The following is a 115,343-nucleotide window of genomic DNA, read 5'->3' as shown; positions in this document are numbered from 1 at the left end:
GCGGCAATGCGTACAGCAGTAAAACGTGTTGATGCTCTCGTACTCGAAGGAAACAAAGAAGCTGCTCAAGAAGCTTTCGTCCTCGCTACGAAGAAGCTCGACAAGGCTGCATCAAAAGGCCTTATCCACAAAAACAAAGCAGGTCGTGATAAATCACGCCTCGCAGCTCGTATCGCTGCTCTCTAATTAGAGACCAAACGAAACAGCCGCCTCCTACTCGGAGCCGGCTGTTTTTTTGTATACCATGACATAGTGAGGACCGATTCCAGGAATATCGAACGGTTCACCAATTCGTTCGAGACCGTTCCGTTCGTAGAAGCGAACGGCCACTTCTCGGGCGTTACACCACCACGAGCTATCTAACTCTTCATGTAACGCTTGTAAGAAATGCGACCCGATTCCTTGTCCGGCTAGATCCGGGTCCGTCGCCATTCCCCGAAGTTGATACGGGACCGACTCGCCTTCAATTTCTCTTGATGACAACATGACAGTCGCGACCGATTGCACGTGCTCTCTTTCGACCCAAGCAAAATGACGAGTCGTCGACGACTCATCCCCTTCAAAATAACAAGTCTCAATCCCTTTACCTGGTCTGAGTACAATATGTCGAAGTGGAATCACATCTTGTAGTGATACTTGTTTCAATCCCATGTTCTCACCTCACAATAAGGCCAGTTGGCAAACGAGTGTATCGAATACGATTTGTTTATCGCCACGACCTGTTTTCATCGCTTCATCCGCATCTGCAATCAACGTCAACGCTTGCGCGAGCTGCGCTTCTGAAAAATTACGACTCGCTTGTGTTGCTAGTTTGACGGTATATGGATGAGCACCAATTTTTGAAGCGATTTGTTTTTCTCCGTACCCCGCTTCTGTCAACTGCTTTGATAGATACATGTTTCGGTATTGCCTTGCTAACAAACCAAGAAGTCCAATCAGTTCTTGTCCTTGCTTCTCTAAGTCACGTACTAACCGAAGCGCCGCATCTGCGCGTCGTTTGACGAGGAGCTCGGACAGCTGAAACACATTATCTTCTAGCGTACGTGGCACCAAATCATTCACGATCTCAATCGGAATCATCGCGCCTGTTCCTGCATATAACTGTAGTTTTTCTAATTCTCGGACTAATTTTCCCCAGTCATCCTGGCATAAGAACAACAGTCGCTCCATGGTCGCCCGTTCCATTTTTTGTTGTTCCTGACTAAGCGTATCATTCACATATCGCATCAATTCTGCTTGGCTTGGCTTTTTCGCTTCGAGTACGATGGCCCGTTCTTTCAACCGTTTCACGATTTTTTTACGTTCATCGAGTTTTTCCGACTCCACAATGAGGACGAGGACCGAGTAAGTCGCGGGCTGAACGACATATTCGGCGAGACGGTCGACGTTATACTTTTGCTTTTCTTTCGCTCCCGTCAAAAATTGGGCATTCTTGACGATGACCGTCCGAAATTCACTGAAAAAAGGGACCGTTTCCGCTTCATCGAGCGCAGTATCTAATGACGTCTCTTGGAGATCGAGTTGCATGACATCAAATTGATCACCGGATGGGTTGGCCGCCTTCACGATTCCACGTTCCCAATTTTCTAATAAATACTTTTCAGTTCCATGGAGAACATAGACGCTCGCTAGTTTACCATTATGTAACCACGGTTCATTCAAAACACACACCACTTTCACAATTTATTCTCATCTAAACATAGATTATCTTCGCATGATTCGCTATACTTATAAAGGAAGTATGATAAGGAGGGACCTAATATGCAAATTAACTCTGTACGCCCACCGAGTGAAAACCCGTTTGAAAATGATGTTCAATGCAAACGTAATGACGCGATCGACTCTGCGATCGGCTTCATCGTCCCATTTGGCTTTTTCTTCACGATTTTCTTCATCGGTGTCATCATCAAGTTCTTAAGCCTATAAGTTTTCAAACGATTGCCCCGGGGGAGCAATCGTTTTTTAGTGTATCATATTTACTCACGCACTAGTCGATGATCCCCCGACACATTCTTTTTTCACAGATGATCATCCCATCGAGATCGGTTCGCAACAAGCGACGTCCGACAATCCGGTCTAACGTCTCCTGATGTGGATGGCCATAACGATTGTTCGCTCCGACGCTCGCAATCACCCATTCCGGATCGATTCGCTCGAGCAACTCTTCCCCTGACGACGTATTCGATCCATGATGCCCTAACTTGAACACGTCGACATCAACCGTCGGTAAGTTAGTCTCTTCTTCTATAGGCAAATCCCCTGTCAATAAATACCGCATGCCACCTACGTTCATATAGAGGCTGATTGAATGGTCATTTTCATCTTCATGCACTTTAGTCGGTGCGACAATCCATATCCAAGACATCGGTCGATCTCCTGCCTCGAGATAGCGAACGGATGCCCCGTATTTTAGCGTCAACTGAAGAATCTCCTCACGCTTCTCTGCATTCGCCACTTCTTTCGATAACCAAATCTCCTTTACATGCACGAGCTTCAACAATCCTTCTAAGCCACCGATGTGGTCATGGTCCGCATGCGTCAAGAGGACAAAATCAAGTGCACGCTCCCCCCGCTTCCATATATACGGTGCCACAACGTCCGCTCCCGGGTCATACACTGTCCGTTTTTGCTCGTTGGGATCCTGAAAGACGCCGCCGACATCAATCACACCAATTGTTTCTCCTGACTCTACAACAATCGCATCGCCTTGACCGACATCTAAAAATGTCACCCGTGGAGCCTCTGCCCATTCGGCCCAACCGGCAACGAGGATACACGTCATTATGGCCATACACCATCCGAACCATCGCTTCCGTTGGACAAGAAGTAAACTTCCCCAAATCCCAATCCACAAAGCGATTTGCTGCGGAAATGTCAGTTCATGCATCGGTAGCCAGGGTCGATTCATATCATGCATGGAGAACATTCCGTTGATGGCATCTAAGATCACCATGAATATTGGTGTAACTTCTGGAACGACCCAAACAATTAGTGCGAGCGGCATCATCACCCATGATATGCAAAACGCCATGATCATATTGAAAAGGGGTGCAGCGACGGATAGAATCGGTTGAACTTGCCAAAGGACGAATAATCCAAATAGTTGGGCAAACACGGACAACTCCAACAACCCGGTCCACATCTGTCTCGTGACCAACAAGAAGAACGTCATCCCGACCGTTAACTGAAACCCTAAGTTTGAGAGAAGGTGTGGTTGAAAGGCAAGCATGGCAGCTGCGCACCAACTTAAGAGACGAATCGGGTCCCTTACCGATACACCAAATAAAGAAAGGATGAGCAACACATCTGCCACGAGGACAGCTCGTGCGACCGGTGGTGAAAAACCAGTCAGCCATCCGAACGCCGTAATCGTCAATAGAATCAATACCGTCTTCGTCTCTCGTCGAATCGGGATCGGTCGAAACATTGCTCGAAGCGCGACGATCAGCATGGCGATATGCGAACCTGAGATGACGAGAAGATGCAGGAGACCCGTCACTTGATATGAGAAAGAAGTCTGTTCGTCGAGCATCCGGCTCTCACCGAACAATAAGGCCTCTATGTATAGCGCGACATCGGCGCGATATTGTTGTTCAATCTGTTGGAGACGTCTCTCTTTCCACCTCAACATCCAACCGTCCATCCCTGTTGTCGGACGGCACTCGTCGATTCGCTTGACCTTTCCTTTAAAGGATAAGTCCGCGCTAGCCGCCCATTTCTGTTCGTCAAATCCCCCGATGTTCCGTAACGGCTGAAACAGTTCTTGTTCCATTTCTACGAGACACGTCTCACCAGGTCTACCAATCGAGAGCTCCCTCCCTCGCAACACACCTTGATGAGTCCCCACGTTCCCATATAATCGGGCCGTCTTCCCGTTCTCTTTACGACTCTCAATCGAGAACACGATTGTGTCTGTCGGTGTCCATTCTGCCGGATTGGCATGTAGCCATGCGATCAGGATGAGGAGAATGACACCGAGTTTCGCATATAGATGTTGTCCGCCTCGAGACGCGACATATAACACACCGGAAACGATTGTGACGAGGTAGATTCCTTCAGTCAATCCGGTCACCATCACGATCGCAAATAGTGGAAATAACGGCATCTCATGGTACCAATAAGTAAGGTTTCATACTTTCTAATGTTTTCTCCCCAAATCCTTTCACATCACCTAAATCCTCGTATGTTTTAAAGGGACCATTCTCTTTCAGGTGGTTCAAAATCGCGTCTGCCTTAGCAGGACCGATGCCAGGGACCGACATCAACTCGTCTTTCGTGGCACTATTCACGTGTACCCCATTTGGTTCTAACTCTGTGCTAGGTACCTCTTGTGCAATCGGCGCTTCTCCTTTTTTCGGTACGATGATTTTTACACCGTCCACGAGTAGTTGTGCCAAGTTCAATTGTTCCGGGTCGGCTTCATCTGTTAATACGGCCAATGAGAGAACATCCCCGACTCTAGCACCTTCTGGTACGGTATAGACGTTCGGAGACTCGACCGCGCCTGTGACATAGACGACGATTTCTAATCGCTCTACTGTCTCAGCCGGAATTTCTTCTTCTGATTCTACGACAAACTCATCGACGACACGTTCTTCTGGCTCTTTACTATAAAATAAATAACCAATACCTAAAAACAGGACGACGACAACACCGATGATGACCTGCTTCCACTTTTCCAAGACGATTCTCCCCCTGTTTCGACTATTATATCTAGTATGCCGAATCCAGCGTAACTACACTTGTCCCGTTCCAGGTCTTAATTCATTCTCAACGGAGTCGTTTGCTTGCCTGCTACGTACCCAACCTTCATACAATAGGAAAGATAATCGCTCATTTCCTTGCGACAACAGAAAAAGGGGCCCAACATTCGAAACAGCAAAAAAACCGAAAACCAATGGGTGGTCTTCGGTCTTTCTGTATGAGGATCATTACTCTTCCTCGAAATGCTGGACTTGGTCAGCGAGTGCCGCAGCCTGTCCTTCTAGTTCTTGCATCAACGTAAAGATTTGATCAAAGCTTGCTTGTTGTTCTTTCATCGAGGCCGCCACTTCTTCATTTCCAGCTGCCAATTCTTCTGTCACGCCCGATACTTCCTCGACACGACGCAACACGTTGTTCACTTCACTACTAGATGTGCGCATTTCTTGCTCAATTGTATGGACGAACGAGGCGACATGGTCTGTACGTTCATGGATGCGGTTGAACGCTTCCTTCGTCAAACCGAATGCTTCAAGCTGTGCTTCTTGTTCGCGTTTTGATTCGTTCACCGTTTCTGTCAATCGTACGACTTCTTGTTGAATCGTCTCCACGACATGGAAAATCGAGCGGGTTGCCTTATTGCTCTCTTCGGCCAACTTTTTAACCTCGCTCGCCACGACCGCGAACCCACGTCCTGCTTCACCTGCACGAGCCGCTTCAATCGCTGCGTTCAAGGCAAGTAAATTCGTCTGAGCCGCCACGTCTTCCACGAGCTTCGCCATCGATTCGATCTCCGCCGTTTGTCTAGCAAAATGTTCCATTCTCGTGACAAGGACTTCATTTCTTTCGCTCGAGCGATCAAGGATGTGTTCCTGATCCGTCAACGTCTCAATCCCGGCTGCCACTTCTCGTGTCATCTCAGTCGTTTCTTCTGTCGTCTGTTTCGTTTGATTCAAGCTCGTCTCGAACGACGTTGCCATCGTATGGACCGAGCTGAGCGTCTCTTGCAATTCATTAGCGATGGACTGCGCGCCATGTGCCATTTCATCCACTGCGTTCGTGATGTTTGACGTCGTGCTGACAACCGCTTCATTTTCAGCTGCTGCCGTTTCCGTCATCCCATTCACTTTCATCGATGTCACACGAATCGAACCGATGACCGTTTGCAGAGATGCCGTCATCTCGCGCATTGCGCGTTCTAGTCGTCCGATTTCATCATTGCGAGTCGATTCTGGCAATGTGACAAGACGTCCTGAAGCGATGGCTTCTGCGACTTTCACGTTGCGCTCGAGCGGGCGTGTGATGGAACGCGCGAAGAAGAAGTTGTAAATGCCGAGCGCTAGGACGACGAGAATCGTCAACAAGATTGAGATGAATAATAAACGCTCTGTTTCATTTGCCGCCTCTACTTGAAGCGCCTCGTAGAATGAACCGTTCTTTGCAATCAGTGTGTTGATATCATTTAACAATCCTTCGAGCTTAGCAGCTTGAATCCGAGCTCCAATCCCACCTTCTAATGCAGACTCGACGTCCTCGTTCACCTGCTCATACTTCATCGTGGCACGATCTAGATGATTCGAAAACTCTGGAATCAAGTAAGACTGTTTTAATTCATCGAACGTTTCCGTGTTCAATACACGGATGCGCTCAAGTTGAACGAGTGTAGACTGATTCGACTGTTCGCCAAGCGACGTCCAGAGCGACTGTTCTTGTAAGAGTGACGTCTCGAGCTGAGACAATTCAATCATTTGACTCCCATACTGTTCATTGTAAGTCTGCAGACGGTTCAAGGTCGACAAGACATAACTCATCATGAGAACGATCAAGACGACGGTGAACACCGTTGAGAAGATAAACCGTTTACGTAAACTCATTTTAGTGTCCCCTCTTTCAGTTGACGTTCGACCGATTCATACTGAGTCGTCTCTTGCTCTTCCCACTGAATGCGACGAAGCGGCGCTAGACCGACGCCACCTTCTTCAATCCCGAGGATGACATGATCATTGAACGGCTGCTTTGTCACACGACCTGCGATTTCAACGATCGCCAAATCGACTTGTTTCAACATCGAAGTCACGACCGCATCAGGTGCAATCATCGATTGATCGCTATCGACTCCGATTGCCTTAATCCCATACTTTTCAGCAGTCTCCAATACCCCGACTCCTGTCAGGCCCGCCGCTGCATAGAGGACGTCTGCACCCTCTTTGATTTGTTTCTCCGCTAGTTCGCGTCCAAGCTCGGGTGAGGCGAAGTCGTTCGAAAAATCAACGAGCATCTCGATATCCTCGTTTACGGATTTCGCTCCGCGCTCAAATCCTGCCTCGAACTTCTGAATGAGTTCAATATCCATCCCGCCGATGAAACCGATTTTATCCGTCTCTGTCTCAAGACCGGCTACCGCACCCGCGAGCGCACTGCCTTCTCCTTCTTCAAATGTGACATTTAAAACGTTCGGTAAGGCTGACACGCCATCGATGAGGGCAAATTGTTGATCCGGATGTTCTGCCGCTACCGTCTCAAGATCTTCCTGACAGGCAAAACCGAGACCGACGATCACATCGTGCCCCTCTTTGACCAACTCTTCAAACCCTGCCTGATATGTTTCTGTCTCGGATAACTCACGATAGTCGACGAACCATTCGCCCGTCTCACGTAACTCCCCCATGCCACGCATCGCCGCATCACTGAACGATTGGTCCCCGAGACCAACATCCGATAGGACGACGCCCATCGTCTGACGTTCTTCAACAGCGGCAGTCGGGTCATCGATGACCGACTGACAACCAGACAACCACAGTGAACAAGCTGTGATTGTACTGATGATTATGCTTTTCTTCATGTATTCCATACTCCCTCTCTCTATTGGTCTGACAACTCTTTTATCGACAGAGAAGACACGGTTCTCCATCATTATTTTTAAAAGTTGTGGGAATAAAATATCGGGATATCTGAGAACGTCAGATGTTTCAAAAGGGAATTTTTTCTAATTGTTGAATACACATATGAATGACTTTGATGACAAATCCGAAGGGAAGATGAAGGAAATGATAGAAAAGATCATTCGACATAGTTGGAACGTCATATCAGGATTATTTGTTCTCTTATTGTCACTTTGGTTGAGCGGTCCTGGTATAGCAGAGACAGATACCCCACAATATCGTTGGTATTTCATGCTTTGGTTTGTACTATGGACGGTCGGTTTTGTTTTACAGTTCAAACCGCGAACGAAATGGTTTGGTCTATTCATCACGTTCGTGCCGACATTGTATTATTTTATTTCCGTCCTAAAAGCATTTGAAGTCATTTCATACTAGTCAATCATGTACAAAAATCAGAGCCATAGACGATGTCTATGGCTCGTGTCGTTTATTCTTTTGATGCAGCGACCGTCGTATCCGCTAACTCTCGCTCCGGTGCAGGCGCCTTCGCGACGTTCCCTTTACCGGCAAAGTTCTCGAGCAAGTCTTTCATATCGATACCCGAAGAGGCTTTCAACGTTTGTTGCAATGAAGCCATAAGGTCCGTTGCATATCCCGTCACTTTCCCTGCTCCACCGTTTTGACCACCGCCTGTGTCGACGACCGTGATTTGATCGATGTTGCCAAGTGGTGCCGCAATTTCCTTCGCATAATCCGGAAGCATTTTGACGACCATATCGAGAATCGCTGCCTGCCCATATTGAGCGAACGCCTCGGCGATTTTCTCTTTCGCTTCCGCTTCCGCGAGACCCGTCAAGCGGATGATTTCAGCTTCCGCTTCACCTTTCGCACGTTCAGAATCGGCTTCAGCAAGACCAGCCAAACGAACTCGTTCCGCATCCGCTTTCGCTTGTGCTTCGATGCGATATTTCTCGGCATCTGCGCTTGCGATTTGACGTGCTTTATCCGCAGCGGCCGATTGTTCGATCGAGTAACGGTCCGCATCGGCTTTTTTCTTCACTTCTGAATCATACTGTTTCTCACGACGCATGATTTCTTTCTCTTCGAGCTCGATTTGCTTTTGACGCTCGATGATTTGAACTTGCATTTGTTGTTCTGTAACTTCTTGTTTCGCACGTGCTTCCTCGAGCTCGTACGCTTGGTCAGCCCGGGCTTTGGCAACGTCTTGCTCGCGACGGTATGCCGCAATCCGGAGCTGATTCTCTTTCTCTGCTTCTGCGATTTCTGATGCTCGTTCTAACTCTGCTTTTTTCGCATCTTTCATCGCTTCCGCCTGTTTGATGCGCGTTTCTTTATCCGCTTCCGCTGTGGCGATATCGGCATCACGCTTCACTTGCGCGATACGAGGTTTACCGAGTGATTCTAAATAACCATTTTTATCTCGAACATCTTTGATCGTGAAGGAGACGATGACAAGTCCCATCTTCGCTAAGTCTTGAGAGGCGACGCGTTGGACTTCTTGAGAAAACTTGTCTCGGTTTTTGTAAATTTCTTCAACCGTCATCGAACCAAGAATAGATCGCAAATGACCCTCTAATACTTCTTTTGCCTCGTTTTCTCGTTCAACTTTTGGTTTTCCGAGGAACTGTTCTGCGGCTGTCGCAATTTCACTGATGGACCCGCCGATTTTAATGATGGCCGTTCCGTCCGCCATGACCGGTACACCTTGTTCGGTATACACTTCAGGCGTTGTGACCTCTAGCTTGCTAGAGAGTAAACTGAGTGGTTCTGCTTGTTGGAACACTGGGAGGACGAACGTTCCTCCACCACGAATGATTTTGACACGGTTACCCGAGGTGTCGCTATGTACATTTTTCTTGCCTAAATAACTACCTGTTACAATCAACGCTTCGTCAGGTCCGACCGTGCGGTATTTCAAAACGAATACAAACACGAGTGCGAGGATGATGACCCCGACGATGATGCTGACTAAAATAGCCGTATTCATAAGTTATTTCTCCTCTCGAATCGTAGGTTCGTCATATGTCATGACGATGGCGATATTACTTTTCACTTCAATAATAATGACGCGATGGTCAGTGGAAATCGATGTCCCATCTAAACTTTGAGCTGTCTTCAAAAGGGACCCGGTCACTGTCTCAATCATGACTTCACCGTATCCGCCTTCTGGGATCGGTACTGTTAACCGTCCGACTTGTCCTACCAACGCTTCATCTGTCAATCCGATTGACTCTTCAGCATTGGATAATGGTAACAACACGAACAAATAGAGAAGTGTTGTCAGAGCGAGCGACCCGACCAATGCGACAGCAAGTCCAATCACCGGTGACACGTGCGCCAATGCGTTTAAAATGAGTCCGATTCCAGCACCGAGTGCTAAAAACGATAAAATAACTGCAGGGTTAAACCAGCCTTCAAACATGTCAAATGCATCAGAGAACATCATATAGATGAAGGTTCCAAAACCAGCGATGATCAACACCCACCAGTACAGTTGATCGATTGCCTCCATTACCACCCCTCCTCCTGTCGACGTTGCTGTTCCATAAATAACATACGTCGAAGTTGCTCGACTTCAAGGGCGAGCTGATCTTCAATCTTATCCCATTCGGATAGGGACGACGTGGATAGATCGTTCGCTTCCCGAACTCGACCAATCGATTGTTCAATGCGCCGTCGATTATATACATCGACGAGTTCTTGACGTTCGAGTCGCATCCTGTTTAAAAAATATTCAACTTCTTTTTGAACCTGAACCACTTGATTCGTCACGTCCTCAGAAGAATCTTGCATCAGCAGCCGACGCACTCTCACTTGATGAGCCACTAACTTTGCAATTCTCGCTTCGAGTTCGAGAATGTGCTTGTACAATTCCTCTACCTCATCTTGATTCGTGTCATCGCGCCACCACACGTCCATCTCACCTCACTTTACTCTAATCACTTTCATATACGATAAAACCTCATCATCGGTTTCAAAAAATCATAAAAAAATGTAAAATGAATTTGCCAGACAGAAAGGAAGTGCTCATTTTGGGCAACCAAGTCATCAAGCTATCAACAGCTGATCAAGAAAAACTCAAAAACATGTATCACAAGTATGCAGTCACCCCGCCTCCTTACGCGACTTTCAGTGCAAAAACCCCTGGATTTGTCGTCACGATTTATCAATCGGGTAAAGTGATGTTCCAAGGTAAAAATGCAGATTCCGAGGCAGTGAAATGGGGAACCCCTGCCAAGAAAAAACAAGCGTCTCCACCGAAGACGACATTACCTGAAGGCTTTTCGAATTGGTCTGTCATCGGGAGCGATGAAGTCGGAAAAGGGGATTATTTCGGACCACTCGTCGTCGTGTCCGCTTTTGTATCACGTGACCAGATCGCACTCGTCAAAGAGCTCGGTGTCAAAGACTCAAAACAACTATCTGATCCTGAAATCATCCGAATCGCTAGAGATTTACACGCAACCATTCCATATCAAAAGGCGACACTACACAACCCGACGTATAATAAGATGCAACGCACGATGACACAAGGCAAAATGACCGCCATCGCACATAACGCTGCACTTCATGCCTTGCTTGAAAAACTGGAACAGAAACCTGACGCCATCCTGATCGATCAGTTTGCCGAAAAGTCGGTCTACTATCAACATCTACGGGCAGAGCGAGATGTCGTCCGTGATGACGTCTACTTTTCAACAAAAGCGGAAGGACTACACGTCGCAGTCGCCGCTGCTTCCATCTTAGCCCGCGCCTTTTTCTTAAAAGAGATGGATAAACTAAGTAAACAAGCAGGATTGACCCTTCCGAAAGGGGCAGGGGCAAAAGTCGACCAAGTGGCCGCTCAGATCATCCAACGTCATGGACAGGAATATTTACAAAAGATTGCTAAAGTCCATTTTGCCAACACAAAAAAAGCAATAAACTTAAACGAACGTCGTCTGTAGAGGTTCGATTTCAAATATGATATACTCATTTTATGGTTAAATGAACTTAAAATTTTTGGAGGATAGCGTTCATGTTGCATTATAAAACCTACACAATCAGCGATGACCATCCTTGGGTCGTCTTCATTCACGGAGCTGGTGGAAGTTTGTCACATTGGTATCGTCAACTTCGCCCATTCCGTAAGAAATATAATGTGTTGCTCGTCGATTTACGTGGACATGGTGGTTCATACGATGCTGAACAATCGCTTAAACAACCGTTGAACGCCTATACGTTCGATGTCGTCGCGAAAGATGTCATTGAGGTCATGGATCACTTAGGCATCGAAAAAGGTCATATGGTCGGACTTTCTTTAGGTACGATTGTGATTCAGGCGATGTTTGAACATTATCCGGACCGGATCGCATCGGTCGTCCTTGGAGGCGCCATCGTCAAGTTCAACGTTCGTTCGACGCTTCTCATTCGACTCGGTAGCCTTGTTCAAAATTTCGTTCCCTATATGTGGTTATACAAATTGTTCGCATGGATCTTATTGCCGAAAAAACGGCATAAAAAATCACGGATGATGTTTGTTCGTGACGCTGCGAACTTGTGTCAACGCGAATTTATACGCTGGTTTAAGATGACCGAGAACATCAATCCATTACTAAATCAAATCACTTCGATTCAAACGAACGTCCCGATTTTATATATCATGGGCGATGAAGATTATATGTTCCTTGAAGCTGTGGAACGGACCGCAAAACACCAACCAACTGCCAATGTTGAAATCGTTGCAGACTCTGGTCACGTCGTGAATGTGGATCAACCCGAGCAATTCAATTCGTTGTCGATGAAATTCATCGACGATCAAATTCAAGCACGCTCTCTACAAATGAGCTGATTCAGGATGCCACCATACATCCTGAATTTTTTTCAGTTTATTTTCAGAAAATATTGATTATTACAAAAATAGATGGTATTCTTTAGCAAATCCAACAAAGAGGAGATGCTTGAGATGTTCAAACCCGTACATATGAACAGCCTGCTGATTATTATTCGACTGAGGGACTGAAATCGTTTTGTTTTTGAAAAACGACTTTTCAGGCCCTTGTTCCCGTGGTAATCGGACAGGCGCCTGCACATGTAACCCGCGCCTATCCTAATTGGATAGGTTTTTTTATTGGCACATAGACAAAGAGGAGATGATGGAAGTGAAGCAGTATATGATGGATCGAATGGTAAAAATTTCAGCAGGGATGGCAAACGCCGTACTCGTCACGCTCGGTGTTGGTCTATTGATTGAGACGATTGGTAATTTGACCGGGATCGCGATGCTCGTTCAAATCGGGCAAGTTGCGAAATCCTTGTTGGCACCAGCACTGGGAGCCGGTGTTGCCTTTCAACTCGGTGGGAACACGCTCATCTTGTTTAGCGCAATGATTGCCGCAACGATTGGTGGTGCTGCTTTAAAAGCGACCGAAAGTGGGCTCGTCCTCGTTCCAGGTCAACCGATTAGTGCATTGATTGCAGCCGCAGCAGCAGTATGGCTCGGCAAACGCGTTCTCGGAAAAACAAAGTTCGACATGATGGTCGTACCCGTAACAGCCGTTCTCGGAGGTGGAATCGTCGGTGTTGCCGCAGCGGCAGTCACGACTCCTCTCATCAACTCCATTAGTCAAGGAATCACAGCGTCCGTTGAAACGTCACCAATCGCGACATCTCTCGTCATCGCCCTTGTCTTCAGTGTCATGCTCATGTCACCTGCTTCATCGGCCGCACTCGCCATCGCTCTTCAATTAGACCCTGTCGCCAGTGCTGCCGCATTGATTGGTTGTTCTGCTCAATTTGTCGGATTTACATTAATGGCGTATCGTCAAACCGATCCAGGTGGTTTGGTCGCTTCCTTCTTTGTCACGCCGAAAGTTCAGTTCCCGAACATCATCAAAAATCCGCGAATCGTCGTTCCACCATTCATTGCAGCGATGATCTCAGCACCGATTGCCACGTTACTATTCTCACTACAAGTGCCGTATGAAATCGCCGGTCTCGGACTTAACTCTCTCATTGCCCCGCTTCAAATTTTAGCGGTACAAGGAATGGATGCGTTTCTCATCTTCACGATGACAGGTGTCGTTCTTCCTGCACTCATTACCTGGGCACTTTATCGTGTCACGAGCCTCGTCGGTTGGACGAAGTTCGGTGACCTTGCCCTTGAAATCCAATGAAATAAGGAGCGCTGTCCAAATCGGACAACGCTCCTTATTTTTACGCTCGTACTTCAGCGCCGTGTGCTACACGGACCGCTTCGACGATTGTTTCATATGCTGCTGTTACTTCTTCATCTTGTAACGTTCGTGACGGGTCTTGGAACTTGAGTGAGAAGGCAATCGACTTCTCTTCTGGTCCAATATTCTCCCCTGTATATACGTCAAACAAGACGAGGTCGATCAAGAGTGGACCTGCCGCTTCACGAATTGTTTGCTCCACTGTGCCAGCCGGAATCGAACGTGGCAAGACGAGTGCCAAATCTCGTGAAATCGATGGATAACGTGGCACGTCTTGATACAGAAGCATCTCTTCCCCATTAAGTGCCAATAGGTCGAGTTCAAACACATACACTTCTTTCATCCCGTAGACTTCTTTTGACGTTCCTGGATGCACTTGTCCAACATAACCGATGACGTCACCGTTCATCAAAATGTTCGCCGTACGACCTGGATGCATATCCGGCATCGATACCGCTTCATACGTGACATCAAGACGAAGTGTTTGAACCAACGTGTCGACAATCCCTTTCGCAACAAAGTAGTCGACCGGAATCCGAGTGCCTTGTGAACGATGATCCATCCAAAGACCTGTGACAACTCCCGCCACCCGTTCTTTTTCACGTGGTAACGTATCTCCTTGCTCCGTATAGACACGCCCTGTTTCGTAGAGTGCGACGTTTGACTGTTGACGCGCCGTGTTGTAACGTGCCGCCTCTAACAGTCCAGGGATGAGTGATGTGCGAAGTACAGAACGCTCTTCACTCATTGGCATCGCTAGACGGACGAGTTGATCGGCTTGACCACCAAAACGTGTCGCATGTGCCTCACTCGTTAATGAATAGGTGATCGCTTGTGATAATCCGACACCTTGTAACATGCGGCGTGTTTTTCTGCGCAACACGTTGATTGCTGGTAGATAGCCTTTCGACTGAGATGCAGGTAACGTCGACGGGAGGCTGTCATATCCGTATAGACGAGCAACTTCTTCCGTGATGTCAGCTGGCAGCTCTAAGTCCGGACGACGAGAAGGGATATGGACACTCAATACATCATCGCCTTCTGTAGCTAGACCGAGACGTTCTAGAATACGTTCAATCGTTTGACGATCAAGTGTCATTCCTAGACGTTTATTAATGTAATCGACCGAGACTTCGATTTGACGAGCGCGTGACTCTTTTTCACCAGAAACAGTCGCTTCCCGAATCTCGCCTCCACCGAGCTCCACAATCAATCGAGCAGCACGGTCGAGCGCAAGCATGACACGTTCCGGGTCCACACCTTTTTCAAAACGAGCGCTTGAGTCAGAACGAAGACCGAGCGTACGGCTCGTCTTACGAACTGAAGCCGGATCAAAGTATGCTGATTCTAAGACGATATCTGTCGTAGAGGCGTCCACTTCTGTGTTCGCACCACCCATGACACCTGCGATTGCTACCGGTGTCTGACCATCTGTGATGACCATCATTGAAGCGTCGAGCGTACGTGTCACATCATCTAGCGTAACCATTTCTTCTCCGTTCTCAGCCTGGCGGACCACAATCGATTGACCGAGTTTTTTCGCATCGAATGCATGGAGCGGTTGACCGATTTCAAGCATCACGTAGTTCGTCACATCAACAATGTTATTGATTGGGCGAACGCCCTCTGCAATCAAGATGTTTTTAAGCCATTGTGGAGATTCTGCGATTGTGACTCCTCGTACTTCACGCGCCGCATAGTACGGGCAGTTCGGTGTAGCGAGTTCAATCGACACTTCAGACGTAGAAGAGGAAGTGACCTCTGCTTCTGGCAACGTGTACGGACGTTCTAGAATTGCCGCCACTTCATGAATGATTCCATAAAGGCTCAAACAGTCCGAACGGTTCGGTGTCAGGCCAAGCTCGATGACCTCATCGTTCAAGTCGAGTAAGTCGAGTACGTCCGCTCCAACTTGGACATCTTCACGGAACGTGTGAATTCCGTCTTGCTCATCTTCTCGAATTTGCTTCTTCTCGAATCCGAGTTCCTCGAGCGAACAGATCATTCCTTGAGATTCGACACCGCGAAGTTTTGCTTTTTTAATCTTTAGTCCTGGTAAACGTGCGCCAACTTTCGCCACGATGACGTGTTGACCTTCGCGTACGTTCGGTGCGCCACAGACGATTTGAACGGGATCACATTCGCCGATGTCTACTTTTGTCACGTTCAATTTATCCGCTTCTGGATGCTTCTCACATGAAAGGACACGACCGACGACAATCCCAGAAAGTCCTTCTGCACGGTTTGTGACACTTTCCACTTCAATCCCGTTTTTTGTGATCAAGTCGCCAAGTGCTTCTCCGCTCAAATCTGACACATCAATATATTGATTCAACCATTTTTTTGATAGTAACATCTGTCTTCCTCCTTAGAATTGCTCGATGAAGCGTAAGTCGTTTGTGTAGAAGTGGCGGATGTCATCGACACCGTGTTTGAGCATCGCCATACGCTCAACACCGATTCCGAATGCGAATCCTGACACTTTTGACGAGTCATAGCCTGCCATCTCTAACACATGTGGATGTACCATCCCGCCTCCGAGAATTTCAATCCAGCCGGTTCCCTTACAGACGTTACAACCTTTTCCTCCACACTTGAAGCACGAAATATCAACTTCAACGGATGGCTCCGTGAATGGGAAGAAGCTTGGGCGAAGACGAATTTCACGTGCCTCACCAAATAATTGCTTCACGAACACTTCAAGCGTTCCTTTTAAGTCTGCCATCGAAATCGACTCATCGACGACTAACCCTTCGATTTGCATGAATTGATGCGAGTGCGTCGCGTCATCTTCATCACGACGATATACTTTTCCTGGGCAAATGATGCGAATCGGTTTCCCGTTCGCCTCTAGCATCGTCCGTGCTTGTACCGGTGACGTATGTGTACGGAGCAACGTCTCCTCGGTAATATAGAACGAGTCTTGCATATCACGTGCTGGGTGGTCTTTTGGCAAGTTGAGCATCTCAAAGTTGTACAAGTCCGTTTCGACTTCAGGACCTTCTGCGATCGTGTATCCAAGTCCGACGAATAAATCTTCCATCTCGTCGATGATCTGTTGCAAGAGATGACTGTGCCCTGGAGCCGATGTACGTCCCGGGAGCGTCACGTCAAGCGTTTCCGCTTTTAACTTCTCTTCTAGCTCGATTGCCTTCACTTCTTCGATTCGAGCATCGAGCGTCGTTTGAATCGACGTGCGGACCGTATTCGCCAATTCACCAATGACTGGACGTTCCTCCGCGGATAACTTACCCATCCCACGAAGTACCTCGGTCATCGGACCTTTTTTCCCTAAATATTTGATGCGGACGTCATTTAATGATTTTTGTGTGGATGCCTGTTTGATTTCTTCAAGTGCTTCCATTTGTAACTGTTCTAATTGCTCTTTCATATGTTCACTTCCTCCTCTACATAAAAAAGTCCCTTCAGTCGTTGACTGAAGGGACGAATCATCGCGGTACCACCCTACTTGGCCAATAGTTGGCCCACTTGAGAGCATCGTTATCGAGATGCCAAACCGGTGTTGTCTCCAACACGACTCCAGAGTGAATTCAGCGACGATTCCGGCTTAGGCTCTCAGTCACGGCCTATGCTCCCTGAACGGAATCGGTCATTCGCTTACTATGTTCTTTCAACGTCATATCATATTCATCGATGTGTTTAACCTATCACGTTTTTCACGTGCTGACAAGATTATTGTAAAGCGATCCGATACATTAAAATACCGGCAGCGACCGCCGCATTGAGCGATTCTGCCTCACCGAGTACTGGAATATGGACACGTGTGTCGCACAGTGCCAACACATCGGCATGTACACCTTGTGCTTCATTTCCGATGACCAAGGCTACTTTGTCTTCAAATGCTACCTGCTCATACGATGTCGCTTTCGAAAGGGCTGTTCCATACACATGGAAACCATCTTCTTTCAGTTCAGGTAGTTTTTCAAGCAAGTCAACCGAAGTCACGTTCACGTGAAACAGGGAACCTTGAGTCGCACGAACGACTTTGGCATTGAACGGATCGACCGTCCCTTTCCCGAGGAGCACCGTATCAAATCCGGCTGCATCTGCCGTCCGAATCATCGTACCTAGGTTACCTGGGTCCTGTACTCGGTCTAACACGAGAACTTTCTTCATCTTACGCTCTACCGGCGTCATCTTCACGACAGCAAACACACCTTGTGTCTTTTCTGTCTCAGATAACAGGTCAGCGACATGATCAGATAACTCGAGCACCGGCATGTCCTCGATGCGCCACGTCTTTTTCGGTACGTACGACTCTGCCATGATAAGTTGTACGAGACGACCTGCTCGGATTGCCTCATCCACCAAATGCTCTCCCTCTACAAGGAATTGCCCGGTTTCTTGGCGTCCTTTTTTCGTCATCAATCGTTTTAATCGTTTAATCGTCTCGCTCTTCGTAGACGTTATCTTCGTCATATTATCCCTCTTTCAACCATTGGACCGTCTCGTGGTCTAAGCGTTTCGTTAATGCGACAACGAGTTCAACCGCTGCTTCGTAGTCGTCTTTATGGATGATTGACACGTTCGTGTGTAAATAACGAACAGGTACTGTCAACGCAATCGCCGGCATTCCAATCCCAGACAAATGGAATCGTCCTGCGTCTGTTCCGCCACCTGGTGTCAAATCAAGCTGATATTTGATGTCGTTTTCTTTTGCTACCTCAACAATGAGGTCGACGAGACGTGGATTCGTCACAGTCGTTGCATCAAAGAAGATGACTTGAACGCCATCACCAAGTTTTGACAACCCTTCTGCTGGTGTCATTCCGGGCGTATCACTTGGAATTCCTGTATCGACAGCAATCGCCACATCTGGTCGAACCAAGTTAGCTGCTGTGACCGCTCCACGTAAACCAACTTCTTCTTGTACCGTCGCACCTGTATAGATGACACCTGGGAATGTTTCTTCCTTCAGGCGTTTTGCAGCTTCAATGGCAATGGCACAACCGATTCGGTTATCCCAAGCTTTCGCCATCAAGAAGTTCTCATTTTTCATGACCGTGAATTCACAATGCGGGACGACCGTATCACCCGGACGAATTCCCCATTCGGCGACTTCGTCTTTTGATGTCGCTCCGATATCTAAGAACATATCTTTGATTTCAACCGGTTTTTTACGTGCTTCAAGGGGAAGGACATGTGGTGGTTTCGCACCAATCACGCCCGGGATTTTTTCACCAGAACGCGTCACGACATCCATCCGTTGTGCCAATAGGACTTGGTTCCACCATCCACCAAGCGCTTGGAAACGTAGGAACCCACTTTCTTCCACACGCGTGACCATGAAACCGACTTCATCCATGTGGCCTGCAATCATGACACGAGGACCCTCTTCATTTCCAGTCACTCGACCAAATAAACTTCCGAGACCGTCTTGTTCAAATGATTCGACATGTGGTTCAAGGTATTCACGCATTAACTGACGGACTTCCCCTTCATTTCCCGGGACGCCAGTTGCGTCTGTCAGACGTTTTAACATATGTAACGATTCATTCATACCAATCCGCTCCTTTTCTTTAATAGCCTAATTGTTGTCGCTCATGGTTCACTTCATTTTTGTTCATATACGCCATGAAAATGAGTTGTTCATTGAACCCGAGCGTATAGCCAAGTTCAAGATACGCTGCCATCAGCGTCTCGTACATCGCTTCTGTTTTCGAAAGACCAAAGTTCGTCACTTTTCGATAAATATCTAAAAAAGCATCAGTCGCATCAAGATATGAGCTCCCCGCAGGAAACGCGTCTCGTTCATATCCAAGTGCAAGGCCGAGTGACAGTAAGAAATGAATGCCGTCTACATATTCTTCTAAGATCACATCTTGAGGCGACGGTCCTTTCTTCGACCAAAACTTAAAGCTACGTGTTTCGTTAGCCAGTTCACCGAGTTCGACAAGCAGCGCCAGTAACCGTTCATCGAATTGATTGCCGGATAATCCATGTTGTGCTTTGATCCGCTCGTCTAATTCGCGCTGCCGATCAAACAATGTTGTCCAGTTCACCGGATGTTCCTCCTCTATCTCCACTTATAGCAGTACTAAAATCATTAAAGACCAGCCTACCGCTAAAATCAATACTTGTAATTGGAGCAGTTTTGGGGCATGAACGGTCTTTTTGCGCGTCAAATGGAGACCGAACAAGGCACCGATGGCTCCTCCTGCATAGGCGTATAGCACGTTGAAATCACCTTGGCCATGCGTATAACGTTTTGCCTGGATATAGGTATATACGTTCAAGACGATCAGCGCAAGGGCAACGATGGCGACAACTGATTGATTCATACGCTTTCCTCCTTCTCTTAATTCTAAGAAATTCTGAAGAAAAAAGAAAGCGCCGAGAGAATGTCTCGGCGCTGTCGATTGAACGATTACGCGTTCAATTTTGATTTAGCTGTTTCAGCGAGTGACGCGAATGCCTGTGCATCTGTCACAGCAAGCTCAGCAAGCATCTTACGGTTGATGTCGATTCCTGCAAGCTTGAGGCCGTGCATCATACGGCTGTATGAGAGACCGTTTGTACGTGCTGCCGCATTGATACGTGTGATCCAAAGACGACGGAAATCACGTTTCTTCTGACGACGGTCACGGTAAGCGTACATGAGTGACTTCATGACCTGTTGTTTTGCTACTTTAAATAGAATGTGTTTCGAACCAAAGTATCCTTTGGCAAGTTTAATTTGCTTTTTACGACGTTGACGAGTCGTATAACCGCCTTTTACGCGTGGCATATGGATTCCCTCCTAATTGTTTCTGTATTACTTCGCGATCATGTTGCGAATGCGTTTGAAGTCTCCAGCTGATACGATAGCGCCTTTACGGAGCTTACGTTTCGCTTTAGTCGATTTGTTTGCGAACAAGTGACTTGTGTAAGCGTGTGAACGCTTGAGTTTACCTGATGCTGTACGTTTGAAACGTTTCGAAGCACCGCGGTGCGATTTCATTTTCGGCATGAGTATTTCCTCCCCACTGAGAATCGATGATTAATCTTCTTTGTTCGGAGCCAGCACTAAGAACATGCTGCGTCCTTCCATCTTCGGCTTTTGTTCAACTGTTGCCAAATCGGCACATTCCGCTGCCATTTTGTCCAAAACACGTTTCCCGATTTCCGAGTGTGTGATGGCACGTCCGCGGAAACGAATCGAAGCCTTCACTTTGTTTCCTTTTTCAAGGAACTTGCGTGCGTTACGCAATTTTGTTTGGAAATCGTTGTCCTCGATTGTTGGACTGAGACGTACTTCTTTCATTTGGATGACTTTTTGGTTTTTACGCGCTTCTTTCTCCTTTTTCTGGAGTTCGAAACGGTACTTCCCATAATCCATAATTTTAGCGACCGGTGGATTCGCTTTGTCCGCGACCAAGACTAAGTCTAGTTCTGCTTCTTCAGCTAAACGTAACGCATCGTTACGCGATTTCACACCGAGTTGTGCGCCGTCTGCGCCAATGAGACGTACTTCACGGGCACGAATGTTTTCGTTGATAAAGAGCTCTTTGCTAATGGTTAGCACCTCCATCGTGCGATTGCACGAGATTTAGATTGACAAGACAACATGGCAATAAAAAAAGCGTCGGCAGTTTCCCACCCACACATCAGTTGAGGTCATAAAACGGCAGACGATGCCGATTGAACCAAGAACTTGATGGACCTGCCTGATGACTCTCAGACGAGGTGAAAAGCGGGTGCTTCTGCTTTGTTGTTTTTAATCACTATGTCATCTTAGCACTAGCAGGAAAAGATGTCAAGATATCGCGCATGAATAATTGGTAGCTCACACTTTTATGATGATACCAGTCATTCTCTCGTTTCGCAATACCTTTTCAAAGGGAATAATGAAATAACAAAGGAGGGATTTACATGAACTGGCGAAAAGACGTCTCGCGCGAACATGACTATCACGACCAGGTTCAGCAGATCGTCAGTAAAACGATGCAGGCGCATGGCTTAGAAGATGAAAAGTTACAGGCAGTATTAACGGACTTATTAGAAGAGATGAATCGTATCACATTAAAGATTGTCGATGATCACGAGTCAGCTCAAAACTATATTCATAAACGATGGTATTGAAGTGTAAAAAAACCTGTCCTGCTTATGTACCATATAAAAACGTCCAGTTCCAAATCTATGGAATTGGACGTTTATTCATGTTTACTGTGCGTAAATCATCTGTCCACCGAGATGCCCGGCGTATGCAAGAAGTCCCGCTCCCACGAGTGCAATCACAAAACTAAGCGTGATCCATAGCTTCCCTTTCGCACGATATCCAATGGCAAGCAAGACAACAGTGATGCCAAACGCGATCAAGCTGTACAAGGCAAAATGTTCATGGTTTTCAATCATCGCCTCTGTGACCGAAGGAAGGTTTGCTTCCGCATACTCCTCGGCACTGTCACCCGATAGAAATGCCACTCCGCCCGATATTAATCCAGCAACGAGCGTGACGAGTGCAAACAGTCGAAAACTTGTCCATTTGAAGCTAATCAAAATCAAAAGCGTCCCAAACAGTAGAAGACCAATCGGAGCATGCACGAGCAATGGATGTAGCGGAACACCACCGAGCATAACGATTCCTCCCTAAGATTAAAATAATGGATGAAAGTTATTTACCCCGTTAGACGATTTTTTTACCCAGTTTTCCTTCTTTTCACAATGACACACATTTAATTCGTGAGCGACTTGAAGAAGTTGCTAATTGCTTCAAATAGTCTCGCAAAGAATCCTTGGACTTCCTCTTGTTCAAGAAAAGCCTGTACGTCCTGACCTGCATCTTTTAATCCGTTACTGATTGCAGACCAATCTAGATTCGCTTGTTGCATGTTTTCAAATAATGTCGTCAATTGGTCGAGTTGTCCTTCAGACAGCTGGACGTTATTTTGATTCAACACTTGAATGACAATGTCGCGAATCTCAATATTCGTCTCAGGCATTTGATTCGCGATTTCCGCTTTGATTTCGTTCATGAGACCTGCAACATCCTCTTGACCAACTGTCTTTCCGATTTCAGACGTCACTGCCAACTCTTCCTGCGCAAGTTCTTTTCGTTCATCCGACAGTTCAATCCCGGTTTCGGCCGCCGTTTGATCATACGCCTTCATGATCCCTGTCAAAGCGGACGTACCCGTCACGTTGATTGGCGACGTGATATAAATGTCCGCATCCGTCACACCTGCCGTGACCAATGCGTTCGCATACATATCTTTCGTGACCCACGTCACATTTTCAGTTTGAATATCAAGACCTGTCCCGTCCGTCAATTTGATTCGTGCGGACGAATACATACCTCCCCCACGTTGCGCCTGTGGGACAGAATCTCCTAAATATTTTTCTTCATCCGCTGCCGTCGTGATAATCGGTTCGATTCCTTCTGGCGCGTCCATCCGTTCAAGTACCCATTTTTGTTGTTCTGAAGAGAGCGACTCCCCGAGCGTCACAATCGTGTCATTGACGATTGCCTCTGCCCCGACTTTCGGAAGTGCTCCTGTAAATGCGACTGCTCCAATAGTAAGTGCCAATACTGGCTTCATATAATTCATGAATCATCACTCCTTATTGTTTACGATACGTGCAGACGACGAATTACACATCCGTCTTTAGACCGAAAAAAACCACCTTTCTCGATGGAAAGGTGGCTCCTTGCTTAGCGTGAACGGTTCGCAATCTCTTCTGTGAGGGATGCGATGAATTCGTCAAGTGATGCTGATACTTGTTCTTGTTGACCGTAACGGCGAATGTTGACCGCGCGCTCATCACGTTCCTTGTCCCCAAGTACGAGCGTCATCGGAATCTTCTTCATTTGCGCTTCACGAATCTTATAGCCAAGTTTCTCGTCACGGAGGTCCGTTTCGACGCGGACACCACGCTTGACGAGTTCCGCTTTGACTTCAGCGACATACTCATCATGGACATGTGATACCGGAATCAATTTCACTTGTACCGGTGCGAGCCATGTTGGGAATGCGCCTTTGTATTCTTCGATCAAATACGCAACAAATCGTTCCATCGTCGAGACGACACCACGGTGCAAGACGATTGGACGATGGTCTTTTCCGTCCGGCCCTGTGTACGTCAAATCGAAACGTTCTGGGAGTAAGAAGTCAAGTTGAACAGTCGAGAGCGTCTCTTCTTTCCCGAGCGCCGTACGTACTTGCACGTCGAGTTTCGGTCCGTAGAATGCCGCCTCTCCTTCTGCTTCAAAGTATGGAAGTTCGAGCTCGTCCATCGTTTCTTTCAACTGGCTCTGTGCCATTTCCCAAATCGCATCATTATCGAAGTACTTCTCTTTATCGGCAGGATCGCGATACGAGAGACGGAAACGATAATCTTTGATGCCAAAGTCAGCATACACTTCTTGAATCAAGTGAACGATGTCTTTGAACTCTTGTTTCATCTGTTCAGGTGTCACGAACGTATGCCCGTCGTTCAAGACCATGTAGCGGACACGTTGAAGTCCTGTGAGCGCGCCTGACATCTCATAGCGGTGCATCCCACCAAGCTCAGCGATCCGGAGTGGAAGCTCACGGTATGAGCGTGGCTCATGTTTATAGATTGTCATGTGGTGCGGACAGTTCATCGGACGAAGGACGAGTTCCTCATTGTCCATCTCCATTTTCGGGAACATGTCATCTTGATAGTGGTCCCAGTGTCCAGATGTCTTGTACAAGTCGACCGACCCAAGCACCGGTGTATAGACGTGTTGGTATCCGAGTTCGAGCTCTTTGTCGACGATATAGCGTTCGACCGTACGACGAATCGATGCACCTTTTGGCAGCCACATCGGAAGTCCTTGACCGACTTCTTGTGAGACGAAGAAGAGGTCGAGTTCTTTTCCGAGTTTACGATGATCGCGTTCTTTTGCTTCTTCAAGAAGTCGCAAGTGCTCAGCGAGTTGTTCTTTCGTCGCCCAAGCCGTCCCGTAAATACGCTGTAACATCTTGTTGTCAGAGTCGCCACGCCAGTATGCTCCAGCCACGCTCATCAATTTAAAGATTTTCAACTTCGAAGTCGATGGGACGTGTGGTCCTCGGCAAAGGTCGAAGAATTCCCCTTGATGATAGATTGTAAGTGTCTGATCGGCAGGAATGTCTTCAATCAACTCGATCTTGAGCGGGTCTCCCAACTCTTTATAACGAGCGAGCGCTTCGTCACGTGAAACGACTTCACGAGTGATTTCTAAGTTTTCATCGACGATGCGTTTCATCATTTTCTCAATCTCAGGAAGATCTTCCTCATTGATTCGGCGATCCATTTCGATGTCGTAATAGAATCCGTTCTCGATCGTCGGTCCAATCCCGAGATAGATGTTGTTCTCTTCTCCATACAAACGCTTGATTGCCTGTGCCATCAAGTGCGCTGACGAGTGACGCATCAGGTCGAGACCGTCCTCTGAATCTGGCATGACGAGCTCGATTTTGCCGTCCTGTTCAATCGGACGACGGTAGTCGATGAGTTCTCCGTCTAGTTTTGCTGCGATTGCTTTTTTGCGAAGTCCCGGGCTGATTGAGCCTGCGACGTCTTCTGCCGTGACGCCGGCATCAAATTCTTTTACCGCGCCATCTGGAAATGTCAATTGAATCATGTACATCTGTCCCCTCTCAAAAAATGAATATAAAAAAAGCCCATCCCTCAAAAAGGGACGAGCTTTGATTCTCGTGGTACCACCCTCGTTCCCAAGCATCACGCTTGGCTCGAACACACGATAACGAGTGTGAATCGCCGCACGATTGACCCGTACGGTGCTCTGAGGGAGTAAATGCATCGTCGTCGTTAGGAAGCTTCCACCGCCCTTCCCTCGCTAAAACTCGTCTCGATGATTCATATCCTCTTCTATGCATCACTTATATGGTTATTAGTATAGTCAACTCATCCGAGAAAAACAATCCTTTACCGACGTCGATTTTCACCCTTCAGTTCGATTTGTGTCGTCGTCGTTGAAATTCGTTGCATGAGACGCTGTGCCTTCATTTTATTTTGCGCGGACCCATCGATTGAAAAGTGAGTCTCAAGCTCTTCTCCGCTAAAGTTCGAACTATATAACGTCGGCAATCGATGCATCATCCGATATTGGAGAATGATGCCGAACAGTTCGTCGCGCACCCACGGGCTGATCGCCTCAGCACCAATGTCATCAATCAACAAGACAGGTACATGTTGAAACGAAGTTAAAAATGAATCAAACGATTCGGTGCGAATTTTGCGTTTTGCTTCCGAGACGAATCCAGGCGCATGAACTAAAATCGTTTCGATATCCGCCACTTTCAATTCATTGGCAATGGCGGCGAGTAGATACGTTTTCCCGACACCGAAACTCCCGTGTAAATAGAGTCCGTTTACTTTTTGTTTGGACTTCATCCCCGTTACGAAACGCATCGCTTCCCGAAGTGCGATCTTGCGTGCATCGTCCGCCCAGTCAAATGACTCAAAGCTCGCCTCACGAACTTCTTCCGGTAAGAACAAGCTCTTAAACTTACGGTCCATCTCTTTTTGGCGTCTAGCTTGTCGATGAGCTACCGTCTCTTCATAGCGAATGGCGATCTGTCCGAGATCGACATAGAGCACCGGTTGATGACCCGGGATGACGGCTTGTTCTTCCATGAACGTCTTCCCATCCATCTGCTCGGCATACTCACTCAGCTTCGTGAATCCAATTTCAATCGCTTTCTCTTCTAACTCAGGATGAGCGTTCAAAAAGGCGATTACTCCTGGATGATTGAGCGTTCGTCTGCGAATCGACTCATACGCTTCGCGGACTTCTTTTCGATTCATCAACTGCGATAACGACTGGTTGATTCGTTCCATCCCCTCACCCCTTCTCTTTCAATTCATTTAATAGTTTTACGAGCTCCGCGTCATCCGGAACGGAAGACTCCAATTCTTTCTTTCTCGCCTGATCATACGATCGCTGTTGTTTCGCTTCATCTTCGAGCCATTTCGGCATCTCGCCTTGTTGAGATTTCCGACGCGAACCGACAGTCGTCCGCTGTACATTTTCACGTTTTTGTTGCTTCTTCTCAATGAGCGCATCTTGTGACGCTTCTTGCTCCAACGCTTCTTTCGCGTTCGTATAACCTGCCGTCTTCCAACTCGTTGCGATACGAAGGACATAATTCTCGTTCAGACGAGTCTGTTTCTTCACTTCAATACAATAATAGAAGAGTGCGTTGATCACGCCCGGTGCGAGCCCGAGCGTATCGACGAGTTCGATAACCAACTGTTCATCACTTTTCGACAGCTGAGGCGTCTTCCGAAGTGTCGATACGTATTGATGGGGGTGGGCCGCTTCCATTACCGCTGGATCATGTAAGTCTCCCAGCTTGGTCTCTTCGAGCTCCACCGTCTTCTCTTTTCGATGCCGTGTCTGCTTTTTCTTCAACTGTAATACCATCTGACGGCATCCGTCCCGCTTCTCCTGCTCACTGAGCGGAAGATAGGCTTCGTGAACGAAATATTCTTTCAACATCTCCGCCATCGTCTCTTCGTCGAGTTGAGAGACATAGGCCAGTTTTGTGATGGTTTCGTCTAATTTCTTTGTGAAAAACCCGACTGGGAAATTCGTCAGTTTCTTCACAATATCCATATCGAACGAATAGTTGATTTCAATCTTCGCACGATCTGGTTTTTCGTAGTTCTTTTGCGTGAACGCTCGATGATTGACACCTTTGACATCAAACACTTCATTAAAGTCTTTCGTCACCTCGACGATTCCCGCTGGCAAAGGGTCGATTGTGAAACGCCCCTGAAGTTGTTTAAAGCGCACTTCCCCTACTTTATAGAAGAGAAAGCTCGATAACAGTCCATCGTTTAAAAACGTATGCGGCGCGAGCGGCACACGCAACTGATAGACGTATTGCGTCAATCGGGCATCTTTCGTTTTGTACGTCCGTACCAATCCGATGGCTTCGAGGCGAAATAGATTATCCGTCAATTCATTGATGGAGTACTCCAACATCTCACACAAGGCACTATGAGACATATAGTTCGATTTCATTTTGCCTGGTTTCAATTCACTCCACAGCGTCTGATACAGCGCGAGCGCTTTGACACCGATGACAGGCTGATATAAGTGGTAAAGGGACTGATACGATTCGCGGTCAACAAGACCTGTACTCATAATGAGCAGTTCGTCCGTCCCAAAGATTGTACGTTCTTTCTCCATAGCTCTCTCCCCTGAAAAAGGGCGACCAGCAGGCCGCCCTTTAGTTGGTCGAATTTTCTTGCTTCATTAAATCTTCAAGTTCTTTAAAGAACACAGTGATATCTTTGAATTGGCGATAAACAGATGCAAAGCGGACGTATGCGACTTCATCGACACGTGCGAGTTCATTCATCACCAACTCACCCACTTGCTCACTCGGAATTTCCGACTGCGCGAGGGCGCGAAGTTGTTGTTCGACTTTTGTCACGACCCCTTCAAGCTGTTCAAGCGTGACCGGTCGCTTTTCACACGCACGAATGATTCCACGGAGCACTTTTTCGCGACTGAATTCTTCACGGTTTCCATCTTTCTTCACAATGATGAGGGGTGTCTGTTCCACCGTCTCAAACGTTGTGAACCGATACCCACATTTTTCACATTCACGACGACGTCGAATCGAATAATGGTCTTGCACCGGTCGGGAATCGAGCACTCTCGTTCCATTGTGATCACATTTCGGACAACGCATGCTCAAGCCTCCTTATCGTTCGACAGATTTATTTCCGATAGCACGAAGCGGGAATTGTTGTGTGAGCGCCTCGTAATAGTGAGTAACGATTTGTGCGAGGTCTGTCCCGAGTCGCTGTTCGCGGTTCAATGTAAAATCGACTGCTGTACGACCTCCGTCTACTTGCACGATCGTAATGAGTCCGTCCCATCCTTCACCAATGAATGAGAGTTCGCCACGGTTCGAGTCGATTCGACGGACCGTCTGACCATTTGACTGAATCTGACTTTCTAACCATTGTAAGATTGCATTCGGAGATGCCGCATAGTAACGTGTCCGAAGCGATTCATTTTTATGTGTATCTTTCGTTTCAATATGTGTTTGTAACTTATCTAACAGTCCCATAATCCACCTCAACGCCTGAGTTATATACGTTAAGCATATCAAAATTAAGGCAACAACAAAACAATTAAAAGGGCTGACCGTCAAACGGCCAGCCTCAAAAGGTTCTTCAGAATTATTTAGTTAGTGCAACTTGTGCTTCTGGAACACGAATTGGTCCCATTCCACGTTCAAGTTTCACATCTTCACGTACTTTTGCATCCAATCCTTCGGCGATGTATTGCGATGCCGTAGCTGGATCGATTCGATCTCCACATGTGAACACGTCAACCGACGCGTAGCCATGCTCTGGGAAACTGTGAATCGTTAAGTGTGATTCTGAAATGATGACGACTCCACTCACACCGTGCGGCGCAAATTTGTGGAAAGCGACTTCGCGGACTTCAGCGCCCGAACGAAGAGCTGCATCGACGAACAAACGCTCGATGTAGTCGATATCATTTAATTTGTCGGGATTGCACTCCCAAAGTTCTGTAATAATGTGACGTCCCATAGTATCCATATTAGTGGATCCCCCTTTACATCAATGGTCTCAAAGTAGTTGATGATCACTCACTTTGTGCCTGAATCGCCCACAACCACGGGGGCAAGTTAGTCCTAAGAGGTCCTAACCCTTTAAGTTGCGTTTGTCAGACCAATTGAAGTTCACGAAACTGAGTGTAACGTGTTTGGGACGTCGTTACAAGACATTTGTTTAAAAAAATCAAAAATATTTTTTAGACCGTAATATTTTTTTAGGCGTGAGTTTCTTGTTGCCCGATTTGAAGGTAACTCGCCACCATGTCCAACAAGTCGACGACACGGCACGAATAGCCCCATTCATTGTCATACCATGCGAGAACTTTTACATGATTTCCGCCGAGTACCATCGTCGAATCCATATCGATAATTGACGAGCGATCGTCTCCGTTAAAATCAATCGATACGAGCGGTTCATGGGAGACACCTAACACGCCCGTCATCTCTCCAAACGCCGCACGTTCAAACGCTTCATTCACTTCATCGACGGTGACGTCACGATGAAGCTCGACGACTAAGTCGACGAGTGATACGTTCGGTGTCGGGACGCGGAGTGCCATTCCGTTTAATTTCCCTTGAAGCTCTGGCATGACAAGCCCGATCGCTTTAGCCGCTCCTGTCGAAGTCGGGATGATCGAACTGCCACAAGCACGCGCCCGGCGTAAGTCCTTATGCGGGTTATCAATGTTATTTTGGTCGTTCGTGTACGCATGAACAGTTGTCACTAAACCAGTTTCAATACCGAATGTCGAGTGTAACACCTTCACGACCGGTCCTAGACAGTTTGTCGTACACGATGCATTTGAAATGATGTGGTCTTCTTCCGGGCGATAGTCTCGATCGTTGACCCCCATCACAATCGTACGTACATCCCCTTTCCCTGGTGCAGTCAAAATTACTTTTTTTGCGCCTGCATCTAGATGAAGTTTCGCCCCGATATCCGAGTTAAACTTCCCTGTCGCCTCGACCACGATGTCGATGCCAAGGTCTGCCCACGGTAAACGTGATGGATCACGTTCTGAAATGAGTTCGATTCGCTTTCCATCGACTTCAAGCGCATCCCCTTGCGCTCGAACCGTCAATCCGAATGGACCGTGAATGGAATCATGTTTGATGAGATGAGCGAGCGTTTCCGCAGGATAACTCGCATTGATCGCCACGACTTCATGACGTCCCTCAAGCATCAATTTTCGGAATACCATTCTCCCGATTCGACCGAATCCGTTAATCGCAACTTTTGTCCCCATGCTAAATCCCCCTTTTTCTACATTACGGTTTCATTATAACGGATAGCTGTAAGCGTTTTCACTATGATTCGTCACATTTTTTTCATTTTTCTTTGTTTATTTTTTGAAAATGAGGGAAATTTCTTGTCGTGAAGCACAACAGAAAGGAGGCGTCACCATGTTTGATTGGGGAGATATCGATAAGTTCTTCATTTCGTTTTTCATCATCTTACCGATTGTGACGTTGATTCATGAGTTCGGACACTTCTTTTTCGCAAAGTTGTTTGGAGGCTCGCTCGACATGCAAATCGGCACAGGAAAAAAACTATTTAAAGTAGGACGTCTTCAAGTGAACCGCGTCTATTTTTATGATGCGTGGTGCCAGTTTACAGATTTAAAATGGAGCAACAAGGTCACCCGCACGCTTGTATATGGCGGTGGAGCCATTTTTAATCTGGCGAGTATCTTAATTGTCAATGCGTTTATTTTGAGACGAGAGATTGAACCGACGTTGTATACGTATCAGTTCGCCTACTTTTCGTTTTACTATATTTTCTTTTCACTGTATCCCATCTATTATTCGAACGGTCACCCAAGTGATGGACGTGCCATTTATGATACGTGGAAGAAAGGATCACCCGAATCCGATCCATTAAACTAACCAAACGAAAAGAAGGCGAATCATCATTCGCCTTCTTTTTCAATCGTCTTAAATTGTTCGACCAAACGGTCAATTTGCGGTGGTAAGTCACCGAGTGAACCGTTGTTATTGACGAGAAAATCGGCCTGATGCTTTTTCTCTTCAATCGGGATTTGAGAATGAATGCGAGCGAGTGCCTCTTCTTTCGTCAATCCATTCCGCTCCATGAGACGCATCAGTTGAATCTCTTCGCGACAATAGACGACGACAGAATAATCGACGAGGTCGAGCATTGTCCCCTCAAATAGGAGAGGAATATCAAAAATAACGACAGACTCGCCGGATGCTTCATAATCACGCATCTGTTCCTTCATCTCTTCACGAATCGCTGGATGCATCAGTTGATTGAGGTGTTGTCGTTTCGTCTCATCATGAAAGATTTCACGCCCTAGCGCGGGACGGTTTAAGACATCGCCGTCAAAACATTTTGGAAATGCCGCTTTTACACCCTCAATCGCCTTCCCTCCAGGTTCGACGACCGTCCTCGCAATCAAATCGGCATCGATGATCGGAATCCCCTTTTTCCGAAATAGTCGAGACACCGTGGACTTCCCGGTTGCAATCCCACCCGTCAATCCAATTTTCAACATAACGCCCACTCCTTAACGTTGTTGACAGCGTGGACAATAATGCGTGCCACGACCGCCTAGTTTCATCTTTTCAATTTCTTGTCCGCAACGGCGACATGGTTCACCGGCTTGTCCGTATACATAAAGTCGTTCTTGGAACGTTCCCGCGGCTCCGTCTGGATTCGTATAACTCCGAATGGTACTTCCTCCACGTTCAATGGCTTCATTTAGCACGGCTACCGCTTCAATGCGTACACGCTCCACTTCTTCGTGCGTCAAACTAGCAGCTGGTCGTGTCGGGTGCACACCGGCACGAAACAAAGTTTCATCTACATAGATATTCCCTAATCCGACGAAGATGGACTGATCGAGAAGCGCCGTCTTGATAGCGCGCGTCTTCATCCGCTCTAGACGCTTATGCAACGCATCAGTTGTCACACGCTCATCAAACGGTTCGTATGCAAGTAGTGACAGTGGTGGTGTCGTATGAACCGCCTCATTCGTCCGCAACTCCATCGTTCCAAACTTCCGCACATCGTTATAATGCAAGGTCGATTGGTCCGTGAAGTTGATGACGACATGCGTATGTTTAGCCGGTGCTGTGATTGTCTCATAAGGGAAGAACTTCCCTTCCATTCGGAGATGGGAGACGAGATATCCGTTCGTTAGTTTGAATAAAATAAATTTTCCTCGACGTTCCACATCTGTAATGGTCTCTCCAACCAAATGGTGCACCCATTCTTCTGGCTCGAGTCCTCGAATGATTTTAGGGTCGTGCACATCGACAGACTGAATCGTCTTTCCGGAAACGGCAGGTCGTAATCTGCGACAAACCGTTTCGACTTCTGGTAATTCTGGCATACTGATTTCCTTTCTATCTTCTTATTTCGTATCGAACCATGTCGTTCCAACGGCCCCATCCGCACGTAACGGAACGTCGAGTGTCACCGTATGCTCCATCGCTTCCGTCACCAATTTTTCTAATGCTTCCATTTCTTCAGCCGGACCTTCAAAAATCAATTCATCGTGTACTTGTAATAACAACTTAGATTGAAGTTGCGACGATTGAAGAGCGTGATCGACGTCAATCATCGCTTTTTTGATGATGTCGGCTGCCGTTCCTTGAATCGGTGTATTGATTGCCGTACGTTCAGCGAATCCACGCAAGTTGAAATTACGAGAATGAATGTCTGGGATGTTCCGGCGTCGTTTTAACATCGTCTCGACGAACCCATGCTCACGAGCCCGTTCAATCGCAGCATCCATGAACGTCTTCACTCCCGGGAACTGTTCAAAGTACGTATCGATAAACGTTTGTGCTTCTTTTCGTGTGATACCTAGATTTTGCGAGAGCCCATAATCACTGATTCCATATATGATTCCGAAGTTGACGGCTTTCGCCTGACGACGCATGAGTGAAGTGACTTCCTCATTTGCGACTTTGAACACGTTTGCCGCCGTCGATGTATGAATATCTTCATCATGCAAAAAGGCCGCCATCATTTTATCATCTTGTGACATATGCGCCATGATCCGAAGTTCGATCTGTGAATAGTCGACCGCATAGAGCACCCAGCCCGGCTCGCTTGCGGTAAATGCCTTACGGATACGACGCCCCTCCTCTAATCGGATCGGGATGTTTTGTAAGTTCGGGTTGACCGATGAGAGTCGTCCCGTTTGCGTCAACGTCTGCGTGTACCGAGTATGAATCTTGCCATCTTCCTTCACTACTTTCTGCAATCCTTCTACATAGGTCGACTGTAGTTTCCCAAGTTCACGATAATGCATGATCTTCTCGATGATCGGATGAAGCGGCGCCAACTTCTCAAGGACGTCCGCTGCAGTCGAGTAACCCGTCTTTGTCTTTTTCACAGGGGGAAGTGCTAATTTCTCAAACAGGACGACCCCTAGCTGTTTCGGCGAGTTGATGTTGAACGGTTCGCCGGCCAATTCATGAATCGTTACTTCAAGCGCAGAGAGGCGCTCACGAAGATCTGTCTCCATGTGTTGAAGTGTTTCAACGTTTACGTGAATGCCTGCCCATTCCATCTCGGCTAACACCGAGACGAGCGGTTTTTCAAGCGCCTCATATAATTCCGTCTGTTCGTTGTCTTTCAGTTCTGAAGCGACACGTTCAAACAACGTCAAAATCGCATGTGCTTTCTCCGCGAGATGAGAATGGAAAACTTCCTCATCTGGCACTTTCACTTTTGCGCCTTTCCCATATACCGCTTCATCTTCTTCAAGAGGGTATGCGAAATGAGAAGCAATCGAGCTGAGTGACGTTCCACCAGATAAATTCAACAAATATCCGGCAACGAGTAAATCTTCATAACCGCGAAGGGATAAGTGATGTCGCTTCAACTGAATGATTGTCTGTTTAGCATCGAGACAAATCGTCGTCTTCGATTCGTCTTCAATCCATTCCTTGACTCGCGCATCTTGTAAGAGTGTCACATCGCCGACGGTCACGCCACGATCTGACACGATTGCAACCCCAACGATGTCTTCTTCGAAATAGTCATCGTGTAGTTGCTCAAGAAACAGGACCGCTCGAGACAAATCTTGTTCAGAAAGGTCGATTGTCGGTCTGACTTCTTTTTCGACCGTTTCTTCTGTAGAGCTGTCCGCTAATTTACCGATCAACGACTTGAATTGAAGTTCCATGAACAAAGGCTTCACGACCGAAGCATCATAAGGTTTAAAAACGAGATCATCAACGGTCACATTAAGTGGCACGTCCGTATAAATCGTCGCCAACTGTTTTGACATCTTCGCCTCTCGCTCGTTGGCTTCCACTTTTTCTTTCTGTTTCCCCTTTAGTTCATCCGTATGTTCGTAAAGGGACTCGACGGTTCCATATGTTGAAATCAGCTTGAGCGCCGTCTTTTCCCCGACACCCGGGATACCTGGAATGTTATCCGATTTATCCCCCATCAACCCTTTTAGGTCAATCATCTGAATCGGTTGTAGTCCCTCATAACGTTCCTGGAACGCCGTTTGGTCCATTGTCTCGACATCTGTGATGCCTCGCTTCGTCAAGTAGACGGTCACGCGATCATCGATCAGTTGGAGTAAATCTTTATCTCCCGTCACAATCGTCACTTGATCATATGATGTATCCTTGGAGAGCGTGCCGATGATATCATCCGCCTCATATTGATCAAGTTCTAAGACAGCGATACCAAACGCACGACAGACGTCTCGCACGAGCGGGAACTGTTCGCGTAATTCCCCAGGAGTCTTTTGACGCCCTCCTTTATAGTCAGCAAACGTATCGTGACGGAACGTCTTCTTCGACGCATCAAACGCAACGGCGAAGTGCGTCGGTTGCTCATCTTCCATCAATTTCAACAACATCATCGTAAAGCCGTACACCGCGTTCGTATTTCGACCTGACGCGTCCGACATCGGAGGCAGTGCAAAAAACGCACGATATGTTAAGGAGTTCCCATCTAGGACTAGTAGTTTATTCATTCAATCGACCTCCATTCTTCTCTTCATTCATCATACCATACGGGTACATGCGTTCGAAAAAAAAGACCCTTTTCTACGAATAGAAAAGGGCCAAATTCTCGACCGTGTGGAGATGAGCACCGATCGAGTCACGAGATGATGAAGAGGTCTCATTCATAAGAATAGCAAGGTTTTGTAAAGTAAATATGAATGGAATAGCAAGGTTTTGTAAAGTGACTAAGAATCAGCGGTCAAGTGGGATTCAAACCCGCGGGAACGTGATGGTGAACGTCGTCCCTTTGCCCTCAACGCTATCGACATCGATTGTCGCATGATGGAGATCGATGATGTGTTTCACGATAGCAAGACCTAGACCCGTGCCACCTGAATTTCGACTTCTTGCTTTGTCGACACGATAGAAACGCTCAAAGATTCGACTCACTTCTTTTTCAGCAATCCCGATTCCATTGTCCTTGACGCGTAATTTATACGCATCCTCATTCGCCTCGACAGAAATTTCGACACGACTTCCTTCCGGAGAATAGTTGATGGCGTTCGCGACGAGGTTCATGATGACCTGTTTCATCCGATTCAAATCGGCCTGTAAGACGGCCGTCCCATGATGCTTCGCCTCTAAATGAATCGACTTCTTGTCCGCTTTCTGACTGAGCAAGAGACATACCTCATCGACGAGCTGGTTCAAGTCGACGGATACCAGTTCCATCTGGAAATCATCACGTTCTAATCTCGACAGCTCAAGCAAATCTTCAACAAGCATCTGCATCCGCGTCGCCTCTTTTTGAATGATGTCTAAGAACTGGTCGCGGAGTTCAGGCACTTCTTTAGCCCCGTCGAGTAATGTCTCACTAAATCCACGAATGGAGGTGAGCGGGGTCTTGAGTTCATGACTGACGTTCGCGACAAAGTCTTTCCGCATCTTCTCGAGTCGCTTCAGCTCCGTGATGTCGTTAAATAATAATGTCGTCCCACGAAGCATTCCCGTATCACTGAAAATCGGTGCGGCAGACACCATATACGTCTTCTGATTGAAGCCAGTTCGAATCGACAGCTGACGACGATGAACTTCTTCCGTCAAATAGACGTCTTCGATCAGAGTCTCAACATCAGGGCTCGGTAACATCCCGTGATAAAATTGTCCAATCGATAAATCATCGTATTGGAACATCTCGCGATACGAACGGTTGACTAATGTGACGATGCCTCGCTCGTCCACGAGAAGGAGCCCTGCCCCCATATATTCGATGAGTGATTCGAGTCGTGCTCGCTGAACCGATTCTCCGAGTGAAATTGACTCCAAATTTCGGGCGAGGACGTTGATTGATCCAGCGAGGCTTCCGGTTTCCTCGTCATTTCGCAGTTCGTAAACGCGAGCCCGATAATTACCATCGGCGAGTTCCCGTAAGACGATGGTCGCCTCATCGATTGGTCGTATAAATTGGTTCGTCAGATGCTGAAGGACGAATAGGATGATGAAAAATGAAAAGAAGAGCGCGAGCGCAATCGTTAACCAAATTCGATCATACACGCCTTCAAGGTCTGACACGTAACGGATGAACGTTAAATAGACCGTCTCCCCTGTCGCAAGTTCAATCGGTTTTGTGAACTGGATCAACTCATCTTCGTCCGCTTCACCAAACGTCCCGTCTTCGGGCACTAGACTTGGCTCAATCTTATAATCGATTGAGCCGACACGAAACGGTGTCCCGGCGATGACTTCATTCCTGCTATTGAGTAGCAAAATGTCAAAGCTACTCCCGTCATCGATTTGACCGACATATTCTCGAATTTCGTCTAGCTCTCCCCCTTCAAGGTACAAAGCGGCGAGCTGAGCATCCTCTTTCAAGCGGTCACGTTCAGAATCCAAATAGAAATCTTTAAACAGTTGGCCGAGCACGATGCCAAGCGTCAAAAGTACGCCCGTGACGAGAAGGATGAGCGTCGTCATGAATCTAGAGCGATACGTCTTCATTCCGAAGTCGGCTCCTCCATTTTATAACCGAGTCCACGAATCGTTTTAATATACGTCGGCTTCTTCGTGACCGGTTCGATTTTTTCACGGAGATGACTGATATGGACATCGACGATTCGCGTGTCACCGACGAAATCGTAATTCCAAATAGCGGATAATAATTGGTCTCGTGTCAGCACACGTCCTTTGTTTTTGGCTAAATAAGCTAACAGTTCAAATTCTTTCGGAGTCAATTCGAGACGTTCTCCTTGTTTGAACACTTCGTAGTTCGAAGCGACAATTTTTACGTCACCGATTTGAATGACATCCTCTTCAACCGCGGTTTCTTGTGGCGCCGAGCGTCTTAGAATCGCTTTGACACGGGCCACGACTTCCCGGGGACTGAACGGTTTCGTCAAATAGTCATCTGCACCGAGCTCGAGTCCGAGAACTTTATCAAACTCATCATCTTTCGCCGTGAGCATCAAAATCGGTGTGTTGACTTTTTGTTGACGGAGTCGCTTACACACTTCAAGTCCGTCCATTTCCGGAAGCATTAAATCGAGCACGATTAAGACGGCATCTTTCTTTTCAGCCAGTTCCAATCCCGTTTTCCCGTCATGCGCGGTCTCCACCTCGAAACCAGCTTGTTCTAAATTGAATTTTAATAACGTCGCAATCGATACTTCATCGTCGACAACAATTACTTTATCAGCCACACTACTTCCTCCTCTTAATCCATCAAATGTCACTCTCTATTTTACAAATCAAAGCTTGCAACGACCAACCTCAAAGCAAATCTTTACAAAAACAAAACAAATCCACTTTTAGTGTAGCATGCCCCACATGATGGAAACCGCAAAAAAAGTGCTTCCCACAAAATTGCAGGAAGCACTTTTGACTTATAAGACGCCTAATACGGAGCGGACCGAGTCGGCAGAACGCGAAAGTGCTGCTCTCTCCTCATCCGTCAAGTCGAGCTCAAGTACTTGCTCGATGCCACGTTTTCCAAGAACCGTCGGGACGCCAAGATACAAATCGCTAAATCCGTACTCGCCTTCTAGATAAGCAATGGCAGGTAAGATTCGACGCTGATCTTTTAAAATCGCCTCGACCATCTCTACAATTGCGGCAGCTGGCGCATAATACGCCGAACCGTCACCTAGCAGTTGGACAATCTCACCGCCACCTTTACGTGTCCGTTCGACGATTTGCTCGATCCGCTCATGTGGTATGAGTTTTTCAAGCGGGATTCCCCCGGCGTACGAGTAACGCACGAGAGGCACCATATCGTCACCATGTCCTCCGAGAACAAACCCGGATACATCTTTGACGGAAACGTTTAATTCTTGAGCGACAAACGTCCGGAAACGAGCCGTATCCAGCACACCAGATTGTCCGATGACGCGTTCTTTCGGGAAACCCGATTCTTTGAACGCCGCATAGGTCATTGCATCCACCGGATTAGTCAAGACAATCAAAATCGCTTCCGGAGAATAGCGAGCAATCTCTTTGACGACAGAACGCATGACGTTTGCATTCGTTGCAACGAGATCATCACGGCTCATCCCTGGCTTACGCGCGATGCCCGCCGTGATGACGACGATGTCCGAATCAGCCGTATCTGCATAATCTGATGTTCCTGTGACCCAAGCGTCAAACCCTTGAATCGGAGCCGTTTCTTGCATGTCGAGCGCTTTTCCTTTCGTCGGTCCAACTTTTTCTTCCATATCGAGTAGAACGACATCCCCTAACTCACGTTGAGCCAGATATAGTGCAGTGGTTGCACCGGTGAAGCCACTTCCAATTACAGAAATTTTGTTACGACGAATCATGAGCTCTCCCCCTCAATTGGCGACTTATTCGTTTGAATTACATGTTTTTGATCAATTCATCCGCAAATTCAGAACACTTCACTTCTGTCGCGCCGTCCATGAGACGTGCGAAGTCATATGTGACAACTTTCGAAGCGATTGTTTTCTCCATTGAGTTGATGATGAGGTCAGCCGCTTCGTTCCAGTTCATGTGGCGGAGCATCATCTCACCTGAAAGGATGACTGAAGATGGGTTTACTTTATCAAGACCTGCGTATTTCGGAGCTGTACCGTGTGTCGCTTCGAAGATTGCATGTCCTGTGATGTAGTTGATGTTTGCACCAGGTGCAATCCCGATTCCACCTACTTGTGCAGCAAGTGCGTCTGAGATGTAGTCTCCGTTCAAGTTCATCGTCGCAACGACATCGAACTCACGTGGGCGTGTCAAGATTTGCTGGAGGAAGATATCAGCGATCGAATCTTTAACGATGATTTTCCCTTCAGCTTCTGCTTTCGACTGAGCTTCGTTCGCAGCTGCTTCGCCAGACTCTTCTTTGATGCGGTCATACTGTGCCCATGTGAACACTTTGTCACCGTATTCAGCTTCAGCGAGTGCATAACCCCAGTTTTTGAATGCACCTTCTGTATATTTCATGATATTCCCTTTGTGTACGAGCGTGACCGATTTACGGTTGTTATCAATTGCGTACTCAATTGCAGCACGGACGAGACGCTCTGTCCCTTCAGAAGAAACAGGCTTGATGCCGATCCCTGATGTCTCTGGGAAACGGATCTTGTTCACGTTCATTTCATCTTGCAAGAATTTGATAAGTTTTTTCACTTCGTCGCTTCCTGACGCGTACTCGATTCCTGCGTAGATATCTTCTGTATTTTCACGGAAGATGACCATGTCTGTATCTTCAGGACGTTTTACTGGTGAAGGAACACCTGTGAAGTAACGAACTGGACGAAGGCATGTGTATAAGTCGAGCTCTTGACGAAGCGCAACGTTCAATGAACGAATTCCACCACCGACCGGTGTCGTAAGTGGTCCTTTGATCGCAATCAAGTACTCGCGAATTTGATCGAGTGTTTCTGTCGGGAGCCACTCACCTTTTTCGTTATAAGCTTTCTCCCCAGCGTATACTTCCATCCATTCGATTTTCTTGTCGCCGCCGTATGCTTTTTCAACTGCAGCATCGAATACACGAACAGCCGCGTTCCAAATATCAGGACCTGTTCCGTCACCGATAATGAATGGTACTGTCGGAACGTTTGGTACGTTCAATACACCGTTTTCAACTGTAATTTTTTGTCCTTGTGTCAACATAATGAATCCCCCTAAGTACATTACTGTAGGTCGACGCGTACGCCGACCTACGTCACTTGTTAGTTTACCAAACTTTTGTCTAAAATGTGTCTCGAATTAACGTTCATTCACAGGAACATATTTACGGCTTGTTTCACCGACATATTCCGCACGTGGACGAATCAAGCGGTTATCCGCATATTGCTCGAGAATATGCGCAATCCAACCTGACATCCGTGATACGGCGAAGATTGGTGTGAATAAGTCTTCTTCAAGACCGAGCGCATAGTATGTTGATGCCGAGTAGAAGTCGACGTTTGGTTTCAATCCTTTTTCGGATTCAACGAGATGATCGATTTTCTCAGACATCTCATACCACTTCGGCTCGCCGATTTGAGCAGTCAACTGGCGGCTCATTTCTTTCAAGTGCTTCGCACGTGGGTCGCCGTCTTTGTAGACACGGTGACCGAAGCCCATAATTTTTTCTTTGCGTTCAAATTTACCACGTACATATTCTTCAACACGGTCGACCGAGTCAATCTCATGAAGCATTTTCATAACTGCTTCGTTTGCACCACCGTGAAGCGGTCCTTTGAGTGCTCCCATTGCCGCCGTCACACCAGAATACATATCAGAAAGCGTCGCCACACAGACACGGGCCGTGAACGTCGAAGCGTTCAATTCATGGTCTGCATGAAGAATGAGTGCTTTGTCGATTGTCTTCTCTGCGACTTCGCTTGGTTCTTCTCCATTCAACATGTATAAGAAGTTCGCTGCATATGAGAGACCTTCCTTCGGAGCGACAGGTTGCTCGCCTTTACGTAGACGTGCGAATGCCGTCACGATTGTAGCGACTTGAGCTTGAAGACGAATCGCTTTACGCATGTTTGCCTCGTCACTCATGTCTTCAGATTCTTCATCATATAGAGCAAGTTGTGAGAGCGCCGTACGAATCGTCGCCATTGCATTGGCTGTTTTCGGTGCACGGGCTAACGTATCAATCACCTCATCTGGCAACGTCGCTTCTTTCACGAGTGCCTCTGAGAGCGCTGTCAATTCCTCTGCATTTGGTAAGCGATCATTCCACAATAAGAATACAACTTCTTCAAATGTGGCGTTGTCCGCTAAATCATCAATGGTGTACCCTCCATAAGTCAATTGTCCGTCAATAATTGAGCTGACTTTTGAGGCTGCTGCCACAATACCTTCTAACCCTTTTGTCGTTGACATTCATAACTCCCCCTCAGTCTTGTTTGAAAGTAGTCGACCGTAAAAACAGTCTGTGTATAGGGAATAAGGATACGGGACGGGCTTCTCCCCTGCATTCACCCAGTCTCCGTTTACCCTGTCCTTTATATAGTATAAACAATTTATTGCAAAAAAGAAATGTAAGCGGCTTCAGTTGTCAGAAAATATCAAAACCATTTTTCAATGACTTGATATCCACCTAGAATCAAGGCTGCAATTCCAGCTCCTACAAGTGGTCCTACCGGGATGCCTTTCATGAATCCGACCGCTAGAATCGTGCCTGCGAGAAGCGCCGTCGTGACGACCGGGTCGACGCGCATCAATTGCACGCCTTGTCCAGCAGCGATTGCCACGAACATCCCTGAAGCAAATGCCACAATCCCGACAGGTCCTTTAATACTATTCCACAATTCTTTAAAACCGATATCACCAGTCGCAATCGGAACGAGAACGGCGATAGTAATAATCGTCACACCCCAGCTGATTCCTTTTGCTGCGAGTGTCGGAAATAATTGATCACCGAAACCAATCGCTTTAATGATTAGCAAAACACTGCTTGCGATAATAACTGACTGATTGTTTGAAATGACACCGATTAAGACGAGCATCAATAAAAATAAATATGCACTCATACGTATTCCTTTCTTCGAACGGAAAAAGAACCGACCTTTGTAGAAGGCCGGTTCGATTGTCGTTCAATTATGCGTTGTAGATTTTACCTGTGAGTGGGTCGATTGAAATCATCTGACCGTCACGAAGTGAAGTTGTGGCTGTATCCACACCTACGATGACTGGCTTACGGAGTGATGGTCCAACGATACCAGCATGGCTCGTCAATCCGCCGTCTTCCGTGATAATTCCAGCCGCTTTTTCGATGGCAGGCATCATTTCTTTATCTGTGAATGGCGCGACGAGAATCATGCCGTCTTTCGCTTTCGCGTTTGCTTCTTCCGCATTTTTCGCGACAACGACTTCTCCAACGACACCGCGCTCACCGATTCCACGTCCGTCTGCGAGAGCATGACCGACGATGTGAACTTTCATCATGTTCGTCGTACCAGCTGTCGCTGCAGGAATACCAGCTGAGATGACAACGAGGTCACCGTCAGTGACGAATCCAGCGTGACGTGCTGCTTCTGATGCTTGAACCAACATTTCATCCGTGTTGTTTGGCATCGTCTCAGCAACGATCGGGTATACGCCCCAAACAAGGTTCAATTGACGAGCAACGCGCTCTGATTCAGTGACTGCGATGATGTTCGCTTCCGGACGATATTTCGCCGTACGAGCAGCCGTGTATCCTGATTGTGTTGGCGTCAAGATCGCTTTCGCGTTCAAGTTGATTGCTGTGTGAGCAACCGCTTGTGAGATCGCATCCGTTACCGTATGCTCACTGCGCTTCTGACGATCTTTCAACAAGTTTTTGTAGTCGAGCATGCGCTCAGTGCGCTCTGCGATTGCAGCTTGCATTTGAACTGACTCGATTGGGTAGTCCCCTGCAGCTGTTTCACCAGAAAGCATGACTGCATCTGTTCCGTCCAAGATCGCGTTTGCTACGTCAGATGCTTCCGCACGTGTCGGACGTGGGTTACGTTGCATCGAGTCGAGCATTTGCGTTGCAGTGATGACCGGCTTACCGAGGTCGTTACACTTCTTGATGAGTTCTTTTTGAACAGGTGTTACTTCTTCTGTCGGGATTTCGATACCGAGGTCACCACGAGCAACCATCAAGCCGTCAGAGATTGCCAAGATTTCTTCGATGTTATCCACACCTTCTTGGTTCTCGATTTTCGGGTAGATCTTGATGTGTGACGCGTTGTGTTTTTCAAGAAGTTGACGAATTTCTACCACGTCAGACGCACGACGTACGAACGATGCTGCGATGACGTCGATGTCTTGTGAGATACCGAACTCGATGTCCGAGATATCTTTGTCTGTGAGGGCAGGAAGGTTTACCTTGACGTTTGGCAAGTTAACACCTTTCTTCGTCTTGATGATTCCTTCGTTTTCGATTACACAACGGAGGTCGCGGTTCGGAAGTTTTTCAACGACACGGAGTCCGATGAGACCGTCGTCGAGCATGATGTGTGAACCGACTTCTACATCATCGTAAAGACCTTCATACGTTACAGAGAAACGATCTTTCGTTCCGACGATTTCTTCACTTGAAACGATTGTGACTTCTTTCCCTTTTTCAAGAAGAGCTTTTCCATCTTCAAACGTATGTGTACGGATTTCTGGACCTTTCGTGTCAAGAAGGACTGTGACCACTTTCCCAGCTGCTTTCGCCGCTTCACGGATGTCACGGATACGTGCACCGTGCTCCTCATAGTCACCGTGTGAGAAGTTGAGACGGGCAACGTTCATTCCAGCTTCAATCATTTCAGGAAGACGCTTCTCAGAAGCCGGTCCAATCGTACATACAATTTTCGTTCTACGCATAATATAAAAACCTCCTAGGGGATATAGTGCAACTTACATACAGAAAACGGGGGGCCATAGACCTGATCCCGTCTCTGCAACTTCTAAAATCGTTTAGATCGACAATTGGTTGACGAGGTCAATCAATTGCATATCGATTGTGTGCTTGTTGTGGTCGAGCGCCTCATCGATATCAAGATCCATCATCTGGTTATTGCGGATCCCGACGACGCGGCCCGCTTTCCCTTCAAGAAGAATCTCAACAGCGTATGCACCCATACGACTTGCAAGTACACGGTCTGCAGCAGTTGGGGAACCACCACGTTGAATGTGTCCGAGAATCGTAACACGTGTCTCTGAGTTCGTTTTCTCAGCAATCAATTTGCCGATTTCTTCAGCACTTCCGGCACCTTCAGCGACAATGACGATCGAGTGCTTCTTACCGCGGGCAATACCGTGATTGATCCGTTCCACGATTGCATTCAACTCTTCTGGACGTTCTGGGACAAGAATCGACTCCGCACCACCAGCGAGACCAGAATAAAGTGCGATATCACCAGCATCGCGACCCATTACTTCAATCACATACGTACGTTCATGAGATGAAGCTGTGTCGCGAATTTTGTCGATTGCGTCAAGCGCTGTATTGAGCGCTGTATCGAAACCGATTGTCGCATCTGTTCCCGGAATATCGTTATCAATCGTACCAGGAAGGCCGATTGTTGGGAATCCGAGTTCCGTTAATTTCTGAGCTCCGCGATAAGAGCCGTCTCCACCGATGACCACGAGGGCATCGATATTGAACTTCTTCAACTGTTCTACTGCTTTTGCACGTCCTTCTTCAGTTCTGAATTCAGGACAGCGTGCAGAGCGAAGGAACGTACCTCCACGTTGAATGATGTCGCCGACTGATCCAAGGTTTAATTCGACTAAATCACCTTCGATTAATCCTTGGTAGCCGTTATACACACCGTACACTTCAAGACCTTCGAAAATCGCTTTTCGGGTCACGGCACGGACAGCAGCGTTCATTCCAGGAGCGTCTCCTCCGCTCGTTAATACCGCAATACGTTTTAAATTCACGTCACTCACCTCTTATGTGTTTTAACGAAATCTGAAAATAAAATACCATGTCTGACCTTTGTTTTACAACACAAGTATGTGAAAAAAATGCATAGGGTATGTTACAAAGCAGTCACTTGATGAATGAATAACTCTATATTCAAAGCCATTGTTACCGTTTTCAATCACTAATTGTGCCAATTTGATGATATTTGGTCGCACGTCCTTGAATGAGCTGAGAAGTCGACAGATCGAGCAACTCGTTCATGTGCTGTAATAATACAGGCTTCAAGAGTGATGACTGTAATGACACATCGACATGCGCGCCCCCATACACTTCCCCTACAACTTCATCCACGATCCCTAGGTTGAACAAATCTTGTGCTGTAATCTTCATCGTTTCTGCTGCACGTTCTGCTTGTTTGGCATCTTTCCATAATAGTGCCGCTGCACCTTCTGGCGAGATGACCGAGTACGTACTATTCTCAAGCATCAACAATCGGTCGCAAACACCAATTCCAAGCGCACCACCAGAACCGCCTTCTCCGATTACAACGGAAACGATCGGTACTTTCAACGTCGCCATTTCAAACAAGTTTCGAGCAATCGCTTCACTTTGACCTCTCTCTTCAGCGGCTTTCCCTGGATAAGCCCCCTTCGTGTCAATGAATGTCAAAATCGGACGGTTGAACTTCTCGGCTTGCTTCATGAAACGTAGTGCTTTTCGGTATCCCTCAGGGTGTGGCATCCCAAAATTCCGCTTCATGTTTTCTTTCGTATTTCGACCACGCTGATGTCCGATGATGGTCACCGGAACACCTTCGAATGTCGCAAGTCCCGATACGATTGCCGCATCATCATACCCGTGACGATCGCCATGGAGTTCCATGAAATCAGGGAACATGTGATGGATGTAATCGAGTGTTGTCGGGCGTTTCGGGTTTCGCGCCAATTGTACGCGGTCCCACGGTTTCATATTCCCATAAATATCTTTTTCTAATCGGTCGAGCTTCAACTCCAGGTGACGAATCTCACGTGATAGGTCAATCCCTTTCGTTTCGGCTGTCTCACGCAATTTATTTAACTGTTCGGTCACTTCTTTGATTGGGTCAAACATGTCGAACACCCCCATCGTGTAATCCGATCATTTTCTTCAAGAACGAACGCATCTGTTCACGATGGATGACCGCATCCAATTGTCCAGACTCGAGTAAGAACTCTGCCGTCTGGAAGTTTTCCGGAAGTTTTTCCCGAATCGTCTGTTCGATGATTCTTCTTCCTGCAAATCCAATAAGCGCACCGGGCTCTGCGACGTTTAGGTCGCCAAGCATCGCAAAACTTGCTGAAACCCCACCTGTCGTCGGATGTGTCAAATAGGCGATGTAAAGAAGGCCCGCTTCATCATGTTCTTTTAAAGCGATGGACGTGTTCGCCATCTGCATCAAGCTGACCATCCCTTCTTGCATGCGTGCGCCACCTGACGCTGTGAATAAGACGACCGGAAGACGTAGTGATGTCGCTTGGCGAACAGCAGAAGCAATCGCTTCTCCTACGTAAGCACCCATCGACCCCATTCGGAATCGGGCATCCATCACGCAAACGACGAGAGGTAGTCCATCGATCGTCGCTTTTCCGCAAACGACCGCTTCTTCAATCCCGGTCCGTTCACGGTCTTTATTCAACTTTTCTTCATAGTCAGGAAAATCAAGTGGATTCGCTTTGACGGAAGGTCCCGCAAACCGTTCGAATGAACCCTCATCGACGAGCATGTCAATTCGTTCCTGTGCATGAAGCGGAAAATGGTAGCCACAGTCACATACCTTATGGTTTTCGTTTAACTGTTTCGTATAATGCATATATTTACAAGATGGACACTTCGTCATTAATCCCTGTGGAGCGTCAATTTTTGGTTCTCGTTGACGCAACGGCATATATCGTTTCGGTTTCTTGAAAAAAGCAGTCATCGCTTCCCCCTCGTTCATTCCGGCATCCCCATTCCACGCCACGTCTCGACAAAACGCTTACGTTCTTCGAGCGTATATAACTCCCCAACATCTAGTCCCTCGAAAAATCGGTTCACTTCGCTCCAAATCCTGATGAACAACTCATTCTTCAACTGAAAAATGAGTTGCTGACGAAACGTTCGATCCTCTTCGATCACTGCCTCTAATTGAGTCAGTCGCTCCTTCGTCGGCTCGACTTCCGAAAACGCCATTCGCTCTAACAGTCTAAGCATTTCGATGATATCGGTCGCTTTCGTCTGTTTCGTGACGATGAACTCCGACAAAATCTCGATATAGCGATGTCGGTCCTGTTCACATAGGAAAGTACCCCCGCCGCGCCTTGTCTCGACAATCCCTAAAAAGCTCAATGCGCGTAACGCTTCTCGAACGGAGGCTCGACTAATGGCTAGCGTCTCCGCAAGTTCACGTTCGGATGGAAGTCGGTCTCCCGGGACCAACGACGATTGGACAATTAATTTTCGTATCTTTGAAATATTCTCGTGAAATGTGGATGCGTGTTTTTCATGCATCTGACCGTTCAACTCCCTTATTTGGATCACTTATCAATCTTAAGTGGTCAGACCAATTAGTGCGATTATATCACTTTTTAGGACTTGGCACTAGTTTCTGGACCAACCATTTTTAGATCGATTCGTTTTAACACAACATTCTCTTCTCCGAATCGTCTCTTCGCCTCTGCGACATACTCCTCGTTCGGGTTGATTGAAAAAGCGGATGCCAGTTGTTTCACTTCTTTCGAATCCGTGAACCGACAGACGACCGGAACATCTCCTTGCGCACGCTGAATCCAATCTTCTAGTTCAGAGAATCGATCTAACGTGAGCCTTACGAACAAAGCTTGACCATGTAATGGACGCACACGTTCGACAATCAATTGTTTACGTCCATCCCGTTCATTCGAATGAACTTCAAGCAACAAAATGTTACCCACGTAGAGGGAGCGACTGAATTGAGCGAAGGTTCTAGGAAAGACGACGACTTCTTCTTGCGTCATCCCGTCATCTACCATTATGACACCCATTCGTTCTTGCTTTTTCGTCATGAACGTACGCACGTCATCCACATACACGACTAGATACCCGTTCGTCCCGTGCACAACGTCTTCAATCGTAGAAGGCTCGATGCCCACGTCAGGAATCGTCGTAAGTGGAGAGTGCACAACCCATGTTCCGAGTGCTTCCCGCTCTTCTTCAGACCAGTTTGGCTCTTTCGCTTTTTTCTGCTTAAGCCCGAGTGATGACAGTTCATCTGGTAAGAAGTGCGTACCGGCCTCTTCACGTAAACGTTCGACTGCTTCAAACGCACTCGTCCGGTCACCGTGATACATGCGGTCAAGCGCCCCAGCTCCTAGCAAACGTCTCAACTTCAATTGATCTTTACTCTTCCATTCCATCGCTTCCTGAAGAGTTCGGACATCTTTTAGCTGTCCATTCAGCTCGATGAGTCGTTCGACGTCTCGTTTCGTCAGTCCTTGAATCGCTTTAAGCCCAAGACGGACGCCAGGACCTTCAAGTGTCGCTTCGGCATGTCCGTGCAATACATCGGGCGGATACACAGGGATTTTGTCTTTACGCAATAGTCTCACGAGTTGACTTGTCTTCTCCGACGTCACGACATGGAAAACACGTGGATAATGCGCTTTGACGTAAGCCAATCGATAACTGATCAAACTGTAGGCGACCGCATGGGAACGGTTAAACCCATACCCTGCAAACTTTTCAATCCAAGAGAAGATTTGTGACAAGACATCTCGGTTCTTTCCTTCAGATTGACGTAAAAACCGCTCTCGTTCTCGTTCAATCGTACCGGTATCTTTTTTGGCAATCGCTCGTCTGACCAAATCCGCCTCGGCATATGAATATCCACCGAGTTTTCGAAGAAGTCGCATGACCTGTTCTTGATAAACGAGCACGCCATATGTCGACTTCATGATTTCTTCGACGTCCGGGTGAATCGGTTGATATGGCATACCATGTTTTCGTTTTGCATACGTTTCAATAAACTGCATCGGTCCTGGTCGATAGAGCGACATCGTCACGACGATATCCTCAAACTCTGTCGGTTTGACTTGGCGCAACGCCTGTTTCATACCCGACGACTCAAACTGGAAGATCCCGTCCGTCTCTCCTCTTGCTAATAATCGGTACGTCCGGGCGTCATGTAAGGGAATGGTCTTCAAGGAGAACATCGCGTCACTCTCGCGGACCATTTCCTCCATTTGACGAAGGCGACTCAAATTTCGGAGCCCGAGCAAATCAATTTTGAGTAGCCCGATTTCTTCCAAATCCTTCATATTATATTGGGTCACATGCTCATCAAGTTCGGGTTGGAGCGGTGTCACGTCTTCAATCGGTTGACGACTGAGTACAACCCCAGCGGCGTGTACAGATGATTGACGTGGCAACCCTTCTAGCTGTTTCGCAATCCGAATCAACTGTTGACGCTTCTGGCTACCTGCGAACCATTTCATCTGTTTTGGATTCGCCATCAATTCGTCCAACCCACCTGATTTCACTTGTTTACTTGCAGCCTGCCCCTCTTCTAACGTCATGCCGAGCGCCCTCGCGACGTCACGGATGGCCGCCTTTGCCCCAAAGGTTGCGAGTGTCCCGATTTGCGCCGCATGAGCATCCCCATATTTCGATAGCACGTATGAAACGACTTCTTCCCGACGCTCATCTTCAAAATCTAAGTCAATATCCGGCATCGAGACGCGTTCCGGATTGAGGAACCGTTCAAATAGGAGGCCATAGAGAACTGGGTCGACTTCTGTAATGTGCAGTGCAAAACTGATGAGCGAGCCGGCCGCCGACCCCCGACCTGGACCGACCTCGATCCCGGACTCACGGGCGAATCGGATGATATCTTCGACAATCAGGAAATACGAAGAAAACCCGGTCTTGGCAATGACGTCAAGCTCAAACTTCGCTCGTCCGATATACGGCTCTTTCATCAGTTCCATCGCTTTTAACCGTTCACCGACGAGCCGCTTCAACTTTTGATCAGCGTCCGGTAACTCTGGAATCGCGCCTTCCGCTTGTGGAAGATGCTCGAGTTGAATCAGTGCTTCAAAACGCTCAAGCTCGCCCAATTCTTCTGAAGTGAACCAGTCGTTCATCTCGCTTGGTAGCCGGACATGCAGACCTTTTTGACGTACATCCTCCTCTGACATCACTTCGCCTTCTCGAATGGCAGAGATTGCCCGGAAACCCTCCACATCTTCAGGTCGCATATATCTTGTTTCAGGGACCGGAATCAATTGGACGGCGAGTTCTTCTTTCATCATGCGAAGTTGCTTTAACAGTTGTACCTGTTCTGTCGTCTGCGGTGCCGGGAGACCGAGCCATAGTCTGTTCTCGTCTACAAAAGATAGCAGTTGATGATAAAGACGACGTCGATGGACCGGGTCGCTCGCTTTCCAGTTTTCCGGTAGGACAATGAGGGGCATCGTCGTACGTTCATCGATCCCGCCTTTCTTGATGATTCGGTATTGCTCTTGTAGTTCTGCTTCGTTCGATGCATAAGCAAGTACCGACACATCAAGCCCGTCTAGTCGAAGGACGGTTCTCAGTCCGATGAGCGGCTTCACCCCATAGCGTTTGCAGTAGGATAGAAACGACGGCACACCATAAAAGGCATCGTCTGCGATGGCGACCGCGCGACTCCCTCGCTCTGTCATCTGCATCACATATTGTTCTAGTCGAATCGTGCTTTGTAGTAAGCTATAAGCAGTTCTGACATTAAGATGAATCATCTTCGTCCTCCTCTCTATTTAATGATATTGTCAAACTCAATTCTCCACTTCTCTGATACAATAATTATAGACAAAACTCACGACAAAAGGGGGCAAAAGCGTATGATTATCAATCGGGGACAAATTGCGCGCGATAAGTTAGAAAAATTACAGAACGGTCAAACCGTCTTTGCGGACAGTCCTGAAATCATCGACCGACTTCGAAAGTATATTGCAGAATATCAACTCGATGTCGTCGAAGATGTGACCGACCGCGGCACGTGGTTTATCCCACAAGAAAACGGAGACAAATGAAGAGAGCTGACCGTGGTCAGCTCTCTTCATTTTCTTCAAACGTGAACTCTCCTGCCACTTCATTCAAAGCAGCAATGACGTCATCCATTTCATCCCACGTATCAATCGTGGCACCTGACGCCATCGGATGGCCACCACCACGGTAACGCTTCGCCACTTCATTGATGACAGGTCCTTTCGACCGAATCCGGACACGAATCTCTTCTTTGTTTTCGACAAACATGACCCAACATTTCAATCCTTCGAGGCCAGAGAAGCTATTGACGAGTTGCGATGCCGCTTCCGGGGACGCATGGAACGTCCGGAGCACATCTTTATCAATCTTCACATACCCGACGCCTTCTTCTGTGACATTGACGTGCTGTAACACGTACCCTTGTAACTGTAGCGTCGCTAAGTTGGTCTTATACATGTGTCGGTACAGTTTGTTCGTATCGATGCCTTTGTCAATCAATCTCGAAGCAATCTCAAACGTACGTGCCGTGGCATTCCGGAACTGGAAGCGCCCCGTGTCACCTACGATACCGGCATATAATAAGAAGGCCGCTTCTTGATCGATCGGATAATCCCAAATGTTCGCCAACTCCACAATCATCTCGGACGTCGAACTGACCGTGGTGTCCACGATTTGTGTCATCGCATACGGGTCTTCATCAGGGTGATGGTCGATTTTAATGATTGTTTTTCCTTTTAACGCATATGGTCCATCGATTCGTTCCTGATTCGCTGTATCTAGAATCAAAACGAGCGCATCCTTATACATTTCTTCCTCAACGTGTTCCATCTTTCCTAAAAATTCAAGGTCGGGCACCATACCGCCGACTACATAGATCTTTTTATCCGGATGAACCGACTTCAAAATACGTTGGAGCCCGAGCTGGCTCCCCAATGCATCTGGGTCTGGTCTGACATGTCGATGAATAAAAATGGTGTCAGCCGCCTCGATTTCTGTTTTGATTGAATCCGCTTTCGCCCATGCCCACATGATGATTCCTCACTTTCCTACACACTATTATGGTATGATGATAACAGATTACGAGAAAGAAAGGGGTTCCTTCACTTGCAACTTGTCATGATTGGACTCATTTTGTTCGCGCTCGGAGCGTACCTTGTCTTCAAGCGTCGTGCTTTTTTGACAAAGACGCCAAACCGTAAAGCCTTGTTCAATACACAAGCTTTAATCTGGTTAAGTTTATTCCTCGCGCTATTCGCCGCGAACCAAATGGTTGGTGGATTCGGTTTGAATTCATCGGTCGGTTGGATTGTCAGTATCGTCATGTTGGTCGTCGGCTTAGGCAATGCGGTCGTTGGATTTATCCGTTACCGGAAAATCTATCCGCTCGCCGCAGAAGAACCGACGAATACGCCTTCATAAAAAGAGAGCACCCGCTACTCGTGTAGCCGGTGCTCTTTTAAGTTACCGATCAATCAACTGTGCCGTGACAAGCGCCTTGGCGACAAGTTGTGTACCTTGTGTCATTTCTACGTCTACTTTCCCGAACTTCCGCCCAAGATCGAAGACGTTTGCCGACACTCGAATCTGACTCTCAATCTGAATCGGTTTCATGAAGTAGACGGTGATGTTCTCGACCACCAAATCACCTTTTTTCATATGACGCAGACTGCGCGTCGCCCCTTCGACTAACAAAGTCGTCAACACCCCTGATGACGCGGTCCCCATATGGCTCGTCATTTGCGGTGCGACCTCGACAGTGAACGCCGTACCGTTCGACGCGGGATCTTCTTTCAATTGGTTCGTGATCATGTTGTCGAACGTTTCACCGACTTGCGGCTGACGATTCGCAAGTTGCAACGCCTTCAACACATCTTGACGACTGATGATTCCGAGCAAGCGACCATAGTTATCGACGACAGGGAGCATCTCAATCCCTTCCCATACCATCTGGTGCGCAGCGTTGGTCACGCTCGTCTGGACGCCGACCGTAATCGGGCTCTTTGTCATGACTTTCTCGATGTCATAGTCGTGCGATTTGTCGATGACATCTTTCGCAGTAATCACCCCGACCACCTTCATCTGCTCATCGATGACCGGATAACGATTATGCTTCGTCCGCTCATTCAATTCGTGCCAACGTTTCACCGTGTCATCCGATTTCAAATAAAACGTGTCGTGAAGCGGAATGACGATATCTGACACAAGAAGAATCTCTTTCTTGATGAGTCGATCATAAATAGCCCGGTTAATCATCGTTGCGACGGTAAAGCTGTCGTAAGAAGTCGAGATGACGGGCATATCATACTTATCCGCCATTCGTTTCACTTCATCCGTCGTATCAAATCCCCCTGTGATCAACACGGCCCCGCCGGACTGCAAGACGAGTTCATGCGCCTTCTCTCGGTTTCCGATGATGACGAGTGAATCGACATCGATATAACGCATCATCGCTTCCAATTTCATGGCTCCGATGACAAATTTAGATAATGTCTTATGCAGACCATTTCGTCCACCTAACACTTGTCCATCGACAATATTGACGACTTCGGCAAATGTCAGCTTCTCAATATTCTCTTTCTGTTTACGCTTGATCCGAATCGTCCCTACACGTTCGATGGTAGAGACGAAGCCCAGGTTCTCAGCTTCTTTGATGGCCCGATAAGCCGTCCCTTCTGAAACAGCTAACTCTTTGGCAATTTGGCGGACCGAAATTTTTGACCCAACATCGAGTGACTCGATATGTGCTATGATCTGTTCATGTTTTGTGGTCATACGCGGAGTCCCTTCTCTCAATACATTTTCTACTCTTTTTAGTATACTGTATCAGTCAAACTTGTTCAAACTGTACTAATCAAATTGCAACATTTCCTTTCTGTTTTCGAAACAGCTATAATAGACGAGTAGTCAACGTAAGAGTGAGAAGGGAAGGGATTCATCTTGAATCAACGCACCAATCAAATTGCACAATCTTTAGCGACGAAAGGATTAGACGCGGCATTCGTCACGTCAAAGGCATCTGTATTTTACTTTTCGGGAGTATACGCAGAAGCCCACGAGCGGCTGATCGCCATCCTCGTCCTAAAGAATGGGACAACTGCCATCATTTGTCCTGCCCTTGAAAAAGGAATTGTCGAAGCGAGTGACTGGTCAGGTGAAATCGTGACGTACATGGACCATGAGAATCCGTGGGATAAAATCGTCAAGTTGTTCCTTGATAACCAAATCGTTCCTGAGCGTATCGGGATTGAAGGCGAGCATTTGACATTCAATCGTGTCGAGCACCTCCGCGCTGGTTTTGCCGGATTGTCGATTATCGATTTGACAGACGAACTCCAAACGTTACGCATGATCAAATCACCGGATGAAGTACGTACAATGAAACGTGCCGCTGAACTTGCAGATATGGCAATCGAAGCAGGAATTCGGTCACTTCGTGAAGGCGTGACCGAGCTCGAAGTCATCGCGGACATTGAATATGCGATGAAACAACAAGGCGTTCGTGAAATGTCATTCGACACACTCGTATTGTTCGGTGAAAACAGCGCTGACCCTCACGGTGTACCAGGCAACAACCGTTTGAAGAAAGGCGATTTCGCCTTGTTCGACCTCGGTGTCGTCTGGCAAGGGTATTGCTCAGATATCACTCGAACGGTCGTCTTCGGTGAAGCGAGTACGAAACAACGTGAAATTTACGAAACGGTATTACAAGCAGAAGAAGCAGCGATCGAGATGGCGAACGTTGGCACGACGCTCGGAGCGATCGATATCGCAGCCCGTCAAGTCATCACGTCCGCTGGATACGGTGAGTACTTCACGCACCGTATCGGTCATGGAATCGGAATCGAAGTTCATGAACATCCATCGATGGCGGCGAACAATGACATGACAGCTCAAGTCGGGATGACGTTTACCGTCGAACCAGGTATTTATCTACCGGGCGTAGGTGGTGTCCGCATCGAAGATGACCTCGTCATGACAGAGAGCGGTCCGATTACATTGACGAGCTATCCGAAAACACTTCAAGAGATTCAATAAGAAAAAGGTGGGGTCCAAGGACCTCACCTTTTTACGCACTCTTCAATAGAACAATCGAAACATGACATCTCGTTGCGGAACTTCATAACGTTCCATTTTTTCTAGAAATGTTCGTTTATCATAAGGGACAGCCCGCAGATCAATCTGCATCCCATCTTCTCCATCTGATAAAATCGCGAACCGCGCAAGTTCATCTCGGGCGACACCGAGCGCACCTGGATTGACGTACCGCTTCTTCTCGTCTTGGAATAAGTGAACCGGGTGGTGATGACCAAATAAGATGACATCCCCATCGTACTCTCCATACAACCGTTGCATGTTTTCAAGTGTCGGCTCTAGAATATCATGGAATGGTTCTTCGACGATGGTAGCTTGACGCTTTTCGCTCGGGATATGGTAATGAATGCCGAATGCCTTTTGACTAGCCAACTCACCCGTGATTGTCCGTGGAAGAGACTCAAGAACATCCACATATCTAGATTGAAGATGACGCGCGACCCACTCGTGATGCGGTCGCGTATGCGCATAACTTTCTGGATGGCCCTGTCCGGCTAAAAGCGAGACGACTGCTTCATCGTGATTACCGGAAATCATGTGTGCCCCGCGGTCAATCAATCTCTCCATGACCGCGTTTGAGTCCGGCCCCATCGCAATCATATCACCGAGTGACCAGATGATGTCGACCTGCTCTGTATCTAACGCATGAAGGACTGCCTCTAGCGCCTCTAGATTTCCGTGAACGTCAGTCACAACCCCAATCTTCATCGCTCTCCCCCTCACTTTCGATACTGATGCACCACGTTGACCCCGCCGGTCACATCGATGACGGCACCCGTGATCATATCTGATTCCTCATGTAATAGGAAGGAAATGAGTCGTGCGATATCCTCTCCAGTTCCGTGTCGTCCGACTGGAGTCCCTTCATCGATTTCCGCCTCCTCGATACGCATCTCTTTTTGAGATCCGACGATGTTTCCTGGATTGACCATATTTGCCGTGATCCCAAAAGGCGCTTCCTCAAGAGCGACCGATTTCGTCAAACTGACGAGTGCCGTTTTCGCTGCCGCAAACGCTGAACGGTGAATCCATCCGGGAGCCGATGCACTCTCCGGAAACCCGTATGAGATGATGCGCCCGAAACGATTAGAGCGCATCGCAGGAATCGCGCGACGCATCAACCAAAACGAGGCAGACAGGTTACCTGTCACCACTTCATCCCACTCCTCATCCGTCAATTCGACGAGCGGTTTCCGTTCAAAAATGTATGGACCCGCATTTAGAATTAAGGCATTCGGTTCACCAAACCGCTCGACTGCTTCCTCATAGGCCGAGAGCAGCTGTTTACGGTCAGTCAACCCTGCCTCGATCATATGTATCCGCTCATGTTCCCAATCAATCGGATTCCGCTGCAGAATACTGACGTGCCAGCCATCTTGCAACAGACGCTCTGTCACGACACGCCCAATCCCTTTCGCACCAGAAGTAATCATTACATGTTTCATCGTCCAACCTCCTCCGCCTTATTTTACCCGTTCTTTCACGTGAATTCCAAACTTGGACATGTCGTGAACAATTCTATGAAAAAATTCACTCCTTTTCATGACGAAAAAGCGTGAAATCTGAAAGAAGTGGTATACTATATATGTAAGCCGAACGTATAATTCGAGCGAAAGGTTGGGATTTACATGGCAATTGTATACAAACACATTTTATCTGCCGTTGACGGCTCTAAAGAGGCGGAACGTGCATTTGAGACCGCAATCGATGTCGCCATTCGTAACGAAGGGAAACTGTATGTAGGTCACGTGATTGACACGCGTACATTCGCGACAGTTGAAGCCTACGATCGGACGATTACCGAACGCGCAGAAACGTATGCTAAAGAGTTACTCGAAGACTATGTGAACCGTGCCAAAGAACGTGGCGTGAAAGAAGTCGAGACCGTGATCGAATACGGTTCTCCAAAAGTGACAATCGCTAAAAAGATTGCTCCTAACCATGATATTGATCTTATTATTTGTGGCGCGACTGGGTTGAACGCTGTCGAACGCTTCTTTATCGGAAGTGTTTCAGAAAGCATCGTCCGCTATGCGAAGTGCGACGTGCTCATCGTCCGTCAATAATCGTTTATCCTAAAAGAAGGGGTCTTGCGCAATCGCAAGACCCCTTTTCTTTATTACAACACCTTGACCGTAACCGTTTTACGACCGAATTGAATCGCCGCACTGTGCGAGTACATTAAGATATCGATTTTGTTTCCTTTGATGGCGCCGCCAGTATCTGCAGCCGTATACGTTCCTAACAACTTGCTCCCTACGTATACTTGAACTTTCGTGCCAAGTGGAATGACACGCGGGTCGACCGCGATCACATTACGTTTTTGTGTACGAACGTTCCAACCGAGAGCCGTCTTCCCAGAACAGCCTTTGCAATAAGGTGTATACGCAGATGCTTTCATCGTGTACGTTTTGCCGACAGACTGTTTCTTCGCTCCTGTTGTCGTGACATAACTTGTCGCAACCCATGCTTTTTTCTTTTTATAATAAACTTGTGTCCAGGCTCCTTTTGAACCTAAACGTTGTAACTTTTGACCTTTGTTTAACTTGCCTAAGATTTTTGTACCCATTCGTGCATCTGAACGGATATTTAAATCGTTTACTTTACTGACGACATAAACTTTATTTGAAGAGGCAGCTTGCACTTGCGATTGTGGCAGGAAAAGCGTTGAAACTAAAATCGTAATTAGCATCATCCATCCTAACTTTTTAAGCATGCAATCGTTCCTCCCTTAATTCAGATCGTGTCATCGATGATCTGTACATCGAATGTTTCGTCCAGATAACTATATGATGAAATATGTAGCAGTGCCGTTACACTTACGGTTCATTTAAATGTCACGAACGTTACAACTTGATGTCAAAATAGTCGATTCTTTGCTTTAAATCGCATTTCTGAAACGAAGTAGAGATATTAATATAAATAATCATCCAATATATGGTTATTTCATGACTCAAATGTTACAAAATGATATATTACATGCATCTAATGTTACAAAGTGAAGAATCATTTGTCCTATCACTCCTCCAGTATGTTAGGAAAAAAGCCTCAAAAAAACCCACGTTACGCGAGGTAACGTGGGTTTGAGTGATCTTATGCGTGCTCTTCAACGAGGTTTGCAATGCGAACCGTGTCGCGCGCGATGACCAATTCTTCGTTCGTCGGGATGATGATGACCTTAACTGGTGAGTGTGGGTAGTTGATGAATAACTCTTTGCCTCGTGCACCATTGTTAAGTGAAGGATCCCAGTAGACGCCCATGAATTCGAGGCCACGAAGGATACGCTCACGGATGACATCCGAGTTTTCACCGACACCCGCTGTGAAGATGATGGCATCGACACCATTCATTTCAGCGGCATATTGACCGATGTAACCGTGAATACGGTTTGAGAAGATTTTGAGAGATACTTCTGCACGGTGGTTTCCTTCTGCAGCCGCTTGCTCGATGTCACGTAAGTCACTTGAAATACCAGAGAGACCGTAAACACCTGACTCTTTGTTCATGACGTTCAAGACGTCTTCAGCAGACTTCCCTGTTTTTTGCATCAAGAATGGGATGAGGGCCGGGTCAAGCGAACCTGAGCGAGTTCCCATCGTGATTCCTTCAAGCGGTGTGAAGCCCATTGTTGTATCGATTGAACGACCACCTGCAACGGCTGCGATTGACGCACCGCTACCGAGGTGACATGAGATTAAACGCAAGTCTTCGAGCGGACGACCGAGAAGTTCTGCTGCACGTTGTGTCACATACTTGTGGCTAGTCCCGTGGAAACCATATTTACGTACACCGTGCTCTGTATAGTATTCGTACGGGAGACTGTACAAGAAGTTCTCTTCTGGCATCGATTGGTGGAATGCCGTGTCGAATACCGCAACTTGTGGAACGTTTGGCAAGATTGCTTGGAAAGCACGAATCCCAGTCAAGTTTGGTGGGATGTGAAGTGGTCCGAGCTCTGTGAAAGACTCGATGTTCTTCATGACTTCGTCATCGATCACAACCGAATCCGCATACAACTCTTTCCCGTGTAACACACGGTGACCTACGCCAGAAATCTCATCGAACGATTGAATGATATCAAGTTCGATCAGTTTCTCTAGCGTCAATTCAACCGCTTCTTTGTGCGTGTGAAGTGGCGTGACCACGTTGAACTTCTGTCCTTCACCGTACTTGATTGTAAAAATTGCATCTTCTTTCCCTACACGCTCAACCAATCCGACTGCGAGCAACTCTTCCGTTGGCATCTCGAGTAACTGGAACTTGAGCGATGAACTACCAGCATTGACTGCCATAATTTTCGTCATGTCATACACCTCTTACCTTTCGTTTTAAACGCGTTTCTTTATCTGTTCAATTTAAAACTGATAACTGTATCATAATGAAGATACTTGATTTTGAATACCTTTTTCAAGTATTTTGTCTATTATTTTTGCGTTGTTTTGAACCAATCATCAATCTGTTTCACTACATTGGCAACCGCTCGGACGTCTGTGAATGACGGAAGCTCAACGAATAAGACTTGTTTCGGGCGTGTGACGCCTTCCCCCACTTTTTGCAGGAGCAACAAACTTTTCGCATAACGTTCGTCTTTAAACATTGTCGTCGGAAGTTGGATCACACCTTTGACAACCGCTTCACGGTCCATCCATTGTTTTAATTTCCCTTCATCATCCTGTTCAAACAAATTGTTCGGAATGACGAACAATCCGTGTCCACCCGGTTTCGTATGACGGATCGCCTGTTCCATCATCAAGAAATGAGAATAGGCATGCCCTTCATTACGTTTCATGTCGTATTCGGCCGCGACTTCATCATTTGGGTAGTAACCGATCGGTAGATCCGCAAGTGACAAATCACTCGGTTCGACAAACAACGGGGCGAGCGCGTCTTGATGGAAATATGAAACCGGCTCTCCTAATAAATTGCTAATCGAATAAGAGAGACGAAGCAACAATTCATCGACTTCGACCGCTTGTGCCGTCGCTTCTTTCAATTGCGAGAGGACCGCATGTGTCAACGTGCCTGTGCCGCTCCCAAGATCGAGAATCGTCGCACCATCTTTGAGGAGCTTCGTTGCCAAGTAGCCCATGAACAAACTGACCGCATCCGGAGTCGGTTGGTTGTTCGGTGGGAGTTGCGTCGTTTCTTCAAGCACAAGTAGACTGATAGCTTTCCGCACGTCATCCATCTTCTCATTTTCGATGTCGACATGGTCAAACACTTGCACGAGTGCCTCAATCGGTAATACATCAAGGTCGTTGACAAGTTTTTTCGCTTCTTTCTTCCAATCACGATACAGTTGTTCAAAACGTTCCATTTTCGTTCATCCTTTCCATACAAAACCGGCCCCCATAAGAGGACCGGTCGGTTCACGTACTAGTGTAAGCTATTTTAATCAATTTCGCCAAACGAATCAATTCGCTTGTTCGAATGCCTGAAGCGCTGCTTCAAAATCAACTTCGTCTGTCATTTCATCCATATATTGAACGTACTGGACGACGCCGTTTGAATCGACGACGAACACAGAACGAGCGAGGAGACGCATTTCTTCAATTAATACGCCGTACGCTTTCGCAAATGATAGATCACGGTGATCAGAGAGCGTGACCACGTTGTCAAGACCTGAAGCCGAGCACCAACGACGTTGTGCGAATGGGAGGTCGTTCGACACAGTCAAGACCGTTCCGCCAAGTGATGATGCTTTCTCATTGAATTCACGCGTTTGTGCGTCACATACGCCTGTATCAATTGAAGGAATGACACTGATCAATTTTTTCCCCGGATAGCTTGCTAATGTCACTTCTTCTAAAGCTGTCGTCAACACTCGGAAGTCAGGTGCTTGGTCTCCCACTTTCACTGGATTTCCTTGTAATGTCACGTTGTTCCCTTTAAATGTTGGCATGAACTCATCCCCTTTGTTGTAGTTACCTTCTCATCATATCGATGAAATTGAGCCTTTGACAAACTTCCTGCTTTTGGCTCTGTTTCAGTTTTCCCTATATTGGTTGAAGGAAACACGTTATAATAAGGGGGACACCATTGACAAAGGGGATGACTCAGATGAGAAATAACGTCTATTTGTACCATCGTAACGTCAACGAATTCACTAAAGAAGTGAAGAAGCTAAAAGAAATCGGGGAAAAACATGGGTTTAACATCGTCAATCAACCAGAAGATGCGAATATTATCGCTGCGGTTGGTGGAGACGGTGCCTTTTTACAGGCTGTCCGCTATACAGGTTTTCGTCAGGATGCCATCTATGTCGGATTCGGACGCGGATTGAACGAGTTTTATTGTGACTTTGACATACATAAACTCGATGAAGTCGACCGCCTCTTCTCGGACAACTCGACGCGAATCGAAGAAGGTCTCGAAGTACGCAAATATCCACTTCTCTCCGCATCGATTAACGAATCGACACCGCTTCTTTGTTTAAATGAAGCTTCCATTAAATCGAGCATCATCAAATCACTCGCAATCGAGGTTTATATCGACGATTTGCACTTTGAGACATTCCGTGGGGACGGAATGGTCGTGTCGACTCCGACCGGTTCGACTGCTTATAACAAATCGTTGAGCGGCGCGGTCGTCGACCCACTCATCCCATGTATGCAAGTCAGCGAGATCGCTTCGGTCAACAACAACCGTTACCGCACACTCGGCTCTTCGTTTATCGTACACGAATCGCGCAAGCTATCACTTCGCATCGTTGAAGACGGAAACGATTACCCGATCATCGGTATGGATAATGAAGCACTCAGTTTGAAGTACACAGACCGGATCGACATCGAACTTTCTGACAAAGTCATCAAGACCGTCAAACTTCGCACGAACTCGTTCTGGCATAAAGTACAACGTTCATTCTTCTAATCAAGAAGAGGAGCCGGTTGACCCTAATTGGGATCAATCGGCTCCTCTTTTATTTACGATGTGACGACTTCCGCCTCATATACCGGTTTTCCTTCGACGACCGTCATGGCTAAACGATTGTGAAGAATGTCCTCCCCTTGTAATAGGAAGAAGTCCTCGTCCCACACGGTGAAGTTCGCGTTGTAACTTTGGATCAATAACCCGTTTCTTCCGTGTGTACCGGTGGCGACATGCGGTGAATACGTAAAGCTGCGAAGCGCCTCGTACATCGATAGACGCTCACTCGGATTTAACGTGCTCGAACCCTTAAACGACTGTCTCGCTATCGCTCCGAACAACCCTTTCCGAACATCAACGGATGAGATCGGGGCATCACTTCCCCCAAGCAACAACGCTCCCGTATCAAGAAGTGACTTGAAGCGATACACATCATGAACGCGTTCATTTCCTAATCGTTCAAACAACATATCTAAGTCGTCAGAAAGAAAGACCGGTTGCGCATCGATTAGAACAGGCAAGGATTTGATGCGCTTGATCAGTGAATCGTTTAACAAGGAAGCGTGGATAATGCGGTCCCGCGTTCCTTTTTTAGCTGGATATTTCTCAAGCAGACTGACAAACTGTTCGACGGCCGCATCCCCAATCACGTGAGCCGCGACGTTCATTCCGTACGTACGCGCCTTTTTCACGAGTGCTTCCAAATGATCCGGTCGGTGCACTTCGATCCCTCGCTGAGCCAGGTCATCAGCATACGGTGCTGAGAGCAGTGCTGTCCGCCCCCCGAACGAGCCGTCTACGAACAGTTTCATCGCCCCAAAGTCAAACCGTTTTCGTTTTGTCATCGCATCATGTTGAATGACACGGTCCACAACTTGTTCATGAACGAGAAGATGCGCTTGGAACGGTAATTCATCTAGCACGTCCTCATACGCTTGAATCGTCTCTAACGGGTCACCATGATAAAACAAGTCCTCGGTGTGGGCACCAACGATCCCGTGTGCGAACAACGAGTCGATGGCACGTCGGAGTGAGGCAGCATTTTTCTTCCGATTCCCACTCAGTTCTTTATATAAGAGGTCGAGCGCGGCATCATATAAGACACCGTTCAACTTCCCTTCCTCGTCCCGGCCGAGCTTTCCGCCTTCGATGACCGTGTGATGAATCAAGCCAAGGCGCTCGAGTCCTTTCGAGTTCACGACCGCAACATGACGGCAGACACGCTTCAAGACGACGGGACGATCCGAGATCACTTCATCAATCATGTCTCGCGTCGGCATTTCACCGAGTAATCGATCATCAAATCCTTCTGCGACCACCCATTCATCATCTGAACCTTGTTGTTTCATCGTCTCAAGTAATTCTCGAAGGTTGATCGCCTCGCTTGCATCGACACGGTCTAGCGCTTCCCCGTAACCGACAAGGTGAATGTGCGAGTCTGTGAAAGCAGGATAGACACTCTTTCCTTCTAAGTTCACAATCTCTTCAATCCGACCGGCGTATGTACGACGGAGATGACCCTCTTCGCCCATTTTTAAGATTCGTCCATGCTCCACAAACATGGCCCGCATCATTTCACCCGGTTTATTCAACGTATAGATGTTCCCATTAACCCATAACGTACCCATCTGACGATTCCTCCTTGATTGAAAAAAGATTGACGTCTACGTTTTTCCCGTTTCCGTCAATCTTCATGCATCGTTTATTTTTTTAGCAGTTCTTGCTGTTCTAACCCTTGATCGACGCGTCGACGAATCTCATGCGCCCCATCTTCTTCGAAGCGGCCGAGCACACGCTCACCGATTTCAACGGCAGTACCATACTCTCCGTGCAAAAACTTGTTTTCTGCGAGTGTCAAAGCGATGTGCACTTCGTTGTCACGACGACGGAATCGGTTGGCGTATTGTAACAACTGTTCAGCATATGTCACTTGACGAATCAGCGCATGGACACGGTCGCGGAAGTGATCCATCATTTCCTCTACATCATGACTGAGTCCGACGATATAAGTCATATTGAATGGCGCTTTATCGAACTGTTCATCTAGAGACTGGACGCCTTTTTGAAGTTGACGTAAGTCGTTGGATAAATCGTTCGGGACGACAGGCATCGCGCTTTTCGCCAAGAGGCGGCGGTGCGCAGACAATTCTTTCTTCCACGTTTCGAGCTTATGTCGTACTTCGAGTTCTTCCTTACGTAACGAATTCGTGTCCTCGATGAATCGCTCATGCATGGCATTGAATTGATCGAGCGAACGTTTCGCTTCTTGGACTTTCGATTTAATCATGCTATACGGCAACATTTGGGCGACGAGCGCTTGCTCGATATCAAGTACATTCGCCGTGAGCGTCGTCCGTTCGCGTTCTAACTGTTCAAACTCCTCGCCGACACGAGCGTTGATCTCATAATTACTGACGAGTCGAGACATTTCTGTTTGCAGGTTGCCCATGATTTCGGAAGACTGGCGTTCACGTTCCTGAATCGTCGCAAATTCCTTCTTCACATATTGGCGTGCATCGACTTCCGTTCGGAACGCCTCAAACAGCTGGTCGATATCGGAACTCAACTGTTGCATGTCCTCTTCGAAATGATCAAATTCCAATCGTTCGATGCGAGCCATCAGTTCCTCACGACGTTCTTCCGCTTGATCGATTTCTTCCATTAATCCGAGCGGTTCGAGCGCATACCCGTCCATTTGCATTTCTTTATGTCCAGCCCGTAACTGTTGAAGTTGTTGTTTCAACTCTACTTGGACTGTACGTACGAATTGCGGGATGATTCGAATCAATTCACGGATATGACCGACTTGGTTCGATAAGGCTTGTCCAGTCTCGAACGCCTCAGAGACTTGACCGACTTGTTTCAAGTTGATCATTTCACTGCGCTTCGCCTCAGCGGCAGCAATCTCTTGCTCGACAAGCGCATACGTCGGGCCGAACGCATGATTTTGTGAATTCAATGTTTTGCGGAACTGATACAATTCTTTCTCGTCTTGCTTCACGATGTCCATGAGCGAAGTGTGGTGTGTCGTGAACTCATCCATCTCATCGAGCATGGCGTGTACCATCGTCTCGAGTTCTTCGATAAGTTGTTCTGTCGCATTCAAGTCCGCCTTCACTTTCATAAAGCGATATTTGTCCAAGTCTTCCTCGGCTCGGTATAGCGCTTCATCGATTTGACCTGCATGCACACTGACCAACTCATCCCAAGATTGATGCCAACGATCGAACTTTTCTTTCGTTTCCCCTTCCATTGGCCATTGCTTGAACTTCTGAAGTTCAACCGGGATGCTCGCGCTGAGCACACTCTGTTTCCTCATATCCAAGTCATCGATTTTTTGGTAAAAATTCCTTCGAATGAGCATACTCCCCAACATGCCGCCTAATACGACGACGATGATTCCAATGATTAACCCATAAATTCCGTAATCCATCTTTGTCACAACCTCCAAGCCGCTTTCGTGGACTTATGTACCTTATATAAAAAAGAAGTATTTTATAAGAATAGATATACCTAATCATATTATAGAACCAATGATTTGCATAGGTTTTCCAATGGTTTCAGTGGAGATTGTTCATTTTTTCTGAACTTTCACGCAAGACAAATCCGAAATTAGCGTGTACCATAATGCTAAATTCTAAAAACAAGAAAGATGGAGGGGATTCAATATGTTCCAAACAACATCCTATTCAGGTGATTTAGCTGCCGGTTACGATCTATTAAATAAACAACTCGCTGCTCTATTAGAAGGCGAAACAAATGCGGTCGCCAACCTTGCCAACGCAAGTGCTTTACTGAACCAATTTTTAGATCGAATCAACTGGGTCGGCTTTTATGTGACAGACTCTGAGGATAGCCTCATTCTCGGTCCTTTCCAAGGTCTTCCAGCTTGTGTGCATATCGCGTTCGGAAAAGGCGTTTGTGGAACAGCGGCGTCTACACAGGAAACGCAGCTCGTCGCTGATGTTCATCAATTCCCAGGACATATTGCGTGTGACGCGGCTTCAAACTCTGAAATCGTTGTCCCACTCGTACGGGATGGGAAGACAATCGGTGTCCTCGATATCGACAGTCCAGAATTCGATCGTTTTTCCGAAGTCGATCGTGTTGGACTCGAACGTTTTTGTGAGACGCTACTTCGCTTTATTTGATTGACAAGCCTTTACTTTCATCGTATACTCATCTTTGTGCATGAAATGACGATAGCAGTCATAGACAAACGTATCCACCTTTCGGGCCTCGACTTAGTCGGAGGGGCATCTCGTAGCTTCGCTATCAAGTGAAGGTGCTTGCACCTTGAAAGGGGCGTTACTAGTCTTTGACACCGTTGTTCTTTTGTGCAAAATACATGAACAACAAGGAGGAGTCCAATCATGGCTCGTTACACAGGTCCAGCTTGGAAACTCTCGCGTCGCTTAGGCATCTCGCTTAGCGAAACGGGTAAAGAATTAGTAAAACGTCCTTACGCACCAGGTCAACACGGAAATGGTCGTAAGAAAATCTCAGAATACGGTCTTCAGCTTCAAGCGAAGCAAGCACTTCGTCACATGTACGGAGTGAACGAGAAGCAATTCCGCCGCATCTTCAACGATGCTGGTAAAATGCCAGGCATCCACGGTGAGAACTTCATGTTCTTGCTCGAATCACGCCTTGACAACCTCGTTTACCGTTTCGGCCTCGCTCGCACACGTCGTGGAGCACGCCAACTCGTCAACCACGGTCACATCACAGTTGACGGATCACGCGTAGACATCGCGTCTTACCGCGTAAAACCAGGTCAAGTTATCGCAGTTCGCGAAAAGTCGAAAAACGTGAAAGCAATCGCTGAAGCTCTTGAAGTAGCACCAGCTACAAAAGACTTTGTATCGTTTGACGCTGAGAAACTCGAAGGTACATTCGTACGTCTCCCAGAACGCGCTGAACTCAACGACCAAATCAAAGAGCAACTTATCGTCGAGTACTACTCACGTTAATGCTTTTAATCCCCTTCTTTACGAAGGGGATTTTTCTATTTCTTCAGAATTTCTTGTCGAATGCGTCCCATCTGCGTATCGAGGGCATCGGCCATCCGTGACGCCTCAATGAGTTCTTCTTTCGACGACTCCGGTACCTCGTGCTGATATTTATATTGAAGTTTATGTTCCGTCGCCGCCCAAAAATCCATGGCAAGCGTACGAATTTGAATTTCAGCCGGTACCCAGATGATCCGCTCGGCCAAATAGACTTTTGTCTTCACGATCAGATGTAAACTCCGATACCCGCTCGGCTTCGGATGTTCGATGTAATCTTTGATTTCGATGATGTCCAAATCATCCCGTGCCTCTAAATGACGCAAGATCTCATAAATGTCATCACGGAAGCTCGTGACAATCCGAATCCCCGCCACATCATGGACGTGTTCCCAAAGTGCAGACACCTCTAGAGGTAAGTCTTTCCGCTTCATTTTGCGCACGATGGACGGTAACGTCTTCATTCTCGTCTTCACGTGTTCAATCGGTGAATAACCGAGTCGCGTCTGCCAATCCAAGTCAATGATTCCGAGATCGCTCTCGAGCTCCGTGATCGCCATTTCATAATATCGAAAGTGTTCGCGCCATTGATGGAACTGGTCGCCGAAAAATTCTTCAATCTCCATCGTCATCCCTCCTATCTCCTCATTTTATCAAATCCGAATAACATAGAATGTACAAAAAACGTCCATTCCTCAACAAATGAAGAATGGACGTGATGATTATACGTGACGAATCACAAAGTACTTTTTCTTACCGCGACGAATGATTGTAAATTCACCGAGTGTGTCTTCGCGCGTGACGACTTTATCAAGCGCTTGTTCGCGTTCGCCGTTCAAGTAAATCGCTCCGTTCGTCACATCTTCACGTGCCTGACGTTTCGATGGTGAGATCTTCGCCTCGACGAGGAGATCGACGATGTTGCGCTCGCCGTCAAGCTCGAATTGCGGCATTCCTTTGAAAGCATCTTCCATGTCTTCTGGTTGAAGCGACGTCAAATCTCCGCTAAAGAATGCTGTCGTGATGCGTTCCGCTTGTTCAAGACCTGCTTCACCATGAACGAGCTTCGTCATCTCTTCTGCGAGACGGCGCTGCGCCACACGCTTCTCAGGTGCTTCTGCCACTTCAGTCGCAAGTGCTTCAATCTCTTCATGTGACATGAACGTGAAGTATTTGATGAACTTGATGACATCTGCATCGTCGACGTTGATCCAGAACTGGTAGAACTCGTATGGTGACGTCTTGTCAGCGTCTAACCAGACCGCACCGCCCGCTGTCTTCCCGAACTTCTGTCCGTCCGACTTTGTGACGAGCGGAACCGTAAGTCCGTATGCTTTTTCTGAATGGCCGAAGCGACGAATCAATTCAAGACCTGCCGTGATGTTCCCCCATTGGTCACTTCCACCGACTTGAAGACGACATTTCTCTGTCTCGTATAGTTTCAAGAAGTCGTAAGATTGAAGCAGCATGTATGAGAATTCTGTGTACGAGATCCCGTTCTCCATACGTGAATCGACAGAATCTTTCGCAAGCATGTAACTGATTGGGAAGTGCTTCCCGATGTCGCGAAGGAAGTCGATGATTGACATCTCTTCCGTCCATTCGTAGTTGTTGCGAATCGTGATCGGGTTCTCCCCTTCAAGTGGAAGGAATCGGCTCAACTGATCTTTGATGCGGTCCGAGAAGAGTTTAACCGTATCCAATGTGTTCAATGAACGTTCATCCGAACGACCAGACGGGTCTCCAATCATACCTGTCGCCCCACCGACGAGCGCGATGACCTGATGGCCTGCTTGTTGGAAACGTTTCAGCGTCAAAATCGGGAGCAAGTGCCCGATATGAAGCGAGTCAGCTGTCGGGTCAAATCCTGTGTACAACGTCGTTGGTTGTTTCAGTTGTTCTTTCAATCCTTCTTCATCTGTCATTTGGTTGACAAGCCCTCGAAACTCTAAGTCTTTTAATAGTTCCATCTGTTCCACTCCTTCAATTGACATAAAAAAAACGTCCCTTCTCATATGAGAAGGGACGGAGATTCCGCGGTACCACCCTACTTGTCGCAATTTGCGACCGCTTGAGCGAGAGATAACGGTCTCGAACCGGCCTAAAAGGCACGCTCTGAAAGTGTAATTCATCGTTTGGCATTGGCTAGTTCACAGCAACCACTAGCTTTCTGGACAAGAGGCCCACCGACTACTTCGCTTTCTTCATTGCGTCATGATATTGTTGACTATGCTATTCATTTTATAAGCATCGTTTTCAACTTGTCAACTCCCATAATGAAACTTGCACGAGACTTCGGTTTCAAGGTAAGGTGTAGGTTGAATTGTGCTATAATCGAATATATTACTGTCTAAAATAGTTTTACACCATATTAAGGAGGCTGTCATGCTGCAGAAGATTCGAGACTTATGGAATAATCCGACGTCCATGAAAGCACGTCGCTATGCCAATGTGATCTATGATGTGTCTTGGAATGTCTTACTCCTCACCATCATTTCTGTTGTACTAATCGGATTTTTAGGTGCCGGAATCGGTGTCGGATATTTCGCATCCCTTGTCAAAGATATGCCGACCCCTGCCTATAAGACGATGACGTCACAAATCAATACGTACACGTCGACGTCAAATATTTATTTCGGGAGCGGAGAACGTATCGGGAACTACACGACCGATGAAGTACGCATTCCAATCCCCGTAGAAAAAGTATCACCCTATGTGGTCGATGCGCTTCTTGCGACAGAGGATGTCGAGTTTTATGAACATGATGGTGTCGTGCCAAAAGCGACGCTTCGTGCCATCTTACAAGAAGCGACAGGGTCAGAGGATCGCACAGGTGGTTCGACCTTGACGCAACAATTGATTAAAAACCAAATGCTGACGAATGAAGTATCGTTCGAACGGAAAGCAAAAGAAATCCTACTTGCCCTTCGTCTTGAAAAAGCAATGGATAAGGATGAGATTTTAAATGCCTACCTAAACGTCGTCTCATTCGGTCGTAACTCGATGGGACGTAACATTTCAGGAATCGAAGCCGCTGCAAACGGCGTCTTCAACACATCTGCCGAGAAATTGACGCTTCCACAAGCAGCATTTTTAGCAGGTATTCCGAAAAACCCATTCTTCTATACACCTTACTATCAAGGTGGGGTCATTAAAGAAGATGTGTCAGGTGCGGTCAACCGAATGAAGACCGTCTTGAACCGGATGTATGTCGCTGGGAAGATTACACAAGAAGAGTATGACGCAGCGTATAACTATGATATTACGCAAGACTTCATGAAGACGCAGTCGAAACCACGGGATAAATATCCGTACGTTATTGATGAAGCCGAGCTTCAAACACGACAAATCGTTACAGACTATTTGATTAAACAAGACGGAATCAATGTGAACGACCTTGAACCAAAAGAACTGAAAGAAATTGAATCTAGCTACGCAAAGCGCGCTCACAATATGCTACGTCAGGGCGGATTTAATATTCATCTAACACTTGATAAAAAGATTCATGAAGCGATGCAACAACCCGCCAAAAATGCAGGGAACTTCGGTCCAAATCAGTATGTTAAGGAAAATGATAAAACGTATCCTGAACAAACATCTTCTATCATGATTGAAAACAAAACCGGAAAAGTTCTCGGATTTGTGGGTGGTCGTTATGTGAATGGTAAGCCGGATGATTTGAACAGAGCATTTTATGCAAACCGACAAATCGCTTCCACTGCAAAACCAATTCTAGTCTATCCGAACGCTATTGAAGCCGGACTTATCACTCCAGCTACAGTTGTGGTAGACGAAAAATATTCTTACCAACTCACTGGTCCTGGCCAAGATGAAAAGCCTGTCTCCAATGAAGGAGGGAATTTCCGAGGCCCTGTCACGGTACGCGAAGCGTTAAAACTTTCTTTAAACGTACCAGCTGTTAAAATTTATGAAGAACACAACCAAAAATACGCGGACACCAAAAAATTAGTTGATATGGGCATTCCCGTTTCGGAAGTTAACCGCAATGCCTCATCGATGGCACTAGGGGTAGGCGAAGTCACACCAGTTAAATTAGCCTCTGCGTATGCAATGTTAGCTAACTACGGAGAACATGTTGATCCATATCTCGTCGAACGCATTGACTATCAAGGTGAAACGATTTATGAGGCAAATCCAAAGAAAACACGGATATACTCTGATCGCACATCATATCTTGTAGTTGATATGCTTCGTGATGTCTTCACATCCGGAACTGCAACTTATGCAAACTCTCTATTCAATGTGCCTGGCGACTGGATTGGGAAAACGGGTACAAACAACGATCGAAAAGATTCATATTTAATTGGTTCTAATCCTGAAGTGACTTTAGCAGTATGGTCTGGCTACGACACACAATTGGCAACCATGCAAAATGGTAATGGGTATGGTCAATACTATCAACGGACGCAACGGATCTGGTCAGAAACGATGAACCTCGCGTATGCAGCCAATGCCGATGCCTTCAATGTCAACGCCCGCTTCAAGCAACCTTCTAGCGTAACTGCGAAAGACTTCAAAGACTCTGGTTCATTCTCTGAGAAGAAGAAAGTAGAAGAGAAAGAAAAAGAAGAGGAAGAGAAGAAGAAGGAAGAAGAAGAGAAGAAACGAGAGGCGGAGGAAGCGAAGGAAGAGGCTGAAGAGAAGAAACAAGAAGCCGCTGCCGATGCTGCCGCTAAGAAAAAAGCTGAAGAAGAAGCTAGAGCAAAAGCTGAAGCCGAGGCAAAGAAGAAAGCCGAGGAAGAAGCGAAGAAGAAAGCTGAAGAAGAGGCTCAACAAGAAACTGAGCAACCAGCTGAAGAGAATGCCGATTCGGACGGTGCATAAACAAACGGTCGACACATCGCGTGTCGACCGTTTTGTATATCTTAATCTTCCATCGTCGAGAGGTCACCTGTCTCCAGATTCAACTCCCAAGCTTTCAAGACACGACGCATGATCTTACCGCTTCGCGTTTTCGGCAACTTGTCTTTGAATTCAATTTCACGTGGTGCCGCATGCGCAGCTAATCCCTCTTTGACGAATTGCTGGATTTCTTGTTTTAATTCATCTGACGGCTCATAGCCTTTCCGAAGCGCGATGAACGCTTTGATGATTTCGCCGCGGATCGGGTCCGGTTTCCCGATGACACCTGCCTCAGCGACAGCCGGGTGCTCTACGAGTCGGCTTTCGACTTCAAAAGGACCGACACGCTCTCCAGCCGTCATAATGACGTCATCCACACGTCCTTGGAACCAGAAGTATCCATCTTCATCCATGTAAGCCGAGTCGCCCGATACGTACCAATCTCCCCAGAAATAGCTCTCATACTTCGCATCGTTCTTCCAAATCTTCCGCATCATCGATGGCCAAGGCGTCTTGAGTGCCAAGTTCCCCATTCGGTGTGGCGGAAGTGGTTGACCCCGGTCATCCAAAATGGCAGCTTCACATCCTGGGATCGGTTTCCCCATTGAACCAGGTTTGATGTCCATCGTCGGATAGTTACAAATCATCATCGCGCCGGTTTCTGTCATCCACCACGTATCGTGGATCCGGAGGTCGAACGCTTCGTGCCCCCAACGAATGACTTCAGGATTCAACGGCTCACCGACCGATAAAATGTGTCTTAGTGACGATAAGTCATACTTTTCAAACGCCTCATCGCCCGCACCCATGAGCATCCGGAACGCCGTCGGTGCACTATACCAGACCGTCACACCGAATCGTTCGATGACCGAATACCAGAACTCAGGGTTGAATCGGCCGCCGACGATGACGTTCGTCGCCCCGTTCAAGAACGGTGCAAAAATCCCGTAGCTCGTCCCGGTTACCCAGCCTGGGTCAGCGGTGCACCAGTAAATATCGTCTGGCTGAAGATCAAGCACCCATTTACCGGTCATCATATGTTGAATCATGGCGTTATGAACGTGAAGGACCCCTTTTGGCTTCCCTGTTGATCCCGATGTATAGTGTAAAATCAGACCGTCTTCTCGATCGACCCATGTTAACCCGAGTTCTGTCGTCGCCTCGTTCGCCAATTTCCGATAGTCGAGCACTTTCTCTGACTCTTCGACATCGTCACCGACGAGCAGAATCGTCTCGAGGTGCGGCAATTGGTCGACCGGTACACGTGGCAACAGTTCTTTCGTCGTCACGATCACTTTTGCTTCAGAGTCGAGCAATCGATCGTGTACTGCCTGTTCCATGAACGCCTCAAACAACGGTCCTACGATGGCACCGAGTTTGATGGCACCGAGTAAAATAAAATAAAGTTCTGGTTGACGTGGCATAAAGATAAAGACGCGGTCGCCTTTCTCCACACCAATCGACTTCAGAACATTTCCAGAACGATTACTTTCTTGCTTCATATCCGCATACGTGTAGCGCTCTTCCCGATCCCCATCGAAATAGAGCAATGCCACTTTCGTCGCCAATTCACTTTCCGCATGGCGATCGATTGCTTCGTATGCCAAATTGACCTTCCCCGTTAAGTTCCAAGAAAATAAAGCTTCTGCTTGTGTCCATTCAAACGACTGACAAGCCTCTTCATACGACGCTAATTGATGTTCCCCTGTTAACGCTTTCAATTTTTCCATCGTTAAAGATTCGCCTCCCCTGTACAGATTGGTATAACCACTTTCAGTATAGTGTTAAAATTATGACAAATCAACGAATTTCCAATTTCATCAAAACAGGATGATTCCTACTTGATGAAAGCGCTATAATAAGAGGTGGAAAAGGTGGTGACCCAATGGAAAAACAATATCATTCAAAAGTGTGGCAGACCTCACAAGGTGACGTCACGATTGACGGTCCGGTTGCGCCCGACGTGCTGCATACGTATCGTCTTGATGAAGGATTGACGGCTTTTCGTGAACCAGAAGATCAGCACGAGGCTCTTGTCGATATTGCTGGGTTGAAAGAGGGAAGAATCATCGTCGCCAGACAGGATGATCTCGTGATCGGTTACGTGACATTCCTCTATCCTGACCCATATGAGCGTTGGAGTGAAGGGAATGACCCATACATCCTTGAACTTGGGGCAATCGAAGTGAGTCCCCGCTTCCGTGGTCAACGAATCGGGAAACAATTACTCGAGGTATCGATGATGGACCCACATATGGATGATTTTTTAATTTTGACGACTGAATATTATTGGCACTGGGATTTGAAAGGCAGCGGACTCTCGATTTGGGATTATCGAAAAGTCATGGAGAAGATGATGAATCATGGTGGACTTGTCTTCTTCCCGACAGACGATCCTGAAATCGCCTCTCACCCTGCCAACTGTTTGATGGCTCGCATCGGCAAAAACGTGCGCCAAGAATCCATCGACCATTTTGATTCGCTACGGCTTCGCCGGCGATTTATGTACGACTAAGGAGGGGATTTCATGCTAATCGAACAGATGATGAATCGACATGTCGTGACGATTCAACCGACCAATACGATCGCTCATGCCGCTAAATTGATGCGCGAGCATCGTGTCCGACATTTGATTGTGACAAATCCGGCCCGCCAAGTCGTCGGGATCGTCGGACAATTCGAGATGAGTGGTGCGACGAGCGTCTTTCATCCCGAAAGTGAAAATGCAGACTTTCAAAACCCTGTATCGAGCATCATGCGATCTGAGGTACCGACAGCGCATCCCTTCGACTTCTTTGAAGATGCTGCTGCTTTGTTTTATGAAAACCGGCTAACCTGTCTTCCCATCGTCGAACAAGGGAAACTCGTCGGTGTATTAACAGAGACTGATTTATTACGTTACTTCGTACAATTGACCGGGGCACTCGAACCAAGTTCACAAATTGAGATCCTCGTCGAAAATACGACTGGTACACTCGAAAAAGTGACCCGACTCCTCGCCAAAACGAACGTCAATATCATCAACGTCTTCGTTCATCCGACGAGCGATCCGTATAAGCGCATCATCTCGTTCCGCGTCCAGACGATGAACCCGCTCCGAATCATCGAACGGTTGAAACGTGAAGGCTATGATGTCCTCGGTCCGGAGATGTCACGATGAGACCGATTTACATATTTGGCGAAGACGAGACGTCTTATCGTTTTCATGAGGATCATCCGTTCAATCCGCTACGGCTGGAATTGACGACATCGCTTTTGATTGCAGCCGGAAAACTTTCCAAATCGAAATGTGTGTCTCCTCCACTCGCCTCGGTTGAAGATTTAGCGCTCGTTCACGATCTCGATTATATCGAAGCCGTCCAAGCTGCGGCTGCAGGAGAACTTTCTACGCTGAAAGCGAATAAGTTTGGTCTCGGTACGGAAGACACACCTATCTTTCCGACGATTCATGAGGGAGCCGCTCGTCTTGTCGGTGGGACGATTCATGCACTCGATCTGGTCGCGAGCGGGAAAGCGGAGCGCGCCTTTCATGTGGGCGGCGGTTTACATCATGGCATGCGACGCAAAGCATCCGGATTTTGCGTCTATAACGACGCAGCCGTCGCGATTGCACATGTCAGAAAACAATACGGGTCGCGCGTCCTTTATGTCGATACCGATGCGCATCATGGGGACGGCGTCCAATGGCTCTTCTATGACGATGATGATGTGATGACACTGTCGATTCATGAGACGGGACGTTATTTGTTCCCAGGTACCGGAATGGTGACAGAACGAGGAAACGGCAAAGGATATGGCTACAGCTGGAACGTACCGGTCGATGCGTTCACCCAAGATGATTCTTTCTTAAAATGCTATGAAACTGTCTTACGCGAGGCGTGCGAATGGTTCAAACCCGATATCATCTTGACCCAAAACGGTGCAGACGCACATGTCTTTGATCCGCTCACCCATTTGGCATCAACAATTCGGACGTTCGAACAAATTCCACAGATTGCCTCACGCCTGGCCGATGAATATACAGATGGCCGTCTCGTCGCCCTTGGTGGCGGTGGGTATGACTGGTATCGTGCCGTACCACGCGCTTGGGCTCAAGTGTGGGCAGGGTTGACGAGAGAGGCGCCCTACTCTGGAGATATCCCGCGCGAGTGGATTGAGAAGTGGTCAGGTATCGCTGATCAACCGTTGCCTACTCGGTGGGACGACTCTCTATATTCGTTTGACCATATCCCGCGACGTCAACAAATCGAAGAAAAAAATTGGGAAGTCACGAAACGAGCCTTTTGGCCGTTTATTTCAAATGACCGAAAGTCAATATACCTATAAAAATAAGCCTCCCCTTCCCTCACATGACGTGACGGATGGGGAGGCTTTTCGTTAGTCTTGGCGAAGCGAATCACGACGCTCAATCCGGTGAGGAAGCACGACGTTTTTCTCTTCGATTTCTTCTGCGTTCAAGATCTTTGTCAAGAGACGCATCGCGACGGCTCCGATATCGTACATCGGTTGAACGACAGTCGTCAACTTCGGACGAATCATCGTCGCAAGACGCGTGTTATCGTGACCGACTACTTCAAAGTCGTTCGGAACCGAGTAGCCGGCATCTTGAATGGCATGGATGACACCGAGGGCCATCTCATCAGTCCCAGCAAAGATTGCTTTCGGGCAATCGTCTCGCTGCAACATTTTTTGCATCGCTTCAAGACCTGATGCGTATGTGTAATTCCCGAGAATCATATCGTTGTCGTGGAATGGAAGACCTGCATCTTCAAGGGCGCGACGGTATCCTGCGAATTTCTTCTCGCCATTGATCTGTTGCTCGAGTGGTCCAGTGATGAATCCAACACGGTCATGTCCGTGGTTGATTAACATCTGAGTCGCGTCATATGCTGCTTGCTCATAATCGATGTTGACGGCCGGGAGGTCATATCCTTGGTTCAACGTCGCTGCGAGAACGATTGGAACCGGTGATTTTTTGAACTCTTCGACGAGATCTTCATGCAAGCGTCCACCCATAAAGATGATGCCGTCTACTTGTTTCCCTAATAGCGTGTTCAATAAATGGATTTCTTTGTCACGACTTGAATCCGAGTTTCCAAGGATGATGTTGTATTTGTACATCGTCGCCACATCTTCAATGCCTCGTGCCAAATCGGCGAAGAAAATGTTTGAGATGTCCGGTACGATGACACCGACCGTCGTCGTTTTCTTACTTGCTAGTCCACGTGCGACGGCGTTCGGACGATAACCGAGACGGTCAATCGCATCTTGTACTTTCTTACGTGTCGTTGGTTTGACGTTCGGGTTTCCGTTGACGACACGAGAGACGGTTGCCATAGACACCCCGGCTTCTCGTGCGACATCGTAAATCGTTACGTTGTTACTATTCATAAACTACTCCTCCTACAAGTCATGATTTTCAAAAAGTTTTCATAAAACGTTTTAAAAAAGGAAGACAGGTATCTGTCATCCATTTACCCTGTCTTCATGCGATATAAAACGTTTCCATTTGGAAAGCTTACTTTTTCACCAAATCAAGTTGAGGAAACTGGACCGTTAGTCCTTCCACAAATTGATCGAATTGATCGAAATCCAATTGTTGTTGCGCATCCGATAATGCAATGGCAGGATTCGGGTGTACTTCGACCATGACACCGTCTGCCCCAATGGCAAGTGCCGCTTTCGCAGCCGGCAACAACAAGTCACGACGACCTGTCGAATGGGTCACATCTACCATAACCGGTAAATGCGTCTCTTGTTTCAAGATCGGCACCGCCGTGATATCTAACGTATTGCGTGTCGCACGCTCATACGTCCGAATCCCTCTTTCGCACAAGATGACTTGGCTGTTCCCACTCGCCATAATGTACTCTGCCGCATAAATGAACTCTTCGATTGTAGCGGATAATCCACGCTTCAACAAGACCGGTTTGTCTGTCTTACCGACTTCTTTCAACAAATCAAAGTTTTGCATATTCCGGGCACCAACTTGAATGATATCGACATATGGCAAGGCCGACTCGACTGCTCCTGGCGTCATGATCTCCGTGATGACGCGTAAATCATGACGGTCCGCTGCTGCCTTCAGCATTTTCAACCCTTCAAAACCTAAGCCTTGGAAGTCATACGGCGATGTACGTGGTTTGTATGCCCCGCCTCGCATCACTTTCACTCCAGACAAGGCGAGCTTCTCTGCGACCGCGTTCACTTGTTCGAACGATTCGACGGCACATGGCCCCGCAATCAGCTGCGGACGTCCATTCCCAATCGTCACGTCCTTCACATGGACCAACGTATCTTCCGGTTGACGTTTACGCGAAACGAGTAACGTCTTATCCCGGTCTTCGCCTTGCAGTTCAGCAGACGCTTTGAATACTTCTTTAAAAATATGTTGAAGACGTGACGTTTCGAACGGTCCTTGATTCGAAGCTGCGATGAAATCGAGCATCTCTCGTTCCCGGACCGGGTCGTATCGTTCGACGCCTTGAAGACGTTTGATTTTTCCAATTTCGACGGCAAGTGCACCACGCCGACTCAGCAAGTCGAGCATTTCATGGTTCAATTCATCCATTTCTCGACGTAATCGATTCAATTGATCTTGTGGACTCATTCGTTTCCCTCACATTCTTAAGCCGTTCTTTCCAGAAACCTAATTATATCGAACTTTGTGCGCTTTGTCATAAGGAAACCTTCTACGTCACAAAATCACCAAAAAAGGACCGAACGCGTTCTGAACTGAAACCTAATTTAGGGAAATTTAATAACGAATGCCTCGAATAGCGTGTGTGTTGTGATAGCTATCTAGACATCTAATAATTTTATCTACCATCAAATTACAAATATGAAATTTTATTTTGATGGTTCATAGACAATTTGTGTGTCTGTATCAATTACATATCGTACATTCACAACTTCATTTATAGAGATTTCATTAAAATTATAATTACTACATAATATTGAACCTACTTCAAAAGCAGAATCTGTAACTCCTAAAATTGCTTCATAGATTTCTTTGAGTTCACTTAAAGTACATTCATTTCCCCTTAGGAAAGATTGCTTATAATAGCCGTCTATTTCAATAATCATATATCCTCCTGCAAACAAAAAAATATTATAACCGTCTTTATACACTTTTCTCACGATTCATTATCTATCTTTCTCAATTTCGTCAATACTGATTAGTCTTTAATTTCGTGTTTCATAGTGGAGTGATTTACGTTTCGAGACTCTCGTCTGAATAAATAGATTCATTATATCGATTCGATCACATTCAAAAACCCTGAATGAGCACTTTTTATTAAGTGACGATCATTCAGGGTTCAGTTCACGGTCCTTTTACATCATTCTTCTTTTTTAAGGTCTTTCTTCAAATCATTGAGTTCTTCTTTCGACTCATCATCGAGCATCTCATTGACAGGTGCTTCGAGTGTATCGTCCGACTCAGATTCAAGTGATGAGTCCGTCGTCTCTTCTTCAGCCGCGCGGTCCATCTGTTCTTTCACTTCGGATTCCGCTTCCGCGACGAGTTGATCCGCTTTCTCCATCGCTTCTTCGATTGAGAGGTCATCCTCGTCCATCTGTTGTTTCAATTCGGCCGCTTCACGCGCCTTATCTTTCACGATATTGAGGACCGGTGCCGCTTTATCGCTCGCCACTTTAATCCACTCGCCGACGACTGGCTCTGCCTTCTCACGCATTTCCTTCGATTTGACAGTCAATCGTTCACGCGATGTAGATGTCTTTTCGTCTAGGTATGTTCTTACTTCCCGTCCGCTTTTCGGTGATGTCAATAGTGCGACAGCCGCTCCGACGATCCCTCCAAGAATGACACCCGTCAAAAATCCACTACTTGATTGATTCTTGTCTGTTGGTTGTTTTTGGTCTGTCATGTGTGAGTTCCTCCCCGATGTATCGTTATTTGATCGTATCTTCCGTGTTAATCATGTCGGGCGATACAGGTGCTTCCTCTTTCTTTTCACGTCGCGTTCGACGACGTGGACGTTCTTTCGTAGTTGAAGATTCTGGTTTGTTTTTCTTGAACAATTCTACCGCGACCGATCCCCATCGAACCGCTTGAGCAATCTGTTCTTTGTTTTCATCCGCTGCCGAGTGGACAGAAGTTGAGACGGTTCGGACCGATTCGGTTACCTCGTTCAGTGATGTACCTAATTCGTCGAGTGCATGAGCAACAGGTGCGAGCAACTCTGTTTTTTCTTCCACGTTGTCGACGAGACGGTTCGTCTTATGTAAGAGCGCCGTCACTTCCATTGTGATTCCGTCGAGCTGGCGTTCTAAGTTTTCTGTCGTATTGGCGACGCTACCGAGTGTACGGTTTACTTTCGATAAGACACGTGCCAAGAAGATGACGAGTACGACAAACGCGAGGGCCGCAATCAGGCCGGCGATGCCTCCTAATGTGATCTCCATTCAATCCATTCCTCCTATTCAATCGTTTCTTGTTTCATTATAGCACCATTATGACTGAAAAGATTTGCTACAACCGTTTTCGCCATTCGGTCTGATTATTCCTTTACCCGTTTTTATGTTTTCGATTACACTAAAATAGAAATTCATAAAAATAATTAGGGGTGGTCGTGTGAGAGATCCAAGAATTACACAATTAGCAGACGGTTTAATCAATTATTCCGTCAAGTTACAACCGGGGGAAAAAGTACTGATTGAGAATTTTGGCGTAGAGGAATCGCTCGTCGAGGCACTCGTCGAAAAAGCATATGAGGCCGGCGGACACCCATTCGTCTTGTTGAAAGAAAGCCGCATCTTACGTAAATTGTATACGGGAGCAAGTCGTGAGCAACTCGAACTCATGGCTGACATCGAACGGAAACAGATGCAGGCAATGGATGCGTACATCGGCTTACGTGCCGGTGATAACATTAACGAACTCTCTGATGTGCCGAGTGAGCAACAAAAACTCGTCGGTGCCACACTCGGTAAAATGCATACGGAAGACCGTGTCAAAGGGACGAAATGGGTCGTACTTCGTTACCCTTCTCCATCAATGGCACAACTCGCTGGTAAATCAACCGAAGCGTTCGAAGACTTCTACTTCAATGTATGTACACTCGACTACGGAAAAATGGACCGTGCAATGGACGGATTGGTCGAATTGATGAACAAGACGGACCGCGTCACATTGAAAGGACCAGGAACAGACCTCTCGTTCTCCATTAAAGATATTCCGGCAATCAAGTGCTCTGGTCAAATGAACATTCCAGACGGTGAAGTGTTCACGGCACCGGTAAAAGACTCGGTCAATGGCGTAATCACGTACAACACTCCATCTCCATACCAAGGATTCACGTTCGAGAATGTGAAGTTGACGTTCAAAGACGGCAAAATCGTGGATGCGACGGCCAATGATACAGAACGAATCAATGAAGTGTTCAATACAGATGAAGGAGCTCGTTACGTCGGTGAGTTCGCAATCGGTGTGAACCCATACATTCAACATCCGATGAAAGATATCCTCTTCGATGAGAAAATTGACGGCAGCTTCCACTTCACGCCAGGTCAAGCGTATGACGATGCCTATAATGGCAATAATTCGTCAGTTCACTGGGACCTCGTCAACATCCAACGCCCGGACTATGGCGGTGGTGAGATCTGGTTCGATGATGTCCTCATTCGTAAAGACGGACGTTTCGTCATCGATGCGTTGCTTCCACTCAATCCGGAAAACTTGAAATAAAATAAAATGGTGCGCCTGTCGAAGGCGCACCATTTTCGTGGTTACAATTTTGTTTTTTTACCGAGTGCGGCAGACATCATCCAAATCTCTTTTTCGAGTCGCTCGATATGAGAGACGAATGTATCTTCAATCGCTTCATCCCCGTCTTCAAAGTTTTCCATCGCATCTTGCATCTCTTGGCGAATTTGTTTGAAGTCGTTGATGATATCTTTAATCATCTGATCCGTTTCCGCATGACGATCACCTTCTGTCAGCGTCGAGTGCTCCAAATACTCTTTCATCGTCGCAAACGGTTCACCGTCATTCATAAGAAGTCTTTCCGCTACGTCATCGTAGAGTTCTGCCACTAAGTTATAGAGCTCTTCGAGTTTCTCATGATACGTAAAGAAGTGAGGACCGCTAATGTACCAATGATAATTATGCAGTTTCACAAACAGTAACCCATAGTTTGCAACTTCCTTGTTTAACGTATCGAGTGCACCTTGACTAGCCATTCCAAACATCTCCTTTGTCTTATTCATCGATACTACTATTACCGAGATTTTGGTTGGCTAAACATAAAAAAAGGAGAGACAAATGCCTCTCCTCCGTCTTATGCTTCAAGTTTTACGATTTCTTCATATTCACGTTGATACGTTTGGATGTCACCTGCACCCATGAACAACAGTACTGCCTTGTCATGATTGCGTAAGACGCTCGTACCACCACGTTTCAAAATATGCGCACCGTCGATGCGTGATTGAAGGTCCTCGATCGTGACAGTCCCTTCTTGTTCACGGGCTGAACCGAAGATATCACAAAGATAGACCGTATCTGCTTCAGCCAATGCTGTTGCAAAGTCATCCATGAATGATTTAAGACGTGTGTACGTATGTGGTTGGAAAATCGCAACGACTTCCCGTTCTCCATACTTCTTCCGAGCTGCTTCGACCGTTGCACTAATCTCACGTGGGTGGTGTGCGTAATCGTCAACGAGTATTTGATTGTTAAGCGTTGATTCACTAAAACGACGCTTCACCCCGTTGAATGATGCAAGACGCTCTTTCACCAACTCTTTAGGTAAGTTCTCGTAATCACATGTAGCGATGACAGCAAGAGCGTTCAATACGCTATGGTCGCCGTATCCAGGAATGCGGAACGTTCCGTAGAAATCATCACGTAAAAAGACATCGAACGTCGTTCCGTTCTCTGTCGACGTAACGTTTTCTGCACGGAAGTCGTTATGCGTCCCAAACCCGTAATAAACGAGTGGAACGTTCGCTTGAATGTGCTGAAGGTTCTCATCATCACCACAGGCAATGATTCCTTTCTTCACTTGTTTCGCCATCTCCTGGAATGCATCGATGACATCGTCTAAACCAGAGAAGTAATCCGAATGGTCAAAGTCGATATTTGTCATGATGGCATAGTCTGGACGGTAATATAAGAAGTGACGCTTATATTCGCAAGCCTCGAAGACAAAGTTCTTCGAATCGGCAACACCTTCACCTGTTCCATCACCAATCAAGAATGATGTCGGTTCGATTCCACGCATGACGTGGGCAAGCAAACCTGTAGTCGATGTTTTACCGTGTGACCCTGTGATGGCGACACTTGTGTAATGATTCGCGAGCTCACCTAAAAACTCGTAGTACTTATAAATCGTCAATCCGAGTTCACGCGCGCGTACGATTTCTGGATGATCGTCGCTGAACGCATTTCCTTGTACGACGATTTGATCTTCAGAAATATTTTCAGGGTCGAATGGCAAAATTTCAATCCCTTTTCGTTTCAATGCTTCTTCTGTAAAAAATGCTTTTTCAACGTCCGATCCACGGACCTCATTATTCATATCAAATAAAATTTGAGCTAAAGGACTCATGCCCGTTCCTTTAATTCCGACGAAGTGATAACGGTTCATCTGTAAATAGCCCCCCTAATTCATTGCGGCTCGTCAAAATGCGACAAACCTTTGTCATTATAGCAAAACTCACTGAGTCGTGCTATTACAGATTATTGTTTTTTTGTGCAAGTCGTCGGCTACGGTACATCGCCATGCGATCTTTTGGCGTCATCATCACATTTACAGGCGGTTGGTCGGCTTTAAACGAAACTTGAACAGCCGGTGTCAATTCGGTGTCAGCCGGTAATTCTTCTTGTTCAGATGGTGTTTGTAATTTTTCTGCAATCTGCTCAATCGACTCTCCGATTTGTTCCACAGAACCGTCGAAGTCTAAACTTTCATCTGGCGCTGCATGTTGATGAACTTCCACGACCTCTTCTTTTTTCGAACGGGATAAATCCGTCGATTGCATAAAGACGGACGAGAAACCGTTATCTAGAATCGAAACCTGACCGAGAATCGATTTTTCTTCTTCGGTTGTTTCCCCGGAAATGTCTTCAACATGTTCTGCGTCTATTTCAGGACTAATCGTATTAGTGGTCTCTTCATCTTGAAGTGACTCTTCTGGCAGAACCACTTCAGACGCTGTGCTCATTTCGAACGGTTCTCTCGTTTCAGGAGAATGCTCGACCGGTAGAACAATCTTCGGTTTCGGACGGGCATATCCATAAATCGGTGAAGGAACATCAGTCGGAATGAATTCATCGGTGATATCTACCTTCGGAGGTGGTGAGACCGGCTGTCCTTCTCTCGACAGCTCTCGCTTGATTCGATCTGCTTGTTGTTTCAATGAACGTTCATATGCATCCATACTTGATTCCTCGCTTTTTCACTCAATCCATATTTAACAAAAAATCGGTCGAGTTTAGCGACCGATTTCAAATGCTGTACCTACTTCATATTCGTTATCTAATACTAAAATCCCTTTTTCTTGCGGGGCATTCGGAAGATTTAATTCACGCGCCGAGCAAATCATACCATGCGAGCTCTCTCCGCGAAGTGCCGATGGTCGAATAATCAAACCGGTCGGCATGACCGCTCCTAGTTTGGCTACGACTACCTTTTGGCCAGTCGCGACGTTTGGTGCGCCACATACGATTTGCACAGTGCCTTGATCGATTTGAACTTGGCAAACGGATAACTTATCCGCATCCGGATGTTTTTCCGCACTTTCCACATAACCGACAACAAACTTCGGTGTCACATCTACCCATGAGAAGTCTTCGTCAATTCCATGTTCCTTCAAGACAGCTTGTACCTGTTCAACCAATTCCGTCGTCAAATCAACCGGACCGTTCCAACCTGTGACGTCAAAGTGCTTACTTGCTTGAAACAAATTGTATCCGTTAACGGTTCCATCTTCAGATTTGACGATGGCAACGTCACCTGTACGTTCTACAGATTGATGGTGACGTTCTCCCTCTTTTAGTAACACCATGAGTACATCGCCGATTCCTTCTCGGTTATAAAACACATTCATTTGCATACGTTCCTACGTCCCTTCTTTCAAACTCATCTCACTTATTTTATCAGATTATGTGTTCGATGGCGGGGTCTTTTTTCCGACAATAAAAATCGGTTCAAGTTGCCCTGCCTCATAATGAAAGGCGAGTGCAGTCACTGGGACACGACCATTCGTAAAGAAGTCAAACATCAATTGTTGCATCGCATCATACCCTTGGTCGTTTCGGATATCGGCGATGATCATCACATCTTGATGCGGTACACCGACGAGCATATCCCCTTCAACTCGGCGCTCCATCATTCGAAGAAAATCATCGTTTAAAATGCGCGATGCCTCGTAGCCGTCTCGTGTCGATAAAAAGTAGAATGGGTTGCCGGCAACTTCATCTTGTTTCATCTCGGTCGGAAGTTTTTTGACATTTTCCCGGGCGATGCGCTCAATCGTTTCAAGCGTCACATCACCGGACACATGCTTCTCCTCGATCAAACGATAGCCATTCCCGCGATCGAGCGCGTAAAAGATGGCAGTCTCCGCCGTATGCGGACTGAAAATAAGCGGCTCCCCACTTTTCGTCGTCTTTGCAAACGAGTTCGAACGAATGACCGGATAGATGGCATCTAATTTTCCAGCGAGTGAGATCTGATCATCCGCCTTCATTGCCGACTCGATATATTCGATGACTTCATCGACTGCCACTTTGCCCCGCGTTTTCGCTTTCGCGACGATTGGTGCGAGTCGAATATTCACACCAAAGCGATCAGCTTTCCGTTCGACGCGCAACACCTCATTCTCGCGGTCATAAGATGTGCGATAGTCCTCTTTGAAATTCGCTTCTAAATAGCGTCTTAACTCATTCCGTTCCATATAGGGTCACCCTAATCCATTCAAAAATGCTTCGACCTGTTCCGGTGTCTTCCGTTCGCGACCGACATAGCGATCGATTTCCTTACCATTTTCAAAGGCGACAAAGCTTGGGATACCAAAAATATCGAGCTCTTGCGCGAGTTCCATAAACTCATCACGGTCGACGTAATAAAACGTCCAGTCTTCAAATTTCTGTTCGATTTCAGGCATGAACGGGTCGAGGAAACGGCAATCTCCACACCATGTTGCCGAAAACATGAAAATACTTTTTGATTCTTTTGCTTCTGTATATTCTGCCATTGTTGATAGTTGTTTCATGATTAACCACTCCTGTTCGCTTTTTCCTCACTTATAATAGCATAAGTCCTGTCACACATTCTGCTCTGCTGTTTGTTATAATCAAAGCCGAAACTAGTTGAAACAGGTGAAACCATATGAAATTGACACGAGAAAAATTGAATCCTGAAATGAAACATCCGCTCGAACAGATGGTCGGTGTCTTTGGGATGCTCGCCATTTTGCGATATGGATATTTATTTATTGATACCGATAAAACGAGACTCGAGATCTTGATTTGGCTTGTTGTGGGCTTTGCCGTCATTTATGTCCTTGAAAAGTGGCTCAAGCAACTCGCCCGTCATTTACCGATTGTACGAAAACGATATTTGATCCCGATTTATGTGATCGTCCTTTTGCTGTTCCTCATCAGCTTCCGCGTCCCTCGCGAGACGGTGGATTCTGTCAAAGTCTTATTCGGAATCGGATGACACGAAAAGACGCCGTTTGCTTCAAACGGCGCTTTTTTTAATAGTCAATTTTCATATCGTTCGGCTGAATGCGTCCAGTCCTTCTCAATACAGCATAGACCGCATAACTTAATAGAGCAGGTCCGATGACTAGGAAGCCGAGGACAATGATGAATGTGTACCAACTGAAGCCCATCGTTTCAAGCATGACAATCGGTCCGACGAGTCCACTCGTCCCCATCCCTGCCCCGGCTGCCACACTTTCTAATTCAAACAATAGAATCGCAATTGGTGCGAGGACAGCCCCAGCTAATGTAGGGGGTAAAAGAATCCATGGATTTTTCACGATATTCCCGACTTGAAGCATCGACGTTCCAATTCCTTGCGCAATCGCTCCGCCGACTCCGTTATCACGATAACTCGTAATCGCAAACCCAATCATTTGAGCTGCACATCCGACCGTTGCGGCACCAGCCGCAATACCATTCAACCCAAGCATCAAAGCGATGGCTGCACTCGAAATCGGCGCAGTCAGTGCCAATCCCATGAGTGTCGCTACGACGACTCCCATGAACAATGGTTGTTGCTCAGTCCCCCACTCGATCCAACTACCGAGCTGCGTCATGAACATCCCAACATATTTTCCGATATATGTCGCTGTGAAGAAACCGACTGCGATTGTCGTAAATGGCGTCACCAAAATATCAAGTTTCGTCGATTTCGATACAAGTTTTGACACCTCAACGGCTAAAAGCGTGGCGACGTAACTACCGGCAGGTCCAAACTCATATCCGAACGTCCCGACAACGAGTGCAGAAAATAGAATAAGAGGCGGCGCCTCAAGGGCATAAGCAATCGCAATCCCAATGGCTGGACCCGTCAGGCTCATCGCCACGTCACCAATTTGAACGAGCGTCGTGCTTGTTCCCGCAAGTGCGGTCCCTTCAAGCTGACCACCAATCGTCTTCATAATCAAACCGATAATCAATGTACTGAACAACCCTAATGCCATATAACTAAGTGCCGTCACAAAATAAACAGACGGGCTAAGTGAGATTCCTTTTTTCTTGAACATATGAGATCCTCCTTACAATCATACAGATGTCTTTACACAAGTAAACAATATGTATAAACACCTCTATCAGTATAAGGCGTTTTCTTAAAATAGCAAGAACATCTACATAAAAAAACCGTCCACTCAAAAATATGAGTGAACGGCATGTACGTTTAGCGAGACGGACGGAGTGTTTCAAGCGTCGAACGGTCAAGTCGTTTGACCAACGCTTTTAGTAACGCTTTCGCCGCATCGTAGTCGTCTGTATGAAGAATCGAAGCATGTGTATGGATGTAGCGTGATGCGACACCGATGACGGCTGTCGGCACACCTTCGCCACTCATATGCACGCGTCCAGCATCCGTACCGCCTGGCGAGACGAAATACTGCGTCTTAATATTTTCATCAGAAGCCGTGTCGAGCAAGAAGTCCCGCATTTCAGGCGACATAACCATAACCCGGTCTAAAATTCGAATCAAGGCACCTTCACCGAGTTGTCCAAACTCCGTTTTACTTCCAGATGCATCGTTCGCCGGTGAGGCATCGAGTACGAGTGCCACGTCTGGCTGAATCAATTCAGATGCCGTCTGCGCTCCACGTAATCCAACTTCTTCTTGTACGGTAGCACCCGAGAACAAGATGTTCGGGTGATCTGCTTTTGTCGTCTCTTCTAACAATTCGACAGCAAGACCGACACCGTAACGGTTGTCCCATGCTTTCGCCATAATTTTTTTCGGGTGATGAAGTGGTGTAAATGCGCTCGATGGTACTGCAGGAACACCCGGACGCACTCCCCATGATTCTGCTTCTTCTTTTGAATCCGCACCGATATCGATGAACATTTGTTTGATGTCCATCGGTTTACTCATCGCATCTGGTCCAAGTAAGTGAGGCGGTGTCGAAGCGACGACACCTGGGATTTTCCCGTTCGAAGTGATGATGTCAAAACGTTGTGCCATGAGCACTTGGCTCCACCATCCGCCAAGCGGTTGTATGTATAACATGCCATTCTCCGTAATGCGTGTCACCATGAAGGCAACCTCATCCATGTGACCGGCTACCATTACTTTAGGTCCCGCTTCGTCCCCGACACGTTTCCCAAAAATTGATCCGATGCCATCCGTGACGATTTCATCTGAGTGCGGTTCAATTCGTTCACGTACGAACTGACGAACTTCTGACTCGAACCCCGGAGCTCCCGGTAGTTCTGTTAACGTCTTGAATAAGTCTCTCGTCTTTTGATCCATCTTTTATCATCCCTTCTTAACCGTTCTTGTCTCATTATATACAAAAGTTTTGATAGGATGCGAATGCTTTTCATTCCATTCGGGTACAGGTTTTGGTACGATGTACATGATAGCCATAGTTCAAGGGGAGGTAGTCATATGAAAAAAAGGTATTGGTTTATTGGAATCGGGGTTGCCGTCATTGCCGCACTTATGACGAAAAAGGCTTTAGATGAACGTAGCTTATCTGCAGAAAACGCGTTGGAATACACAAAACGTGCTTTCTCAGCGAAAGGTCATGTCCAAGGGGCATGGATCTCTGCATCACCTGAGATTTACACATACGACGGTCGTGAATACGATGTCTACAAAGGTGGAATCTCGGTTCTTGAGAACGACGAAGAAAAAACGTATGAGTTCACAGTCGACTCTGAGACTGGCGCTTTACTCGAATATGCATGACACGAAACCGACGAATGATTCGTCGGTTTTTTTGTTTAGTTACAGCGAAAGAGTGGAAAATTGAAATTGGTAGTTTTCAATTTAAAAAAGGAGTGATCTCGCGTGAAAAAGCTAATCGGTGAAGCAAGTGAACTCGTATCGCAAATGGTAGAAGGAATGGTCCATGCCCATCCTGAACTGTACGGTCGTGTCGAAGGATTCAATGTCATCTGTCGGGCGAACGGTGCAAAATCCGGTAAGGTCGGGCTCGTCTCGGGTGGTGGTAGCGGACACGAACCGGCACACGCCGGTTATGTCGGAGACGGCATGCTCGATGCGGCAGTTTGCGGGGAAGTCTTTACATCCCCTACTCCGGACATGGTGCTTGAAGGAATCAAAGCAGCTGACGGTGGCAACGGTGTCTTGTTGATCGTCAAAAATTATTCGGGGGATGTCATGAACTTCGAACTCGCCGCCGAATTGGCTGAAGGAGACGGGATTAAAGTCGACCATGTTGTCGTCGCTGATGACGTCGCGATTTCAAACAAGGAAGACCGTCGTGGTGTTGCCGGTACCGTCTTCGTTCATAAAATCGCAGGTGCCGCTGCAGCAAGCGGTAAATCACTCGAGGAAGTTAAATCGATTGCGGAAAAAGTCGCATCACACGTCCGCTCAATGGGGATGGCGGTAGAACCTTGCTACATGCCAGTGAGTGGAAAGCCTGGTTTTGACTTGAACGAGGAAGAGATGGAAATCGGGATTGGGATTCACGGGGAGCGCGGTGTCGAACGTAAACCAACGAGCGATGTCGACCAAATCGTCGATGACCTTCTCGGCCATTTGAAAAAAGAAGTTGAGCCTGGCGAAGTCGCCGTCATGGTAAATGGAATGGGTGGGACTCCATTGTCCGAACTATATGTGACGTATCATTTCGTCGCGCAAAAACTCGAAGCTGCTGGATATACGCTGAAACGTAAATATGTCGGCAACTACATGACGTCACTCGAGATGCACGGATTCTCGATTACCCTGTTACCGCTTGATGATGAGATGACCACTTATCTAGATGCTCCATCGGAAGCACTTGGATTTAAACTTTGATGAATGAGGTGTTTGTTTTATGTTGACGATTGATCGGATGAAGCAAGCGTTACGCGACACACAAGTCGGAATTGAAGACCAAAAAGACACACTGACAGATTTAGACCGTGCCATCGGGGACGGAGATCACGGGATTAACATGTCCCGTGGTTTCGACGCGGTCTCTTCCATTTTAGATGAGGAGTATGACTCTCTCGGTGCGCTCAGTAAAAAAGTAGGCATGACTCTGATGTCTAAAGTAGGCGGTGCGGCTGGTCCATTATATGGTTCTGCTTTCGTCAAGATGGCGACCAAGTTCGGGGATGCGACCGAAGCTGACTTTGACCTTCTTAAAGAAGCACTCCAAGAAGGTTCAAATTCGATTAAAGCGCGAGGAAAGTCAGAAGTCGGTCAGAAAACGATGGTCGACGTTTGGGACCCGTTCCTCGAACATGTGAAACAAGGGGACGACTACAAACAACAGTTAGACGAACTTGTACAAAAAACGGAAGATATGGTGGCGACGAAAGGTCGAGCTTCCTACTTCGGTGAAAATTCGCGTGGGACGGTCGACCCGGGTGCTCTCTCTAGTTCGATTCTGTTAGCCGCGATTATGAAGGAGGTCGATTGACATCGTTGAATTGATTATCGTCTCGCACAGTGCAAAAATTGCGGAAGGGATCCGAGACCTCATGAAAGAGATGGCACCATCCGTTCCCATCCATCTAGCCGGCGGTCTTGAAGACGGTTCGATTGGAACAGACGTCACCCGCATCTTGGAGGCACTCGACCAAGTCGAAGGGGAAGCGCTTCTTCTCAGTGATATCGGTTCAGCCACGATGAACGCCGAACTCGCCATCGACATGTACGAAGGAAGTAAAGAGGTCGCTTTTTTCGACGGTCCGATTGTCGAAAGTGCATTCATCGCTTCGGTTTCCTCAGGAAACGACATGTCTCTCACAGATATCGTCGAACAGTTGAAGCAACATTGAAAAAGCACCCCGTTCAGAAGAACGGGGTGCTTTTATGTCTTAACGTGGGTTGTCATTCTTTTCATATACGGCATTCATATATGAGCTTGTTGAATAGAAACGTGGTACGACCAAGAACAAAATGAGTGCTGGAATCGCAATCAATAGAAGCAATACCAATACCGGCAACCAGTAGACAATTTCATGACCGAGCATATCGATGTTCGCATCTGCGAATTCGGCTGCTCCTTCAACTTCTACGAGGTCTGCTGATGAAAGGATTTTGTTGTCTGTCGCATCAAAGTAATGGTACTCGGTTTTACGTGTGATGAAGATCCCATCACGAATCGTATCGAGTTCTACGACAGCCGCGATCACTTCGTTACCATTTGAATGGCGAAGCGTCTCTTCTTTGATGATTTCAGCTGTTCCTTCTTTATAATCGTAATGCGTCGCTTTCAAATCCTCTTCGAGTGCGTCTAAGAACGCTTCGTTCGCTGAGGTATTCATTGGTGCGATTGTTAGAATGAAGATTACTGCAAGCAGGCTTGCCCATGCTTTTTTCAACATCCCCATGTTCCCCCTTCTCTTATTCCAGTTTAGCGTCATTCCTATTGTACCAAGAAGAAAGAAAAAAGTGTGAAGAAAATACTATTAAAATAAGAAAAAAGCGTGTCAATTTTTCGGACGGAATACAGCTTCCATTCGATAAATCGGCTGACCGAGCGCACTGAAGCGCTCTTCATACTCTGTTCGAATATTATCTTCCGGTTCATTTACATGCAAATCAAGTGAAATTTCTGTGAAGAACATCCCGTATTGACTCATGCTTTGAAGAGAATATTCAAAGAGTCCGCGGTTGTCTGTCTTGAAATGAATCTCCCCTGCTTTCGGAAGAATCGCTTCATATGTCGCTAAAAATGTCTTGTACGTCAAGCGACGTTTCGCATGGCGTGTTTTCGGCCACGGGTCTGAGAAGTTTAAGTAGACGCGGTCGACTTCTCCAGCTTCGAAGTATTCGACGAGTCGCTTCGCATCAACCGTCAGTACTCTCACGTTCGGCATCGGCGTCTCAACGAGCTTTTGAACGATTGAGACAGCTACGCTTTCAAATAGTTCGATTGCGATAAAGTTCACGTCCGGGTGCTGTTTCGCCATCCCTAAAATGAATTGTCCTTTCCCTGAACCGACCTCGATAAAGAGTGGGTGGTCATTGCCGAACTCGGCGTCCCACTTCCCTTTTAATTGTTCAGGATGTTGAATAAATACGTGTTCTTGAGCTTCCATATATTCTTTTGCCCAAGGCTTATGTCGTAAACGCATGAAAATCCTACCTTTCGTTCATCAAATGTTCAAGTTTAATGGGAATATGCACGTTCCGTACGAGCAGTCCTCTTGCGATTATACACGAAATCATAGTTTAATGAACGTGAATCATCCTTCACAAGGAGGTTAGATACGATGAGTACATTAGATCAATTCTTAATTTTTTATGCCGCTCCACTTACGTTTTTCGCAGGCGTTATCGCAACGTTCGTTTGGGCTTACTTCATGAATCCGGACGACATCTAAACACATTCAAAAAGGGGTGGCGCACAGCCATCCCTTTTAATTGATTCGTTCATACGCCTCATCGATTAATTCGCGCAGTACATGAAAACCTTCTGTTCGTGCTGCATCGTTTCGTTCCCCATAAATCGTTAAAATCGTTTGGGCAATCGCATACCAATGCATTCGATTATGAAGTTCACTCGAAACCTCGACCCCATAATGCGTGAACCAATGCTCCCATTCCGCCTCTTCGACATAGCTATAGACTACCATCGCCAAATCAAAGGCACGGTCCGCGATGATCGCATCGTCCCAATCCGTCAAATAGAGAAGACCGTTTTCATCTTCAATCCAATTGTTGTGATTTAAATCAGAGTGGCATACGACGAACTCTTGCTCATCAACCTTCGGCAAATGGTGTTTAAGCCATTGAATCGCCTCTCCAATCGTAGGATCCGTCTCATCCTGTTCATATGCCTCACACTGACGAAGCAACAAGTGCGGCGTCACCGGTGTGTGATTTAATTGTTGTAACATGAATAATAGCTCTTTCGAATCATGAATCTTTCCGAGTTGTGCCGCGACATCTGGTCGCTTCATATCTTCTGGTGAAAGTTCGCGGCTCTCAATGAATTGTTGGGCACTTAATACGTCCCCGTTAAACATCCGCTTTGTCCAAAGAAGTTTCGGAACAATTCCTTCCGCTGAAAGAATCGCCAAGAATGGAGAAGAGTTCCGTTTCACAAAAATCTTCTGTTGGCGCGTCGTCGCTACATACGCTTCGCCCGTAATACCTCCGGCAGAAGCGACTGTCCACTCTTTACCGAGCGCACCGACTATATCTGAATACATATTCATCACGCTCAAATCTTACTTGAAATTAAAGAGATACAATCAACATCTTAACACGCGAGAATCGTCATTGACAACGACTCGACTTGAATGTGTGACGGGTTTCTTTCGATTGGGATGAGGCTAGCAGTCTCCCCCTGAACATAGACGTTCCATTTCGCATCGCTCTCGAATGACAGTTTTTCGAACGTTCCATTAATATATACGCGTACCCGCTGCCAAGCGTCATACGAGTGGCTCGCCGTCAGTTCATAAATGATGACGCCCGGCGGCGACGGCAGGAATGTGAAATGATCGATGACTTCCTGACGTGAATCGTAACGGAAGCATGTATGCAGTCGTCGCAATTTCAATAGCGTCTTCACATACTCGATCTCACTGATTCGTGCATCGCGTAAGTCCCAATCGAAGTGATTGATGTGGTCTGGTGAATTATAGCTATTCTCTACGCCATGCTTCGTTCGACCGAACTCTTGACCCGCATGGATAAACGGAATCCCTTGAGACGTGATGACGACCGCATTGGCGAGCCGCTGCATTGCGAGGCGAGTCGCTTCATCAACCCCTTCACACGACAACTGTAATTTGTCATAAATCGTATAATTGTCATGGGCTTCGGCATAGTTGATTGAATACGTCGGACTCGGGAAACGTCCGACCGTCACGTTCGGGATATGGACGGCCCCGGTCAGACATTCACGGAGCTCCCATTCTCGCCACTCATTTCCTGAAATGAATCCACGTTCTCGGTCATTGAAGGTCGAACCTTTTAGGGCATCTCGAATCATATCGTTAAAGTGTCCGATACGAGGCATTCGGGCTGCATTTTGCGAAGTCGCCTTTAAGGACTGCCCGAGCGGTGTCGCCAAGTCCCACCCTTCTCCATACACAAGGATGGACGGGTCAACTTTATCAAGGGCGGCTCGTACCTGATTCATCGTCTCGACGTCATGGATTCCCATCAAGTCGAAACGGAATCCGTCCACTCGATAAGTTGTCGCAAAGTATGAGACGAAGTCGACAATCATTCGCCGCATCATATAACGTTCCGATGCCGTATCGTTTCCGACACCGGTCCCGTTTGCGACCGTCCCGTCATGCTCATACCGAAAATAATAATAAGGGACGAGGGCCTCGAGCGGTGAATGTTCACGAATATAGATGTGATTCATCACAACGTCTGTAACGACACGGAGACCTGACCGGTGAAGATCCGCGACAAGTGACGCGTACTCGAATACTCGACTCATCGGAACATCCGGGCTAGAGGCGTAACTTCCTTCAAGGCTGAACCAATGAATCGGGTCGTAACCCCAGTTATACGGCATGCGTGTCGATTCATCGACACTTCCGAAATCATGAACGGGTAACAATTGGACATGGGTCACGCCAAGTTCTTTTAAATAGTCGAGTCCGGCACTGTGACCGTCTTTCGTCTGAACTCCTTTTTCAGACACCCCTCCGTACAGACCTTTCAGTTGGCTCAACGATGAGGGGTGGCTTGTGAAGTCTCGGATGTGCAGTTCATAGATGACGGCATCGGTCGCTTTCCAAAGAGGTGGACGTGGAGCTTGTTCGACTTGTTCATTCACAAATCGTTCCACGTCCATCAATACACCATACTCACCGTTCAAACTGACGGCTCTTGCATAAGGGTCGACGACTTGCCTCGTATCGACGGGCGTCTTTACTTCTAAACGATATAGCATCCCTTCGAACGCTTTAGGCACTTCTCCATTCCATTCCCCACGTGTACCACGATTCATATGGAAGCGTTCGAGTTCACGGTGGTTCGTGTCGTCATGGACGGTAATCCACATCGAGAGTGCGACAGGCGACCAAACGGTCACTTCCATCCCGTGTGGCGTAAATGACAAACCGAGTGGCCCATCATATGAGAAACGACGCTCGAACTCTTCGGAGCGCACAATTTCTCGTGGGACGATGACCGTCGTCTTTTGTCCCGGATGAAACACTGTATACATCATGTCTAAAGAAATGGGTTCATATAGTCGCAGAATTTGTTCAATCATCCCTGATTCGTTCACATGTTGTTGTTCGACCATGTAGTCGATCGGGCGTCCATTCTGTTCAATTTGTACTGGAACGGATTCATATTCGCGAACAATCTCAAGTTGTATGGTCTCAAATGATACGAAAGACGCGCTCTCAATCGTTACATGCGAGGCAGTCTTTTGATCTGGTGTATGATGCATATGCGTCCCTTCCTCTCAATCACTGATCCATAAATTGACGAAACGGCATCTTGGCTGTCACTTCTAACAATGTAGCGACATCGCGAACTTGTTGCGCTTTTACAATCGGTGCGCGCCCATTCACTTGTTTCATCCATTCTTTATACTCATTTCGTCCCACATAATGCGTCGTTCGAACGCTCGGAACGTTATCAAAATAACTATCTGCTGCAATGACGACCTTTTGAAGGACACCCGCATAGTTCGGTACAATTTGTCGAACAAGTTCTTCGGTGCGTGTCAACGCAATGAGCGGGTTCACTACACGAGTATTTTCCCCTTTCAACGGTTGATGAACCCACGTCTTCTCTTTCGATATGTGATAGATGCTTCTGTCTCCCTCGAGCCACTCTATGATATAGAGATGCGTCGGACCGACAAGGACATGACTTAATTCAACGGTCGCACCGTTCCACTCAATGACGGGACGATAAAAGAAGAAGTGTCGTTCATTCCATTCGGAACGCATCACGCGATATGCAAAATCTCTCGTGAATGCCAAATGTGGTAAATCTGCCTCAAGTACCCCTTTACAAGCAAATTGCAGTTTTTGAATGTGTCGGCGCTCTCGAAGTAATTTCTGATACTGTGATTCGGCGAGTGGTTTCGGTTCTAGTTCAATCCGTTCCGACTTCGCCCAAAATTTCCACCACGGCCGATCAATTTCAAGCACTTCGACCGGACTCAGTCGATTGTTTTCATGAAGACGCTGCAATCGGGCCGTATCGGATTCTACATATTCTAAATAGCGATTGTATTGATCTAATACATCACGTTCATATTTTGAGATTACGTCAAAAATTTTAACCGGGATTGCCATATGTCCTCCTCTGGCCGTCTTAACGGAAATACTTCAATCGCCCTATAGGACGGAGTATGATTCGGCTGCACTTCATACAGGATCACTTCTTCCACCGACTCGGTCACGTTGAACTCGGGTGGGACGTAAGCAATCCGTTCCCCTTTGTCCCACTTTTTTGCGAGAGTGACATGAGGGACGAACGTTTTTCGGTCTAAATTTGGAATCAATGCGACGAGCTCTTGACGCAGCGCCGTCGCAAATCGCTGAAGAGCATCTGACGCATCAGGTACGATCGTCAACACGCGTGGACGGTCCGCTCTCCCGAAATGGTCGATGGCATGAAACGTCAACGTGAACGGAAGGGTTTCTTGACTGATTCTTCTAGTGATTTCTTTCACTTCATCCAGCTCTTCACCATCGATCCCCCCTAAAAATTGTATCGTCAAATGAAACTCGTCCGGTCGATAAATTCGCCGATACGAGTAATACGGTAAGATGGCTTGTTGCACAGCGGCGAGTTCGGCCGCTTCGATTGGAATCGCAATAAAATAATGCGTGCTCATCTGATTCATCCTTTCAGTGCGCGACGTGACAGTCCAATCCAAATCACTGCCCCGATTGCCGTGACGATCGTATACATCCAAAATACGCCGATGATGTCATCGAGTTCGATGATTGTACCACTCAACTTGTTGAATCCCGCTGTCGCAAGTCCTGAAGTCAACGCCATGTAAACACCGATTGCCGTTGAAGAGACTTGACGGTCGACAAGTTTCCGGACGAACTGAAGCGCGACCGGGATTAAAAGTCCGACGACGAGACCTTGTGCGATCGCCAGAAGCCAAACAACCCAAATGGGCGGCTCTAATGCAAGGATTCCATTTCGTATGGCCGAGATGAGTGCCGCCCCGACGAGTACCGGGACACTACCGAAGCGTTCTACAAATTGTGATGCCACTTTCATGAAGGGAATTTCAAACAAAACCGCGACGAGGAATAGTGTTCCGACGAGCGTCGTCGATCCCCCGCTACTTGTCACGTACAATCCAAAATAATAGTTGTTCGCATAAATTGGTCCGAAGACGAGCATGCCCCCGAGCAGAAAGAATAAGAAGGACTTATTCCATACAGCTGTCCATGAGATCGGAGCTAACGTGACGTCACGAATCGAGCTCTTTTCCGGAATCATTCGGACGAACACACTTCCGAGGATCAGTAGGACGGCACTTAATACGAACGTACTAGCAAGGCCCCACGTCGTATCGGAAATCCACCCCATCGCAAACACCGCGATGGCAAAACCTGCCGACCCATACAAACGAATCGCTCCATAATCCACTTTTGAACGTGTCGTATAATCGAGTGTCATCATATCGACGAGCGGAATGTGTGCACATTGGAATACAGACCAAATCACCATGAGCATCACAATCCATACATATGAAGTCGCCACTAAAAAAGTAAACGAAATGAGGGCTGCGCTTAACATCGCTAACATGAGCCACGCCTTCACCCGCCCGGTGCGGTCGGTCAACATTCCCCAAAGTGGTTGTACACCAATCGAAAGAATGGGAAGAATGGCCACGATATTTCCGACCTGACTAGGACTCAGTCCGAATTGATCTTGTGAAAAATATAAAGCCATGTAAGGGATCAATGCCCCTTGTGCGAAGAAAATGGCGACATATACAGATTGAAACAATCTTTTTTGCGAATTCAATGATAACTTCCTTCCTAAAGGACAGAGAGCCGACTACATCAGTCAGCTCTCCACGGTTCTTATTTAGCGAGCTCGTAAATCGCTTCAGCATAAATCGCTGCAGCGCGTAATAAATCTTCTATCTCCATGTATTCATCGACCTGATGCGCCACATCTTTAGCGCCTGGGAACAATGCACCGAATGCGACACCTGCCTCGAGTGAACGGGCGTAAGTTCCCCCACCGATTGCCATCAAGTTCGCATGCTCCCCCGTCTGACGTTCGTACACACTAGCGAGCGTCTTCACGAGCGGATGATCTTCAGCCACGTGATGCGGTGGCATATGTTGACGCGTCTTCAATTCGAAACCGAGCGACAACGCGATTTCACGTAGGTTTTGCAACCGCTCTTCAAACTTCGCCGTATAAGGGTAGCGAATATTGACCGTAGCCGTGCGCTCATCTTCGTGATAGCGGAACACACCACCGTTGATCGTCAAATCACCTGTCTCGTCACTCGCCTCAATCCCAAGCGAAATCCCGCGAGAATCGGCAAACACATGACGAACGAGTTCAATATAGCGTTCCCCTTGAATATCGAGCGGAAGGTGCAACAAGAATCCAGCGAGGACGTAGGCCGCGTTGATCCCGTTATCCGGTTCCATCGCGTGTGCCGCTTTTCCTTTCATCGTGAACGTATATGTGCCGCGATCATACACGCACGTCCCGTCCGCTTCATACTTTTCAAGATAAGCCTCGAACTTGTCTTCGAGTACCTCGTCTGTTTTCAATTCAGCTTTCGCGAAGTCCGGCACCATGTTCGGACGCTCTCCACTCGTGAATGAGAGAAGGTGATACGCAGACTCTGGTGCGCGTTGAATCGGAAGTTGTGTCAATACACCGTCATATAGCCCTTTCTCCGCGTTAATGATTGGGAAGTCCGCGTCTGGTGCAAAGCCGTATGTCGGCATCTGTTCTTGTTTAAAGTATTCGCGGACACAGCGCCACTCGCTCTCCTCGTCACAACCTGCAATCAGGCGGACACGTTTCGAGAGCGGTAATCCGAGTTCTTTAACGATACGTAAGCCATAGTAAGCAGCCATCGATGGCCCTTTATCATCATTGCTTCCGCGAGCGACGATTTTTCCGTCCGATGTAATCGTCGGATTGAACGCACCATACGTCCATCCTTCACCTGCAGGGACGACATCAAGGTGACATAAGATTCCGACGATATCCTCACCATCCCCATACTCCAAGTGTCCCGCATATCCACCGACGTCCTTCGTTTTAAAGCCATCTCGCTCACCAAGCTCAAACATGTAATCGAGCGCTTTTCGAACCTCTGGCCCGAATGGCATGTTCGGTGCGGCTTTTGATTCATCGAGCACGCTAGGGATTTGTAGTAATCCTTTTAAATCTTCTAAAAATGCATCTTTACGATTGTCGACTTCTTGTCTCCAATTCATGTTCATCTCCCCTTTTGCGAATGTTCTCTCCCTTACTAGTATATCCAAATGAATGAAAGACGAACATTCATTTAGAAAAGTTTTTTTCGTTCGTGTTTGACCTCGTTTTAAATACAAAAAAACAATCTTCATTCGATATTTACGTTCATAATCAAATCTTTACAAACAGATTGTTCGTGCTTTCTGCTTGCATTTTTGTACAGGAGCGGTATACTAAAGGTGTAATTTTAGAAAATAACAATTTTATATTTCATTTTGTCGTCTGTAGGTATGGTTTATCATTATTCTACACATTGGGAGGTTATCCAATGAAAGGCTCAACAGATCGGATGTTAACGCGCATCAAGTCCATTTATTTGTTCATCAATGAAAGGGAGACAGTTACCACTTCAGAACTAGTAGAAGAGTTCGGCATTACGTCGCGCACTGTGCAACGTGATTTGAACGTGCTTGAGTACAATAATCTTGTGGAGAGCCCTAGCCGTGGCACGTGGACTTCATCGAAACGTTCACTCAAGACGGCAAATTGAAACGTATATGTAGATTCAAGAGACCTGATGTTCAGGTCTCTTTTTTATGAAAGAAGGTCTTGTGGTTTTGGATTGTATCAAATGTTCAAGATGAGGTGATGATGTGAAAGAAGAAATAATGAAGTACATAGATAATCATTTTCCAAACCTATCTGGAGAAGTCCATCTAAGATTCGAACTCGGCGAACCGTATAAAAACGGAACGGATGAGAGAATAGAGCAGGTGGTAAAAAGAGTGACGACATTGTTCGAGGAAGTGTTTCAATCTGATGATTACATCCATGTCTTTATCAAGGATTGGAACGAAACAGAGGACATCATGTTCGGGAATACCACTCCCGAATATTTGTATGCTTTATTCATGAAGCAACAGATTGAAGAAGAAACGTTATTCGAATTAGATGAAGATATAGACGAAAAAACAGGGGAAATTATAGAAATCAAACATGAATATAAAGCGAAATTTGTATCCTCGCAGATAAAGTCAATCTCTTACGAGAAAATCCTTAGAGGTATAGGAAATTACGAGCAAGGAAGAGAACCTTCGATTGGACAAACGGTATACTTTATAAGCACTGAAAAGAACATCGTTTTTCATATGTATGATGATCGAGGTTGTACCATAAGTTCAAATGAAGTTGAACCATTAGTCCCTTTATATCATAAATACAACGACTGGTTAGTTAACTATTGGCGTGCTGATTTTGATGTAATTTTCAAAAAGATATGATCGAAAATTAGAGCTTTTTATACAAAAAGAGAATCCGCCCAATTGGACAGATTCCCTCTCACCTCTTTAATTATTGAAGAAACAATTGAACTTCTTCTTCCGTCAACTCACGATATGCCCCGAGCTCGAGCGTCTCATCGAGTTCAAGCTCCCCGATTTGTACACGCTCTAATCGCTCGACGTGTTTGCCTACCGCCGCGACCATTCGTTTCACTTGATGATATTTCCCCTCAGATAATGTGAGACGGATGACAGAGCGACGTCCGCTCCGACTCAAAATCTCGAGTCGGGCCGGCTTCGTCGTATATCCATCTTCTAATTCGACGCCGTTTGCAAACGCCTTGATGTCGTCCACGGTCATCTCCCCATCGACTTCAGCGATATATACCTTGTCGACATGTTTACGTGGTGACATGAGCGCATGGTTAAACGCGCCGTCGTTTGTAATGAGGAGAAGTCCCGTCGTATCTTTATCGAGCCGTCCGACCGGGAAAAGGTCGTAATGGGCATACTCCGGATCAATTAACTCGATGACTGTCGTCTCGACTTGATCTTCCGTCGCACTGATGACCCCTTCAGGCTTGTTCATCATGAAATAGATGAATGGACGATATTCAACGACTTCCCCGAACACCGTGACTCGCTCTGATTCTGGGTTAACGTGTCGTTTCGCATCTTTTACAGGTGCATCATCGACTCGTACTGCCCCTTGTTTTAATAGGATTTTTACATCTTTTCGTGATCCATATCCCATGTTCGATAGCAATTTATCAATTCGCATTATCCGTTCCTCCGATATTCAAAGCGTTTCCCTAATAATTTCCCTGCAAGATGGCTGCGCCAGCCGAGATATCCGTATACGAGAATCCCGACGATGACACCGACGATTGTCGCAAAGATGTCATTTCCCCAACTCGCTTCTTCTTGCAACGTGACGAGAAGAGAAAGGTAAACAGCCGCAAACATCGCCGCCCCCATCAAGAACATTAAGATGGTCCGACGAAGCAACTGCTTGTATGGGAAATGTAGAGACCGCTGAATCATCCATACCATGAGCACGATCGCCACAATGTATCCAGCAATCGTCGCATAACCCGCACCGATACCACCGAGCCAATAGACGAACGGCACGTTCAGGGCGAGTTTTGCCAACAGACCCATCGATGTAGCAAAGATGGTGAAGTACTGACGGTTAATCCCTTGGAGAATCGCAGCCGCAACCGAGTAATAGGCTAAGAAGAAAGCACTCGGTGCATAATGAAGTAAATACACCCATCCTTCACGGTCTCCCGGGAACAACGTCCCAAACAATGGTTCCGCGAGAGCTACGAGTCCGATGACAGCAGGAATCGTCACAAAGAACGAGACTTGGAAAATATGATTGACTTGATTTCGTACTTTCAGCATATCTCCTGTCGTAAATGAACGGGTCACGAGCGGGATGGTCGCCATCGAGACACTCGCCGCAATCGACACAGGGATCAATACAATCTTATGTGCGTTTCCGGTCAAGAATCCATAAGCCGATGTCGCTTCGGATACGGTCGCACCCGAACTGAGTAACGTATTGACCATCGTCAACTGATCAATCAGCTGATAGAGAGGGGTCGATACCCCGACCATCACGATTGGGATTGAGTAGCTGAGCAACTCGAGTAACAACGACTTCATCGAACGGACAGGTGTGCCCGCTGGATTATCCGTCTGACGATGGATGTCTTTTCGACGCTTCCAGTACATCATGAGTACGACAAAACTACCGATTGCCCCAACAAAAGCACTGAACGTCGCAATCGTGACGGCAATGACTTTCAATCCATTCAGTTCAGTCGTCTCGACGGATTGCGTTCCTCCAAGAGCATTCGCGATTGGTCGAATGAAGTCAGAGTCCGCAAAGACGAACAAGACGAGCATCGTCCCGCTGAGAAGGAATAGAATGCGCACGATTTGTTCGACGACTTGTGAGATTGCCGTCGGAGCCATGTCTTGATGTCCTTGGAAATAACCACGAACCATACTCATCGCCGGGATGAGCAGTAACGCAAAACTGACGCTTCTCGTCACGAGTGTGAGCGAGTCAATGTATTGCTGATTGTTCTCCGAATTTCGGACCATCAGCTCGGATAGCCATGGTGCCGCAAAAAAGAGTAATAAAAAAGCGACGACACCGGTCGCAAGCATCAGCTTCATTCCTTGTCGGAACAATCGTTGACTCGTTCCATATTCCCCTAGCGCATTATATTTGGCGATAAATTTCGAGACGGCAACAGGGATCCCTGCCGTCGATATGGAGATCATGATTGCGTAATACGTATATGCTGCTTGATACAACGTCACTCCGGCAATCCCGACCATCGCTTGGAACGGGAATGTGTACAACAGCCCTAACATCCGGGAAATCAAGTTTCCCGCCGATAAAAGAAGCGTTCCTTTGACGAAGGAGGCTCTTCCAGAATCTTGTTTGGCGCTTGATGACATGAGGCACCTCCATCTATAAATCAACTATTCATATGAATTCGGTTTTACAAAACAACCGCTTCTCATTATACTCTTACTGTTACGGATAATAAAGTTACGATAATTTTACTAATCATATAGATGAAGAAATGAGGAGATTATACATGAAAGATGTCATCGTCATCGGCGGAGGTCCAAGCGGACTTATGGCCACGTATGCAGCTGCAAAGAGCGGCGCATCGACCTTGTTGATTGATAAAGGGTCTAAACTCGGTCGGAAATTAGCGATTTCAGGTGGAGGACGTTGTAACGTCACGAACCGAAAACCAATCGATGAATTGATTCAGTTCATCCCTGGGAATGGCCGCTTTTTATATAGCGCCCTCGCTCAGTTCGACAACCAATCGATCATCGACCTGTTCACAGGATTCGGCATCCCGCTGAAAGAAGAAGACAACGGGCGCATGTTCCCAGTGACCGATAAGGCACAAGACGTGGTCAACACGTTGCTTCGTGCGATTGAAGACCTCGGTGTCGAGATTCGAAAAAAAGCAGAAGTCAAAACACTACATTTTAATGAAGAAAATGAGTTTCATGCGGTCGAGTTGATGGACGGTGAAATGATTGAAGCGAAAGCTTGTGTCGTCGCGGTCGGCGGACAATCCGTCCCTCATACCGGGTCGACAGGTGACGGTTATCCGTGGGCACAAAAAGCTGGGCATACGATTACGGAGCTATTCCCGACAGAAGTGCCAATCAAATTGAATGATTCATTCATCGGAACGAAACAACTTCAAGGATTATCGTTACGTGACGTCGCGTTGACGGTGCATGGCAAAAAAGGAAAAGCGATCAAGACGCACCAAGGTGACATGATCTTTACCCATTTCGGGATCTCAGGTCCAATCGCGCTCCGTTGCAGTCAGTACACAATCAAAGAGCGGAAGCGCAGCAAAGAACAAGTCGTCCTCTTGTCACTCGACTTCTTCCCGGACACGTCACGAGATGAACTCGTCCAGGAATTGTGGAATCAAGTGCAGAGCCAACCGAAGCGTGCCGTTAAAAACGTATGGAAAGGCTACATCCCCGAGCGACTTCTTGACTTGTTGTTAGAAGAGCTCGCATTTGGAGAAGAAGACGCCAGTCAGTTGAAGAAGCAATCCGTCATTGATTTCGCAACGCGTTTGAAAATGTTTGAGATGCACGCCGTCGGGACACTCGACTTTGACAAGGCATTCGTCACGGGTGGTGGCGTTTCGGTTAAGGAAGTTGCGCCACAGACGATGATGTCAAAGAAAGCACCAGGTCTCTTCTTTGCCGGTGAAGTGCTCGACATTCATGGATACACAGGCGGCTACAACATCACGGCCGCCTTCACAACTGGACATTGTGCCGGTTCACACGCAGCTGAACTGGCGACAGAGCGGTAAAGGGTTCGGCCCAACGCATCGTCTGCGTTCTATCGTGATTACTAAAGCATATATGTACAATCAAAAGGCTTGATCCTGTCTCATTCAGGGTCAAGCCTTTTAACATTCTTTTTCAACTTAATTTTCCAATTCCATCACATCTCGATACTTGTATTTTTCTAAAAGCTCATGATCTTCTTTGAAGGTCCATTCGGGAATCGACAGCTCTGGGTGCGCCGTCAAATAGTCATGAAGCACATCCCTCCCTAGAATATAGTTACTCCAACGTGGCATATCTTTTTGATAATTACCAACCGCAAAATCGGTATAGGTTGTTTCATAATCATTCACTCGGCTCGCGATGTGTTCCATGGTCGCTTCATCAATCTCTACATTCCACGGGGGAGTCACATCTTTGACGATCTGGTCAGCAAACGTATCGGCTTTTCCTTCAATGATGACAGAATCGAGAATTGTTTTAAGACGGAACCCAGGGTGATTCTGAACAATCAGATGATGATACTCGTGAGCCGTCGTATAGGCTAGCACACCTTTATCAAAATCTGTATCGAGAAACAAGATGAATGCGTCCTTGTACGCCGCTCCTGCTACACCTTTCAACGGTTCACTATCGTAGAAAAATTCAGGATTATACGGTGCAATAAACACCGTACCTTTCTCTTTAGGAAGGATTTGATTTGAATCTGCGTATGTTGATGCAATAATCTCTTTAATCTCATCATGCTGATTGATCAACGTATCCAGTTGCTTTAGCAATTGTTGCTTATGAGGAGTCGGCTTTAGTGAAAAATCAGTTTTCAATATGGATGTATCGATTTTTTCTTCCTCTCCGACCTCTCCTATGTAATCTAATACATATTTCTTGAAGTTCTGTTTGTTCTCCTCCGCATCGGTTGTTTCAAGAGATGCATTCAAATATTGTTGGTATTGGGTGTAAAGTGGAACGATTGTCAATTCATTCTCTTCGTTGATTTTTATCGTTTCGATTGAAACGTCAGGCTCAGACGTTTTAGATTCTGACGTTTTTTCATCATTGCTACATGATGCTAACAGAAGTACTGAACTACAACATAGAATACCGAATAATTTTTTCAGCTGAATGACCTCCATCTCAATGATCAATATTCTTCGCTCGCTTAATTATGTTAAATTATACCATTAATTACTCTCATGACCTTCCTAATCCCATCTAATTCCATGATGTCGTCACGACCACAACAAAAAAACGACTCAAACCCTTTCTAATGAGGGCTCAAGCCGTTTGTGATTATTCTTTCCCTGCGATTTGACGACGCACTTCTTTTTCGAGCTCCGGCTCCGGTGGCATCCAACCTTCAGGTTTCATGACTTTATTGTCCGATTCGCGTAAGATCGGTTTCCCGTCCGGTCCAAGCTTCGCCATGTTGGCACGCTGGACGATTTCAAACAACGGAACGGGATCAAGTCCGAGTTCAACGAAACTGCCCATCACAAAATATAACGCGTCCGTTAACGCATCCCCTTGACCGACGAGGCGTTCCACATCATCTGACGGCGGTGCGTCTTGTAATGATTTTTGGACCGCTTTTTGGAAGCCTTCTTGGAATTGCTCGATGGCCTGTAAGAACTCTTCTTCTGTCTGTGACGATTGGTGTAAAAACTCAACGACCGCTTCCTCTGCCGTCCAAACCGATCGTTTTGTCGCACGATCAAGTGTCAACGGTTGCGGAGATTTTGCTCCTGGATGTCCGAAAGTCTCATGGAATTGTTTCACTTCTTCAAAAAAGTAACGTTTGCTCATCTGTTCTTCCCCCATTGTCAGTCCACGGAGACGAAGGCATCCAAATCGAATACTTCCGGGTGGACGATTGCAAAGATTTCATTGTCTTGTAAAAACATGCCGGTCGAGTCATACACGCGAGGTGTCACCATCTGACCGTTGATGGTACCTTCTTCCGGGTTGACCGTATAGAGGACGAGTTCTTCCGAGTCGAGCACGTATATTCGGCCTTGTCGCTCGACAAGCCCAACGCCTTCGAATCGCTCAAACTTTTGCTGGATTGAGGCGCTCATCCCGTCAGCCGATAACGCTTGACGCGAATCGAGCATCCATTCCGTTTCCGGTTCTTTTTCCTCGACTGCCTCATCTGGCGTATCCTGCTCATTCTCAGGTGCCTCTTCTTCCGCAGCGGCCGTCTCACTAGAGACATCGTCATTCGTCGAGACATTTTCTGTCGTCGCTTCTTCTGTTGATTGTTCAGTACCTTCAACATTATCATCCGATTCTGTCGATTCTTCTGACTCGTTTTCCGCAGGCACTTCCGGTTCGATTTCACGCTCTTCGATATAAAGGAGCTCAAGGTCCGGCGTGTCTGCTAATCGATTCATCATGAAGAGACGATTCGATTCTCGGTCATAGCCGAGACCAAAGATTCGGTCTTCCGATACGAGACCTTTGATTTGTTTACGTGGTCTCTCGACCCAGCGTCCTTCTTCTCGCTCAATCGTGATGAGCGTCCCGTTCGCTGTCACCGCATACACAAGATCTTCTTCGACCATGCGCATCCCGATAAAATCATCGAGTCGCGCCTGTCCCGTATTTTCCAGTTGAAGCACTGAGTTGACGCGTGTGCCGTTCCCGCTCACTTCGAAAAATTCAGCCTGCTCGGTAAGCACGAGATAGGCCCCGATCGTATCGCTATAGTACACTTCATCGATCTGGTTGATTTGCTCGAGCGCATCGGTCGTATCAATATCTTCGTCATCTTGCGCTGCCTCCACAGGCGGGAGGGATGCCGTTTGATGACTCGTTTGAATGTCGATTTTTTCAAATGTCGAGGCGACCTGTCGCTGAATCTCTTCATCAGAGAAGACAAAGACATAGCAAAGGATCACGCCGACCACGACAGCACATAGTGTCGTGTATAGCACATAAGAACGTTTCATGGACATGTCGTCCCCTTCTACTTCAGTATCGCCCTTTAGTGTATCAAAACCGACCGTAAAAGAAAATGACCTCACCAAAAAGAAAAGAATGTGCGACAATGTCACACATTCTTTCGATTACCCCACTACAATATTGACGAGTTTTCCAGGGACGACAATGACTTTACGAACCGTCTTGCCTTCTGTGAACTCTTGGACACGCTCGTTGTCGAGCGCCTCCGCTTCAAGCGCTTCTTTTGATGCGTCACGCGAAACGTGCATTTTCGCACGAAGTTTCCCGTTCACTTGGATGACGACTTCAATCGTGTCACTCACAAGTTTTGACTCATCGTACGTCGGCCAAGCCGCATACGTCAACTCTTCCGTCATGCCCATCTTCTCCCACAACTCTTCAGACAAATGCGGAGCAACAGGTGAAAGCATCTTGATGAAGTCGACCATTTGCGATTTTGGCAACGTCTCTTGTTTGTTCGCTTCATTGACGAAGACCATCAACTGAGAGATTGCTGTGTTGAAGCGAAGTGCTTCATAGTCTTCAGTGACTTTTTTCACCGTCTGATGATACGTACGTTCAAAGTCGGCAGTCGGTGCCACGTCCGCAAAGTTCGTTTGATTGAACAAACGCCATACGCGGTCGAGGAAGCGACGTGCCCCGTCAAGACCATTCGTTGACCATGCGATTGCTGCGTCAAGTGGGCCCATGAACATTTCATAAAGACGGAGTGTATCCGCGCCGTGTGATTTCACGATATCATCTGGGTTGACGACGTTCCCACGAGATTTCGACATCTTCTCGTTGTTCTCACCGAGGATCATGCCTTGGTTGTACAATTTTTGGAACGGCTCGTTCGTCGGAACGACACCGATATCATAAAGGACTTTATGCCAGAAACGTGCATAGAGCAAGTGAAGAACGGCATGTTCTGTACCACCGATATACAAGTCGACTGGAAGCCAACGTTTGAGTTTTTCAGGGTCCGCAATCATTTCTTCGTTATCTGGATCGATGTAACGGATGTAGTACCAGCAGCTACCTGCCCATTGTGGCATCGTGTTCGTCTCGCGACGACCTTTTTCCCCCGTGACAGGATCTGTGTACGTCAACCACTCTTCTGCGTTCGCAAGTGGCGACTCACCCGTACCAGACGGTTTGATTTCATCGATGATCGGAAGTTCGAGCGGAAGCTCTTCGACCGGTACCGTCTTCATCGTTCCGTCTTCCATGTGGACGACCGGAATCGGTTCTCCCCAGTAACGTTGACGGCTGAACAACCAGTCACGAAGACGGTATGTCGTCTTCGCACGACCTGTACCAGCAGCTTCGAGTTCTTCAATGATCGTCTTGATTGCATCGGCTTTATTAAGACCGTTCAAGCTACCTGAGTTGACGTGCTCTCCGTCTTCGACGTAAGCCGCCTCTTCCAAGTTTCCACCTTTGACGACTTCACGAATCGGGAGGTCGAACGTTTTTGCAAACTCATAATCACGCTCGTCGTGTCCAGGAACGGCCATGACTGCACCTGTCCCGTATGTCGAGAGAACATAGTCTGCTGTCCAAATCGGAAGTTTCTCACCGTTCATCGGGTTGATCGCATAAGCGCCCGTGAAGACACCTGTCTTCTCTTTCGCAAGGTCTGTACGCTCGAGGTCCGTCTTCTTCGAAACTTCCTCGATGTATGCTTCTACTGCCGTTGATTGTTCAGGCGTTGTGATCACTTTCGTAAACGGATGCTCTGGTGCGAGCGTCACATAGGTCGCTCCGTGAAGTGTGTCCGGACGTGTCGTGAAGACCGTGACAATCTTGTCGTGACCGTCGACTTTGAAGTCGACCTCGGCACCGACCGATTTCCCGATCCAGTTGCGTTGCATCTCTTTGACGCTCTCTGGCCAGTCGAGACCTTCCAAGTCTTCAAGCAAACGCTCCGCGTATTCTGTAATGCGAAGCACCCACTGTTTCATCGGAACACGGTATACCGGGTGGTTCCCACGCTCTGACAAGCCGTCGATGACTTCTTCGTTCGCAAGGACCGTGCCAAGTGCAGGGCACCAGTTAACGGCAACTTCGTCGACGTATGCGAGGTCACGCTCGAACAATTGCGTGAAGATCCATTGTGTCCATTTATAGTATTTCGGGTCCGTCGTGCTGATTTCACGGGCCCAGTCATACGAGAAACCGAGTTCTTTCAACTGACGGCGGAACGTCTCGATGTTACGAGCTGTGAATTCGCGTGGGTCGTTCCCTGTGTCGAGCGCGTACTGCTCGGCAGGAAGACCGAACGCATCCCAGCCGATCGGGTGAAGGACGTTATATCCTTGCATCCGCTTCATACGAGCGATGATATCCGTCGCCGTGTAACCTTCCGGGTGACCAACGTGAAGGCCGGCACCTGATGGGTACGGGAACATATCAAGGACGTAAAAACAATCCTTCTCCGGGTCTTCTGTCGTTTTGAATGCGTCTTTCTCTTCCCAACGCTTTTGCCATTTCGGCTCGATTTCTTGATGTTTAAAATAGCTCAACATTCTTCCTCCTCTGCATAATAAAAAGCCTTCCGTCCCCGAAAATGGGACGAAAGGCTTGAAAGCTCTCCGCGGTACCACCCATGTTGCATTGCTGCCACTTGAGACGCCGATAACGAGGCGTAACCCCGGTTTTCCCTACTCGGTTCAGGAAAACAGCTCCAAGGCGAGTTCACGACCTCCATTTATCGATTCACACCAACCATCGACTCTCTTTGAAACGGAACGTTCGCTACTAATCCTCTTCATCGCTTGCTATTCATCGTAGTCTATTTTAGCCCATTCTGAAATTCAACGTCAACTTGATTTTTCAGCGACGCGAATGTCTTTCATAATGACGAATAGAGTAAGGGCGAACGTAGCGAGTAGAAGAAGCATGCCGAAGACCGCAGTAATGCCGAACATGTCATATACAAATCCGGACAATGTCGGCCCAATCATCCGGCCGACTGATGCTGCGATATTGACGAGCCCTTGATATTGTCCCGCCTTACCAGGAGGGGCAAGTTTTGCTGCAATCGTCGGGACTGCTGGCCAGACGAACATTTCCCCGATTGTCATGACGACCATTGCGACCATAAACATGCCAAATCCGCCAGCGAACGGCACGATCAAGAAGGCACCCAGGAAAATAGAGGCCCCGATAATCAATTGACGTTTTAAGTCGTCCTCAAACTGTCGTAAGACACGGTTGAGTAACGGCTGTGCGAATACGATCATCGCCCCGTTCACCGTCCAAAGCAGTGAATATTGGCTAATTGTGACACCAAGGTCTTTCGAATGAACGGCAATCGTCCCTTGCCACTGAACGTACACGAACCAAAGCACGGCGTAACCGACGGCGACATACCACATCGACTTCATCGTTGCGCTCGAGAGGGTCGTGGCGGCTGCCTCTAACTGTGATTGAACGACAGGACGTGCCGGGTTTTTCAAGTAGCGAAGTCCAAATAAAAGGACCACGACAAATAAGACCGACAAGAAGAAGTTCGCATAAAAGATCCACTCGATGTTAAAACGCGCGATTTGACCACTCATGGCCGTACCGAGGGCGACACCTACGTTTTGCGCAACGTAAATCGCGTTGAACGAACGGCGTCCACCTTCTGGCCAGATGAGTCCCGCAAACGCGTAAACGGTCGGAAAGACGAGTCCACCTGAGAACCCAATCATACCGAGCCACACCAAATAGCCGAAGAACGTGGCGTGGAACAGTAAAAACCCGAGTGAGCTCGCAAGCAACAAACCGACAGAAATCATGAGCGTCATCTTTCCACCGATTCGGTCAAATAATGTCCCTCCGATGTAGTTTCCGACGATCGCGAGTGCGGAGTTCACAAGAAGTGCCACCCCAGCAAGTGTCATCGACTCACCTAAAAAATCATGAATATACAGTGTGTTAAATGGCCATAAAAAAGACGCCGCCGTTGTATTGAGCGCCATCGCAATGACTAGAATCCATACCGAAATTGGCATTTTATTGTTCACACCAAGTCCTCCTTTCATTCCTCTTTCACATCAAAAAAAATCGGCACAAATGGCCGAATCGACAAGATTTCCTTATCAAACCTAAACGAATGCCAAAGAAGTGTCAAGAAAAATTACTTATTATGAAGTTTTGTCATTTTTCATTTGTGATAGCATGAGCAAGGAAGGAGAGATGTTGAATGAATCCATTTGGTCAAAACCGATATCATACGTTGAATGAAGCGTATCGCCGAGAATATGGAGGAAAGGTTTTCAAGGTCCCGCTTGATGGCGGCTTCACCTGTCCGAACCGTGACGGACGCGTCTCAAAAGGAGGATGTACGTTCTGTTCAGACGATGGGAGTGGTGATTTTGCAGGAAATGCTTGCGATCCGATTCCCGTTCAATTTGCCGAAGTGAAGGCTCGTCTTCACCAAAAGTGGAAGAACGCCAAATACATCGCTTATTTCCAAGCATTCAGTAACACGTACGCGCCGGTCGAACGGTTACGTGAGTTGTACGAACCTGCACTTCTAGAAGAAGGCGTCGTCGGTCTCTCGATTGCGACACGTCCGGACTGCTTGCCAGACGACGTCGTCGCTTATTTAGCAGAATTGAAGGAACGGACATCGCTTTGGGTGGAGCTCGGCCTTCAGACCATCCATGACACGACGGCGAAAAAAATCAATCGTGGACATGACTACGAGACATTTTTGAGCGGTCTTGCAAAACTTCGGCGCCACAACATCCGTGTCTGTGTTCATATCATTAATGGTTTACCAGGTGAGACACTAGAGATGATGCTCGACACAGCCCGAGAAGTTGCTAAAATGGACATACAAGGAATCAAGATCCATTTACTTCACGTCTTGAAACATACACCGCTCGCCCGTCAATACGAAAAAGGCCTACTCGAATTGATGGAGGAAGACGACTATGTCTCCCTCGTCTGCGATCAGCTCGAATGTATACCTCCCGAGGTCATCGTTCATCGTTTGACCGGGGACGGCCCACCTGACTTATTGATTGGTCCGTTATGGAGTCGTCACAAGATGCAGGTGTTAAACAAGATCCGTGCAGAATTGGAACGACGAGATTCTTTCCAAGGAAAAAAGAAGGATGAGATGCATGGGATTAATGAGAGTACTACCGTTTGCAAAACAATTACTACATGACCACCTCGAAGAAGGACATGTCGCCATCGACATGACCGCCGGAAACGGACACGATACGCTATTTTTGGCGAATGCAGTTGGCGAAACGGGTCATGTGTATGCATTTGATATCCAGTCAGAAGCGGTCGCGTCCACACGCGCACGTATACAGGAAGCCGGTCTCGATGAACGGGTGTCCGTCATTCATGACAGTCACGACACGGTTCAAGCGGTCGTCACGAACGAGACGCGCCCCATCTCCGCTGCCGTCTTCAATTTAGGTTATTTACCAGGAAGCGATAAATCAATCACGACTCACGGGAATACGACGATTGCCGCATTATCTCAATTATTAGAGGTCATGACCGTCGGTGGCGTCATCGTCATCGTCATCTATCACGGACATGAGAGCGGAAAAGTCGAACGGGATGAAGTGCTTCATTACGTGGAGTCGCTTGACCAAAAACAGGCTGGCGTCCTCCGCTACGGTTTCATCAACCAAATCAATCATCCACCATTCATCGTGGCGATTGAAAAACGCACATAAGCAAAAGGCGACTCATTCGAGTCGCCTTCTGTCATTCTTGAATCAATTCATAAAACGTCATCAATGTCTCCGCAAACTTGGTGTTCAAACGTTCATATCCAAAATGCGGGAATCCTTCCAACCGACGGATGTAGACTTGATCCCCACCAATCTTCCGGCAAACGTTTAACGTCAACTTCACGTCCGCAAATTGATCGTCTGGTGCATAGAAACAAGCAAGCGGAAGTCGTGGTAAGTGCTTCTTCTCTTCTTGATGTTCCACGATTTCTTCTTCAATCTCACGATATTGCGCATAGGTGATCTCACCGAAGCGTGACGATTCCTCGCCTCCACCAGTGAATGTCATCATCCCGAGCGGCATGTCTGGGCGGAAACGGTCGACAGCACTCGCGACGACTTGTTTCAATCCGCCGATTTGACGAGTGGCATGCCAATCAAATAAAGGAGAGATATACGTCAAACTCCCAAGCGGCACATCATACTCTTGCAAGAGTCGGTTCGTGAAAAGTGCCCCGAGACTGAATGCCACGACGTGGATCGGTAGTTTGTATTCCCCTGCCTCACGCAACGCTCGCTTGATGAGCTGTTTATGGTCATCTGCCGTCAATCCGACCGATTGGTCACGGACGACAATTACTTCGTACTCGTCTTGGAGTCGGCGAATAAAGTTCTCACTAATCCGAGACGTGAACTGTAGCGGGTACACGATGACGATGACCCCTTTTCGTGCTTCTTCATATGTCATGCTGCCGTCACCTCATTTTTAGACTATATGTATTGTATCAAAAAAACATCAGCCGCAACTGATGTTTGAAGAAAATCCGTCTGGAGGCTTAGCTCGGATGATATCGTAAATGAATGAGTTCCATCGGCTGGTCGTATACCTCTTCTTGGACCCGATTCACTTCTTTAAACGATTGATGCAAAAGGAACGCAATCGCTTGGTCATTTGAATTTTCAACGTACACTTCCATCGGTTGTTCTTTTTTCGATTGGAGATAGTTTAAAAAAGCTGCTCCATATCCGTTTCGGTGATAATCAGGGTGAAGATAAAGACGAAGCATCTCCCACATGTCACCGCGATCGATGGCATGACAAAATCCGATGACATTTTCTTCGAACTCGCCGACGATAAAGTATTGCTCTCGTGCTTCTTCACTCGAACTGATCGCTCGAACAATCTCTTCTTGTCGATAGGCGCGCTCCATCGCTTTCAAACGATTCAAATCATCCTCTGAAATCGTCGCAAGTGCAATCGTTCGAATTAATGCTGCATCTTCTGGAACTGCTTCCCTCATGTTCATGACAGCTTCCCCCTTTTGGCCAATCTATTTGTATCATTCCCTATCGTCACGTTTTTATCCTGCCATTCGTTTCTTTTTCGTGACGATTCATAAGAAAACGTTATGTCCGCAATCGACTAGGGTATAAGACTAGCAATGCCAATCACATGAAGGAGTGGAACAACATGGAACCAAAATTAGAGCAT

General features: G+C 47.1%; 117 protein-coding genes and 2 other annotated features (2 of these 119 only partly in view). Of the genes, 32 read left to right on the top strand and 85 right to left on the bottom strand.

The window, feature by feature from the left end; all coding sequences use genetic code 11:
* Positions 1 to 186, top strand: the 3' portion of a protein-coding gene (gene rpsT / locus ACQKD4_RS04650; RefSeq protein ID WP_012726675.1) for a 30S ribosomal protein S20. Its footprint begins 75 nt before the window's first position; 186 of the gene's 261 nt are visible here — the last part of the coding sequence; its start codon lies off the left edge, out of view; its stop codon occupies positions 184 to 186.
* A gap of 27 nt (positions 187 to 213) precedes the next feature.
* Here rpsT and ACQKD4_RS04645 read toward each other — a convergent pair whose 3' ends face one another.
* Both ACQKD4_RS04645 and holA read right to left on the bottom strand, forming a co-directional pair.
* Positions 214 to 651, bottom strand: a complete 438-nt coding sequence (locus tag ACQKD4_RS04645; RefSeq protein ID WP_427372589.1) for a GNAT family N-acetyltransferase — start codon at positions 649 to 651, stop codon at positions 214 to 216.
* A gap of 9 nt (positions 652 to 660) precedes the next feature.
* A complete protein-coding gene (gene holA, locus ACQKD4_RS04640) occupies positions 661 to 1,671 on the bottom strand; it encodes a DNA polymerase III subunit delta (RefSeq protein WP_427373267.1) in 1,011 nt (336 codons plus the stop codon).
* Positions 1,672 to 1,761: 90 nt separating this feature from the next.
* Here holA and ACQKD4_RS04635 point away from each other — a divergent pair, with 90 nt between their 5' ends.
* Positions 1,762 to 1,926: a YqzM family protein gene (locus ACQKD4_RS04635; RefSeq protein ID WP_012726678.1), complete on the top strand. Its 165-nt coding sequence runs from the start codon at positions 1,762 to 1,764 to the stop codon at positions 1,924 to 1,926.
* 61 nt (positions 1,927 to 1,987) lie between these two features.
* On the opposite strand, the gene ACQKD4_RS04630 is transcribed toward ACQKD4_RS04635, so the two are convergent.
* From ACQKD4_RS04630 to ACQKD4_RS04615, 4 genes are all read right to left on the bottom strand, one after another.
* Positions 1,988 to 4,105, bottom strand: coding sequence for a DNA internalization-related competence protein ComEC/Rec2 (locus ACQKD4_RS04630; protein ID WP_427372588.1), 2,118 nt, complete (start codon positions 4,103 to 4,105; stop codon positions 1,988 to 1,990).
* Between the two features lies 1 nt (position 4,106).
* Positions 4,107 to 4,682, bottom strand: a complete 576-nt coding sequence (locus ACQKD4_RS04625; protein WP_427372587.1) for a helix-hairpin-helix domain-containing protein — start codon at positions 4,680 to 4,682, stop codon at positions 4,107 to 4,109.
* A gap of 249 nt (positions 4,683 to 4,931) precedes the next feature.
* Entirely contained in the window at positions 4,932 to 6,575 is a 1,644-nt protein-coding gene (locus ACQKD4_RS04620; protein WP_427372586.1) for a methyl-accepting chemotaxis protein, read from the bottom strand.
* A complete protein-coding gene (locus ACQKD4_RS04615; RefSeq protein ID WP_427372585.1) occupies positions 6,572 to 7,543 on the bottom strand; it encodes a BMP family lipoprotein in 972 nt (323 codons plus the stop codon). Before ACQKD4_RS04615 ends, ACQKD4_RS04620 begins: the two co-directional genes overlap by 4 nt.
* Positions 7,544 to 7,748: 205 nt before the next feature.
* On the opposite strand from ACQKD4_RS04615, the gene ACQKD4_RS04610 reads away from it, so the two are divergent.
* Positions 7,749 to 8,018, top strand: coding sequence for a hypothetical protein (locus ACQKD4_RS04610; RefSeq protein ID WP_427372584.1), 270 nt, complete (start codon positions 7,749 to 7,751; stop codon positions 8,016 to 8,018).
* A gap of 52 nt (positions 8,019 to 8,070) precedes the next feature.
* On the opposite strand, the gene ACQKD4_RS04605 is transcribed toward ACQKD4_RS04610, so the two are convergent.
* Genes ACQKD4_RS04605 through ACQKD4_RS04595 form a run of 3 tightly spaced genes read right to left on the bottom strand, consistent with a single transcriptional unit; the run spans position 8,071 to position 10,523 of the window.
* Positions 8,071 to 9,591: a flotillin family protein gene (locus ACQKD4_RS04605; RefSeq protein ID WP_214693180.1), complete on the bottom strand. Its 1,521-nt coding sequence runs from the start codon at positions 9,589 to 9,591 to the stop codon at positions 8,071 to 8,073.
* A gap of 3 nt (positions 9,592 to 9,594) precedes the next feature.
* Entirely contained in the window at positions 9,595 to 10,116 is a 522-nt protein-coding gene (locus ACQKD4_RS04600; RefSeq protein WP_074033399.1) for an NfeD family protein, read from the bottom strand.
* Positions 10,116 to 10,523, bottom strand: a complete 408-nt coding sequence (locus tag ACQKD4_RS04595) for a hypothetical protein (protein ID WP_427372583.1) — start codon at positions 10,521 to 10,523, stop codon at positions 10,116 to 10,118. Before ACQKD4_RS04595 ends, ACQKD4_RS04600 begins: the two co-directional genes overlap by 1 nt.
* Before the next feature lie 113 nt (positions 10,524 to 10,636).
* On the opposite strand from ACQKD4_RS04595, the gene rnhC reads away from it, so the two are divergent.
* From rnhC to ACQKD4_RS04580, 3 genes are all read left to right on the top strand, one after another.
* Positions 10,637 to 11,551, top strand: a complete 915-nt coding sequence (gene rnhC / locus ACQKD4_RS04590; RefSeq protein ID WP_427372582.1) for a ribonuclease HIII — start codon at positions 10,637 to 10,639, stop codon at positions 11,549 to 11,551.
* A 71-nt stretch (positions 11,552 to 11,622) separates the two neighbouring features.
* Positions 11,623 to 12,435, top strand: coding sequence for an alpha/beta fold hydrolase (locus tag ACQKD4_RS04585; RefSeq protein ID WP_214693189.1), 813 nt, complete (start codon positions 11,623 to 11,625; stop codon positions 12,433 to 12,435).
* 301 nt (positions 12,436 to 12,736) lie between these two features.
* On the top strand, positions 12,737 to 13,759 hold the full coding sequence (locus ACQKD4_RS04580; RefSeq protein WP_427372581.1) for a PTS transporter subunit IIC: 1,023 nt from the start codon (positions 12,737 to 12,739) through the stop codon (positions 13,757 to 13,759).
* 40 nt (positions 13,760 to 13,799) lie between these two features.
* On the opposite strand, the gene pheT is transcribed toward ACQKD4_RS04580, so the two are convergent.
* From pheT to infC, 9 genes are all read right to left on the bottom strand, one after another.
* Positions 13,800 to 16,175 carry a phenylalanine--tRNA ligase subunit beta gene (gene pheT, locus ACQKD4_RS04575; RefSeq protein ID WP_427372580.1) on the bottom strand — a complete coding sequence of 792 codons (2,376 nt, stop codon included), beginning with the start codon at positions 16,173 to 16,175 and terminating at the stop codon, positions 13,800 to 13,802.
* 12 nt (positions 16,176 to 16,187) lie between these two features.
* Positions 16,188 to 17,210 carry a phenylalanine--tRNA ligase subunit alpha gene (gene pheS / locus ACQKD4_RS04570; RefSeq protein ID WP_224861524.1) on the bottom strand — a complete coding sequence of 341 codons (1,023 nt, stop codon included), beginning with the start codon at positions 17,208 to 17,210 and terminating at the stop codon, positions 16,188 to 16,190.
* 302 nt (positions 17,211 to 17,512) lie between these two features.
* On the bottom strand, positions 17,513 to 18,259 hold the full coding sequence (locus ACQKD4_RS04565; protein ID WP_074033405.1) for a TrmH family RNA methyltransferase: 747 nt from the start codon (positions 18,257 to 18,259) through the stop codon (positions 17,513 to 17,515).
* A gap of 1 nt (position 18,260) precedes the next feature.
* Complete coding sequence (locus ACQKD4_RS04560; protein WP_427372579.1) at positions 18,261 to 19,340, bottom strand: M42 family metallopeptidase; 1,080 nt, start codon at positions 19,338 to 19,340, stop codon at positions 18,261 to 18,263.
* 19 nt (positions 19,341 to 19,359) lie between these two features.
* Positions 19,360 to 19,842 carry a dUTP diphosphatase gene (locus tag ACQKD4_RS04555; protein ID WP_074033407.1) on the bottom strand — a complete coding sequence of 161 codons (483 nt, stop codon included), beginning with the start codon at positions 19,840 to 19,842 and terminating at the stop codon, positions 19,360 to 19,362.
* 24 nt (positions 19,843 to 19,866) lie between these two features.
* On the bottom strand, positions 19,867 to 20,121 hold the full coding sequence (locus tag ACQKD4_RS04550) for a hypothetical protein (RefSeq protein ID WP_214693206.1): 255 nt from the start codon (positions 20,119 to 20,121) through the stop codon (positions 19,867 to 19,869).
* Between the two features lie 86 nt (positions 20,122 to 20,207).
* A complete protein-coding gene (gene rplT / locus ACQKD4_RS04545) occupies positions 20,208 to 20,567 on the bottom strand; it encodes a 50S ribosomal protein L20 (protein WP_012726696.1) in 360 nt (119 codons plus the stop codon).
* A 27-nt stretch (positions 20,568 to 20,594) separates the two neighbouring features.
* Positions 20,595 to 20,789: a 50S ribosomal protein L35 gene (gene rpmI / locus ACQKD4_RS04540; protein WP_012726697.1), complete on the bottom strand. Its 195-nt coding sequence runs from the start codon at positions 20,787 to 20,789 to the stop codon at positions 20,595 to 20,597.
* Between the two features lie 30 nt (positions 20,790 to 20,819).
* Positions 20,820 to 21,350, bottom strand: coding sequence for a translation initiation factor IF-3 (gene infC / locus ACQKD4_RS04535; RefSeq protein WP_074033409.1), 531 nt, complete (start codon positions 21,348 to 21,350; stop codon positions 20,820 to 20,822).
* A gap of 341 nt (positions 21,351 to 21,691) precedes the next feature.
* On the opposite strand from infC, the gene ACQKD4_RS04530 reads away from it, so the two are divergent.
* On the top strand, positions 21,692 to 21,901 hold the full coding sequence (locus tag ACQKD4_RS04530; protein ID WP_012726699.1) for a hypothetical protein: 210 nt from the start codon (positions 21,692 to 21,694) through the stop codon (positions 21,899 to 21,901).
* Positions 21,902 to 21,982: 81 nt separating this feature from the next.
* On the opposite strand, the gene ACQKD4_RS04525 is transcribed toward ACQKD4_RS04530, so the two are convergent.
* The 9 genes from ACQKD4_RS04525 to ACQKD4_RS04485 form a co-directional block, all read right to left on the bottom strand.
* Positions 21,983 to 22,396, bottom strand: coding sequence for a DUF2231 domain-containing protein (locus tag ACQKD4_RS04525; protein ID WP_224861526.1), 414 nt, complete (start codon positions 22,394 to 22,396; stop codon positions 21,983 to 21,985).
* Positions 22,397 to 22,494: 98 nt separating this feature from the next.
* Positions 22,495 to 23,367, bottom strand: a complete 873-nt coding sequence (locus ACQKD4_RS04520) for a DUF1002 domain-containing protein (protein WP_224861528.1) — start codon at positions 23,365 to 23,367, stop codon at positions 22,495 to 22,497.
* A gap of 104 nt (positions 23,368 to 23,471) precedes the next feature.
* A complete protein-coding gene (thrS, locus tag ACQKD4_RS04515; RefSeq protein WP_214782220.1) occupies positions 23,472 to 25,415 on the bottom strand; it encodes a threonine--tRNA ligase in 1,944 nt (647 codons plus the stop codon).
* A gap of 299 nt (positions 25,416 to 25,714) precedes the next feature.
* Positions 25,715 to 26,629, bottom strand: a complete 915-nt coding sequence (gene dnaI, locus ACQKD4_RS04510; protein WP_214693213.1) for a primosomal protein DnaI — start codon at positions 26,627 to 26,629, stop codon at positions 25,715 to 25,717.
* Between the two features lie 4 nt (positions 26,630 to 26,633).
* Positions 26,634 to 27,986, bottom strand: a complete 1,353-nt coding sequence (locus ACQKD4_RS04505; RefSeq protein WP_427372578.1) for a DnaD domain protein — start codon at positions 27,984 to 27,986, stop codon at positions 26,634 to 26,636.
* 40 nt (positions 27,987 to 28,026) lie between these two features.
* On the bottom strand, positions 28,027 to 28,494 hold the full coding sequence (nrdR, locus tag ACQKD4_RS04500) for a transcriptional regulator NrdR (protein ID WP_012726705.1): 468 nt from the start codon (positions 28,492 to 28,494) through the stop codon (positions 28,027 to 28,029).
* Positions 28,495 to 28,506: 12 nt separating this feature from the next.
* Positions 28,507 to 28,878 carry a hypothetical protein gene (locus ACQKD4_RS04495; RefSeq protein ID WP_274663954.1) on the bottom strand — a complete coding sequence of 124 codons (372 nt, stop codon included), beginning with the start codon at positions 28,876 to 28,878 and terminating at the stop codon, positions 28,507 to 28,509.
* A gap of 112 nt (positions 28,879 to 28,990) precedes the next feature.
* Positions 28,991 to 29,377: an adenosylmethionine decarboxylase gene (gene speD / locus ACQKD4_RS04490; RefSeq protein ID WP_026825618.1), complete on the bottom strand. Its 387-nt coding sequence runs from the start codon at positions 29,375 to 29,377 to the stop codon at positions 28,991 to 28,993.
* A 232-nt stretch (positions 29,378 to 29,609) separates the two neighbouring features.
* Positions 29,610 to 30,641 carry a glyceraldehyde-3-phosphate dehydrogenase gene (locus ACQKD4_RS04485; RefSeq protein WP_427372577.1) on the bottom strand — a complete coding sequence of 344 codons (1,032 nt, stop codon included), beginning with the start codon at positions 30,639 to 30,641 and terminating at the stop codon, positions 29,610 to 29,612.
* A gap of 157 nt (positions 30,642 to 30,798) precedes the next feature.
* Between ACQKD4_RS04485 and ACQKD4_RS04480 the strand changes: the two genes are divergently transcribed.
* On the top strand, positions 30,799 to 31,281 hold the full coding sequence (locus ACQKD4_RS04480) for a site-2 protease family protein (RefSeq protein WP_214782214.1): 483 nt from the start codon (positions 30,799 to 30,801) through the stop codon (positions 31,279 to 31,281).
* A 23-nt stretch (positions 31,282 to 31,304) separates the two neighbouring features.
* On the opposite strand, the gene coaE is transcribed toward ACQKD4_RS04480, so the two are convergent.
* The 15 genes from coaE to dnaE form a co-directional block, all read right to left on the bottom strand.
* The gene (gene coaE, locus ACQKD4_RS04475) at positions 31,305 to 31,910 is read right to left on the bottom strand and encodes a dephospho-CoA kinase (RefSeq protein ID WP_214693225.1); all 606 of its coding nucleotides are present in this window, start codon (positions 31,908 to 31,910) and stop codon (positions 31,305 to 31,307) included.
* A gap of 12 nt (positions 31,911 to 31,922) precedes the next feature.
* Positions 31,923 to 32,750 (bottom strand): bifunctional DNA-formamidopyrimidine glycosylase/DNA-(apurinic or apyrimidinic site) lyase, encoded by an 828-nt coding sequence (gene mutM, locus ACQKD4_RS04470; protein WP_427372576.1) that lies wholly within the window; start codon positions 32,748 to 32,750, stop codon positions 31,923 to 31,925.
* A gap of 21 nt (positions 32,751 to 32,771) precedes the next feature.
* Positions 32,772 to 35,366, bottom strand: coding sequence for a DNA polymerase I (polA, locus tag ACQKD4_RS04465; protein ID WP_427372575.1), 2,595 nt, complete (start codon positions 35,364 to 35,366; stop codon positions 32,772 to 32,774).
* A 241-nt stretch (positions 35,367 to 35,607) separates the two neighbouring features.
* Entirely contained in the window at positions 35,608 to 37,335 is a 1,728-nt protein-coding gene (gene pnpS, locus ACQKD4_RS04460; RefSeq protein WP_214693231.1) for a two-component system histidine kinase PnpS, read from the bottom strand.
* Positions 37,332 to 38,033: a response regulator transcription factor gene (locus ACQKD4_RS04455; protein WP_074033421.1), complete on the bottom strand. Its 702-nt coding sequence runs from the start codon at positions 38,031 to 38,033 to the stop codon at positions 37,332 to 37,334. The genes pnpS and ACQKD4_RS04455 overlap by 4 nt, the downstream gene beginning before the upstream one ends.
* Before the next feature lie 183 nt (positions 38,034 to 38,216).
* On the bottom strand, positions 38,217 to 39,149 hold the full coding sequence (gene mdh, locus ACQKD4_RS04450; RefSeq protein WP_427372574.1) for a malate dehydrogenase: 933 nt from the start codon (positions 39,147 to 39,149) through the stop codon (positions 38,217 to 38,219).
* A 37-nt stretch (positions 39,150 to 39,186) separates the two neighbouring features.
* Positions 39,187 to 40,455: an NADP-dependent isocitrate dehydrogenase gene (gene icd / locus ACQKD4_RS04445; protein ID WP_214694005.1), complete on the bottom strand. Its 1,269-nt coding sequence runs from the start codon at positions 40,453 to 40,455 to the stop codon at positions 39,187 to 39,189.
* 99 nt (positions 40,456 to 40,554) lie between these two features.
* Positions 40,555 to 41,667, bottom strand: a complete 1,113-nt coding sequence (gene citZ / locus ACQKD4_RS04440) for a citrate synthase (protein ID WP_427372573.1) — start codon at positions 41,665 to 41,667, stop codon at positions 40,555 to 40,557.
* A 185-nt stretch (positions 41,668 to 41,852) separates the two neighbouring features.
* Entirely contained in the window at positions 41,853 to 42,317 is a 465-nt protein-coding gene (locus ACQKD4_RS04435) for a DUF441 domain-containing protein (protein ID WP_214795657.1), read from the bottom strand.
* Positions 42,318 to 42,384: 67 nt separating this feature from the next.
* The gene (pyk, locus tag ACQKD4_RS04430) at positions 42,385 to 44,127 is read right to left on the bottom strand and encodes a pyruvate kinase (RefSeq protein WP_074033426.1); all 1,743 of its coding nucleotides are present in this window, start codon (positions 44,125 to 44,127) and stop codon (positions 42,385 to 42,387) included.
* Positions 44,128 to 44,220: 93 nt separating this feature from the next.
* Positions 44,221 to 45,189 carry a 6-phosphofructokinase gene (gene pfkA, locus ACQKD4_RS04425; RefSeq protein WP_214693237.1) on the bottom strand — a complete coding sequence of 323 codons (969 nt, stop codon included), beginning with the start codon at positions 45,187 to 45,189 and terminating at the stop codon, positions 44,221 to 44,223.
* A 160-nt stretch (positions 45,190 to 45,349) separates the two neighbouring features.
* Complete coding sequence (locus ACQKD4_RS04420) at positions 45,350 to 46,300, bottom strand: acetyl-CoA carboxylase carboxyltransferase subunit alpha (RefSeq protein WP_427372572.1); 951 nt, start codon at positions 46,298 to 46,300, stop codon at positions 45,350 to 45,352.
* The gene (accD, locus tag ACQKD4_RS04415; protein WP_214693241.1) at positions 46,278 to 47,132 is read right to left on the bottom strand and encodes an acetyl-CoA carboxylase, carboxyltransferase subunit beta; all 855 of its coding nucleotides are present in this window, start codon (positions 47,130 to 47,132) and stop codon (positions 46,278 to 46,280) included. The genes ACQKD4_RS04420 and accD overlap by 23 nt, the downstream gene beginning before the upstream one ends.
* Positions 47,133 to 47,146: 14 nt before the next feature.
* Entirely contained in the window at positions 47,147 to 47,701 is a 555-nt protein-coding gene (locus tag ACQKD4_RS04410) for a FadR/GntR family transcriptional regulator (RefSeq protein WP_214874549.1), read from the bottom strand.
* A 77-nt stretch (positions 47,702 to 47,778) separates the two neighbouring features.
* Complete coding sequence (gene dnaE, locus ACQKD4_RS04405) at positions 47,779 to 50,946, bottom strand: DNA polymerase III subunit alpha (RefSeq protein WP_427372571.1); 3,168 nt, start codon at positions 50,944 to 50,946, stop codon at positions 47,779 to 47,781.
* A gap of 102 nt (positions 50,947 to 51,048) precedes the next feature.
* Here dnaE and ACQKD4_RS04400 point away from each other — a divergent pair, with 102 nt between their 5' ends.
* Positions 51,049 to 51,240: a hypothetical protein gene (locus ACQKD4_RS04400; protein ID WP_074033430.1), complete on the top strand. Its 192-nt coding sequence runs from the start codon at positions 51,049 to 51,051 to the stop codon at positions 51,238 to 51,240.
* Between the two features lie 16 nt (positions 51,241 to 51,256).
* On the opposite strand, the gene ACQKD4_RS04395 is transcribed toward ACQKD4_RS04400, so the two are convergent.
* Positions 51,257 to 52,225 (bottom strand): DHH family phosphoesterase, encoded by a 969-nt coding sequence (locus ACQKD4_RS04395; protein WP_214782187.1) that lies wholly within the window; start codon positions 52,223 to 52,225, stop codon positions 51,257 to 51,259.
* Between the two features lie 75 nt (positions 52,226 to 52,300).
* Here ACQKD4_RS04395 and ACQKD4_RS04390 point away from each other — a divergent pair, with 75 nt between their 5' ends.
* Positions 52,301 to 52,615 (top strand): YtpI family protein, encoded by a 315-nt coding sequence (locus ACQKD4_RS04390; protein WP_074033432.1) that lies wholly within the window; start codon positions 52,301 to 52,303, stop codon positions 52,613 to 52,615.
* A 42-nt stretch (positions 52,616 to 52,657) separates the two neighbouring features.
* Here ACQKD4_RS04390 and ACQKD4_RS04385 read toward each other — a convergent pair whose 3' ends face one another.
* Positions 52,658 to 53,968, bottom strand: a complete 1,311-nt coding sequence (locus tag ACQKD4_RS04385) for a DRTGG domain-containing protein (RefSeq protein WP_074033433.1) — start codon at positions 53,966 to 53,968, stop codon at positions 52,658 to 52,660.
* A 165-nt stretch (positions 53,969 to 54,133) separates the two neighbouring features.
* Here ACQKD4_RS04385 and ACQKD4_RS04380 point away from each other — a divergent pair, with 165 nt between their 5' ends.
* Positions 54,134 to 55,231: a M24 family metallopeptidase gene (locus ACQKD4_RS04380; protein ID WP_214874551.1), complete on the top strand. Its 1,098-nt coding sequence runs from the start codon at positions 54,134 to 54,136 to the stop codon at positions 55,229 to 55,231.
* Between the two features lie 42 nt (positions 55,232 to 55,273).
* On the opposite strand, the gene ACQKD4_RS04375 is transcribed toward ACQKD4_RS04380, so the two are convergent.
* Positions 55,274 to 55,996, bottom strand: a complete 723-nt coding sequence (locus ACQKD4_RS04375) for a metallophosphoesterase family protein (RefSeq protein WP_427372570.1) — start codon at positions 55,994 to 55,996, stop codon at positions 55,274 to 55,276.
* Between the two features lie 11 nt (positions 55,997 to 56,007).
* The gene (locus ACQKD4_RS04370) at positions 56,008 to 56,733 is read right to left on the bottom strand and encodes an SDR family oxidoreductase (protein WP_427372569.1); all 726 of its coding nucleotides are present in this window, start codon (positions 56,731 to 56,733) and stop codon (positions 56,008 to 56,010) included.
* Between the two features lie 183 nt (positions 56,734 to 56,916).
* On the opposite strand from ACQKD4_RS04370, the gene ACQKD4_RS04365 reads away from it, so the two are divergent.
* Entirely contained in the window at positions 56,917 to 57,354 is a 438-nt protein-coding gene (locus ACQKD4_RS04365; protein WP_012726732.1) for a universal stress protein, read from the top strand.
* Between the two features lie 53 nt (positions 57,355 to 57,407).
* Here ACQKD4_RS04365 and ACQKD4_RS04360 read toward each other — a convergent pair whose 3' ends face one another.
* The 4 genes from ACQKD4_RS04360 to tpx all read right to left on the bottom strand — a co-directional run bounded on the left by ACQKD4_RS04360 (position 57,408) and on the right by tpx (position 61,191).
* Complete coding sequence (locus tag ACQKD4_RS04360; protein WP_214795643.1) at positions 57,408 to 58,004, bottom strand: 3D domain-containing protein; 597 nt, start codon at positions 58,002 to 58,004, stop codon at positions 57,408 to 57,410.
* A 377-nt stretch (positions 58,005 to 58,381) separates the two neighbouring features.
* On the bottom strand, positions 58,382 to 59,593 hold the full coding sequence (locus ACQKD4_RS04355) for an acetate kinase (protein ID WP_214693261.1): 1,212 nt from the start codon (positions 59,591 to 59,593) through the stop codon (positions 58,382 to 58,384).
* 119 nt (positions 59,594 to 59,712) lie between these two features.
* On the bottom strand, positions 59,713 to 60,606 hold the full coding sequence (locus tag ACQKD4_RS04350; RefSeq protein WP_427372568.1) for a class I SAM-dependent methyltransferase: 894 nt from the start codon (positions 60,604 to 60,606) through the stop codon (positions 59,713 to 59,715).
* A gap of 96 nt (positions 60,607 to 60,702) precedes the next feature.
* A complete protein-coding gene (gene tpx, locus ACQKD4_RS04345; protein WP_214746441.1) occupies positions 60,703 to 61,191 on the bottom strand; it encodes a thiol peroxidase in 489 nt (162 codons plus the stop codon).
* A gap of 149 nt (positions 61,192 to 61,340) precedes the next feature.
* On the opposite strand from tpx, the gene ACQKD4_RS04340 reads away from it, so the two are divergent.
* Positions 61,341 to 62,159, top strand: a complete 819-nt coding sequence (locus ACQKD4_RS04340) for an NAD kinase (RefSeq protein WP_214694006.1) — start codon at positions 61,341 to 61,343, stop codon at positions 62,157 to 62,159.
* Between the two features lie 53 nt (positions 62,160 to 62,212).
* Here the strand turns inward: ACQKD4_RS04340 and ACQKD4_RS04335 are convergent, their stop codons facing one another.
* Together ACQKD4_RS04335 and ezrA are read right to left on the bottom strand one after the other, a co-directional pair.
* Complete coding sequence (locus ACQKD4_RS04335; protein ID WP_427372567.1) at positions 62,213 to 63,784, bottom strand: amidohydrolase; 1,572 nt, start codon at positions 63,782 to 63,784, stop codon at positions 62,213 to 62,215.
* Between the two features lie 74 nt (positions 63,785 to 63,858).
* Complete coding sequence (ezrA, locus tag ACQKD4_RS04330) at positions 63,859 to 65,589, bottom strand: septation ring formation regulator EzrA (RefSeq protein WP_214693268.1); 1,731 nt, start codon at positions 65,587 to 65,589, stop codon at positions 63,859 to 63,861.
* Between the two features lie 235 nt (positions 65,590 to 65,824).
* On the opposite strand from ezrA, the gene ACQKD4_RS04325 reads away from it, so the two are divergent.
* Positions 65,825 to 66,307, top strand: a complete 483-nt coding sequence (locus ACQKD4_RS04325; RefSeq protein WP_214693271.1) for a GAF domain-containing protein — start codon at positions 65,825 to 65,827, stop codon at positions 66,305 to 66,307.
* 222 nt (positions 66,308 to 66,529) lie between these two features.
* A complete protein-coding gene (gene rpsD, locus ACQKD4_RS04320; protein WP_074033444.1) occupies positions 66,530 to 67,129 on the top strand; it encodes a 30S ribosomal protein S4 in 600 nt (199 codons plus the stop codon).
* Between the two features lie 35 nt (positions 67,130 to 67,164).
* Here rpsD and ACQKD4_RS04315 read toward each other — a convergent pair whose 3' ends face one another.
* Positions 67,165 to 67,791 carry a GTP pyrophosphokinase gene (locus ACQKD4_RS04315; protein ID WP_214693273.1) on the bottom strand — a complete coding sequence of 209 codons (627 nt, stop codon included), beginning with the start codon at positions 67,789 to 67,791 and terminating at the stop codon, positions 67,165 to 67,167.
* Positions 67,792 to 67,887: 96 nt separating this feature from the next.
* Entirely contained in the window at positions 67,888 to 69,135 is a 1,248-nt protein-coding gene (gene tyrS, locus ACQKD4_RS04310) for a tyrosine--tRNA ligase (protein WP_427372566.1), read from the bottom strand.
* A gap of 48 nt (positions 69,136 to 69,183) precedes the next feature.
* Positions 69,184 to 69,382: a binding site (T-box leader), on the bottom strand.
* Between the two features lie 168 nt (positions 69,383 to 69,550).
* On the opposite strand from tyrS, the gene ACQKD4_RS04305 reads away from it, so the two are divergent.
* Complete coding sequence (locus ACQKD4_RS04305; protein WP_427372565.1) at positions 69,551 to 72,010, top strand: transglycosylase domain-containing protein; 2,460 nt, start codon at positions 69,551 to 69,553, stop codon at positions 72,008 to 72,010.
* A 41-nt stretch (positions 72,011 to 72,051) separates the two neighbouring features.
* On the opposite strand, the gene acsA is transcribed toward ACQKD4_RS04305, so the two are convergent.
* Positions 72,052 to 73,758 (bottom strand): acetate--CoA ligase, encoded by a 1,707-nt coding sequence (acsA, locus tag ACQKD4_RS04300; RefSeq protein WP_214693287.1) that lies wholly within the window; start codon positions 73,756 to 73,758, stop codon positions 72,052 to 72,054.
* 155 nt (positions 73,759 to 73,913) lie between these two features.
* On the opposite strand from acsA, the gene ACQKD4_RS04295 reads away from it, so the two are divergent.
* From ACQKD4_RS04295 to ACQKD4_RS04285, 3 genes are read left to right on the top strand one after another with little or no spacing between them, the layout of a single operon-like run.
* Positions 73,914 to 74,543, top strand: coding sequence for a GNAT family N-acetyltransferase (locus ACQKD4_RS04295; RefSeq protein ID WP_214760138.1), 630 nt, complete (start codon positions 73,914 to 73,916; stop codon positions 74,541 to 74,543).
* A gap of 12 nt (positions 74,544 to 74,555) precedes the next feature.
* On the top strand, positions 74,556 to 75,188 hold the full coding sequence (locus tag ACQKD4_RS04290; RefSeq protein ID WP_012726747.1) for an acetoin utilization AcuB family protein: 633 nt from the start codon (positions 74,556 to 74,558) through the stop codon (positions 75,186 to 75,188).
* Complete coding sequence (locus tag ACQKD4_RS04285) at positions 75,185 to 76,354, top strand: acetoin utilization protein AcuC (protein WP_427372564.1); 1,170 nt, start codon at positions 75,185 to 75,187, stop codon at positions 76,352 to 76,354. The genes ACQKD4_RS04290 and ACQKD4_RS04285 overlap by 4 nt, the downstream gene beginning before the upstream one ends.
* A gap of 51 nt (positions 76,355 to 76,405) precedes the next feature.
* Here ACQKD4_RS04285 and ccpA read toward each other — a convergent pair whose 3' ends face one another.
* The 5 genes from ccpA to ACQKD4_RS04260 form a co-directional block, all read right to left on the bottom strand.
* Positions 76,406 to 77,419: a catabolite control protein A gene (gene ccpA, locus ACQKD4_RS04280; protein WP_214874562.1), complete on the bottom strand. Its 1,014-nt coding sequence runs from the start codon at positions 77,417 to 77,419 to the stop codon at positions 76,406 to 76,408.
* 127 nt (positions 77,420 to 77,546) lie between these two features.
* The gene (locus tag ACQKD4_RS04275; RefSeq protein WP_214741397.1) at positions 77,547 to 78,638 is read right to left on the bottom strand and encodes a bifunctional 3-deoxy-7-phosphoheptulonate synthase/chorismate mutase; all 1,092 of its coding nucleotides are present in this window, start codon (positions 78,636 to 78,638) and stop codon (positions 77,547 to 77,549) included.
* Between the two features lie 239 nt (positions 78,639 to 78,877).
* Positions 78,878 to 79,114 carry a hypothetical protein gene (locus ACQKD4_RS04270; RefSeq protein WP_427372563.1) on the bottom strand — a complete coding sequence of 79 codons (237 nt, stop codon included), beginning with the start codon at positions 79,112 to 79,114 and terminating at the stop codon, positions 78,878 to 78,880.
* A 254-nt stretch (positions 79,115 to 79,368) separates the two neighbouring features.
* Positions 79,369 to 79,917 carry a YtxH domain-containing protein gene (locus ACQKD4_RS04265; protein ID WP_427372562.1) on the bottom strand — a complete coding sequence of 183 codons (549 nt, stop codon included), beginning with the start codon at positions 79,915 to 79,917 and terminating at the stop codon, positions 79,369 to 79,371.
* A 25-nt stretch (positions 79,918 to 79,942) separates the two neighbouring features.
* Complete coding sequence (locus ACQKD4_RS04260) at positions 79,943 to 80,455, bottom strand: DUF948 domain-containing protein (protein WP_427372561.1); 513 nt, start codon at positions 80,453 to 80,455, stop codon at positions 79,943 to 79,945.
* Between the two features lie 169 nt (positions 80,456 to 80,624).
* On the opposite strand from ACQKD4_RS04260, the gene ACQKD4_RS04255 reads away from it, so the two are divergent.
* Positions 80,625 to 81,737 carry an aminopeptidase gene (locus ACQKD4_RS04255; RefSeq protein ID WP_214746407.1) on the top strand — a complete coding sequence of 371 codons (1,113 nt, stop codon included), beginning with the start codon at positions 80,625 to 80,627 and terminating at the stop codon, positions 81,735 to 81,737.
* Positions 81,738 to 81,778: 41 nt separating this feature from the next.
* Here ACQKD4_RS04255 and ACQKD4_RS04250 read toward each other — a convergent pair whose 3' ends face one another.
* From ACQKD4_RS04250 to ACQKD4_RS04225, 6 genes are all read right to left on the bottom strand, one after another.
* Complete coding sequence (locus tag ACQKD4_RS04250) at positions 81,779 to 82,231, bottom strand: Dps family protein (RefSeq protein WP_427372560.1); 453 nt, start codon at positions 82,229 to 82,231, stop codon at positions 81,779 to 81,781.
* A 98-nt stretch (positions 82,232 to 82,329) separates the two neighbouring features.
* The gene (gene murC / locus ACQKD4_RS04245) at positions 82,330 to 83,637 is read right to left on the bottom strand and encodes a UDP-N-acetylmuramate--L-alanine ligase (RefSeq protein ID WP_214693311.1); all 1,308 of its coding nucleotides are present in this window, start codon (positions 83,635 to 83,637) and stop codon (positions 82,330 to 82,332) included.
* Between the two features lie 85 nt (positions 83,638 to 83,722).
* Positions 83,723 to 84,430 (bottom strand): hypothetical protein, encoded by a 708-nt coding sequence (locus tag ACQKD4_RS04240; RefSeq protein WP_427372558.1) that lies wholly within the window; start codon positions 84,428 to 84,430, stop codon positions 83,723 to 83,725.
* 54 nt (positions 84,431 to 84,484) lie between these two features.
* The gene (gene ytpR / locus ACQKD4_RS04235; RefSeq protein WP_427373266.1) at positions 84,485 to 85,099 is read right to left on the bottom strand and encodes a YtpR family tRNA-binding protein; all 615 of its coding nucleotides are present in this window, start codon (positions 85,097 to 85,099) and stop codon (positions 84,485 to 84,487) included.
* Between the two features lie 54 nt (positions 85,100 to 85,153).
* Complete coding sequence (locus tag ACQKD4_RS04230) at positions 85,154 to 85,948, bottom strand: DUF1444 family protein (RefSeq protein ID WP_427372557.1); 795 nt, start codon at positions 85,946 to 85,948, stop codon at positions 85,154 to 85,156.
* Positions 85,949 to 85,954: 6 nt separating this feature from the next.
* Positions 85,955 to 86,266, bottom strand: a complete 312-nt coding sequence (locus ACQKD4_RS04225; RefSeq protein WP_074033461.1) for a thioredoxin family protein — start codon at positions 86,264 to 86,266, stop codon at positions 85,955 to 85,957.
* Between the two features lie 116 nt (positions 86,267 to 86,382).
* On the opposite strand from ACQKD4_RS04225, the gene ACQKD4_RS04220 reads away from it, so the two are divergent.
* Positions 86,383 to 86,715 carry a hypothetical protein gene (locus ACQKD4_RS04220; RefSeq protein ID WP_214693325.1) on the top strand — a complete coding sequence of 111 codons (333 nt, stop codon included), beginning with the start codon at positions 86,383 to 86,385 and terminating at the stop codon, positions 86,713 to 86,715.
* 37 nt (positions 86,716 to 86,752) lie between these two features.
* Here ACQKD4_RS04220 and ACQKD4_RS04215 read toward each other — a convergent pair whose 3' ends face one another.
* Both ACQKD4_RS04215 and ACQKD4_RS04210 read right to left on the bottom strand, forming a co-directional pair.
* Positions 86,753 to 87,769, bottom strand: coding sequence for a PTS transporter subunit IIC (locus ACQKD4_RS04215; protein WP_427372556.1), 1,017 nt, complete (start codon positions 87,767 to 87,769; stop codon positions 86,753 to 86,755).
* Positions 87,770 to 87,921: 152 nt separating this feature from the next.
* The gene (locus ACQKD4_RS04210) at positions 87,922 to 88,995 is read right to left on the bottom strand and encodes a M42 family metallopeptidase (protein ID WP_214782140.1); all 1,074 of its coding nucleotides are present in this window, start codon (positions 88,993 to 88,995) and stop codon (positions 87,922 to 87,924) included.
* Positions 88,996 to 89,133: 138 nt separating this feature from the next.
* Here ACQKD4_RS04210 and ACQKD4_RS04205 point away from each other — a divergent pair, with 138 nt between their 5' ends.
* The 4 genes from ACQKD4_RS04205 to dhaM all read left to right on the top strand — a co-directional run bounded on the left by ACQKD4_RS04205 (position 89,134) and on the right by dhaM (position 91,487).
* Positions 89,134 to 89,436: a PepSY domain-containing protein gene (locus ACQKD4_RS04205; protein WP_012726763.1), complete on the top strand. Its 303-nt coding sequence runs from the start codon at positions 89,134 to 89,136 to the stop codon at positions 89,434 to 89,436.
* 102 nt (positions 89,437 to 89,538) lie between these two features.
* Positions 89,539 to 90,516 carry a dihydroxyacetone kinase subunit DhaK gene (dhaK, locus tag ACQKD4_RS04200; RefSeq protein ID WP_274664475.1) on the top strand — a complete coding sequence of 326 codons (978 nt, stop codon included), beginning with the start codon at positions 89,539 to 89,541 and terminating at the stop codon, positions 90,514 to 90,516.
* A 19-nt stretch (positions 90,517 to 90,535) separates the two neighbouring features.
* Entirely contained in the window at positions 90,536 to 91,126 is a 591-nt protein-coding gene (gene dhaL / locus ACQKD4_RS04195) for a dihydroxyacetone kinase subunit DhaL (protein WP_214746384.1), read from the top strand.
* Between the two features lie 10 nt (positions 91,127 to 91,136).
* A complete protein-coding gene (gene dhaM / locus ACQKD4_RS04190) occupies positions 91,137 to 91,487 on the top strand; it encodes a dihydroxyacetone kinase phosphoryl donor subunit DhaM (protein ID WP_427372555.1) in 351 nt (116 codons plus the stop codon).
* 39 nt (positions 91,488 to 91,526) lie between these two features.
* Here dhaM and ACQKD4_RS04185 read toward each other — a convergent pair whose 3' ends face one another.
* Positions 91,527 to 92,036 (bottom strand): hypothetical protein, encoded by a 510-nt coding sequence (locus ACQKD4_RS04185; RefSeq protein ID WP_251126055.1) that lies wholly within the window; start codon positions 92,034 to 92,036, stop codon positions 91,527 to 91,529.
* Positions 92,037 to 92,141: 105 nt separating this feature from the next.
* Positions 92,142 to 92,789 carry a tRNA (guanosine(46)-N7)-methyltransferase TrmB gene (gene trmB, locus ACQKD4_RS04180; RefSeq protein WP_074033469.1) on the bottom strand — a complete coding sequence of 216 codons (648 nt, stop codon included), beginning with the start codon at positions 92,787 to 92,789 and terminating at the stop codon, positions 92,142 to 92,144.
* 138 nt (positions 92,790 to 92,927) lie between these two features.
* Here trmB and ACQKD4_RS04175 point away from each other — a divergent pair, with 138 nt between their 5' ends.
* Positions 92,928 to 93,038: a hypothetical protein gene (locus ACQKD4_RS04175; RefSeq protein ID WP_012726769.1), complete on the top strand. Its 111-nt coding sequence runs from the start codon at positions 92,928 to 92,930 to the stop codon at positions 93,036 to 93,038.
* Between the two features lie 36 nt (positions 93,039 to 93,074).
* Here ACQKD4_RS04175 and ACQKD4_RS04170 read toward each other — a convergent pair whose 3' ends face one another.
* The 6 genes from ACQKD4_RS04170 to pepV are packed head-to-tail and all read right to left on the bottom strand — an operon-like array spanning position 93,075 to position 100,094.
* The gene (locus ACQKD4_RS04170) at positions 93,075 to 93,869 is read right to left on the bottom strand and encodes a phosphotransferase family protein (protein ID WP_224861579.1); all 795 of its coding nucleotides are present in this window, start codon (positions 93,867 to 93,869) and stop codon (positions 93,075 to 93,077) included.
* A 50-nt stretch (positions 93,870 to 93,919) separates the two neighbouring features.
* Positions 93,920 to 96,085: a type I pullulanase gene (pulA, locus tag ACQKD4_RS04165; RefSeq protein WP_427372554.1), complete on the bottom strand. Its 2,166-nt coding sequence runs from the start codon at positions 96,083 to 96,085 to the stop codon at positions 93,920 to 93,922.
* A 19-nt stretch (positions 96,086 to 96,104) separates the two neighbouring features.
* Positions 96,105 to 96,944 carry a hypothetical protein gene (locus ACQKD4_RS04160; protein ID WP_427372553.1) on the bottom strand — a complete coding sequence of 280 codons (840 nt, stop codon included), beginning with the start codon at positions 96,942 to 96,944 and terminating at the stop codon, positions 96,105 to 96,107.
* Entirely contained in the window at positions 96,914 to 97,489 is a 576-nt protein-coding gene (gene thpR / locus ACQKD4_RS04155; RefSeq protein WP_337874805.1) for an RNA 2',3'-cyclic phosphodiesterase, read from the bottom strand. The genes ACQKD4_RS04160 and thpR overlap by 31 nt, the downstream gene beginning before the upstream one ends.
* 5 nt (positions 97,490 to 97,494) lie before the next feature.
* On the bottom strand, positions 97,495 to 98,646 hold the full coding sequence (locus ACQKD4_RS04150; protein WP_427372552.1) for an MFS transporter: 1,152 nt from the start codon (positions 98,644 to 98,646) through the stop codon (positions 97,495 to 97,497).
* 59 nt (positions 98,647 to 98,705) lie between these two features.
* Complete coding sequence (gene pepV / locus ACQKD4_RS04145) at positions 98,706 to 100,094, bottom strand: dipeptidase PepV (protein ID WP_427372551.1); 1,389 nt, start codon at positions 100,092 to 100,094, stop codon at positions 98,706 to 98,708.
* Positions 100,095 to 100,402: 308 nt separating this feature from the next.
* Here pepV and ACQKD4_RS04140 point away from each other — a divergent pair, with 308 nt between their 5' ends.
* Together ACQKD4_RS04140 and ACQKD4_RS04135 are read left to right on the top strand one after the other, a co-directional pair.
* Entirely contained in the window at positions 100,403 to 100,624 is a 222-nt protein-coding gene (locus tag ACQKD4_RS04140) for a DeoR family transcriptional regulator (RefSeq protein WP_074033475.1), read from the top strand.
* 103 nt (positions 100,625 to 100,727) lie between these two features.
* A complete protein-coding gene (locus tag ACQKD4_RS04135) occupies positions 100,728 to 101,354 on the top strand; it encodes a DUF3885 domain-containing protein (protein ID WP_427372550.1) in 627 nt (208 codons plus the stop codon).
* A 70-nt stretch (positions 101,355 to 101,424) separates the two neighbouring features.
* Here ACQKD4_RS04135 and ACQKD4_RS04130 read toward each other — a convergent pair whose 3' ends face one another.
* Together ACQKD4_RS04130 and ACQKD4_RS04125 are read right to left on the bottom strand one after the other, a co-directional pair.
* The gene (locus tag ACQKD4_RS04130) at positions 101,425 to 102,135 is read right to left on the bottom strand and encodes a pseudouridine synthase (RefSeq protein WP_427372549.1); all 711 of its coding nucleotides are present in this window, start codon (positions 102,133 to 102,135) and stop codon (positions 101,425 to 101,427) included.
* Positions 102,135 to 103,832 carry a putative polysaccharide biosynthesis protein gene (locus ACQKD4_RS04125; protein ID WP_214693358.1) on the bottom strand — a complete coding sequence of 566 codons (1,698 nt, stop codon included), beginning with the start codon at positions 103,830 to 103,832 and terminating at the stop codon, positions 102,135 to 102,137. The genes ACQKD4_RS04130 and ACQKD4_RS04125 overlap by 1 nt, the downstream gene beginning before the upstream one ends.
* Positions 103,833 to 103,975: 143 nt before the next feature.
* Here ACQKD4_RS04125 and ACQKD4_RS04120 point away from each other — a divergent pair, with 143 nt between their 5' ends.
* Positions 103,976 to 105,241, top strand: coding sequence for an NAD(P)/FAD-dependent oxidoreductase (locus tag ACQKD4_RS04120; RefSeq protein WP_214760132.1), 1,266 nt, complete (start codon positions 103,976 to 103,978; stop codon positions 105,239 to 105,241).
* A gap of 117 nt (positions 105,242 to 105,358) precedes the next feature.
* Here ACQKD4_RS04120 and ACQKD4_RS04115 read toward each other — a convergent pair whose 3' ends face one another.
* The 5 genes from ACQKD4_RS04115 to ACQKD4_RS04095 form a co-directional block, all read right to left on the bottom strand.
* The gene (locus ACQKD4_RS04115; RefSeq protein ID WP_427372548.1) at positions 105,359 to 106,363 is read right to left on the bottom strand and encodes a DUF2268 domain-containing protein; all 1,005 of its coding nucleotides are present in this window, start codon (positions 106,361 to 106,363) and stop codon (positions 105,359 to 105,361) included.
* Positions 106,364 to 106,508: 145 nt separating this feature from the next.
* Complete coding sequence (locus tag ACQKD4_RS04110; protein ID WP_214693364.1) at positions 106,509 to 107,021, bottom strand: hypothetical protein; 513 nt, start codon at positions 107,019 to 107,021, stop codon at positions 106,509 to 106,511.
* A gap of 17 nt (positions 107,022 to 107,038) precedes the next feature.
* Positions 107,039 to 108,166, bottom strand: coding sequence for a hypothetical protein (locus ACQKD4_RS04105; protein ID WP_427372547.1), 1,128 nt, complete (start codon positions 108,164 to 108,166; stop codon positions 107,039 to 107,041).
* Positions 108,167 to 108,283: 117 nt separating this feature from the next.
* Positions 108,284 to 110,689 carry a leucine--tRNA ligase gene (gene leuS, locus ACQKD4_RS04100; protein WP_427372546.1) on the bottom strand — a complete coding sequence of 802 codons (2,406 nt, stop codon included), beginning with the start codon at positions 110,687 to 110,689 and terminating at the stop codon, positions 108,284 to 108,286.
* A gap of 39 nt (positions 110,690 to 110,728) precedes the next feature.
* Positions 110,729 to 110,944, bottom strand: a binding site (T-box leader).
* A gap of 39 nt (positions 110,945 to 110,983) precedes the next feature.
* On the bottom strand, positions 110,984 to 112,174 hold the full coding sequence (locus ACQKD4_RS04095; RefSeq protein WP_353047500.1) for an MDR family MFS transporter: 1,191 nt from the start codon (positions 112,172 to 112,174) through the stop codon (positions 110,984 to 110,986).
* Between the two features lie 179 nt (positions 112,175 to 112,353).
* Here ACQKD4_RS04095 and ACQKD4_RS04090 point away from each other — a divergent pair, with 179 nt between their 5' ends.
* A complete protein-coding gene (locus ACQKD4_RS04090; protein WP_427372545.1) occupies positions 112,354 to 113,328 on the top strand; it encodes a TIGR01212 family radical SAM protein in 975 nt (324 codons plus the stop codon).
* Positions 113,282 to 113,854, top strand: a complete 573-nt coding sequence (locus ACQKD4_RS04085; protein ID WP_427372544.1) for a class I SAM-dependent methyltransferase — start codon at positions 113,282 to 113,284, stop codon at positions 113,852 to 113,854. The genes ACQKD4_RS04090 and ACQKD4_RS04085 overlap by 47 nt, the downstream gene beginning before the upstream one ends.
* Before the next feature lie 31 nt (positions 113,855 to 113,885).
* Here the strand turns inward: ACQKD4_RS04085 and ACQKD4_RS04080 are convergent, their stop codons facing one another.
* A complete protein-coding gene (locus tag ACQKD4_RS04080) occupies positions 113,886 to 114,599 on the bottom strand; it encodes an alpha/beta hydrolase (RefSeq protein WP_427372543.1) in 714 nt (237 codons plus the stop codon).
* 88 nt (positions 114,600 to 114,687) lie between these two features.
* Positions 114,688 to 115,158 (bottom strand): N-acetyltransferase family protein, encoded by a 471-nt coding sequence (locus ACQKD4_RS04075; RefSeq protein ID WP_427372542.1) that lies wholly within the window; start codon positions 115,156 to 115,158, stop codon positions 114,688 to 114,690.
* Positions 115,159 to 115,322: 164 nt separating this feature from the next.
* On the opposite strand from ACQKD4_RS04075, the gene ACQKD4_RS04070 reads away from it, so the two are divergent.
* Positions 115,323 to 115,343 carry the 5' portion of a hypothetical protein gene (locus ACQKD4_RS04070; protein ID WP_427372541.1) on the top strand. It continues 501 nt past the right edge of the window, so 21 of the gene's 522 nt are visible here — the first part of the coding sequence; it begins with the start codon at positions 115,323 to 115,325; its stop codon lies beyond the right edge, outside the window.

It is taken from the genome of Exiguobacterium sp. NPDC077395, from assembly GCF_050269125.1.
Lineage (GTDB): Bacteria > Bacillota > Bacilli > Exiguobacteriales > Exiguobacteriaceae > Exiguobacterium > Exiguobacterium aestuarii_A.
This window is presented reverse-complemented; position numbering and strand designations above follow the sequence as displayed.

Bases quoted from the DNA above. Each gene is read 5' to 3' on its own strand.
- ACQKD4_RS04645 (WP_427372589.1), bottom strand. From the start codon at position 651: ATGGGATTGAAACAAGTATCACTACAAGATGTGATTCCACTTCGACAT.
- ACQKD4_RS04635 (WP_012726678.1), top strand. From the start codon at position 1,762: ATGCAAATTAACTCTGTACGCCCACCGAGTGAAAACCCGTTTGAAAAT.
- ACQKD4_RS04630 (WP_427372588.1), bottom strand. From the start codon at position 4,105: ATGCCGTTATTTCCACTATTTGCGATCGTGATGGTGACCGGATTGACT.
- ACQKD4_RS04620 (WP_427372586.1), bottom strand. From the start codon at position 6,575: ATGAGTTTACGTAAACGGTTTATCTTCTCAACGGTGTTCACCGTCGTC.
- ACQKD4_RS04615 (WP_427372585.1), bottom strand. From the start codon at position 7,543: ATGAAGAAAAGCATAATCATCAGTACAATCACAGCTTGTTCACTGTGG.
- ACQKD4_RS04610 (WP_427372584.1), top strand. From the start codon at position 7,749: ATGATAGAAAAGATCATTCGACATAGTTGGAACGTCATATCAGGATTA.
- ACQKD4_RS04605 (WP_214693180.1), bottom strand. From the start codon at position 9,591: ATGAATACGGCTATTTTAGTCAGCATCATCGTCGGGGTCATCATCCTC.
- ACQKD4_RS04600 (WP_074033399.1), bottom strand. From the start codon at position 10,116: ATGGAGGCAATCGATCAACTGTACTGGTGGGTGTTGATCATCGCTGGT.
- ACQKD4_RS04595 (WP_427372583.1), bottom strand. From the start codon at position 10,523: ATGGACGTGTGGTGGCGCGATGACACGAATCAAGATGAGGTAGAGGAA.
- ACQKD4_RS04585 (WP_214693189.1), top strand. From the start codon at position 11,623: ATGTTGCATTATAAAACCTACACAATCAGCGATGACCATCCTTGGGTC.
- ACQKD4_RS04580 (WP_427372581.1), top strand. From the start codon at position 12,737: ATGATGGAAGTGAAGCAGTATATGATGGATCGAATGGTAAAAATTTCA.
- pheT (WP_427372580.1), bottom strand. From the start codon at position 16,175: ATGTTACTATCAAAAAAATGGTTGAATCAATATATTGATGTGTCAGAT.
- pheS (WP_224861524.1), bottom strand. From the start codon at position 17,210: ATGAAAGAGCAATTAGAACAGTTACAAATGGAAGCACTTGAAGAAATC.
- ACQKD4_RS04565 (WP_074033405.1), bottom strand. From the start codon at position 18,259: ATGACGAAGATAACGTCTACGAAGAGCGAGACGATTAAACGATTAAAA.
- ACQKD4_RS04560 (WP_427372579.1), bottom strand. From the start codon at position 19,340: ATGAATGAATCGTTACATATGTTAAAACGTCTGACAGACGCAACTGGC.
- ACQKD4_RS04550 (WP_214693206.1), bottom strand. From the start codon at position 20,121: ATGAATCAATCAGTTGTCGCCATCGTTGCCCTTGCGCTGATCGTCTTG.
- rplT (WP_012726696.1), bottom strand. From the start codon at position 20,567: ATGCCACGCGTAAAAGGCGGTTATACGACTCGTCAACGTCGTAAAAAG.
- rpmI (WP_012726697.1), bottom strand. From the start codon at position 20,789: ATGCCGAAAATGAAATCGCACCGCGGTGCTTCGAAACGTTTCAAACGT.
- infC (WP_074033409.1), bottom strand. From the start codon at position 21,350: ATGGAGGTGCTAACCATTAGCAAAGAGCTCTTTATCAACGAAAACATT.
- ACQKD4_RS04530 (WP_012726699.1), top strand. From the start codon at position 21,692: ATGAACTGGCGAAAAGACGTCTCGCGCGAACATGACTATCACGACCAG.
- ACQKD4_RS04525 (WP_224861526.1), bottom strand. From the start codon at position 22,396: ATGCTCGGTGGTGTTCCGCTACATCCATTGCTCGTGCATGCTCCGATT.
- ACQKD4_RS04520 (WP_224861528.1), bottom strand. From the start codon at position 23,367: ATGAATTATATGAAGCCAGTATTGGCACTTACTATTGGAGCAGTCGCA.
- thrS (WP_214782220.1), bottom strand. From the start codon at position 25,415: ATGTACATGATTCAATTGACATTTCCAGATGGCGCGGTAAAAGAATTT.
- dnaI (WP_214693213.1), bottom strand. From the start codon at position 26,629: ATGGAACGAATCAACCAGTCGTTATCGCAGTTGATGAATCGAAAAGAA.
- ACQKD4_RS04505 (WP_427372578.1), bottom strand. From the start codon at position 27,986: ATGGAGAAAGAACGTACAATCTTTGGGACGGACGAACTGCTCATTATG.
- nrdR (WP_012726705.1), bottom strand. From the start codon at position 28,494: ATGCGTTGTCCGAAATGTGATCACAATGGAACGAGAGTGCTCGATTCC.
- ACQKD4_RS04495 (WP_274663954.1), bottom strand. From the start codon at position 28,878: ATGGGACTGTTAGATAAGTTACAAACACATATTGAAACGAAAGATACA.
- speD (WP_026825618.1), bottom strand. From the start codon at position 29,377: ATGGATACTATGGGACGTCACATTATTACAGAACTTTGGGAGTGCAAT.
- ACQKD4_RS04485 (WP_427372577.1), bottom strand. From the start codon at position 30,641: ATGGGGACAAAAGTTGCGATTAACGGATTCGGTCGAATCGGGAGAATG.
- ACQKD4_RS04480 (WP_214782214.1), top strand. From the start codon at position 30,799: ATGTTTGATTGGGGAGATATCGATAAGTTCTTCATTTCGTTTTTCATC.
- coaE (WP_214693225.1), bottom strand. From the start codon at position 31,910: ATGTTGAAAATTGGATTGACGGGTGGGATTGCAACCGGGAAGTCCACG.
- mutM (WP_427372576.1), bottom strand. From the start codon at position 32,750: ATGCCAGAATTACCAGAAGTCGAAACGGTTTGTCGCAGATTACGACCT.
- polA (WP_427372575.1), bottom strand. From the start codon at position 35,366: ATGAATAAACTACTAGTCCTAGATGGGAACTCCTTAACATATCGTGCG.
- pnpS (WP_214693231.1), bottom strand. From the start codon at position 37,335: ATGAAGACGTATCGCTCTAGATTCATGACGACGCTCATCCTTCTCGTC.
- mdh (WP_427372574.1), bottom strand. From the start codon at position 39,149: ATGATTCGTCGTAACAAAATTTCTGTAATTGGAAGTGGCTTCACCGGT.
- citZ (WP_427372573.1), bottom strand. From the start codon at position 41,667: ATGTCAACGACAAAAGGGTTAGAAGGTATTGTGGCAGCAGCCTCAAAA.
- ACQKD4_RS04435 (WP_214795657.1), bottom strand. From the start codon at position 42,317: ATGAGTGCATATTTATTTTTATTGATGCTCGTCTTAATCGGTGTCATT.
- pyk (WP_074033426.1), bottom strand. From the start codon at position 44,127: ATGCGTAGAACGAAAATTGTATGTACGATTGGACCGGCTTCTGAGAAG.
- ACQKD4_RS04420 (WP_427372572.1), bottom strand. From the start codon at position 46,300: ATGGGGGTGTTCGACATGTTTGACCCAATCAAAGAAGTGACCGAACAG.
- accD (WP_214693241.1), bottom strand. From the start codon at position 47,132: ATGACTGCTTTTTTCAAGAAACCGAAACGATATATGCCGTTGCGTCAA.
- ACQKD4_RS04410 (WP_214874549.1), bottom strand. From the start codon at position 47,701: ATGCATGAAAAACACGCATCCACATTTCACGAGAATATTTCAAAGATA.
- dnaE (WP_427372571.1), bottom strand. From the start codon at position 50,946: ATGATTCATCTTAATGTCAGAACTGCTTATAGCTTACTACAAAGCACG.
- ACQKD4_RS04400 (WP_074033430.1), top strand. From the start codon at position 51,049: ATGATTATCAATCGGGGACAAATTGCGCGCGATAAGTTAGAAAAATTA.
- ACQKD4_RS04395 (WP_214782187.1), bottom strand. From the start codon at position 52,225: ATGTGGGCATGGGCGAAAGCGGATTCAATCAAAACAGAAATCGAGGCG.
- ACQKD4_RS04385 (WP_074033433.1), bottom strand. From the start codon at position 53,968: ATGACCACAAAACATGAACAGATCATAGCACATATCGAGTCACTCGAT.
- ACQKD4_RS04375 (WP_427372570.1), bottom strand. From the start codon at position 55,996: ATGAAGATTGGGGTTGTGACTGACGTTCACGGAAATCTAGAGGCGCTA.
- ACQKD4_RS04370 (WP_427372569.1), bottom strand. From the start codon at position 56,733: ATGAAACATGTAATGATTACTTCTGGTGCGAAAGGGATTGGGCGTGTC.
- ACQKD4_RS04365 (WP_012726732.1), top strand. From the start codon at position 56,917: ATGGCAATTGTATACAAACACATTTTATCTGCCGTTGACGGCTCTAAA.
- ACQKD4_RS04360 (WP_214795643.1), bottom strand. From the start codon at position 58,004: ATGCTTAAAAAGTTAGGATGGATGATGCTAATTACGATTTTAGTTTCA.
- ACQKD4_RS04355 (WP_214693261.1), bottom strand. From the start codon at position 59,593: ATGACGAAAATTATGGCAGTCAATGCTGGTAGTTCATCGCTCAAGTTC.
- ACQKD4_RS04350 (WP_427372568.1), bottom strand. From the start codon at position 60,606: ATGGAACGTTTTGAACAACTGTATCGTGATTGGAAGAAAGAAGCGAAA.
- tpx (WP_214746441.1), bottom strand. From the start codon at position 61,191: ATGCCAACATTTAAAGGGAACAACGTGACATTACAAGGAAATCCAGTG.
- ACQKD4_RS04340 (WP_214694006.1), top strand. From the start codon at position 61,341: ATGACTCAGATGAGAAATAACGTCTATTTGTACCATCGTAACGTCAAC.
- ACQKD4_RS04335 (WP_427372567.1), bottom strand. From the start codon at position 63,784: ATGGGTACGTTATGGGTTAATGGGAACATCTATACGTTGAATAAACCG.
- ezrA (WP_214693268.1), bottom strand. From the start codon at position 65,589: ATGGATTACGGAATTTATGGGTTAATCATTGGAATCATCGTCGTCGTA.
- ACQKD4_RS04325 (WP_214693271.1), top strand. From the start codon at position 65,825: ATGTTCCAAACAACATCCTATTCAGGTGATTTAGCTGCCGGTTACGAT.
- rpsD (WP_074033444.1), top strand. From the start codon at position 66,530: ATGGCTCGTTACACAGGTCCAGCTTGGAAACTCTCGCGTCGCTTAGGC.
- ACQKD4_RS04315 (WP_214693273.1), bottom strand. From the start codon at position 67,791: ATGGAGATTGAAGAATTTTTCGGCGACCAGTTCCATCAATGGCGCGAA.
- tyrS (WP_427372566.1), bottom strand. From the start codon at position 69,135: ATGGAACTATTAAAAGACTTAGAGTTTCGAGGGCTTGTCAACCAAATG.
- ACQKD4_RS04305 (WP_427372565.1), top strand. From the start codon at position 69,551: ATGCTGCAGAAGATTCGAGACTTATGGAATAATCCGACGTCCATGAAA.
- acsA (WP_214693287.1), bottom strand. From the start codon at position 73,758: ATGGAAAAATTGAAAGCGTTAACAGGGGAACATCAATTAGCGTCGTAT.
- ACQKD4_RS04295 (WP_214760138.1), top strand. From the start codon at position 73,914: ATGGAAAAACAATATCATTCAAAAGTGTGGCAGACCTCACAAGGTGAC.
- ACQKD4_RS04290 (WP_012726747.1), top strand. From the start codon at position 74,556: ATGCTAATCGAACAGATGATGAATCGACATGTCGTGACGATTCAACCG.
- ACQKD4_RS04285 (WP_427372564.1), top strand. From the start codon at position 75,185: ATGAGACCGATTTACATATTTGGCGAAGACGAGACGTCTTATCGTTTT.
- ccpA (WP_214874562.1), bottom strand. From the start codon at position 77,419: ATGAATAGTAACAACGTAACGATTTACGATGTCGCACGAGAAGCCGGG.
- ACQKD4_RS04275 (WP_214741397.1), bottom strand. From the start codon at position 78,638: ATGAGTCCACAAGATCAATTGAATCGATTACGTCGAGAAATGGATGAA.
- ACQKD4_RS04270 (WP_427372563.1), bottom strand. From the start codon at position 79,114: ATGATTATTGAAATAGACGGCTATTATAAGCAATCTTTCCTAAGGGGA.
- ACQKD4_RS04265 (WP_427372562.1), bottom strand. From the start codon at position 79,917: ATGACAGACCAAAAACAACCAACAGACAAGAATCAATCAAGTAGTGGA.
- ACQKD4_RS04260 (WP_427372561.1), bottom strand. From the start codon at position 80,455: ATGGAGATCACATTAGGAGGCATCGCCGGCCTGATTGCGGCCCTCGCG.
- ACQKD4_RS04250 (WP_427372560.1), bottom strand. From the start codon at position 82,231: ATGGCTAGTCAAGGTGCACTCGATACGTTAAACAAGGAAGTTGCAAAC.
- murC (WP_214693311.1), bottom strand. From the start codon at position 83,637: ATGAACCGTTATCACTTCGTCGGAATTAAAGGAACGGGCATGAGTCCT.
- ACQKD4_RS04240 (WP_427372558.1), bottom strand. From the start codon at position 84,430: ATGGATGCATATGAACGTTCATTGAAACAACAAGCAGATCGAATCAAG.
- ytpR (WP_427373266.1), bottom strand. From the start codon at position 85,099: ATGAATGTGTTTTATAACCGAGAAGGAATCGGCGATGTACTCATGGTG.
- ACQKD4_RS04230 (WP_427372557.1), bottom strand. From the start codon at position 85,948: ATGGAACGGAATGAGTTAAGACGCTATTTAGAAGCGAATTTCAAAGAG.
- ACQKD4_RS04225 (WP_074033461.1), bottom strand. From the start codon at position 86,266: ATGAAACAACTATCAACAATGGCAGAATATACAGAAGCAAAAGAATCA.
- ACQKD4_RS04220 (WP_214693325.1), top strand. From the start codon at position 86,383: ATGAAATTGACACGAGAAAAATTGAATCCTGAAATGAAACATCCGCTC.
- ACQKD4_RS04215 (WP_427372556.1), bottom strand. From the start codon at position 87,769: ATGTTCAAGAAAAAAGGAATCTCACTTAGCCCGTCTGTTTATTTTGTG.
- ACQKD4_RS04210 (WP_214782140.1), bottom strand. From the start codon at position 88,995: ATGGATCAAAAGACGAGAGACTTATTCAAGACGTTAACAGAACTACCG.
- ACQKD4_RS04205 (WP_012726763.1), top strand. From the start codon at position 89,134: ATGAAAAAAAGGTATTGGTTTATTGGAATCGGGGTTGCCGTCATTGCC.
- dhaL (WP_214746384.1), top strand. From the start codon at position 90,536: ATGTTGACGATTGATCGGATGAAGCAAGCGTTACGCGACACACAAGTC.
- ACQKD4_RS04185 (WP_251126055.1), bottom strand. From the start codon at position 92,036: ATGTTGAAAAAAGCATGGGCAAGCCTGCTTGCAGTAATCTTCATTCTA.
- trmB (WP_074033469.1), bottom strand. From the start codon at position 92,789: ATGCGTTTACGACATAAGCCTTGGGCAAAAGAATATATGGAAGCTCAA.
- ACQKD4_RS04175 (WP_012726769.1), top strand. From the start codon at position 92,928: ATGAGTACATTAGATCAATTCTTAATTTTTTATGCCGCTCCACTTACG.
- ACQKD4_RS04170 (WP_224861579.1), bottom strand. From the start codon at position 93,869: ATGTATTCAGATATAGTCGGTGCGCTCGGTAAAGAGTGGACAGTCGCT.
- pulA (WP_427372554.1), bottom strand. From the start codon at position 96,085: ATGCATCATACACCAGATCAAAAGACTGCCTCGCATGTAACGATTGAG.
- ACQKD4_RS04160 (WP_427372553.1), bottom strand. From the start codon at position 96,944: ATGGCAATCCCGGTTAAAATTTTTGACGTAATCTCAAAATATGAACGT.
- thpR (WP_337874805.1), bottom strand. From the start codon at position 97,489: ATGAGCACGCATTATTTTATTGCGATTCCAATCGAAGCGGCCGAACTC.
- pepV (WP_427372551.1), bottom strand. From the start codon at position 100,094: ATGAATTGGAGACAAGAAGTCGACAATCGTAAAGATGCATTTTTAGAA.
- ACQKD4_RS04140 (WP_074033475.1), top strand. From the start codon at position 100,403: ATGAAAGGCTCAACAGATCGGATGTTAACGCGCATCAAGTCCATTTAT.
- ACQKD4_RS04130 (WP_427372549.1), bottom strand. From the start codon at position 102,135: ATGCGAATTGATAAATTGCTATCGAACATGGGATATGGATCACGAAAA.
- ACQKD4_RS04125 (WP_214693358.1), bottom strand. From the start codon at position 103,832: ATGTCATCAAGCGCCAAACAAGATTCTGGAAGAGCCTCCTTCGTCAAA.
- ACQKD4_RS04120 (WP_214760132.1), top strand. From the start codon at position 103,976: ATGAAAGATGTCATCGTCATCGGCGGAGGTCCAAGCGGACTTATGGCC.
- ACQKD4_RS04110 (WP_214693364.1), bottom strand. From the start codon at position 107,021: ATGAGCAAACGTTACTTTTTTGAAGAAGTGAAACAATTCCATGAGACT.
- ACQKD4_RS04105 (WP_427372547.1), bottom strand. From the start codon at position 108,166: ATGAAACGTTCTTATGTGCTATACACGACACTATGTGCTGTCGTGGTC.
- leuS (WP_427372546.1), bottom strand. From the start codon at position 110,689: ATGTTGAGCTATTTTAAACATCAAGAAATCGAGCCGAAATGGCAAAAG.
- ACQKD4_RS04090 (WP_427372545.1), top strand. From the start codon at position 112,354: ATGAATCCATTTGGTCAAAACCGATATCATACGTTGAATGAAGCGTAT.
- ACQKD4_RS04085 (WP_427372544.1), top strand. From the start codon at position 113,282: ATGGGATTAATGAGAGTACTACCGTTTGCAAAACAATTACTACATGAC.
- ACQKD4_RS04080 (WP_427372543.1), bottom strand. From the start codon at position 114,599: ATGACATATGAAGAAGCACGAAAAGGGGTCATCGTCATCGTGTACCCG.
- ACQKD4_RS04075 (WP_427372542.1), bottom strand. From the start codon at position 115,158: ATGAACATGAGGGAAGCAGTTCCAGAAGATGCAGCATTAATTCGAACG.